Raw genomic sequence first — 105,736 nt, 5'->3', positions numbered from 1 at the left:
GGAGACCGGCGCGGCGAGGAAACCGACCGCCGAACCGACACCGGCATTGGCGGGAATGATGACCCGGGGTGCGCCGATCTTCTCCGCCACGCGGGCGACATGCAGGGGGGCCGCGCCGCCGAAGGCGATCATCGTATGCGTGTTGGCGACAACGCCGCGCTCGACGGTGTGGGCGCGGGCTGCGCTCGCCATGTTCTCGCAGACCATCTCATAAACGGCGTAAGCCGCCATTTCCGGACTGAGGCCGAGTGGCTTGCCGATCTGGGTATCAAGCGCTTCAAGGGAGAGATCGGGACGGAGCTTGATCGAGCCACCTGCAAAAGCCGCAGGATCGATGAGGCCGAGTGCTACGTCGGAGTCGGTCACCGCCGGCGTCGTACCGCCGCCGCCATAGCAGGCCGGGCCTGGCACCGAGGAGGCGCTTTCCGGACCGACGGTCACGCGCTGCAGGGTATCGATGCGTGCTAGCGAACCACCACCCGCCCCGATCTCGACCATCTCGATGACCGGGATGCGCAGCGGAAGGCCCGATCCCTTGAGGAAGCGGGCCGCGCGGTCGACTTCGAAGAAGCGCGAGCTTTCCGACTCGTAGTTTTCGATCAGGCTGACCTTGGCGGTCGTGCCGCCCATGTCAAAGGCGATAACCTGCTTTTCACCGAGCCGGGCCGCGATCTGCGAGGCAAAGATTGCTCCGCCGGCCGGTCCGGATTCCACCAGCCGCACGGGAAAGGCGCGCGCCGTATCGACCGAGGTCAATCCGCCGCCCGACGTCATTAGGCTCAGCACGCCCTTGAAGCCCATGGCTTCCAGCCGGCTTTCCATGCGGGCCAGATAACCGTCCATGAGCGGTTTCACATAGGCGTTGGCAACGGTGGTGGAGGTGCGCTCGAACTCGCGGATCTCGGGGCAGACCTCGCAGGACAGCGAGATGTAGAGCCCGGGCACGGCAGCGTGAAGCAGCTCCCGCGCCCGAACCTCGTGAGCCGGGTTCATATAGCTGTGCATGAACGCGATCGCGACGCTCTGGATATCCTTCGCCTTCAACTCGGCAGCAATATCCAGAAGCTGTACTTCGTCGAGCGGACGTAGCTCCATCCCGCGTGCATCCACGCGACCTCGAACGGTCAAGCGCAACGGACGGGCGACCAGCGGCGCCGGCCTCACGAGCGCAAGCTCGTACTGATCGTAACGGCTCTCGGTACCGATCTCGAGGATATCGCGGAAACCGTCGGTGCCGATCAGCGCGGTCCTGGCGCCACGCCGTTCGATGATGGCGTTGGTGGCGAGCGTCGTGCCGTGCACGAAGGCTTCTACATTGCCAATCTCGTTGCCGGACATCTGCAGGATTTCAGTGATGCCGCGCAGGACACCCTCTTCCGGCGCGGATGGCGTGGTGAGGACCTTCGTAGTCCAGCGCTTATTGGCGCCCTCCAGCACCACATCCGTGAAAGTGCCTCCAACATCGGCTGACATTCTGAGATTGACCAGCTTGCTCACGCGATATTCCCCTTCTTCTGTCGTATGATCGTAAAGACGTCGGATGATGTTACCGCGGGCTTGACCCGGGACTGTCAGCGGACTATGAGGCCGCTTTCGCAATGCAATATTTCCGCAGCGTTGCACGGTAAGCCGCGACTGAGTAGCGGCAATAATGAAATAGTCTATTGCAGCAGCGAAGGCTCGAAAGTGCCTGCGACGCTTGGCCGTTTTGAAGATCTACTGTTAACATCCGCTCATGCTGCAGGGCGGGATCGGCATCTTCCTCTTCATCCTGCATCGCACAAAAATACCCCTTCGAGGGGATAACGGGAACAGATGCAGCGATCGAGGAACGAGATGTCGGGCAACATCGAATACTATTTTTCCATCACCTCCCCCTGGGCCTATCTGGGCGCCGAAAGGCTTGTCTCGATCTGCCAGAAAGCGGGTGTCGGAATCAGGCCCTTTCTCATCGCCAACATCTCCGAGAACGGCTGGATCACCCTCAAGGAAAAGCCGCCGGTCAGGCAGAAATACGTTTTCGAGGATCTCTCCCGTTGGGCAAAAAGGCTCGGCGTCCCTCTGAAGCTCGATGACCGGGCAGGCCTCAAGGATGCCGCGCCGGCCTATCGCATCGTCATCGCCGCCGAACTAGCCGGCAAGCCGACGCTTGCGCTCGCCATTGCTCTTCAGAAGGCCTTCTGGGGCTATGGTGAGGACATCGGCGATCCGGCCGTCCGCGCCGCGGTTGCCAGCAAGGCTGGTTATGACGGAGCGGCGCTGGTCGCGGCCGAAGAGGCGCCGGACGTGCCGGCCGCCTTCCAGAAGAACATCGCCCTCGCCACAATGCGCGGCGTCTTCGGCTCTCCCACTCATCTTTATGGCAAGCAGACGTTCTGGGGCCAGGACCGGCTGGATTTTCTGGAGGAGGCACTCGCCAGAAGCCCGGTGGAGGCCTGAGCCATGTTTTTGCCCGCCGTCAGACGCACCCTCCTCCAGGCGATACCGACCATGATCGGCATCGTTCTCCTGAGCTTCTTCTTCCTGCACATGATGCCTGGCGACGCCGTCGACGCGCTGGCCGGCATATCCGGTTCGGCCAGCAAGGAGACGATGGAGGCGATGCGTGAAGCCTATGGCCTCAACGCGCCGCTTCCCGTCCAACTCCTCCGCTATTTCGGCAATGTTCTGACGCTCAACTTCGGGCAATCGATCGCCTACAGCTCGCCCGTCTTCAACCTGATCGTCGAACGCCTGCCGAGTACGCTCATCCTGATGCTGACGGCCTTCGTAATCGCACTGACGACGGGCATCCTCGTCGGCTGGGTCATGGCCGTCTTCGCCGGCCGCTGGCCCGACAGGATGCTGACCTCGATTTCGCTGCTCTTCTATTCGGCACCGAATTTCTGGGTCGGTCTGATGATCATCGTGCTGTTTTCGGCCAAGCTGCAGCTTCTGCCGGCCGGCGGGTCAGAAACCATCGGCGTGACGCTCGAAGGATGGCATTGGCTCGTCGACCGACTGCAACACCTCGTCCTGCCGGCCTGTTCACTCGCAGCCTTTTTTGTCGCCATCTATGCCCGCCTCACCCGTGCCTCCATGCTGGAAGTGCTGCGGCAGGACTATATGCGAACCGCTGCCGCCAAGGGTCTGCATCCGCTGCTGCTGCAGTTCCGCCACGGGCTACGCAATGCGCTGATCCCGGTCACCACCGTCGCGGGCCTGCATCTCGGCAACATGCTGAGCGGTGCCGTCGTCGTCGAGACCGTTTTTAACTGGCCAGGCGTCGGCCGCCTCACCATGAGTTCGCTCGCCGCCCGGGACGTCAACGTCCTGCTCGGTATCCTGCTCATGTCCTCCGTGATCGTCATCGTCACCAACCTGATCATCGACTGGCTGGTGATGTGGCTTGATCCCCGGATCTCCGCGTGAAGAAGGAAAGCTCCGCCATGTCGCAAGTCCTTTCCAACCCCATCCTCAAAAGCGCCAAATCGGAGAACATCCGGCCCCGCACCCTGCGGCTTCCACGTTTGCCGAAGAGCCTGCGCGACCCGTTCTTCGTCTTTTCCGTGCTCGCGCTCCTTACCGTCTTTGCAATGGCGCTGCTGGCCGACCCGCTCTACCCGGGGGACCCGCTGGATATGGTGCCCGACCCCTTCCTCTGGCCGGGCGACGACCTGATGTTTCCGCTCGGCACCGACAGCCTGGGACGCGACCTCACCGCCGGCATCATTCACGGTTCGCGGGCATCTCTGCTGGTCGGTTTTTCCTCCGCGGTTCTGGGCCTGCTGATCGGCACGACGGTGGGCTCGATCGCCGGATATTTCGGCGGCTGGATCGAAGACGTTCTGGTGCGCATCACCGAGATATTCCAGACCATTCCCACCATGCTCCTGATCATCGTCATCCTCGCGATCGGCGACACCTCGCTGAACCTGATCGCCCTGTCGATCGGGCTCGCCTCCTGGCCGATGATCGCACGGCTGGCACGTGCCGAGTTCAAGTCGCTACGCGAAGCGGATTTCGTCATGGCAGCCCGCGGGCTCGGCTACGGCACGCCGCGCATCATCGTCTCGGAAATCCTGCCGAATGCGCTGCCGACTCTCATCGTCGCGGCATCGGTGCTCGTCGCCAACGGCATCCTCCTGGAATCGGCAGTGTCATTCCTCAATCTCGGCGATCCAAACGTGGTAAGCTGGGGAAGCCTGATCGGCGCCGGCCGCACCCAGATCCGCACGGAATGGTACCTCTCCGCCCTGCCCGGAATCGCGATCGTCCTGACCGTTCTTTCCCTGAACATCGTCGGCGACCGGCTGACCGATATCCTCAACCCGAAATCGAGGGAGCGGACATGAGCCATCTCCAGGAAAAACATCCGGTCCTCGAGTTGATCGATCTGGATGTCGGGTTTCCCTCCGCGCAAATCGTCAAGCGCGTCAACCTGCGGATCGAGGAAGGCGAGAAAGTGGCGCTGGTCGGAGAATCCGGCTGCGGCAAGTCGCTGACCGCCTTCTCCATCCTCCGGCTGCTGCCGCCCGGTGCTTCGATCAATGGCGGCCAGGTCATCTTCGACGGTCAGGACCTTGCGGCGATCTCGCCCTACCAGCTGCGCCGCATTCGCGGCAAGGGCATCGCCCTCATCCTGCAGGAGCCGATGACGTCGCTCAACCCGGTCTTGCCGATCGGGCAGCAGATCGCCGAAAATATCCTCCAGCACGAGGATGTCACCCGAAAGCAGGCCGAGGAGCGGACGATCGAGCTGCTCGACATGGTGGGTATCGTCAACGCGCGCGGCCGCTACGGCATGTTCCCGCATAATTTCTCGGGCGGCATGCGCCAACGCGTGATGATCGCCATGGCGATCGCCTGCGATCCGCAGCTCTTGATCGCCGACGAACCGACCACTGCGCTCGACGTGACCATCCAGGCGCAGGTCATGGATCTTCTGGAAGACCTTTGTTCGAAGCTCAACATGGCGATGCTGCTCATCACGCATGATCTTGGCGCCGTCGCTCAATGGGCGGACCGGATCGCCGTCATGTATGCCGGGCGGATCGTCGAGGAAGCGCCGGTCGGCACCTTCTTCTCCGGCCCCCGGCATCCCTATTCCCGCGGCCTCCTCAACTCCTCTATCGGCAACGGCTGGCACTATTCGAACCGCCGCCTGACGGAGATCGTCGGATCGGTACAGTCGGCAGCTGGAGAAACCGGTTGCTCCTTCGCGCCACGCTGCCCGATCGCCATGCACGAATGCCGCGCCGCACCGCCCGAACTCGGCGGTACGAACGACGAATGGTCCGTCGCCTGTTATCGCGATCCGCTCGCGGTTGCTGCCAAATGAAATCGCGAAAGGGAAATGGCTGATGGCGCTCCTGTCGGTGAACAATCTGAAGACCGCCTATACCTCGCGCGGCAAGACCTTTTATGCGGTGGACGGCGTCTCCTTCGAGGTCGGCGAGAATGAGACGGTCGGCCTTGTCGGTGAATCCGGTTGCGGCAAGTCCACTCTGGGCAAGAGCGTGGTACGGCTCATCAAGCCGGCTGAGGGTGAGATCCGCCTCGAAGGCTGGGACATCGCCGGCATGGACGATCGGCAATTGCGACCGATCCGCAAATCCGTGCAGATGGTCTTCCAGGATCCCTACGCATCCCTCAATCCGCGCCAGACGGTATTCCAGATCCTCGATACACCCCTCAAGGTGCACGGCATCAAGAATCCCGCCGAGCGCAGGAAACAGATCAACGAGATCATAGATCGGATCGGCTTCTCGGCCGCGGCGCTGCAGCGCTATCCGCACGAGTTCTCCGGGGGCCAGAGGCAACGCATCGGCATCGCCCGGGCTCTGATCCTGAAGCCCAAGCTAGTCGTCTGCGACGAACCGGTCTCGGCCCTGGACCTTTCCATTCAGGCACAGATCATCAATCTGCTCGTCGACCTGAAGCGCAGTTTCGGCCTGTGCTTTCTGTTCATCTCGCACGATCTTTCCGTTGTCCGCTATTTTTCCGATCGCGTTCTCGTCATGTATCTCGGCCGGATCGTCGAAAGTGCCGATCATTCAAGTCTCTGGCGGGAAGCAAGGCATCCCTATACCCGGGCTCTTCTGGCTGCAGTGCCAGAGGCGGATCCCGGCCGTAAGATCGAAAGCCGGCTTTCCGGCGAAGTCGCGGGCAGCATTACCGAAACTGGGTGCCGCTTCCGTGCGCGCTGCCCCATCGCTGCGGATCGTTGCTCGGTAGAGGACCCGCAGTTGAGAACCCTGCCGGATGGCAACGCGGTGGCTTGCCACCTCGCATGACGATGAGCACGCGGAGCCGTCTCCGTATTGCCGCAACAGAAGAATAAGGACCGAATACAGGAGAATACGCATGGATTCGGAAACAGTGATCTTCGCCGCCGAAACCGGCTCGTTCGAGATGCGCAAGCCGGAGCTTCTGGAGCGGCGCAACGCCAAATGGCGGCAGTATCCGTCCGACGTGATCCCGGCCTTCGTTGCTGACATGGACTTCCGCATCGCCCCGGCTATCCAGCGCGCCATCCAGCATAGCGTCGAGGCCTTCGACTACGGGTATCCGATGCGCGACGGAGGCAAGGCCGACTGCGCGGTCGCCTCGGCTTTTGTCAACCGCATGAAGAACGTCTGCGACTGGGACGTCGCGGAGGCCCAGGTGCTTGTCCTCGCCGACCTCGTCCAGGCGATCTACGCTTCGGTCATGGCCTTCTCCGACCCGGGCGACGGCGTGATCGTCCAGATGCCGAGCTATCCGCCCTTCCGCGACGCGATCGCCACCACCGGCCGCACCTGCGTGCCGCTCACCATGCAGGCGACCGACCGGAGTTATGTCTTCGACCTCGAAGCCCTGGAAGCCACGGTCGATGCCAATACGAAGATCTTCATGCTCTGCAATCCGCAGAACCCGACCGGCCGTGCCTTCACCAGAGACGAACTGCTGGAGGTTCTCGCCTTCGTCGAGAAACACGACCTGATCGTCATTTCGGACGAGATTCACTCCGACCTCGTCTATCATGGCACCCGCCACATCCCCTTCGCCTCGCTGTCTCCCTCGGCTGCGGCTCGCACCGTGACACTGAACTCGGCGACCAAGAGCTTCAACATCCCCGGCCTGCGCTGCGCCGTCGCATATTTCGGCACCGAGGAACTGATGCAGCGCTTCCACAAGCGCATTCCGGTCCGCCTGATCGGTTCAGTCAACAGCATTGGCATCGATGCGACGGTGGCCGCCTGGACGGAGGCGCAACCCTGGCTGGACGAGGTGCTGAACCACCTGAAGGAGATGCGCGACCATGTGGTCGCGACGCTGCGGCGGGAAATCCCCGGCATCCGATTCCAGGTGCCGGATGCGACCTATCTGATCTGGCTCGACTGCTCCGATCTCGGCATCGAGGGTTCCGCCTTCGACTTCTTCCTTGAGCGGGCGCGCATTGGCTTCAGTCCCGGCGAAGCCTTCCATCCGGAATGCGAGAAGTTCGTCCGCATGAACTTCGCCACTTCTAAGCCCATCCTCGATGAGATGCTCGACCGGATGATCACCGCCGTCCGGTCGAACCGAAGATGATCCAGAACTTCTTTTACACTCGCCGAGCCATCGGCCATTGACTGTAAATGTGCGGCATGGGGCAGGTACTGCTCATCGACGAGGTGCACAATATACTCGCTGGATCCTACCGCGAACAGCGCATTGTGCTGAACACGCTGCGGTTCCTCAGCAATCGTCTGTAGATCTTACTAGTCTACGTTGGCATTGCGAGGACTTTGCACCAGCCGGGAAGCGATGGTTTGTAGCCGACAGGATTACCGATCATGGCTCCAGCTAATAACCATCCCCTTCAATTGGAGTTAAGCTGACATCACCGTCCTGACCTTACGCGCAGCGCCTACCGAGTACCTGAAACTCAAACCTCCACCGTCGGATATTCCCTGCCCTTCCAGTGCTGCAGCTTGGCGGCGAATTCGCGTTGGAAGGAAAGAGGGCCCGATTTCTGGATATAGGGTTCGTCGAAGATGCCGATATACATGGTCAGGTTCAGGAAGAAGTGCGCGCCCATTTCAAACAGCGCGACATAGTCGTGGTTGATAAGCGCCTCGCGCTCGTGGTCGGTCAGCGCGACGACGGTGGATTCCTCGACGTCGTTGCCGATCAGTCGCGGTCCGATCGACTGTTCCCAGGTCGCCACCAGATTGCGCGGATCCTCGGCGTAGCGCTTCATCAGTTCCGGGTCGCGGTCGACGGTGTAGAGGAACTTGTTGACGTAGTACTTGCTCATGCCGCTTGCTCCTTCGGATACCAGGTGAAATAGGCTTCCATCGTGTGGAAAAGGTCGAGATTATCGACGTAGTCGGCGCCTTCGGGACCGGCGACGCCCAGCATCAGGATAAAGTTCAGGAAGCCCTGGGTGGCGTTGCCGCTTTCGACCAGGCTTTTGTGGGTGACGTTGGCGAGTATAGCGTCGACATCGCCCGTGCGCAGCCATTCGATCGCCTGACGATCGAAGACCGGATCGGGGCCGGTTTCCATGAACTGACGCGGTCCGCCGAGTTCGAGCGAGAGATGTCCGGTACCGATCGCCGCGACACGCTTGTCGGACGGGTAGTCCTCGATCGCCTTGCGGATCGCGCGGCCAAGTTCGTAGAACCGTCTCGGCGAATGCAGCGGCGGCGCGAAAATGTTGGTGTAGATCGGCACCACCGGCAGGTCGTTCTGCGGGCGCACCGTGATGATCGGGCATATGATGGAATGATCGATCTTCAGCTCATTGGAGAACGCGAAGTCGAAACTCTGGTCCATCAGCGACTGGTGCATGAAGCGCGACATGTCCTCGTCGCCCTCCAGCACGTATTTCGGAATGCCGAACTCGCGTTCCTCATTGTAGAAGGTCGCATCATAGCGCGGCGCCTTGCCGATCAGGAACTGCGGGCAGTTGTCGAGGAAGATTTGATGGAAGTGGTCGGAGCCCACCATAACGAGGATTTCGGGCTTCGCGGCCGCTAGGGTTTCACGATAGGCTTCCACCTTGTGCTTCCACTCCGGCGCCTGCGGCATCTGTTGCTCGGGCGGCATTGTGGTTGCCTTGAGGTAGAAGGGGTGATGCGTCGAAGCCAGTGTCGCAACTAATTTTGCCAATGTTCTTCTCCCACGATTACGAGGCGCTTTCGGCGCCGACAGTCGGGAGGAGGCGGACCGGAAGCCCGCTTCCTCGCAATCTCAGTCCGCGAACAGGTCGCGGCTAATGCCAGCCGTTTCGAAGATCGCGTCGCGGCTTTTTGCCAGTTCCGCGCTCAGCCGGGCGGTGTCGAAGCTGAGCAACTGGCCCTTCCACTTCTTCACCTTGCCGGCGACGAAGACGGCATCGACGTTCGAGCGCTCCATGAGCGTGACGACGGCGCCGGGCGCGTTGTTGAGCGGCGTGACGTTCAGCGCGTCGGCGTCGAGAAGGATGAGATCCGCCTCCTTGCCGGGCGTCAGCGAGCCGATCTTGTGATCAAGCTTCAGGCCCGTCGCGCCGCCCATGGTCGCAGCGCGGATTGCATCGCGCGCGGTAACGAGGCGCGGATACTTCTCGCCGGCGAGCGCCTTGGTATTTGCCTCCATGCGCTGCAGGGTGACGAAGGACCGCATCTGGGTGAAGAAATCGGCAGTCATCGTACATTCGACGTCGGTCGAGAGCGAAAAGCTGATGCCGAGATCGATCACCTTCTGCAGCGGCGGCGTGCCGTGACGCATCTGCATTTCGATCGGCACCGACAGCGAGATATGGGCGCCGGCATCGGCTGCATATTTCCAGCCGGCATCCGACATGCCGGTCATGTGGATGAAGATGTTGTCAGGGCCGAACATGCCCTTGGCGCCGAGTTCGTCGAATGTCGGCTGCATGCCGAAGGTGCCGACGACGTGGAGCGCGATCGGCATGTCGAGTTCGCGTCCGATCCGCCAGGCTTCCTCGTAACCTGGAATGTAGATCTCGCCGCCCATGACCATGGTCATCAGCTGGTCACCGGATGCGAAATACTGGTCCCTGATGCGCTTCGCGTCGACCGGATATTTGGCGGCATCGCCCCAGCCCTCGAAATAGCCGAAGACCGAGCGTCGGCCCGCGTCGCGAATACCTTCGATGGCGGCGTCGGAATGTTCGGGCGAATGATGGATCTGGCTGACATCCATCACCGTAGTCACACCTGCGTCGAGCTGGGCGAGCGAGCCGAACAGCTCGTTGATGTAGACGTCTTCGGGCCTGTAGGCGTTTGAAAACTTCTGAAGAACGGTCTCGTAGTAGTTCTGCGCGCTCTCTGGCCGGCCGTCATTGATCAGGATGCCGTTGGCGAGCTGGCTGCGCAGCGCAGTCTCGAACTGGTGGTGATGGGTGTCGACGAAGCCCGGCATGACGATCTTGCCGGTGGCATCCAGCACTGCGGCGCCGCTTGCCTCGATCGAAGGGCCGACGGCGGTGATCTTTGCTCCCTCGAGCAATACGTCGCCGACCGCAAAATTACCGACCTTGTCATCCACGGAGAAGACGATGCCACCCTTGATCAACGTCTTCCGGCCAGCATCGCCAATGCCTTTGGGCAGGCTCGCGGCAGCCGCCGCCTGGGCCGCGGCATTGGCCGACAGCACAGTGCCGGCGGCATTGGCCTGCGCCTCGGCCCTCGCCGCATCGAAACTCGTCGGGCACAGAAATTCGAGCTTCCCTGGATCGCAAAGTCTGCACATGGCTTATCCTCCCATCGCCCTGCGGCTCGGTCTTCGTTCGTCAGGTCCCCATGATCGATTGCAGCACCGGATAGCGCGTGATCGCGTGGGCGATGTGAGACGCCGCCTGCCGCAATGCCGGCAGGCGCTCCGTGACCAGCGATTCCGGAGTCAGGATCCCGGTGTAGCCGGACGTATTAAGTGCGGCGATCGTGCGTCCCTCCATGTCGCGGATCGGCACGGCCAGCGCCGTGATGCCGTAATCGAGCTGATCGACAGTCGTCGCATAGCCGGATTCGCGCACGGCGAGGATCTCCTCCCGCAGGATCGCCGGATCGGTGATCGTCTTCGAGGTGAGCGCCTTCGGGTGTACGTTTGAAAGGTATTTCTCCAGAGCATCGTCGCTCAGTCCGGCAAGCAGAACGCGGCCAAGAGAGGTCGCGCAGGCCGGATAGCGCGCGCCCATAACGGCGGCGGCGCGGCGGGCGCGCTGGACCGAAACGTGGGCGATATAGATGACGTCCTCGCTGTCGAGCGTGCCTACCGAGGATGCGTCGCCGAACTTCTCGACGAGTTCCCGCAGATCGGGCTGCAGCACTTCCTCGATGCGCGCCGAGAAGTAGAACGACGACCCGAGCGTCATGATCTTGGGGCGCAGGTGGAAGCGCTTGTCCTTCTGCTGCACGTAGCCGAGCGCCTGGAGCGTGATGAGGCTCCGCCGGGCGGCAGCCGGTGACAGGCCGACCCGCCGCGCCACTTCACTGAGCGTCATTTCCGGATGGGTGACATCAAAGGACTCGAGGATAGCGAGCCCTTTCGCCAGCCCCTCGACGAATTCGGCCGGCCTTTGATTGTCTTCGATAGTCGCCATTGCTGCCTGCTGCACTTGCATCATCCCTGATCGAGAAAAACGGCAATCGATAGCGCATTTGGCGTGGCTTCGACAAACGCGGCGCGGGCGCCGTTCGCAACTCAAACGGTGATATAATCTCCTTGCGTCTGATCTGTCCGCATTTTCCCCTCCGTGCTGCCGTCTCCCCGCTTCCGGCTCTCCGGCGGCGGTTACGGATTGTCACTTGACGGCAAATTAAATGCTGATAACGTTTTCGGCAAGAGCAAATATTTTCGCATACCGAAAAGAGGAGCGCAATGCGAATCGGCAAGCAGGACAACGCCCGCACGGCCATCGCGACTTCGGATGCCGACAGCATAACGGTCAGGGGCTATGACCTCTGCGACGAGCTGATCGGCAAGATCGAGTTCACGGACTACTTCTGGCTACTGGTTCTTGGAGAAAAGCCGAGCAAGACGCAAAGGGCGATGTTGGATGCCTGCCTCGTCGCAATCGCCGAGCACGGTCTCGTTCCGAGCGTGCAGGCCGCGCGCATGACGCTCGCCGCCGGTCCGGAAGCCTGGCAGGGGGCGATGGCCGCGGGCCTGCTCGGCATGGGTAGTGTCGTGGCCGGCAGTTCGGAGTCCGCGGGCCGCTATCTCGCGGAGGTGATGGCGCTTGCCGAGGCGGACGGCACCGATATCGAGACCGCCGCGATCAAGAGTCTCAAGAAACTGAAGGCGGCGCGGAAGAAAGTGGCTGGCCTCGGCCATCCGCAGCATAGCGCTGGCGACCCCCGTGCCAACCGGCTGCTGGCGATCGCCGATGAACTCGGGATCAGCGGCCGCTACATAGAGACGCTGCGCATGCTGGCGAAGCACGCGACTGCCATCATTGAGCGGCCGCTGCCGATCAATGTCTCCGGTGCCATCCCCGCCACCATCCTCGATGCCGGCTGGCCGCCGGAAGCGCTTAAAGCGGTGCCGCTGCTCGCGCGCACGGCGGGCCTTGCCGCCCATCTCTACGAGGAATCGCTGCGCTCGATCGGCTTCATCATGTCCCACAAGGCAGATCTCGCCATCAGCTATGACGGAGCTCTGGCCTCGAAAACAAGCAGGAACGGCGAGGCTTGAGGAAATAGAGCATGGTCAAGATTCTCAAGGACATCCGCGTCGTCGAACTCGGCACCTACATCACGGGGCCGGCCGCGAGCATGCATCTCGCCGATCTCGGCGCGGACGTCATCAAGGTCGAGCGTCCGGAAACGGGCGATCCCTTCCGCGCCTTCAAGGGCGGGCTCTACTCGCCGCACTACCAGACCTACAACCGCAACAAGCGTTCAATCGCGCTCGACACGACACGGCCGGAAGACCTCGCGGTTTTCCGGGACCTGATCTCTACGGCGGATGTGTTCATTCAGAACTTCCGGCCTGGCGTCGCGGAAAAGCTCGGTTGCGGCGAGGCCGATCTCCGCAAGGTACAGCCGTCGATCATCTATTGCGCCATTTCCGGCTTCGGTCAGAGCGGCCCGTCGCGCGACCGCCCCGCTTTCGACACCGTAGCGCAGGCGGCAAGCGGTTTTTTGCGGCTGGTGACGCCGCCGACCAATCCGCGCGTGATCGGCCCGGCGATCGCGGACGCCATCACCGGCCAGTATGCCGCCATGGGCATTCTCGCGGCGCTGCTGGAATGCTCGAAGTCCGGGAAAGGGCGCCGGCTCGACATTTCCATGCTCGAGGCCATGACGCATTTCAACCTGGACAGCTTCACCCACTACTATTCGGCTGGCGAGATCATGGGCCCACTGTCGAGGCCGGTCGTTTCACAGAGCTACACGTTCGAATGTAGCGACGGAAAGTGGATCGCGATCCATATGTCGTCGCCGACGAAGTTCTGGGAAGGGCTGCTGGCGGCGACGGGACAGCAGGACCTTGCCACCGACCCGCGCTTTGCCGAGCGCCTGCAGCGCATCACGCACCAGGACGATTTGATCGCGATCTTCACCCCGGTCTTCAGGCTGGAGACGCGCCAGACATGGTGCGACCGGCTGCTGGCGGCGGAGGTGCCGCATTCGCCCGCCTACGATGCCAACGAGGCGCTCGAAGATCCGCAGGCGAAGTACCTGCAGATCGCGGTGCCGACCGAGCATCCCGAGATGGGCAAGTCGACGACGGTGCGCGCTCCCTACAATTTCGACGGCGCGCCGGAACTTGCCGTGACCCCGCCGCCGACGCTCGACCAGCACGGCGCGGAGATCCGTGCGGAACTGGAAAGACGGAAGGCGGGCTGAGGTCCGCGACGGGAGAAGAGAACCGATGAGTGCCGAGGACAATCCGACCGCTGTGCCAGTCGGGGCCGTGCTGGAAGCCAGCAAGGCCATGCTGCTGAAGCAGCTCTACGCCATTTTCACGCAGCCGGTGAATGGGCTCGGGCCTGTCTTCGCCAACATGGAAGAACACCTGAATTTCCAGATCGGGCTCGAGAAGGAAGGCGTGATGTTCGCCGCCGGGCCGATGTGGACCGATGACGGGGAAAGCTGGGAAGGCGACGGGCTCGTGATCGTGCGGGCCACTTCCCGGGAGGCAGCGATCGCCATCGCGGAGCGCGATCCGATGCACAAGGCGGGGGCGCGCGCATTCCGGGTCCGGCCGTGGTTGATCAACGAAGGAACGGTAACTGTGAAGCTCGACTATTCGAGCCAGACATTTTCGATGGCCTGAACGCAAACTGGGGAGGAGACCAATGCGTATTCTGTTCGGACTCGTGACTGCGGGCATGATTGCCTTGCCCGGCGCCCTCGCGGCGCAGGAAACCATCAATCTGACCATCGCATCCAGCCACCCGACGGTGATCCCGTGGGTCGGCATGATGAAGACCCATTTCATGGCGAAGGCGGACGAATTGCTCGCCAAGACCGGCAATTACAAGATCGAGTGGAACGAAGCCTTCGGCGGCCAGCTCTACAAGGCCAATGCCACGCTGACGTCAGTCGAAGAGGGGATCACCGATATCGGCTGGGTCTTCTCCTTCCTCGAGCCGTCCAAGTTGCCGCTCAGCCAGGCATCCAGCTACGCACCCTTCGCCACCGTCAATCCGCCGCTTCAGCTCGAAGTGATGGAAGACCTGATGGAGAACAACGAAGCGCTCCGTCATGAATGGGAGCAGTACAATCTCAAGGTGCTCGGTCTCACCAGCACCGACATGTACGACATCTACACCAAGACACCGCTCAAAAGCATCGACGACATCAACGGCATCAAGCTCTCTGCGCCGGGCGTGCTTGGCACCTGGCTGCGTGGAACGGGTGCGAATGCGGTCGACGGTTCGCTCACCAGTTTCTACACCGATATCCAGACCGGTATTTCCGACGGTGTGCTATCGCTTGCCCTTGGCGCCCTGCCGGCCAAGCTCTACGAGGTGGCGCCCTATATCAACCGCTTCGACGTGGGCGTCGCATTCTCCGGTGCGGTCGCAATCAACAAGGATAGCTGGGACGGACTGCCGGAAGAGGTCCAGACCGCGATGATCGAGGCGGGCAAATATTACACCGTCGCCCATGGCAAGGATCTGCTCGAACGGCACGAGGCGGCGCTGAACAAGATGGTGGAACTCGGTGCCAGCCAGGACTCGCCCGTCGAAATCATCAAGATGTCCGACGAGCAGCGCCAGGCCTGGGTCGACAAGCTGCCGGACATCGCCGGCGACTGGGCGGCGGATCTCGAGGGCAAGGGCCTGCCGGCCAGGGCCTTCCTGAAGGCCTATATGGACGGCTTGCGCACCAAGGGCGAAAAGCCCATGCGCAACTGGGACGAATAGTCCGGCGTCTCATGGCTTTGGAAAGCGACAAGACATCGGCTTCCGGAACCCGAAATCCCCCTTCCTCCGGGATTGGCCGGGTCTGGCTGGTCTTCGTCGACGCGCTCGCCGCGCTCGGCACCGCGCTGATCGGCGTGCTGATGATCATCATCTGCGCCGACATCATTGCCCGCAACATGCTGGGGTCGTCCCTGCCGCTGGTGTCCGAACTCGGCGCCCTGCTGCTCGTGATGATCGTCTGCCTGCAACTGGCGACGACGGTGCGGGCGGACCGGCTGGCCCGGACGGAGATCTTCTTCATCCCGTTCCGCGAAGGCCGTCCTAGGGCCGGTGCGCTGCTTTCGGCACTCTTCAATCTCGGCGGCGCCGCCGTGATCGGCGGCATCGCCTCGGTCAGCCTCTCGATCTTCGAGAAGGATTATGCGAGCGGCGAGTTCATCGGCGTCACCGGTATCGCGACCCTGCCGACCTGGCCGTTCCGCGCCCTCATCCTTGTCGGCATGACGGTCGCCGCCATCCAGTTCGTCGTCGCGATGGTCAGCGATCTTCGCGACGTTATCGCCAACAGGAGATCGACATGAGCCCCGTGGAAATCGGTTCCGCCGCGGTGGTGGCGCTGCTCGTCCTCATCTATCTCGGGATGCCCATCGGCATCGGCATGTTGGCCGTTTCCTTTGCCGGCGTTGCCGCGATACGAGGCGAAACGGTGTCCTTGCGGATGATGGGCGCCGTCGCTAACGACTCACTTCGGGAATATCTGTTCGCGGTCGTGCCCCTTTTCGTGTTGATGGGCCTTCTGGTTACGGTCTCGCGTGTCGGCAAGGACACCTTCGACGTGTTCCAGAAACTGCTCGGGCGTGTCACCGCCGGCCTCGGGGTCGCGACGGTGTTCGCGAACGCAGTCTTTGCCGCGATCACCGGAATCTCGATCGCCTCTGCGACGGTCTTCAGCCGTGTCGCCGTCCCGGAAATGACGCGGCACGGCTATACCCGAAAGTTCGCGACGGGGGTCGTCGCCGGTTCATCGGTGCTTGGTATGTTGATCCCGCCCTCGCTGCTGATGATCGTCTATGCCGTGCTCGCAGAGGAATCCGTGGGCCGCATGTTCCTCGCCGGTATCGGACCCGGTATCCTGATCGCCGCCGCATTTTGTGTGACGATCGTGTTGCTCGCACGGTTTCGCAAGGATTTCGTCTTCGAGGACGGAGAAGACAGCGCCGAATTCGGCGACATGAGCCTCGCTGAGATCGCCCGCAAGTCCGCGCCGATCGTCTCGCTGATGCTAGTGGTGCTGGGCGGGCTCTATGGCGGCTTTCTCAACCCGACCGAGGCCGGTGCCGCCGGCGCCTTCGGTGCATTGGTGATCGCGTTGGTGCGCCGGTCCCTCGACCGGCGCCTCTTTTGGAACCTGCTGGTCGAGGCCGGCCAGATCACCGTCTCGGTGCTGTTCCTGATCCTCGCCGCGACCTTCTTCAGCCGTATGTTGGCGCTTTCCGGCGTGCCGCGCGCTTTGGCCCAAGTGTTCCTGACAGGGCCGATCGGTCCCTACGGCTTTCTTCTCGTCTATCTTCTGCTGATCACGGCGCTTGGCTGCCTGATCGATTCCATTTCGATCATGCTGATCCTGCTGCCGATTGCGTTGCCGATCGCCAATGCGGCCGGTTTCGACCTCATCTGGTTTGGCGTGCTGACGGTCGTGACTGTCGAGGTGGGTCTCCTCACGCCGCCCTTCGGGCTATCTGTCTATGTCATAAAGTCGGCCATGGATGAGCCCGATCTGAGAGTGGGCGAGATATTCCGCGGCGCGTTGCCATTCGTCCTGGCCATGTTCGTGTCAATCGCCCTGATCGTGGCCTTCCCGCTGATCGCGACATGGCTCGCCCGTCTATGAAAGTAGAATGCCGATGATCGAACTTCTCTTCATTCCAGGAAGCCTGAGGCAGGCTTCATCGTCGCGCGCCACAGTAAGGGCGTTGATCAAGCGCGTGGAAGACAGCGCGACCTGCGTGACCGCCGATCCGGGACTGCTGCCGCACTACAACGCGGACATCCTCGACGATCCGGCGGTCAAGGCTTTCATCGATCAGGTAGCGCATGCCAATGGGCTGGTCTTCGTGACACCCGAATACAATTACAGCGTTCCGGGCGTTCTAAAGAATGCAATCGACTGGGCCTCGCGCCCGGCGATGAAATCCGTCTTCAAGGACAAGCACTGCTTCGTCATGAGCGTCTCCGGCGGCGCACTCGGCGGTGTGCGCGCCCAAGGGCACCTGAAATATTCGCTCAACGGGATGCTCGCGAAGGTCTTCGCCTGCCCGGAAATCGTCGTTCCCATGGCAAACGACAAGGTCGAAAATGGCTTCCTGACTGATGAACGCATCCTCACTTTCGCCGAAGAACAACTGCGGGCGTTCATGACCGCGCTGAGCGAGTCTGTCCCGGACATTCGATAAGACTTCTGCCGCGTCGCCTTCTCATATTGCAATGAGATTGGCTGTACCCACCACAGGCTTCAGCCAGGGTCAGGACTCATTGACCCAGAAGATGATTCTCGCTGCGATGCAGATTGCGGAGAAGAAGGTGTAGCGCATCGGTCGTACCTGGTTGCGATACGACGCCAGCGCTTGAGCCGATACGAACCAGACAATACAAGTCGCCTGTGGGTGCCGCTTCATTCTGGATCTGTTAAGCCGTCAGTACCGGTACGACGAGTGACAGCCCAGACATCAACAGCAGCACGAAGGCCAACCGACGCAGGGCGGCGGGCGCCAGGCGCGGTGACCAGCGGCGCGCGGCATAGGTGGCGATCAGCACGCCCGGCAGGCCGGCCATCGCCCAGACCACCGCATGTGATGGCAGTTCTCCGGATGCCATCACCAGCACGAGGCGGAACATGGCGTTGATTGAAAAGACCGCCACCAGTGTCTCGCGGATCATGCTGTGCGGCAGTGGTTGCCGGTAGAGATGATAGACCAGCGGCGGCCCGGCTGTCGAAAACAGGCCTCCCATAATGCCGCCGAGCGCGCCGAAAAACACGAAACTCGGATTGGACGACAGGCGTTCGCGCGGGCTTGGCCGGAAAATCAGTTGCAGGCTGGAGACGATGATGACGAGGCCGAGGATCAGCCGCAGGGCAGCCAGCGACGACGAGGCGAGCAGATTCAGAAGCATGTAACCGACAAGGATCAGCGGAATGGCGCCGACAAGCGAAAGAAGAAACGGTCCCCGGGCAATCTCCCGCCATCCCTTCAGCAAAACCATCAGCGCATTGGCAAGCGTTAGCAGACTGACGATGATGGCCGCTTCGGGCAAAGGGATGAGCCCGGTCAGAGCCACCGCCCCCATCAGCAGCAGGCCAAAGGCAAAGCCGGTCAGCGTCTGCATATAGGCGGCGACGAAAGACAAAACCACGAAAAGGGCGATGCCGCCGGACGGCATCACGACCGCTCTTCTGCAACAAGGCGCATCGTCTGGAAGGATGCCAACTGTTGCAGATCGGGTTCGACACCAAGCCCCTCGCCTTCCGGCAAATCGACCCAGCCTTGCCGTACGATCGGCCAGCGCGGCACGATCGCGTCGCGCAGTAGATTGGGATTGATGTCGACCTCTAGCATTCCGTCGCCGCCGGCAGCCGCCAGAATATGGGCCGAGGCGACGAGACCGACGCCGGCCCCAAGAAAGTGCGGGCAATAACGCCGCCCGGCTGCCCGGGCAGCCTGTGCAACGGCAAAGCAGCCGCTCGGACCGCCCCATTTCGCCGCATCGGGCTGGATCACCGAAAGGCTGCCGGATGCGATGGCGGACTGGAATGCCGGTTCGCCGATCAGGTTTTCGCCACCGGCCAAGGGGGTCGATGTCAGCCCGGCAAGGTCTGCCCAGAGCACATCATCGGAATCCACCCGCACCGGCTCTTCCATCCAGCCAAGGCCGAGATTGTCGGTTGCCCGGAGAAAGGCTCGGCCCTGCTCGGCCGAGAAGCCCTGGTTGGCGTCCGCATGCAGCGTCTCGCCGGGACGAAGATCAGCATGCAGGCGGCGCAGGAGGTCGAGGTCACGGTCGAAATCGAACCCGACCTTCACCTTGAAATCGCGATAACCGACAGAGCGGGCCACCGCCACCATGCGCTCCGCGTCGAGTATGTGAATGCCGCTGGCATAGGCGCGGACCTGATGGGCGGGCATATCACTCATCGCCTTTGCCAGAGATGAGCCAGCGCGACGCGCCGTCAGGTCCCAGTAAGCCATGTCGAAACCGGCAATCACCTGCGCATAGGGACCGACCTCACCGGTCTGCAATACAAGGATTTCGGTGGCGGCGGTCAGTTCCCTCCACAGGTCCTTTGGGGACGGCAGAGATCGCCAGAGAATACGCGGAGCAATATCGCTGACAAGCAGGCGCGCCCGGTGTTCGGCACCGCAGGCGGGCCAGTTGCACCAGATCTCCCCCCAGCCGACGGTGCCGCGATCGTCCTCCAGGCGCACGAACACTGCCGGCCGGTCGAGCATAGTGCCGAATGAGGTTGAAACCGGTTTTTCCAGCGGCAAACGGAAAACCAGGGCTTCGGCCGAAACGATCTTTATTTCATCCTGCACGCGGACATTCTCCCTTCGTCATCCCGCCAGAAAACCGCCGTCGATCGCATAGACGGTGCCTGTCGCGTATTCGGAGGCAGGCATGCAGAGGAAGACGACCACTCCGGCCACGTCCTGCGGCTTCCCCCAGCGTTTCAGAGCCGTTCGGCCGGCGATCCGCTCGTGATGCGCCACGTCCTTGCGGCCCTCGGCATTGATGGCCGTCTCGATATAACCGGGTGCTACGGCGTTGACGCGAATGCCTGCCTCGGCCCAGGCGAGCGCCAGCGCCTTGGTCAGCATCACGACGCCGCCCTTGCTGGCGCAATAGGCGGGAATGCGCGGCAGTGCAGCGAAGGCATTCATCGAGGCGATATTGACGATCGATCCTTTCGAGGCCTCGAGACGCGGCTTGAACGCCATGCAGATGCGGAACGTGCCGGTTAGGTTGACGTTGAGAACCTTCTGGAACATCTCGATCTTGAACTCTTCGTCGCGCGCAAGGATGCCGGCGCAATTGACCACGGCATCAACCCGCTCGAAACCACCGGCAAATGCACTGACCGCCTCGTCCGAAGTAACGTCGAGAATCGCGACCGCAATCCCGTCGATGCCGTTGAGCCGGCATCGATCGACGGCAGGCTGGTCATGGCCGGTCACCGTCACCACCGCACCGCGGGCATGAAACAGTTCGGCGATGGCCGAGCCGATGTCGCCCGCCCCACCGATGACGACAGCGTGAAAGCCAGGTGGAAAACTGAACGGGTCCTGCATCATCCTCGCCTCGAACTTCTTATCGGTTTATCGAGTTCCGCCCGGGCGCGCGATCGGCTCACGGCACCCAACTGGTCTAATCTCAGGCTGCGGTGTAGCTCTGGGCGAAATCGCCTTCGCTCTTGATGACGTGAAAGGCCGGCGCCGGTGCCTTCCACCTGGGTGCCTTTGCTGCGGTCAGGCGGCTGAGGCTGTCCAGAACGGCAACGCCTTCCTGCGCCAGCGACTTGCCGACAGCCTCGGTGTCGGGGAAATGCGAGCGGATCGAGTTCAGCCAGATCGTCCGGCCGGCGAGGAAACCGCCGGCGCCAGCCGCATAAGCATAATCAAGCACCAGCTCGAATTTCTCAGGTGCTGCACCGCCCGAGAGAAGCACCCAGGGAATGCCGGCATCGGCGCAGATCTTGCCGACAGCATCGAATTCCTTCTGCACCGCCTTGGAGGCCTCGCTGCCGTCGCGGGCAGGCAGGCTGTTGGCGGCAAGCGGGCTTTCCAGCTTCAGGAGATCGACGCCATATTCCGGCTTGGCGAATTCCCGCACGCTGTCGATCACCAGTTCCGGCAGTTTGGTCGGGGATTCGACATAGTCCGCCGTATGGCCGGCCTGACCGAGGAAAGGGAAGACCAGAAGTTCGAGCACATAGGCAATGTCGAACCGCTTGCAGTCCTCGCCGATCTGGCGAACGAAATTCTTCTGGTGTTCGAGCACGTCAGGCGACGCATCCGGGCGGTACCAGGCGAGAACCTTGACGGCGTCTCCGCCGAGGCGGCGAATCTTCTCGACACTCCAGTCGGCGATCACCTTCGACTTGCGGCCGCCCTCGGTCTCTTCGGTGCGGTGATCCTCGAGCGTGACGATCAGCCCGCAATCGGCCGGCAGAATATCGATCGCTGCGGGGATCGCATAGTTGGGATCAAACAGCATCGAACTGCAATGCGGCGACAGGTTCTCGACCAACAGGCGCTTGGCGGTGATGACGTCGGAAAACGGCACCTGAGCCTTGTCTATGCCGCGCGCCGCCGCAATTGCTTCGAAAAGCGGCGGACGCTGGTCGAGCGCGACCATGCAGAAATGGCCTTGCTTGTTGGCCAAGCGGGCAAGGCCGCGGGTTTTACCGAGAGTAAGCATTATTGTTCCTTTCAAGAGACCTGATTTCGTCGAATGTCGGAATGGCGGCGCGACCACCCGCGCGGGTGCATTTCAAGGCGGCGACGGCACTGGCGAAGCCCATGCTGTCGCGGGTTTGAAGGCCGGCGCCGATCGCGAAGGCATAGGCGCCGTGGAAGACATCGCCCGCAGCCGTCGTGTCGATGGCCGAAACGCTTGGCGACGGGATTTCATGCATCCGGCCGCCTTCGAGCCAGGTTACGCCCTTGTCGCCGCGGGTAACCGCCACCATGGGCGATCCGAACGAGGTGGCGTGCGAAAGGGCTGCGCCGATCTCGCGCCCGGCGAAGCCAGCGAGACCGGGTTCAGAGAAGATCGCATGATCGGTGAGCGGCAGAAGCCGTTCGAAGATCTCCGCATCGGCGACGTCGCCATCGAGCACGGTCGGAATGCCCTGTTCTCTCGCCCTGCGAAACAAGGCCTCCGCCCCGTCCGGCCAGCGCGGATCGGCGAGCACACAATCGGCCTGCAAACTGCCAAGCGGCAGCCAGCCCGGATCGATGGGGTAGGAGCCTCGAAAATTGACGATCTGTCGTTCGCCGGCCTGGTCGACGATCACCCCGGAGACGGATGAGGCACCATCTTCGAAAAGCCGGAAGCAGGCGATATCGACGCCTTCGGCGATGAAGGAATCCGCCATTGCACGGCCGGCATCATCCTTGCCTGCTCTGCCCCAGAAGGATGCGGTCCCGCCCAGCCGCGAAACCGTCACCGCAGCGTTGGCGGCCATGCCACCCGGTTCCGTCAGATGTTCGTCAGCGCGGATCTTTTCGCTGCCGCCGGAAAACGGTGCCTGCACCCGCCAGATGCGGTCGAGCGCCGACAGGCCGAGGCAGACGACGCGCGGATGCCTCGCATCGGGAATGACGCGTTCCTCACTCATCGGATCGCCCTGCCGGACGCCTTATCGAAGACATGCGCCTTGCCCGGCTGCGCGGCGAGTTTCAGTTGCTCGCCGACCTTCGGCCGCAGTTCGGGATTGACTCTCGCGACCGTGTTCATGCCCGCGAGATTGAAATGCACCAGCGTGTCGGAACCGAGCGGCTCGACGAGGTCGACGGTCACGGCAAACGCCTTCGGATCGTCGGGCGCATGGAGAAAATGCTCCGGCCGGATGCCGATGACGGCCTCCTGCGCGGAGTCGAGGCCAGCCTTGGCCGCGTCCGGCACCGGTGCAGCCAGCCCGTCAGCGCCGATGAGAGCAAAGCCATCGCCCGAACGGCGGATATCGAAGAAGTTCATTGCCGGCGAACCGATGAAGCCCGCGACGAACTGGTTGGCCGGCGTCTCGTAGACCTCTTCAGGACGGCCATATTGCTGGATCTCGCCGCCCTTCAGGACGACGATGCGGTCTGCCATCGTCATCGCCTCGATCTGATCGTGGGTAACGAAAATCATCGTTGTCCTGAGTTCCTGCGACAGTGCCTTAATCTCGGCGCGCACCTGGTTTCGCAGTTTCGCGTCAAGGTTCGACAGCGGTTCGTCGAACAGAAAGACTTTCGGATCGCGGACGATGGCGCGGCCCATGGCGACGCGCTGGCGCTGGCCGCCCGAAAGTGCCTTCGGTTTGCGATCGAGGAAGGGCTCGATATGCAGCAGGTCGGCGGCGCGGCGGACACGCAGGTCGATCTCCGACTTGGTCATGCCGCGCAGTTCGAGCGCGAATGCCATGTTGTCGTAGACCGTCATGTGCGGATAGAGCGCATAATCCTGGAACACCATGGCGATATCGCGCTTCGAGGCCGGCACGCCATTGACCTTGGTGTCACCGATGAAAATCTCTCCATCGCTCAGGGGCTCAAGGCCCGCAATGATGCGCAGGAGTGTGGACTTGCCGCACCCGGACGGGCCGACGAAAACGACGAATTCCTCATCCGCTATCTCCAGGTCGAGGCCCGGAATGATGGTGAGCTCACCGAATTTCTTGACGAGATTGTTGATGTTGATGGAGGCCATGGATCACCCGAATGACAGGACAGGTTTGATCAGCTTGCCTTCGGCAAAGCGGGCGAAATTTTCCGGCAGCGTGTCGAGTCCGAAAGCGGCATCGACGAAACGGCGGTATTTTTCCATGTTCTTCCTGAGCAGTTCGATATTCGGCTCGAAATCCCGGATCGGGAAATAGAAGGTCCGGATCATGTAAAAATCCTTTCGACGGAAGATCTTGCCCTCCTCGATCGTCCAGGGCGCGGCGTTCTCGCCGACCAGCATCAAAGCGCCGCGCGGCAGGACGAGTTCGATGCCGAGATTGCGGGCCGCATGCGCGCCGGAGCATTCGAAGATCAGCTTGAACCGTTTTTCCCGCGAGCCGACCGGGCGGGCCTTGGCGCCGAAGGAGAGCGCGATCTGCAACCGTTCCTCGTTCGGATCGGCGACGTGGATGTCGGTGTAGCCGAGGCTCTGCAAGGCCAGAACGACGCCCAGGCCCACCGGACCAGCGCCCATGACAAGCACAGGCGCGTTTTCCTCCGGCGGCACCAGCGGCATCGCAAAGCGGACCGCATGCGCCGAGGTTCCAATAGTATCTAGCAGAAGCGGCGCCAGATCGTCCTCTATATCGTCGGGGACCGGCAGGAGGCAATTTTCCGGCACCGGCAGATATTCCGCATAACCGCCCGGCCGGTTCCAGCCGATCAGGCTCGACACTTCCAGGCACATCTGCGTGTCGCCGGCCCTGCAGGCTTCGCAGTGATCGCAATGCAGAGGGATATAAACGACATTGCGCTCACCATGGCGCGGATGGCCCGGCTGCTCCACGGTTCCGAAGATCTCATGGCCGGCGGTGAACTCCGCTCCCTTGTACCAGAGCTTGAGATCCGAGCCGCACAGCGCGGTGCGGCTGACCTTTATGAGAACCTCGCCCTCGCTGACGGGGGGAATGTCCTGGCTTTCGATGGTGATGCGCCGGTCTCCATGAAAGACCGAGGCCCGCATGCGTGAATTTAATATTTCCCTCATGATGGTCATCCTTTGACGGCGCCGAGAGTGAGACCGGCGACCAGCCAGCGTTGCACCAGAATGGCGAGCGCCAGGGGCGGCAGCGCGATCAGCGTTGCCGCAGCCATCAGCGATCCCCATTGCGTGGAGCCCTCTCCGACGAAATTGAATGCGGCTGCGATCAGTGTCTTCGTGTCGGAATTCGACAGGATCAGCGAGAAGAGGAAGAAGTTCCAGGAGAAGACGAAGGCGAGGATGGAGGAGACAGCAACGCCGGAGCCGACGAGCGGCAGGGCGATCTTCCAGAGCACCCGCGCCACCGAGCAGCCGTCGATCTGCGCCGCCTCGAAGACACTGCGCGGAATATTGTCGAAGAAGGGCAGGAGAACCCAGATGACGATCGGCATGGTGATCACCGCGTGGCTGAGGATCAGCGCCGTATAGGAGCCGATCAGTCCCATCTCGCGGAACATGATGTACCAGGGCAGGAGGAACAGCGTGCCCGGCGCCATACGGGCGGCCAGCGTCAGGATTGCCGGCCAGGTGACGCGCGACCAGGAGACCGCGAAGGCAGCCGGAATACCGAAGATCAGACCGAGCAGGGTCGAGCCGAGGGTGACGACGAAGCTGTTGACCGCATAGGAGAGAAACGGTGTCGTTTGCCAAAGCGTGACGTAATTCTCGAAGGTCGGCTGGAAAATCAGCGTCGGCGGATAGGACGTGACCTCGAAGGACGGCTTAAAGGAGGACAGCACCATCCAGACGGTCGGCGCGAGGATCAGGATGCCGGCAATGGTGAGCTGGATCGTATGCAGCCAGCGGAGCCAGCGATCGGAATTCTGGGATCCGTTCATCGTCTTCTCCTTACCAGGCCACAGCTGAACGCAGGCGACTGAGCATCAACACAGCGACAAGCACGATGGCCGACAGCGTGATCATCAGCGCGCTAGCGTAACCGATGTTGAAGAATTCGAAGCCGACACGGAAACCGTAGATGTTGAGCGTATTCGACGCATTACCCGGCCCGCCCTGGGTGGTGATATAGATGATGTCGAAGAAGCGCAGCAGATCGACGCTGCGCAGCACCGCGGCAGTGACGATTGTCGGCAGCAGCAGCGGCAAGGTGATGCGGCGGAAGATGCGGGCCGGCGACGCGCCGTCGATCTGGGCGGCTTCATAGACGCTTGGTGGCAGCGATTGCAGGCCGCCCAGCACGATCAGAGCCACATAGGGTGCCCATTGCCAGGTATCGATCAGCGCCACGGTAGGGATAACCCAAGTCGGCGAGGCTAGCCATTCGGAAGGCGGCAGGCCGATCGACTGGAGGATATAGTTGGCGGCGCCGAGCGACGGATCGAGGATAACGAGCCACATCATGCCGGCAACGACCGGCGGCATCATGAAGGGCGAGATCAGCAGCGAGCGCAGGAACCCGGACAGCCGCTTGGAATGGAACAGCAGCATGGCGAGATAGATGCCGAAAACGAGCTGCAGGACCATCGACAGAATATAGAGCGCGAAGGTGACGTAGAGCCCGTTCCAGAACTCGCCGTCCTTGATCAGTGCCGCGTAGTTGGCAAGCCCCGCGAAGCTGGACGCGCCGGTGCTGGAAAAGGACTGGAAACCGAGCCAGATCGTGTAGACGACCGGAAAGGCGATCATCGCGACGGTGAAGATCACCGCCGGTGCGGACAAGGCGGCAAGCTGCCGTCCCTGGCTGTCGTTCAAGCCTGGTTTCATGGAGCGATCTCCAATCAGGATCGGGGAACTGGCGACCCCGACTGTCGGGGTCGCGACTGAGCTTGGTTCCGGTCGGATTGCCGACCGCATTATTTGCGGGCGATCAATCCATCGAGCGCGCTGTCGGCTGCGGCACAGGCCTCGGTGACCGGCTTCTGACCGAGAAGAATATCCTGCACGGCCTGGCCGATGTAATCACGCGATTCCGGATTGGCAACGATCGGGTAACCGACCTCAGATGAGCCTTTGGTGGCCAGTTCGCCGAGAGCCGACTGCCAGCTGCCACGCACCGGCGCCTCGGAGATCCACTTCTTGTATTCCGGATCGTCGGCAACCGAGGAACGCGGCGCCGCGACGCCTTGGATGGCCAAACGTTTCTGCATTTCGGGGCTGGACGCCCATTGAACGAAATACCAGGCGGCATCCTTCTTCTTGCTGTGGTTGGACACCGCCAGGCCCCAGCCGATTGCCGTCGGCACGCTGCCCGCGTCACCCGCCGGAAGCGGGATTACGTCGGTGTCCTTAAGGCGCTCGCCGCCTTCCATGATGGTGCGCAGCTCGTTGGAGGATTCGAACGCCATTGCCGCGCGGCCAGCGCGGTAGAGCGCCGAGATCTGGTAGAAGCTGTAGTTCGACGAGCCGGGAGGACCGTAATCCTTCAGCAGCTCGCCATAATAACTGATCGCCTTCTGACCGGCCGGAGCGCAGAGCGCCGACTTGCCATCGACGATATATTTGCCGCCCATATTGTGCAGGACGTTGCTGAACGTATACGCGAGCGCCGCCTTAAGGCCGCGCGAGGTAAACGGCGTGATGCTGCTGTCGCATTCCTTCAGCTTCTTCACCGCCGCCTGGACGTCGCTCAGCGAAACCGGCTTGGCGATCTTGCATTTCTCGAAGATGTCAGTGCGATAATAGAGGAGCGGGCCTTCGAGATTGAGCGGAATGCTTGTCAGCTTTCCGCCGAACGTCGCAGCCTTGACCAGCGCCGGGCTGATACCGGCGAAATCATAGTCGGGCGCCACGTCCTTCTGCGTATAGGCAGAAAGATCCGCGTACCATCCGGCGGCCGCGAACTGCTCGCCTTCGCGCGACGCAAGCGTCATAAAGACGTCGACCTCGTCGCTCTTGGAATTCATCACGGTCACCAGACGCTGACGCATCTGCTGTTCCTGATAGGAGTCTACCTTCAAGTTGATGCCGGTCAGCTTGGTGAACTCGTCCTTGTGGGAGAGGACCGTTTGGGACCAGGGATTGTTGTTGGCGAGAAACGAAACCGTCTCGCCGTCATGGGCCTTCCAGTCGAACGCGAATGCGGGGCTCGCGGCGCCGGCAAGCACGCAGGATGCGATAAGAATACGGGCTGCGGAGATTCTTGGCATGCTTTCCTCCACTTGGCCGCCTTGAGGCGGTGTTCCAGCGCTCGCTCCTCGAGCGACACGACCTCGCTTCTCCCGAGCCCAGGTCATGTAACCGGTTACATATACTCGCCCTTCCAGCCCTGTCAACCATGCAGGGCGTTTTTAAATTCTAGTTGCAATGCAGCGCATTATTCGTTTGACAGCAGCTTCAAAAGCGTTGCTAAGGTATGTAACGTTACATATGAGTGCACGAATGAGCGCCGAAAAAGAGAAGACCGGAATAAGAGCCATCGCGCGGTTGGCAGGGGTTTCCACCGCAACGGTGTCACGCGCGCTCAACAGGCCCCAAAGCGTCAGCGAGGAACTTCGACAGCGCATCCAGTCGATTGTCGAAGAGGCAGGTTACGTGCCGCACGGTATGGCACGCGCGCTCTCCAGCAATCGCACCCGAACGATCGGCGCGATCATCCCGACCATCGACAACGCCATGTTTGCGCGGGGCATTGAGGCCCTGCAGAAATTTCTTTCGTCGCGTGGTTACATGCTCATCCTCGCGACCAACGAATACGACATAGACGTGGAACTCGAACAGGCGCGCAATCTGATCGGCCGTGGTATCGACGGGCTTATCCTGCGCGGCGACTGCCATCATCAGGCCCTCCGGGAGTTGCTCGTCGCTCGAGACATGCCCTCAATCAATGTCGGTGTTTACAATCCGAACGGAACCGCAGCCAGCATCGGCGTAGACAACGAGGCAGCCGCTCACCGGGCAATGATGCACCTGATCTCCCTTGGACATAAAAAGATCGGAGTTGTAAGCGCGCTCCAGCGAAACAACGATCGCGCCAGCGCCCGTATTCGAGGCTTCCGGCGCGCCTTGGCCGAAAACGGTCTCGACCTACCGGCCGAATGGCATGTCGAAGTCCGCTATACGCTGGATGATGCACGCGACGCCGCCCGGCAACTCCTGACGGGCAAGACTGCACCGACCGCGATCGCCTGCGGCAACGACGTGCTTGCCTATGGTGTCATGCTGGAAGCCGAGCGACGCGGCCTGCAGCTACCGAAAGACCTTTCCGTCGTCGGCTTCGACGACCTCGATTGGAGTCGCCACTTGAGGCCAGCCCTCACGACCCTGCACGTACCGACCGACGTGACATGGCGCGGCGCGGGAGAATACCTGCTTGCCCGGCTGGATGGACACAGGGTGCCTAATCACTATCAGATTGATTATTCGCTCATTATCCGTGAATCCACATCGGCGCCGTAGTGAGGAGCATGATTTGATCTTGCACCCTGAAGGGAACCGAACTGCCGGCCCCCAATTTTGGAGAGCGGATGATACCTATGGAATTGGCGCGGGAAGGTTTGTTACTTTTGAAGGCGCTACTCACCGGCGCATTGAAAGTTCGTGTATCACTCGAACGGCGACGCCCCGATCCGTCCAGACTTTCGAGACCAGTGATGTTGAAAGACTTCAGCCCGTCGGCAACCGAAGGTACCGATAGGCGCCGAGACACGATCCGCCGATGACCCGTGGATTGGGCGATATTGCTATCAAGGAAAAACATGATTATAAAACTCATGATATTGTGATGTGGGCAGCAGGATTGCGTGAGGCCTTATTGGAAGTATTCGTTGCTCGCTGGCTGCTTCTCGCGATGATTGCCCAATCCAGAATATCATTGCCATAACGAGAGACGGATTTTTGCATTGAGTTTTTGGCATTCAATGATCTGGCGGACCGAAGGGATTCGCGTCGTTTCCCCGGTCCGGTGGCGCCAGTTCGATGGTCTCGTCAGCGTGCTCTGGGAAGCAGAGAGCCAGGCCGGGGCGAACGGCTATTATCTCGCGGAGGATCCGCGGATAATGATTTTCTTCAACGACGTGTCTTCGCAGGTCCGCATCTCGAACCGGGGAGACAATTTTTTAGGGGATTCCCGCCCGATGCCCCGCGCTGTCTATATTCCTGCGGGCGTCCCGATGTGGACGAGCAGCAGGTCTATGCATCGGTTCTCGCATCTCAATCTACACATCCATAAGAACAGGCTCTTGAGGTTCCTGGCCCCATCTGTTGGAGCTTCGGCGGCCCAGGCCGCGTTACGACGGCCGGTCGAAATACAGGATATAGCCGCGGTTCAGGCCCTGGCTGACCTGCTGGTTGGCGAAATATCCAGTCCTTCAAAACACCCCCTCTATGCGGAAAACCTGGCGGGCAGCATCATCGCCGGTCTTCTCGATATTTCCGGGGAAGACGAAAAAGCCAGCGGCCGCCTGACCACGGCCCAGATGAACAAGCTCACATCGCGCGTCGAAGCGCTGGGCGATTATCGCATGTCTGTCGCCGATATGGCCGCGATCGTCGGCCTCTCGGAAAGCTGGTTCGGCAATGTCTTCAAACAGACCACCGGTCAGACGCCCCTGCAATGGCAGCATGTAAAGCGTGTCGACTTTGCGAAGAGGCTCTTGTTGGAAAGCGACGTAACCATTGCCGGGATTGCAGCCCAGCTTGGTTTTTCCGACCAGGCCCATTTCACCAAGGTTTTCCGGCAGATCGTCGGCGAGACGCCAGCCGCCTGGCGGCGGCTGCAGCAGGGCCGCTGATCCCAATGATGTCCCGCCCGGCAGGGCGCGGGCAGGACATGTTTCGTCACCAGGTCTGGCGTAGCGTCGCCATGATCGCCCGGCCGGGATTGTAGTAGTAGGCGCCGCCATCATCGTTGGCGATATGCTTCTCGTCGAACAGGTTGGTGGCGTTAACTTGGAATGCGGTGTTTTCCTGGATCTTGTAGGTGAAGGCAGCATCGAAGACGATGGCTCCATCCGACTTCCGGCTATTGGCGTTGTCGAAGTAGTAGGAACCGATATAGCGAGCGCCAAGCCCGAAGGTCATGTCGCCGCGGTTACCGTCGCCTTCCAGGGTATAGCTGCCCCACACCGAGGCCATATGTTCCGGGACCTGCGCGAAAGCTTTTCCGTTGTAACCATTGATATTACCGGGTTCTTCGATCTTGGAGTCGATATAGGCATAGGCAGCGATCAGGCTGACATTGCTCGTCACCTCGACCTTTGCCTCGAGATCGACGCCACGATGCCGGACCTTGTCGATCGTCGCCGGCAGGTAGGTGGGAGCCTCGTAGGTCGTGATGTTCTCCATCGTCAGATCATAGACGGACGCGCTGAACAGGGCCTGGAACGCATCCGGCCGATATTTGACACCCACTTCATACTGCGTGCCGACCGTGGGCTCGACTCCCGCGCTCGGCGGTGCGACGGATTCGGCGTAGCTTGCAAAGGCCGCAAGTTCGTCCGTGATCTTGTAGCTCAAGCCCAGGCGCTTGCTGAATTTGCTGATATCGGATTCACCGCTGAACGGCCCGGTGAAGGCGTTGTTGCCGACTTCCTTGAGATCGAACCAGTCGTTGCGCAAGCCAACACTGACCGCCAGCCTGTCGAAAAAGGCCATATCCTCCTGAAAATAGATCGCCTGGGTCTTCTGATTGCTTTTCACGGTATTGTAAGGCGCTAGCGCTCCTGGCCCGCCGGAATAGACCGGGTTCTGCCAGTCGATAGCCGGTGCAGCGGCGTAGAAAGTGTCATTATCCGCATCAAACTTGTTGTATTCGACGCCAAGAAGCGTGCGGCTTTCGACATCTTCGAAATTCGTCTCGTAGAGTAGGTGCGCGTCTACGATGAACTGTTTGATGGACTTGTCACTCCCGAAGAAAGACCGGTCGATCATCGTGTCCGCCGGGTCGCTGGCACCCAACGCGTCGTAGATGTAAGCATAGCCAAATCCGGTGTCGGTCTTGCTGTAGCGAGCGCTGGCATTGAAAGTCAGGCCGCTTCCGAAATCATGGTCGAAAATGACACTGTAAGTGTTCCTGTTCGCCGTATTGTAATTATAGTCCGGCTCTCCGAAGAACTTCTCCCTGTCGAAATCCGTGAACCGGGGGTGACCGCCGCTGCTCGGCGTGCCGTCTCTGTCCAGGTGATCGAAGACGAAGGAAAGGCTGGTCATATCGGTGGGGCGCCAGGTAACGCCGCCCATGATGAAGTTTTCGTCGTCCTGCGAGTGATCGTACTCGGCGTCCGATCGCTGGAACTTGCCGGTCAGGCGATAGGAAAGCGTGTCGTCATCGGTGATGTTGTCGCCAAAATCGAAACCCGCCTCCTTGTGGGCGAACGAACCGCCGGTACCATAGACCTCGCCGAAGCGCTCCTTTTTCGGCAGCTTCGTCACATAATTTACCGAGCCGCCTGGATCGGAAACCCCGAAGCCCGTGGAATTGGCGCCCTTCAGCACCTCGACGCGCTCATAAGCATAGGGCTCTTCCAGAAGCCCGCCCCAACTCCTGCCAATGGCCAGGCCGTCGCGATAGGTGAAGGGGCTGAAACCGCGGATCTTGAAATAGTCATAGCGGTCGTCCGAACCGTAGTAGTCGGTGACCACCCCGGCGGTGTATTGCAAAACCTGCTCAACGCTGTTTGCGCCGCGCTCCTCGATTTCCTTGGAGGTGATGACAGAGACGGAAGCCGGCGTCGTAAACACATCGCTCGGCATCTTGCCGACGCCGGTAGTTTGCGTGGCGACGATCGACTTCGAGTCGTCGCTCGTATCGAGGACACTCGCCGAACCGCTGCCCTGCAGCACGATCGGCGCCAGCGTCGTGGCGGAACTCGAATTGTCGGCCTCCTGACCAAAGGAGACAGCCGGAGAAAGGGCACAAAGCGCCGTGCAACCCGAAAGGATGGCGCTCCGCCCGAAAAGGCGGGTCCGGTAGGAGCGACGGCTTATTTCAGTTTTCATATTCGCGTTCCAGAAACTGATTTCACCATGGCTGCCGCCGGGCGGGAGATTACGGAGGCATGCCGGTTAGCGGGAACGTCCAAGCGGCAGCGACCGGCAACCCGAGACGCCCGGGAAATGTCCCGGATCCGGCTGCCGTCATGCTCTCGTCGATGTCCCCGACCGGCTATTAACTTGAGAAAATTTATCCAGTATTGTAGATTTCCCGAGTTTTGTATGATCCCACGGGAATCTCACCGATCCCACCGGTCGCCGCCGACATAAAAGTTGACGCCTGTTTTTTAACCTGAAACTGGAAGTCCACTTAAACGTTTGGCGGAGTCTGCACAATGTTTCGGTTTTTGCTTTCGGCTCTGGCAGTAGCGGTCACCTGCATCTGGATAGCCGCGCCCGGCAGCGCCTCTGCGGATGACGCCACGACCTATCCGATCGTCATAAAGCATGCGCTGGGAACCACGGTCATTCCGAAGAAACCGGAGCGCATCGCGACCGTCGCGTGGGCCAATCATGAAGTTCCGCTGGCGCTCGGAGTGGTACCGGTCGGTTTCGCCAAAGCCAATTTCGGTGACGATGACGGTGACGGGGTACTCCCCTGGATTGCCCAGAGGCTGAAGGAACTGCATGCCGGCAAGCCGGTTCTCTTCGACGAGGGTGACGGAATCGATTTCGAAGCGGTGGCGGCGACAAGACCGGACGTGATACTGGCTTCTTATTCCGGTCTCAGCCAGTCCGACTACGATACGTTGAGCCAGATCGCCCCGGTCGTCGCCTATCCCGAGGCCGCGTGGTCGACCGACTGGCGCCAGATGATCCGTCTCAACAGCACCGGCATGGGCATGGCGGCGGAAGGCGAGACGCTGATCAGAAAAATCGAGGCCGAGATTTCCGAAGCCATTGCGACACATCCAGAAATCCGCGGCAAGAAGGCGATGTTCGTCACGCACCTGAACCCCCTCGACCTGAGCACGATCAACTTCTACACGACCAACGACACCCGGGTAAAATTCTTCAAGGACCTCGGACTGGAGAGCCCGAAGAGCGTCGTGGATGTGTCGGAGCCCGGCAAGTTTTCAGGTTCCATCAGCGCGGAGCGTATCGACCTCTTCGACGACGTGGACATCGTCGTCGCTTACGGCAACACGAAGCTCCTGTCGTCGGTGACGGCAAATCTGCTGATGTCGAAAATGCCGGCCGTCGAAAAGGGAGCGATCGTCATCCTGGGCGCGAATTCAGTCGGCACGGCTGCCAATCCGACGCCGCTTTCGATTTCCTGGGTCCTGAAGGACTATGTCGCACTGCTCGCCGAGGCTGCCGGGAAGTCGACCAGAAAATCGCAATGAGATCATTGAGAAGATCAGCCGTCCCGGCGTCCATAGCGGCGCGGTCGAATGGCGCAAGAAGCCTTTGGCTCGCTGGGCTCGTCGCCGTGCTGGCTTCGTTGCTGATGCTGTCCGTCACGGTCGGTACGCGAGAGGTGGCGTGGGCCGACATCACCGCCGCTCTTTTCGGAAAAGTCGACGATATCGGCCAGGCCGCGGTCGCAGTCCGTGTTCCGAGGACCGTGCTGGCGCTGCTGGCCGGCGCGGCACTCGGGCTAGCCGGGGCGATCATGCAGGGCGTGACGCGCAACCCCCTCGCCGATCCGGGCATCCTCGGGGTTAACATGGGCGCGTCACTCGCTGTCGTGATCGGCGTCGCATGGTTCGATGTCGCGTCGGCCGAGGCCTATATCTGGGTCGCCGTCCTTGGTGCGGGCTGTTCTGCCGTCTTTGTCTACACGATCGGTTCACTGGGACGCGGTGGCGCAACGCCGCTGAAACTGGCACTTGCCGGCGCCGCAACCTCGGTCGCTTTCTCTTCGATGGTAATTGCCGTCGTTCTGCCACGGGCCGATATCGCCGGCGGCATCCGTTCCTGGCAGATCGGTGGCGTCGGCGGCGCGACATTCGAACGTATCCTGCCCGTACTGCCCTTCCTGGCGGTCGGCTTCGCGATCAGCCTTCTGTCGGCACGGAAGTTGAATTCGCTGGCTCTCGGAGACGAAATGGCAGCCGGACTTGGCGAACGGGTTGCCGTCGCCCGCGCGGTGGCTGCACTCGGCGCAATCTTGCTGTGCGGGGCGACGACGGCCATTTGCGGGCCGATCGGCTTTCTGGGCCTGGTCGTGCCGCATCTCTGCCGGCTGCTGGTCGGCGTCGATCATCGCTGGCTGCTGCCCTTCTCGGCAATAGCCGGAGCATGCCTGCTGCTGGCCGCCGATGTCGTCGGGCGCGTCTTGGCCCGGCCGGCCGAACTCGATGTCGGCATCGTCACCGCCCTGATCGGCGCGCCCTTCTTCATCTGGATCGTCCGGCGCCAGCGGGTGCGAGAACTATGATGACAATCTCGCCGACGCTTGATCTCATTGTTGACGGCCGCCGGCGGCGTGGACGCAGGCATCTGCTGATCGTTGGCCTGCTCGGCCTTCTGGTTGCGGTAGCCTTTGCGCTGACCCTGTCGATCGGGCAGTCGATCACGCCGCCGAAAGACGTCCTTCGTATCCTGCTCGGCGAGGACGTGCCGGGCGCAGCCTTCACGGTCGGGCAGTTGCGGCTGCCGCGCGCCGTGCTCGCCGTTCTTGCGGGCCTCAGCTTCGGTCTCGGGGGCGTCGCCTTCCAGATCATGCTTCGCAATCCGCTGGCGAGCCCCGATATCGTCGGCATCAGTTCCGGCGCGAGTGCAGCCGCCGTGTTCGTCATCATCGTGCTGGGAATCAAGGGGCCGGCGGTTTCGATTTTCGCCGTGGCTGCCGGCCTCGGCGTGGCGGTTCTGGTCTATGGGCTCTCGTCCAGGAATGGTGTTGCAGGCACGCGGCTCATCCTGGTCGGGATCGGCGTCTCTGCAATGCTGGAAAGCGGGATCACCTACATACTCTCGCAAGCCCCCACCTGGAGCCTGCAGGAGGCGATGCGCTGGCTGACCGGGAGCGTCAACGGCGCGCAAATCGGCCAGGCGCTGCCGCTTCTGCTTGCGCTCGCAGTCTTCGGCGGATTGCTGCTGAGCCGCTCGAGGGATCTGGAGGCACTGAGGCTTGGAGACGATACGGCCGCCGCACTCGGCGTGCGGGTTGCTGCGACACGCGTGACGATCATCATCTGCGCAGTCGGCATCATCGCATCGGCGACGGCGGTGACCGGGCCGATCGCCTTCGTCGCCTTCCTGTCCGGGCCAATCGCCGCCCGTATCGTCGGCAATAGCGGATCGCTCCTGATCCCATCCGCCCTCGTGGGCGCATTGCTCGTCCTTGGAGGCGACTATGTCGGGCAGTTTCTTTTGCCGGGCCGTTATCCGGTCGGCGTCGTCACCGGTGCACTGGGCGCTCCTTACCTGATTTTTTTGATCGTGCGCGTCAACCGGACCGGAGGCTCGCTATGACCGTTCATACCCTCACCGCCAGCGAACTTTCCGCCGGCTATGGCGAAGCCGATATCCTGCATGATCTCGACCTTGTGGTGCCGCCCGGCAAGATCACCGTCATCGTCGGCGCCAATGCCTGCGGCAAGTCCACGCTTCTGCGCACCATGTCCCGGCTGCTTTCGCCGCGTCGGGGACAGGTCCTGCTGGATGGCAAGTCGATCCATCGAACACCGCCGCGGGAACTGGCGCAAACCCTCGGCCTGCTTCCCCAATCGCCGATCGCGCCGGAAGGCATCACCGTCGCCGATCTCGTCAGCCGCGGCAGGCATCCGCACCAGAACCTCTTTTCCCGCTGGACCCGCAAGGACGACGAAGCCGTGGATAGCGCGCTGACCGCGACCAAGACAGCCGAGCTTGCCGAGCGGCCGGTGGACGAACTGTCCGGCGGGCAGCGTCAGCGGGTCTGGATCGCCATGGCGCTGGCGCAGGAGACAAACGTCCTGCTGCTCGACGAGCCGACAACGTTTCTCGATATCAGCCATCAGATGGAGGTTCTCGACCTTCTGACCGACCTCAATCACACACGCGGCACCACCGTCGTCATGGTTCTCCACGACCTTAACCTCGCGGCCCGGTATGCGGACCATCTCGTCGCCATGAGGGAAGGCCGCGTACATGTTTCCGGCCTGCCAGAAGACGTGTTGACCGAGGAGAACGTGCGGCAGGTTTTCGGCCTTGAAAGCCGCATCATCATCGATCCCACATCCGGCCGGCCGATCATGCTCCCGATCGGCCGCTATCGCATGGCAAAACAGCAAGATCTCAAAGAGAACCTGGCATGACGCGATCCAGGAATTCAGCTTCTCGGGCATTGCGCTGCCGATTGATGCCGGCACTATGCGAACAAGCCTTGCTGACCAGCAGGCTAGGCTCTGCACGCATTCGCATTGAGGACGGGAGGCTCCTGATCGAATTGAGGTGCCTCTCGGAGCAGGCGCTCCAGATGAGCCGCACCAGCATTGCGGAGCACCTGTTCTATTTCTCGGTGAGGATCCTTTCGTGCTGACCTGGTCCGAGCCGGCACCCCGGCGGATGATCGAGAACCTTCATCACATCACCGGCGTTTCAGCCGAGGATGTTACGTCGCATATGCGTCCCTATCCCCCCAGAGCAGGTCCGCGCGAGGAAGGCATCTCGTCGCCGAAACGTCTGACCACGAAGCGGTGTTCTTCGAGTGACGCTTCCGGATCGAATAGCTTCACGTTTACTGCGTGGAGTGGCCGTGCTTTGAAAAAGATCTTCGGGAGAGCTCTGTGCGTGCTGATGATACGACTATCAGCTTGCCGGCTTTTCTGGTGCTTGCATGTGAGGGTTCTCTTTAATGCTCCTTCAACGAGGGGCCGATATCCTGCGTTTATGAGAATAAGCACGATCACCAACTGGGCCTATGCCATCACAGTCGTTCTCACGGCCCTTTCAGGCGCTGCCTTCATCATGTCGTCGCGGAGCGCCGTCCAGGAACGGCTTGCCGTCGAGGAGCACCTGACCTTTGACACATTGGCGGAGGAGCTTGCGCTCGGAGCCGAAGTCAGAAGCGATGAGGCCAGGCTCTATGTCATGCGCGGTGAAGAGCGGCATCTGCAGGCGTTTCGCGCGGAAGAGGAAGGGGAGCGGCGGCACGAGGCCGCCGCAGCCAAGCTCGCTTCTCAAGATCTGTCACCGACGGAGGCCGGGGCGCTGCAGGAGATCGACACGGAAGCGGAGGAGCTGGACAAGATCGAGATCGCGGCAATCGAGGCCTTCCAGCGCGGGGACAGGAGCGGCGCGCAAGGTATGCTCTTCGGGCCAGAACACGAAAGACTGCAAGCCGCGCTTCTCGACACCGTTACTCATTTCCGGGATTTGACCGCGACACGCACGGGTATGCAGCTCCAGGCGGCACAGGCACGCAGCGACTGGTGGGGCCTTGTTGCCAAGATCATGCTCGCGATAACAGGGCTGCTTTTCCTCGGCGTTCTCTACTTCATCTTAAGACGACGGGTCGCCGTACCGCTTGTGCGCATGACCGGCATCGTCGGCAGGCTGGCGAAACAGGACTATACAGTCGATGTTCCCGCCGACCCGCGGCGCGATGAAATCGGCGAGATGAACCAGGCCATCCAGATATTCCGCGCCAATGGCATCGAACGGGAGCGGCTCGACGCCGAAAGGAGAGCGGATCAGCGCACCAAGGACCTTATCCTGCAGATGATGCATCGCCTGCAGGCATGTGCAAACGGAGCGGAACTCGCCGATGTCGTCGCTCGCTTCGCTCCTCAGATTTTCCCCGACATCGCCGGTGGCCTCTACGTTCTCGATGGAAGCCAGGTGTCCCTGACACGTGCGAGCGCATGGCTCGACCCTCATCATTCCGAGGTCACCTTCCCGGCGTCAGCGTGCTGGGGTCTACGGCGCGGCCGTCCCCATGCAAGCGGCGGAGACGACGCTAACGTTTCTTGTCTCCACCTCGACGGAGCGGAAGTGACTGCCCTTTGTGTCCCATTGACGGCTCAGGGCGATACGATTGGCCTTCTCTATCTTGAAGAGCGTGGGGGTAAGGCGCTTCGTCTGGAAAGCAGCCGTCTTTATCTGGAGCTGATTGCCGAGAATGTCGGTCTTGCAATCGCCAATCTTCAGCTCCGTGAGAAACTTACTGCTCTCGCCGCACGTGACCCGCTTACGGGTCTGTTCAACCGCCGTTTCCTGGACGAGACATTGGAGAGGTACAGCCGAGACCTGGCGGATCAGCCGCTTGCATGCCTGATGATTGATATCGATCATTTCAAACGCTTCAACGATGAGTTCGGCCATGACGCGGGTGACATGGTGATGCAACATGTTGGGCGGGTGCTGCGCGACGTGGTCGGACAATCCGGCCATGCGTTCCGCTTTGGCGGCGAAGAGTTCACCATCCTGCTTCCCGGCCTTAGCGAAGCGGAGGGGTTTCAGTTGGCCGAGGAGTTGCGGGAAAAGGTCAGCAGCGGCGTGCTCTCGCATTCAGGCCGGATCATCGGGAGTGTCCCGATCTCCTTGGGAGTAGCAGCCTCTCCGATGGAGGGATCAGTGGAGACGCTGGTGGCGCGCGCCGATGCCGCGTTGCTGAAAGCCAAGTCACAAGGTCGCAATCAGACTGTCGCGGCAAGCCGGAGTGGTCGGTAACGAGCTCTCGACTCAGCGCGGAAAACCGAACAGAGTTTCCAGTCCGTGGCCTCGAAAGCCGGCAATCTGTGGAGAGTTCATCCAAAGTGCCCGTTCGGGTATGTTAACAACCCGTTAAGCATATTTGTTGTTTATTGAATTCTAATAGTCCTGCGTCGTTGAATGCAAAATTCCCCGCCCGAATTGCCGAGGTTATCCAGGGAAAACGACATTGCCGATTTCAATTGCGCGCATTCTGTGGATTGTTACCGGGCTGGGCGCCACGGTTACACTTTCAGCATGCAGCACGACCGGAAATGTCGGACACCCGTCGGGACCGCAGCTTGTACCCAGTGAGAAAGCCCTCATAATGCCGCCTCCGGGCGGGCCGGCAATCGTGGGAGTGGTGGAGCGCATCCGGGGTAACGGCATCGAGCAGACCGTGGCGCTTTCGACCTCCTCGAAAATCCCGGGACAGAACTATCTCAGAATTCATTTCTTCGGTGCTCAAGGATCTGCGCCGGACGTCCCCGACGCGACGTTCAGGACCATCAACGAAAACGACCTCCGGCGCGAGATTGCCCGCGCCGCGCCAGGCGTCCCAATGGTCCGTGCGGCGACCTTTCTCCAGAATACCTACGGCCCATTCGGCTATGCGTCCGGACGAGGCCAAGGCGGCGATACATGCCTGTTTGCCTGGCAGCAGATTCGCTCCCCCAGCACATCCTCTGGCATAGGCCGCGGGTTCGGCATGATCCAGGTAAGGCTCAGGCTCTGCGACAATCAGGCAACTGCGCGGCAGATGCTGAATGCAATGTACGGCTTTACCATCGTCGGAACGTTCAAGGGTAGAATGTGGAATCCTTACGGCGACGTAGCCGAGGCGGACGAAAGACTAGGCCGCACCGGAGAACCGATTTATCCGGAAGGCGCGTTTTCCCGGCGATCCGTCTCCCTCGGCTACGGCATGTCAACGGGCGCCCCCCAACCCCTTCCTGCTCGTCGCAAGGCGGTGGAGCAGGTTTCTCAGCCGGAGACCGAAGCGGCAGCTCCAGCCGGGCCGCGTGTTCCACTGCCGGATCCGGGAGCGGGCGTATCCGGCAGCTCCAGTTCAACCGAGGCGACGGGAACCACTGTTCCTTCACCTGATTGCGTAGGCACCGAAGCTATGACAGCGGCGTGCCGGAAATAACGGCGCATCCGGCACGTTTTCATGCCGACTTTCTGCCAGAGGAATGCCAATGCGTAAGGTGCAAAGCATCATTTTGTGGGCAGTCATTACGGTTTGCGTAATCGGATTGATCACGCTTCCGGTCAATCTTCAGACCCAGCTCATCGCCAGCACCACTGTCGTTTCGCTCATGGCCATCATCAAGATTCTGAAGGCCGGCGGGGTCTGGCGTCTGATAGCCCTCGCGTTCGGCACCGCCATCGTCCTGCGGTATGTCTACTGGCGCACGACCGAAACGCTTCCTCCCGTGAACCAGCCCGAGAACTTCATCCCCGGCCTGCTTCTCTACCTCGCCGAGATGTACAGCGTCATGATGCTGGGGCTGAGCCTTTTCATCGTCGCCATGCCCATGGCGTCCCGCCCGTCCCGCGTCACGGAAAAGAAACTCTATCCGTCCGTCGATGTCTTCGTTCCATCCTATAACGAGGATGTCACACTGTTGACCAATACGCTCGCCGCGGCAAAAGCCATGGATTATCCGGCCGACAAGCTGACGGTCTGGCTATTGGACGACGGAGGGACCCTGCAAAAGCAGAACTCGCCGGATGTGCGCGAAGCCGAAGCGGCAATAGCCCGAAATCAGATCCTGAACAGTCTCTGCGACGAACTCGGGGTCAACTACCTCACCCGCACCCACAACCAGCACGCCAAAGCGGGCAATCTCAATAACGGCCTGAAACATTCGAAGGGAGAACTGGTTGCCGTTTTCGATGCAGATCACGCTCCCGCGCGCGATTTTCTACTGGAGACGGTGGGTTATTTTGCGGATGACCCGAAGCTTTTCCTGGTTCAGACGCCGCACTTTTTCATCAACCCGGATCCTCTGGAGCGAAATCTCCGCACATTCGACCGGATGCCGAGCGAAAACGAGATGTTCTACGGCATCATCCAGAGGGGGCTTGATAAGTGGAACGCCGCCTTCTTCTGCGGTTCGGCCGCTGTACTCAGTCGCCGTGCGCTGGAAACCACAGAAGGGTTCAGCGGGATCAGCATCACGGAAGACTGCGAGACAGCGCTGGCGCTTCACAGTGCCGGATGGAATAGTGTCTATGTCGACAAACCGTTGATTGCCGGTCTGCAGCCGGCCACATTTGCAAGCTTTATCGGCCAGCGAAGCCGCTGGGCGCAGGGAATGATGCAAATTCTGCGCTTCCGCTTCCCGCTTTTGAAGCGCGGCTTATCCTTTCCTCAGCGGCTCTGTTACATGTCGTCGACATTGTTCTGGCTGTTCCCCTTTCCACGCACGATCTTTCTCTTCGCGCCGCTTTTCTACCTTCTGTTGGATCTGCAGATATTTACGGCTTCCGGAGGCGAGTTTCTGGCCTATACGCTCGCCTATATGCTCGTGAATCTGATGATGCAGAATTCCCTTTACGGATCATTCCGCTGGCCGTGGATTTCGGAGCTCTACGAATATGTCCAGACCGTGCATCTGTTGCCCGCCGTTATTTCGGTCATGGTCAATCCGCGCAAACCAACCTTCAAGGTCACCGCCAAGGACGAGTCGGTTGCGGTCAGCCGGCTCTCGGAAATCAGCCGGCCCTTCTTCGTCATCTTTGCCGCCTTGGCCATTGCTCTGGGAATTGCTGTCTATCGTGTCTACACCGAGCCTTACAAGGCGGATGTCACGTTGGTTGTCGGCGGCTGGAATCTGCTCAATCTCATTCTTGCCGGCTGCGCGCTGGGGGTGGTCTCCGAACGCGGAGAACCTTCGTCATCCAGGCGAGTAAAAGTCCGCCGCCGCTGCGAATTCGGCATGGGTGGGACCTGGCATCCCGCGTCCATCGAAGATGTTTCCGTCGGCGGCACCCGCCTCCAGGTCTTTAGCCGTGCCCTGTCCCAGTCAGATCTTTCCGCAGAAGCCGCAATCAGATTTCAACCCCATGGCGGAGGAGAACCTGTCATGCTTCCCCTCGTTATCAGACGGGTCGAGCCTTCAGGGGATGCGACGATGCTCGGCTGCCAGTATCAGCCGAAGGGGCCGCTGGACCATCGTTGGATTGCCGATCTGATTTTTGCCAACTCCGCCCAATGGGCTGAATTTCAACAGAGCCGACGTCGCAATCCCGGGCTTCTGCGCGGAACGATCTGGTTTCTTGGGTTATCCATCTACCAGACCCATCGGGGATTGCTATATTTCCTCCTTGGGATAACGCGGAGGCGCGATAATAAACCCGGCGGGGGCAACAGCCAATGAACCGCTCCCTTGCATGCCTGACACTCGCTCTGACAGCTCTTCTCGCTGTCGTGCGGATTTCGGACGCCCAGCCCGCGCCCTTCGACATGTCGGGCGAACGACCGCCAGAGCCGCCTGCCCCACCCCGCTTGGTATTTCCCGATCTTTCCCGCCCTCCCGTCCCCCAGGATCGGACATCCGCTCCTCAGAGACATGCGCCAGCGCCTTCCGACGCCGCACCTCGACCCGCCGCAGATGCACGGGAACAGGACAGAAGCCGCCGGTATCTTGTCCCGGCGTCCGATCTCGCCCTGGCAGGAGAGTACGACCGCCGCTCCTGGTCGATCTACCTGACGGAAGAACAGGCCGCATCGCCGGCAAAGCTCAATCTCCAATATCAGAACGCAATCGTCGTTGCTCCGGAAGCCTCGTTGCTGACGGTGTCGATCAACGAACACGAGATCGTACGGCAACGAATCAGCTCACCAAACGGTCCAAATAGGCTTGCGTTTGACGTCCCGCCCAACGTCCTTCATCCCGGCGGAAATCTTGTCGAGTTTCGCGCGACTCAACGTCATCGGACGGATTGCGATATACGATCTACCTATGACCTCTGGACCAATGTCGACCCTTCGCAAACCTATCTTGAATTTACCGGTATCCCCGCTCCCGCGCCGTCGGTGACCGAGGCAGTCCGGGCCGTGGGCGGTGATGCAAACGGCAATACTGAATTCCAGTTTCTCGTACCGGCTGCGGGGCAAGCGGGCCGCACCAAATCATTGCTTCGGCTCGCACAAGGCTTGTCGCTTCTGTCCGGAATGCCAAACCAGCTCTTTTCTTTCAACTCCGACCGTCTCGGAGCACTTGGCCCTGGCAAGTTCGGTGTAATCATTGGTACTGTCGCTGAGCTGCAGCCCGTTTTCCCCGCACTCCCTCCGTCAGCAGGATCCGCGGCGACAGCAGCCCTGGTTAAGGATCCCAACAGCGATGAACAGGTGCTTCTGCTTACGGGGCCTTCCTGGAATGCGATCGATGCAGCTGTCGAGACCATAGTTGCGCCCACGGATCGCCCCCCCGAAATTCGGCGCGATGTCATGGCCACGCAGCGCTGGGCAGCACCCGATGCGCCGCTTCTCTTCGGCGGAGAGAGACTCTCCTTCTCTCAATTGGGGTTAAGGACCACGGAATTTTCGGGCCGCCGGTTCCGCACCAGCTTCAACATAGCGGTTCCGTCTGATTTCTATGCAAGCGCCTACGGCGAAGCAAACTTGCTGATCGATGCAGCGTTTGCAGCGAATGTCCGGCCCGGCAGTCATCTCGACGTATATGTGAACGGAAACGTCGCCACGAACTTGCCGATCACATCCGATAACGGCGGCCTTTTTCGGCATCTCCCCATCCGTATGACGCTCCGCCACTTCAAGCCTGGCCTCAACTCCGTCTCGCTTGAGGCCATTCTCCTTACCGACGAAGATGATGTCTGCATTCCCGGCAGCACGGCTTCCACTGAACCTCGCTTCGCGCTTTTCGACAGTTCCGAATTCAACATGCCGCAATTTGCGCGGATCGGCCGGAATCCCAGCCTGGAGGCGCTTTCAGGGACGGCTTTTCCCTACAGCCGCAGGACGGACCCAATCATGCTCTGGATGGATCGCTTCGACGCCAACACGCTGACGGCCACCTCGACATTTCTATCACGTCTTGCATTCGTAGGGGGACACCCGATTACCGTCGAACCCGTTGCCTCCCCGGGTGCCATTGGCAACCGCGATGCTCTTTTTGCAGGATCGATCTCGCAAATACCCTCGACGGTGCTATCTCAAGTCAATATCGCGCCGGAAAGCGTTGCCACGTGGCGTGCCGCCGGAGCGCCTGTCCAGAACGAGGACACGATGGCGACATTTGAAAAGTGGCGCACGCAAGTCCGGGGAAGCATCTGGCGCGACCAGATTGCTCGATTTCAGGAATGGCTGAATCGTAATTTCAACATATCGTTGAGTTCGTTCCAGCTTTTGCCACAGCCAGAGCAGGTATTTCATCCTTCAAGCAACGATACCTTTATTCTCGCGCAGGGCCAAAGCACCAACGGAAACGGCTCCTGGACCGTGATCAGCGCCCGAACCCCGGAGGAACTTCGACAGGGCGCAGAGGCGCTCACGCGTCAGCAGAACTGGCAACAGGTTACAGGGCGAATTACGACTTATGAAGGCAAAATACAGAAAGTTGCGTCTCTGTCTGCCTCACGCTTCACCTTTGTGCAGACCGTCAGCCCATCGCTCGGAAACTACCGCCTGATCGCAGCCAACTGGCTTTCGAACAATATACTCTTCTATTCATTGGCGCTCGTGGCTCTGGCTGTCTTCCTGGGGCTATCGACGGCGGCTCTGCTTTCCTCCTTTGGGAGGAGCAGATGAAGGACCGGCCCCGATGGATCATCATAGGCATGTTCGCCCTTGCAGTTTCGGTCAGTTCGGCGGCGGCGCAACAGCCGCATGTCTCAAAGGAATTCTGGTCTCTTTATAAAGCCAGGTTTCTGAACGGGAGCGGCCGGATTGTCGACAATGCCAATGGCGACATCAGCCATAGCGAAGGACAGGGATACGGTCTGCTTCTTTCCTTCCTCGCCGACAATCCTGCGGATTTCGAGCAGATCTGGTCGTTCACCCGCACCGAGCTTCTTGTTCGCGATGACGGTCTGGCGGCCTGGAAATGGGATCCTGCCGCGACCCCTCATGTTACTGACAGCAACAACGCGACCGATGGTGACATTCTGATCGCTTATGCCTTGGCGCTCGCGGGCTCTTCATGGCATCGGCTCGACTATGTGGAACAGGCGGTAAGGATCGCAAACAGTCTGCTGTCGCACACTGTCGTGGGAGTCAAAGGGCAAACCGTTCTCTTACCGGCCACAGCAGGGTTCGGCGCAGGTGAGCGAGAAGATGCTCCGGTCATAAATCCTTCCTATTGGATTTTCGAAGCCCTGCCGGTGATGGCGTTGCTCGCGCCTTCCGACGATTGGGCCAAGCTGTCCGAGGATGGGCTGGCATTGCTGCGTGTCTCGCAGTTTGGTCCACGAAGGCTTCCGTCAGAATGGGAGAGTCTTGCCCACAAGCCAAAGCCCGCCGCCGGTTTTCCGCAGGAATTCGGCTATAACGCCGTGAGGATACCGCTCTATCTCATGAGGGCGAACATATATGACAGGGACCTGCTCACTCGCCTCTCTCAAGGCATGACTGACGAAGGAGGAACCTTATCGACGATCGATCTGGAAACAGGCCGGACCAAGGAACCGCTGAGCGACCCAGGTTATCAAATTATTAACCATGTTATAGGCTGTGTACTTAACGGGACAAAGTTGCCAGCCTCGGTCCAACAGTTCGAGCCAATCCTGTATTATCCGTCCACGCTGCAGCTGTTGGCACTTGCATTCGTCAGGGAAAGGCATCCGGAGTGTCTTTGAAGCTGTCATGGATTCTTTTCTTGACTGCGGCGATATCGGGGGGCCTCCTGACGTCGATCGCCGGCGACGCTTCCGTTGATGACATCTTCACCCAGTCTCAGACCGCGCTTGGCGCTTCCGGAGCGCCCAGGGGAAACCGCCTGGCCCAAAACGAGCAAAATCCCGATGCCGGGACGATTGCAGAGCAGATTCGCGCGACGCAACGGCCTCCGCGATCAAGCCAACAGGGCACCGATTCCTTCCCTGCCCCGATTGTCTCTCAAGTTCAGCCGCCCCCGACCGGAGAAGACGGAACTGGCCAGTCCGCCCCAGAGCAGCCAATCGAACCGGAGGTCGACGAAAGCGCTCTGCGGTATTTTGCGGCACGGGGAGACCGGGCCAGGCTCGAAGCAGAGATCGCCCGCTTGCGTACGCTTTATCCGAACTGGACGCCCCCAGCAGATCCGCTCGCCGTTCCGGAAAATCGCGACCGGCAACTGGAAGACATGTGGCAGCTTTATTCGGAAGGGCATTACGCGGAAGTCCGCAAAGCGATCGCCGAAAGGCTGGCAACGGAGAGCGGATGGCAGCCACCCCCTGACCTTCTGGAAAGACTCCAAGTCGCGGAATCGCGTGTCCGGCTGGTGAACGCGTCGAATCTCAAGCAATATTCAACCGTCATCGAGATTGGAGCCGCCACTTCGAGCCTTCTCAATTGCGGCGACGTGGACGTGCTGTGGCGTATTGCCGAAGCCTTCATCCGGACGGATCGCCAACAAAGAGGCGTCGATGCCTATACCTATATCCTGAAGAACTGCACTAGCTCTCGGGAACGATCGGCGACGATCGAGAAGGCAGCCGAGCTCCTGCCCTATGGTTCCGTTCAGGCTCTCCTTGCGCTTGAACAGACCGGTCAATCCGGCAGTCGCGAGTTCGACGGAATTCGCGACGAGCTGGCTCGTCGGTTCGTGGGCGAAGCCGGCGAAAAACCAGAGCTTACAATCGACTCGCAATATTTGAAGCGCATCCGAGGGCTGGCTGCTCGGGAGCAGCGCGCTTCGGACTCTCTGCTGCTGGGCTGGTACTATCTTCGCCGCAAGAATATGGCGGAAGCCGAGCGATGGTTTCGCGCCTCACGAGAGAAGGAAAATTCTGCCGCAGCGTCGCAAGGGCTTGCCGTTGCGCTGATTGCCCGAAATGCTGCGGCCGAAGCCGAAGAGGTCATGTACGGTTGGAGGAGCGACTCCGAGGAAGCGACGGCGACCTATCTGGCTGCAACCGCCAATCTCCTTTCCGGTGATCCGTTGCCTTCTATCCCGGAGCCTGTCTTGCAACGCGTGGCTGCGGCGGTACTCCAGGAAAAATATGTGCCGACTGCGCAACAGCTGGGCTGGTATGCCCGTGCGCTGGATCAGCCGCAAACGGCCATACGCTGGTTTGAGACAGCTTTGCAGTGGAAACCGGATGACGAACCATCGGCCTACGGGCTCGCCATCACGAAACAACAGATCAATGACAGGGCCGGAGTACAGGCGCTTCAGCGTGCCTGGGCCGGTCGTTCCGAACGCATTGCCAATCTGGCTCTGTTGACGGCCCGCACGCCCTCCTCCGCCCCCGCAAAACCGCCCGTTTCCAGCGGAACATCAATACAAGCCCGCCCTTCGGCCAGCCCAGACGGTCCCTCGCCGAAAGCGGTCGTCGCCGGCAGGGAAGCAGGGCCGGCCGAGACGCGCAGGTCGATCGGCTGTTCGACGACCGCGCAGATAACAGGCCTTTCCTCCGATCAGGCGCTTGCGCGCGGATGGTGTCTCATGGACCTCAACCGGCCGATCGAGGCAGCTACGGCATTTGAGGTCGCACTTCAAAGTCGCACGCAGCGCGTCCGCGAGGACGCCGCCTATGGGCAGAGCCTGGCTTATCTCAGGCTCGGTCTCACAGGCAAAGCTGCAGTGGCCGCCACAAAGGCTCCGCAGAGCTCGCAAAGGGCTGTGGAGCTTCAGGTTGCAATCCTGGCCGATTACGCAATCTCCGCCTTCGATGCCGGACGTTACAGGGAAGCCCTCATCTATCTCGATCAGCGGTCCGAACTGCAGCAGGAATCGGCCGACCTGATGGTCCTGCGCGGCTACAGCTACATGAATCTCGACAGGCCTCGGGACGCATTGAGAATTTTCGAGGCGGTGGCGGCAACCGGCAATCGGGACGCAAGCCGCGGCATGGCGGACGTGCGGGCAATGCTACAGCTGGGAGGTGGCACCTGATGCTGCATTCGCTGCGCCCTGTTGAAGGATGTGCTAGCAGGCAGATATAAGCCGGCTGCCGTTGACGATATAGCGCGCCACTTCACACTCCTTTGCGGTCAACACCACCGAACTCAGCGGGCGTCAACGTGCGCCCGCACGCCCGTGTCCAGATGATCGCACTGCATGAAGCGTTCGGGCACCGTCAAGTCATTAAGATCGGGAATTGAAGGTGCGCTGGCCCATCAGCGCCAACGTCCGGTCTATTTCAACCTGCAGCAGACCGACGACGTCTACGACGCCCTTCTCGCCACCGGCGGCAAGGCCGAAAAGAGCCGCCCTGCCGATCATCACCGCACTTGCACCCAGCGACATCGCCTTGACGATATCGCTGCCGCGACGGATGCCGCTGTCGACAACGATCGGCGCCTTGATGGCTGAGAAGCCGGGCAGAACCTCGATCGGCGCAGGAGCGGCATCGAGCTGGCGTCCGCCGTGGTTGGAGACGACAACCGCATCGATGCCAAGGGAAACGGCGCGTTCCGCATCGGCCGGATGCAGCAATCCCTTGACCAGCAGGCGGCGCGGCCAGCGGTCGCGCAGGCGCTTCAGGTCGTCCCAGTCGAAACTCGCATCCATCTTACGGGAAAGCAGTGCCGCCTGGGTGTTCGGATCGGTGATCGTGGCGGCCGCAAGATTGGCCATGGCCGGCGCACCATGCCGACCAACGTTCCAGAGCCATCGCGGATGGCAAAGCACATCCGCAATCGTCTTCGGCCGGAAGTGGAACGGCATGATGAAGTTGTTGCGCTCGTCCCGCTCCCGTTTGCCGCCCATCGGCACGTCGACCGTCAGAACCAGATGGCTGAAACTGGCCGCCAGTGCCCGGTCCACGAGCTGATCGGCGAAATCGCGGTTCATGACATAGAGCTGGAACCAGAGATCGCCATTCGAGGCATTGGCGACCTGTTCGATGGAATTGTTCGAGGCCGTCGACAGTGCGAACGGTATGCCGAGTCGTGCCGCCGCTCTCGCAAGCAGGATGTCGCCGTCTTTGCGGTAGAGACCGTTCAGCCCGGTCGGCGCGATGACGATCGGGGTCGGCAGGCGCCGACCGAACCAGTCGACACTCTGGTCGCGCACCGAGACATCGTTGAGCAGCCGGGGCGTCAGTCTGATCTGTTCGAAGGCCGCGCGGTTTTTCTTCACCGCCACCTCGTCTTCCGAACCGCCGTCCAGATAATCGAAGACGAAGCGCGGCAATAGCCGCCGCGCCTCCTGCCGATAATCCTCGACGTTGAGCAAGGCCATCAGGGCGCGATCCGGATTTCGACCAACGCTTGCGTCTTCTTGACCGTGACGTGCTCGATGGCGGCTTCCAGCACCGCGCCCAGATCCTCGGCACGCTCGACCTTGGCCGTCCAGGCGCGGCTTGCGGCGGCGACCTGGGTGAAGTCAGGCGTCGGGACAAGCGAGACGAGCGGCATGGAGTTCGTTTTAGCCGCAAACCCGTCCGGATAGACACCGAGTACGGACTGGCGCACCGCGCCCCATTCGACATTATTCAACACCAGAACGAGAAGAGGGATTTCCATCGCCTCAGCGATCTGGTGGCAGGCGACGGGGTTCGAGAACATGTACGAGCCGTCACCCATCGTCGCGATCACCAGCTTGTCCGGCTCGGCAAGCTTCATGCCGAGACCTGTCGGGAAGGACCATCCGAGACCGCCCGAATGCGGTTCCTGATACCAGGATCCGTGATCGCGCAATGTCAGCGGCTCGAGCGGGGCGCCGAGTTCGGACAGGACCGTCGCCTTCCTGCCCTCGATCGCCTTCGAGAGGGTAAAGCTCACAAAGGCTTTGGTCATCAGTTCGCCATTGCCGGCTTTGGCCTGCGCCTGCACCTCGGCACGACGCTTGCTGGATGCCTTCTCGACGCTTGCCCGGCGAGTGCTGCGCTCCTTGGCCGTCGCATCAAGATAGACGCCGGCGGCCTTTTCGAGCTGAAGGATCACCTCCGCGGTATCGCCGGTCAGCGCCACGTCGGAGGGAAAATTGCGGACCGGGAAGCGGGAATAAAGCGGATCCTGGCCGATATGCACGACCTTGCAGCCCTCGCCCAGAGAGTGGATGTCCGGCGACCACGGTGCAAGGCAATCAATCACCAGCACGAGATCCGCTTCCGCCAGCCATTTGGCCGGATCGACCCCGACGGCCATCGGATGGTCGGTCGGCACGCCGAGCTGGATCGCCCAGTACTGGCAGACCGGAATGCCCCAGTCGAGCGCCAGCTTCGACAGCGTTTCGAAGCCTTCCTGCGAGCCGGCACCGCGCTGGGAGATGATCAGGGGGCGCTTCGCCTCACTCAGAAGTCTTGCCGCCGCCTCGATATCGGCAGAGCGGGGTGCCGCTATCGCCGGCGCGATGCGGCCCGGATTATCCAGTTCATCGGACGGGCATTGCTCACAGAGCACTTCGCGCGGCAGGCTGAGATAGACAGGCCCGCGAGGCGTCGAATTGGCGATCGCATGGGCGCGATCGATGATATCCACCGCCTGTTCGGGGAACCTAAGTTCGTAGTCCCACTTCACCGTTTCGCGGATCATCGCGGCCTGGTCACGCATTTCCTGACCCCAGCTGATCGGCACGGTGCGGGCACCGAGGCGGCCCTTTTCGACGACGGGCGTGCGGCCGGAGAAGATCAGCATCGGAATATGTTCCGTCGCGGCATTGATCGCCCCGATGGCGCAATTGGCGAGGCCGACATTGGTATGGGCCATGACGGCCTGCGCCTTTCCGGTCGCGAGATAGTAGCCATAGGCCATGCCCATGGCAGCATTTTCATGCGGAATGACGATCGCTTTCGGCAACGGGATATGCTTTGCCGAGGCTTCCGCCAGCCCCTCGATGATCGGCGGGAAATCCGTACCGGAATTGGCGAAGATATAGTCCACGCCGACCGCTTTCAGGCGCGCCAGGATGGCGCCGCCGGCGGTGATCTGGTCGGCCCCTGAATTGGCCTTTGCATCAGTCATGGGTTGTCTCACTTCCAGATTTCTCAAAGATGGCTCGGCAGCCAGGTGGCGAGTACGGGGAATGCGATCAACAGCGCGAGGCGAATGAGATCGGTAACGATGAACGGCGCGACCCCTCTAAATATGCGGGAGAAGGTCAACTCCGGCACGACGCTCTTGATGACGAAGACGTTCATGCCGACCGGTGGATGGATGAGCCCAAGCTCCACCGTCATGACGATGATGACCGCAAACCAGATGGGATCGAAGCCGAGCGAAATGATTACCGGATAGACTATCGGCACAGTCAGAATAATCATCGCCATGGCGTCCATGAGGCAGCCGAGCACGAGATACATCAGGAGGATCAGGATCAGCACGCCGTAGGGGCCGATGCCGAGGCCGCCGAGGAAGGACGTCACCTTCTGCGGCGTTCCGGTGATGGTCAGGAAGTAGCCGAATATCAGCGCACCGATCAGCACCGTGAAGACGGCGGCGGCCGTACGCGTCGCCTGCAGCAGCGAGATGAGGATCTTCTGCCTGTCCAGCTTGCGCCGCAGCACGCCGATGATGAAGGCACCACCCGCGCCGACGCCGCCAGCTTCCGTCGGTGTGAAGAGACCGCCGTAGAGGCCGCCGATGACGAAGAAGAAGAGGAGCAAGGGCGCCCAGACGTCCTTTATCGCATGCAGGCGCTCGTTCCAGCTGCTCTTCGGGGCGGCTTTCAGCATGTCGGGCCGCACCATGCCGATGATGATGATGGTTACCATGTACATGAGGACTGCCAGGATGCCCGGGACGATGCCGGCCATGAACAGGCGGCTGATGTCCTGTTCCGTCATGATTCCGTAGACGACCAGAACGGTGGACGGGGGGAACATGGCTCCCAGCGTGCCGCCGGCGGCGATCGTCCCGGCAGCGAAGGATTGCGGATAGTTGAAGCGCCGCATTTCGGGATAGGCGACGGTCGAGAAGGTCGCGGCGGTGGCGACGGACGAACCAGAGATCGCCGCAAAGCCGGCGCAGGCAACAATGGTCGCAAGCCCCAGGCCGCCCTTCAGGTGGCCGATGAAGGTGTTGGCGGCGCGGAAAAGCTCACGGCTCATGCCGGAATTGGAAACGAAAGCGCCCATCAGCAGGAACATCGGAATGACGCCGAACGTGTAGTCGGTGACAGTGCGCATGGAGGTCTGGCCGATCAGTTTCAGGGCAGGACCGAAACCGGCCAGAAGGCCGAACCCGGTAACCCCGACAAGCCCCATGGCCATACCGACCGGTACGCGCAGCAGCATCAGGGCGAACAGCAGGACGAATCCCGAAATGGCAACGAAATTCTGTGTCATGGGATCATTCGACCGGATCTGTGGTGTGTTCTTCGTTCACACGCTGGGGATAGAAGACGAGGCGGAAGGTTCGCACCGCAATGAGGATTACCGCTGCGACGTCACCCAGCCAGGCGACGAGGAAGAAGGGCCAGGTGGGAAGCTGCAGGTCATAGGTCAGCACGTTCTGGGCCTTGGTCTGTACGACCTTGTCGAACAGCATGATCGTCTGCACCGTCACGACCAGCAGCAGGACCAGCGTCGCAAACACGTCGATGTAACGCTTGTATCTCGGGCTAGCGCCTTCCCAGACGAGGTCCACAGTGATGTGCGCGCCGCGATAGCTGGTCGCGGCAATTCCCCAGAAGATGAGAATGCCGAGGAACAGGCGGCCGAAATCATAACCGTCGGGGATGGCGTAGGAGAAAAAGTAACGCAGCATCACCGAGATGAAGATATCGGCGGCGACGAGACCCACAAAGCCCGCCGCGATCCACTCGATCCCCTCGATGAAACGGTCCATGGCGTTCTTGGGCGGCTGCGGCCGCACAGGCGGGGCCGCTCCGCCTGCTGTTTCGGGCGTCATGAGCCCCTCCTCTCTTGTCGTGAAGGAACCCGGCCGATGCTGCGATCAGCTTCGGCCGGATCGAGGATCAGAACGCGGCCTTGTTGTCCGCCAGGCTCTTCTTCAGATCGCCCAGAATCTGGGCCGGGTCATAACCCTTGGACGTGACCTGCTTTTCCCAGTTCGCCTGCAGCGGAGACACAGCCTTGCGCCATTCGGCGACCTGTTCCGGCGTCAGTTCCACAACCTCGTGGCCCGGGGTAGCCTTCATCTTATCTCGGCCGGCATGCTCAAAGTCGGTCCAAGCGGAGGAAAGCTTCACTGCCCATGCGGTGCTGCAATGGTCGTCCAGCACCTTCTTCTGCGCGGCGGAGGCGTTGTCGTAGACGTCCTTGTTCATCGTCCACGTGTAGGCCGTGGTGTAGAGCGGAACGTCGAGCGTGTACTTGGTCACCTTGTCGATGCCGAACAGGAAGATCGAGTTCCAGGGGAAGGTGATCGCATCGGCGATGCCGCGCTCCAGCGCATCCCGCGATTCCGGCGCGGAAGCCTGGACATTGGTACCGCCGAGCGTCGTCACCAGTTCGCCCATCGTCTGCTGCGCCGGACGGACCTTGAGGCCCTTGACGTCGGACGGCAGGGTGATCTTCTTGCGGGAATGCAGCGCGCCCGGATCATGGACGAAGGCGAGGCAGAAATGCGTGTCGGCCATCTCCTTCGGAGCATATTTTCTGTACCAGCTATCGATCGCTGCCGTGCCCCCCTTGGCATCGGCAACGGTAAACGGAAGCTGAGCAGCATTGATGACCGGGAAGCGGCCGGGCTGATATCCGGGGCTTACATAACCGACGTCGGCGATACCGTCGCGGACCATATCGTAGTGGTCGAACGCCTTGCCGAGCTGTTCGGCCGGGAAAACGGACGCGATGATCGTGCCACCTGACGCCTTGGCTATGCTGTCGGCCCATTCCTGGGTGGATTTCACCAGGGGATGCACCGGCGGCACCCAGAGGGAAATCTTGAGATTGATCTGCTTGTCCTGTGCGGATGCCGGCAGGGCTCCCGACGCCAATACGGCCATGGCGCCGACGGTCGCGGCGACCAGACCCTTGATTACTTTGTGTTTCGACATGTGCTCCTCCTTGGTTGGCTGCGGCAGGCAAACCGCGTTCGTTTTCGGCATCCCTCCACGGAAGCCGAAGTCCGCGGGACGGGTCCCGCCGATTGTCTATGTCTTCAGATGCTTGCCGCCCGGCCTGAACCTGCAGTCAGGCACGAGGCGACAGCCATCGCTCAGCCGTTGCCGAGCGAATTCACAATTCTGGCCAGGATCGCGATCAGCGCGGCCTTGTCCTCGCCGACGATCTCATCTAGCCGCCGGTCATGCTTGCGGGCGATGGCATGCAGGCGCGCCTGCATCTTCCGTCCTTCATCGGTCAGCCGGACGCTGTAGCTGCGCTGGTCTTCCGGGTTCTGCTGCCGCTCGATCATGCCACGGATCGAAAGCCCCTTCAGAGTCGCCGTCAGCGTCGATCGGTCCCGGCCGCAGACCCTACTGAGTTCCGACGGCGTCAGGCCGTCATATTCCGACAGGATGGTCAGAATGGAGTACCAGCCGGGCTTCAGATCCGCCTTGTCAACGGCCGTGCTGAAAGCCTGGAAGGACGCCTCCTGAGCGACCCGGAGGTGATATCCGAGAACGTTCCGGAAGGCCGCCGGAATGAGCACGTCGCTCTCTTCCGGCCGGGAAGCTTCCAGTTTCGGTTTTGCCGATGATTTCGCCATCGCCCTTCCGCCTCGCCGTCAGAACGGGTAGTGCTGATGCGGATCCTCGACGGTGATCCAGCGCAGGTCCGTGAATTCCGCGATCGCCGCACGGCCGCCGAACCGGCCGTAACCGGATGCCTTGACGCCGCCGAAAGGCATCTGCGCCTCGTCATGGACAGTCGGGCCGTTGATATGGCAAATGCCGCTTTCGATGCGGCGCGCAACCGCCATGGCGCGCTGGATATCGCGGCTGAAGACCGCCGAGGAGAGGCCGTATTCGGTATCGTTGGCGATCCTGATCGCTTCATCGTCGCCCTTGACGCGGATGACGCTCTTGGCCGGACCGAAGGACTCTTCCGAATAGATGCGCATGTCCCGCGTCACCTTGTCGACCAGCGTCGCTTCCATGACGGCACCATTGCGATTGCCGCCGGCCACCAGGGCTGCACCCTTGGCTACAGCATCCTGAACCATTTCCTCGACCCGCTCGGCCGCTTGGAGGCTGACCAGAGAGCCCAGGACGACATGCCCGCGCGGATCACCCGATGGAAGGCCCTTTGCCTTGGCGGCGAGCTTTTCGACGAAGGTGTCGGCGACCTTCTCGTCGACGATGATCCGCTCCGTAGACATGCAGATCTGGCCTTGGTTCATATAGGCGCCGAAAGCTGCCGCGTTGACGGCGGCATCGAGGTCCGCATCGTCCAGGACGATCAGCGGGGCCTTGCCGCCGAGCTCGAGCAGGACCGGCTTCAGGTGTTCCGCCGCCAGCTTGGCGATGATCTTGCCGACGCGCGTCGAGCCGGTGAAATTGATGCGCTTGACGGCAGGATGAGCGACCAGAGCCTCGACGACCTCTGCGGCATCGGCGGGTGCGTTGGTGACGACGTTGACGACGCCCTTCGGGAAACCGGCCTCGCGCATTACCTGGCCAATGAGGCGGTGGGTCGCCGGGCACATTTCCGACGCCTTCAGCACGACCGTGTTGCCACAAGCGAGCGGCATGGCGATGGCGCGGGTACCGAGAATGACTGGTGCATTCCACGGCGCGATGCCGACGCAGACACCAGCCGGCTGGCGGATGGCCATCGCCATATTGCCGGGCTTGTCGGACGGAATGATCTCGCCGGAGACCTGGGTCGTCATGGAGGCCGCTTCGCGCAGGACATTGGCGGCGAACATCGTGTTGAAGCCGCCCCATGGGCCGGTCGAGCCGGTTTCAGCGGTCATCAGCCGGATAAATTCACCGGCCTTGGAATCCATGATGTCGGCGGCTTTGAGAAGCAGCTTGCGGCGCTCACCCGGGCCGATCGCCGACCATTGCGGAAAAGCGGCGGCAGCGGCGTCGGCTGCGGCACGCGCATCGGCAGGACCGCCCGCCGGCGCCTTGGTGGCGACCTCGCCCGTTACCGGATCGATACGCTCGAAAACGGCACCCGACTGCGCAGCGCGATCGTCGTTATCGATCAGAAACTGAATGCTATCCACGATATCCTCCCTTTCTTGTGAACCCAAATAGCCGCGTGACAGCACACTGTCCGGCTTCTCCGTATTAGGTCGCTTTTTCCTCCGACGGCAAGCGCTGCGGCCTGCCTTGCTCTTGTTGTGAACCGTAGCCAAAAGGCTTTCTCGCCGCAAGATAGTTTGATAACAAAATTTTTGACGTCAAACTATCTTGCGGCAAAAACGGTTTTCCGGGATAATCCGGAGACGATGCGGAGGAGCATCGGGAAGGGACAAAACCATGAGAATTGCCGTCATCGGGGCCGGCGCCATGGGCGGCCTGTTCGCCGCCCGGCTTGCGGGAAGCGGGCAAGATGTTTCGTTGATCGACGTCGCTCCGGCGCAGATCGAAGCCATCAAAGCGAACGGCCTGCGGTTGACCGGCGACGATGGAGAAAAGACCTATTCCCTACCGATCGGAGCGGCGGAACGGTATACGGGTGCCTTCGATCTGCTGATCGTGTTCACCAAGGGCATGCACACCGAAGCGGCGATGGCAGCCGCTCGGCATCTGATCGGGCCGCAAACGCTTGCGCTCACGGTGCAGAACGGCATCGGCAATGTCGAGACGATCGAGGCTTTCATTCCGCGGGAACGCATCGCCATGGGCATGACCAACTGGCCTTCGACGCTCGTCGCACCCGGGCACATTCGCGTGCCGGGCGACGGACAGATCCGGATCTGGGCGGCGAACGGCGTCCCCTCACCCGGGCTGCAGGATCTTTGCAATATGCTGGAAAACGCCGGGCTGAACTGCGAACTGGACCCAGCGGTGGAGGTCGCGATCTGGGAAAAGCTCGCCTTCAACGCGGCCTTGAATTCGCTCGCGGCGGCGACCGACCTGACCGTCGGCGAGATGGCGGACCGGCAGGAAGCAAGGCAGATCGTCTTCGCCATCCTGTCGGAAGCGCTAGCCGTCGCGAAGGCCCGTGGCCTCGATGTCGATGTGGAGCGGACGCGGCAATCGGTGGAACATGCCTTTGCGCACCATCGCCCTCACAAGCCCTCGATGCTCCAGGACCGCCTCGCCGGCCGGCCAATGGAGATCGGCACAATCACCGGTGCGGTTGCCCGGGAAGGTCTCCGGCAGGGCGTATCCACGCCCGTGACGGCAGCATTTGCAAACCTTCTATCGCTCTTCGAGCGGAAGAATGTATAAAGCGGTCTGTCCATCCATATGGCATGGGCGAGGCTGATGATTACTGCTCCGACCACTGCGACGTAGCTGCGTTGACTGCTGGCTGGAAAGCAGTTGTTGCTAAACTCACCATGCGCTGAATACGTCGGCTGGAAAACCTTACGGTGCATCGGCGTGGTGAGAGACACATTGGCATCGGTGACCCCAGGGTTCGTGAACAGATCCGAACCTACGGTACCTCACTTCTCACGCTGAAGTTCGTACTTTTGCTTCAGCTCAGCAGATGTATTCATGACCGGACCTACCGGCCCGAATGTCAACGTTTCGGACAGTTCTGGTGCGATAAAAACTTGAATTTGTGCGGTCTGCTCACAACCCTTGAAGCAATTTGAACCGCCGACTCAGAACCATGCGCCAATCTCCTGTCGCACGGTGGAGTATACTTGGAGATCGATACTGCCATAATGGTGGCAAGAGAATTCACTCGAACCGTTTGATGAAGCGGTTTTTTTGAAAATCCTGCCAAGGCGCCGTCCCGGTGTGGGCGAAGGTTTGCAAAGCGTCCGACATCTCGTTGGCAAGCTTCACCGCATGGGGCTTGCCACCGGCAAGCGGCACCCGTTCTGCCTCCACGTTTCCGAATACGAACGGTTCATCGAAGGAGTGCGAGGAACCCAGCCTGCCGCCCTCGAACTCCGGCACCCAGCCGAATTCGTAGGCGAAGGCTTTGCCGCCCGCGTTCCCGTGAGTCTCGGCGGTCCGCTGGGCGGTATCGCGGTAGATGGTTGCCGATAGGAAACGTTCCTCCAATTCGGCCAGGCCGGCTTTTGGGTAAGCCCTTTCAATTTCAGATAATACCGTTTCCGATTTGTCGGGAAAAAAGCGTGCAACAGTTGAAAGTACGCGCTCTCGGCCCTTCGGCGCCGGCATGATGCCCAAGGCATACCACATGCTTGCCTCGTCTCTCGTCCAGCCGACGACCATCTGCTTGTCGCGGAAGGTTCCTGCGGCAAGGCCGTCGAGCGGATGGCGCTTCAGGCTCGCGCCGTCGAGCACGATGCCCATCGTCCTGCCCCCGGGTGAATTGCGTTCGCCAAGGTCGGTGGCGATGATCTCTTCCTGCACGGTGAGAATGCGCTCGACCGGCAGGGCCTGCAGGGCATCGTGATCGCCGGGGCGGATGCCGGTGCGGTCCAGAAAATCGAGGGCCATGGAGCTTGCCGTCCGCGGATCGATGATCCGGCTTGCCGAACCGCTCATCATCCAGGCCCGCCGAAAAAGATGGGCAATGCCATCCATACCGAACAACGCACCGATAGTGAAACCGCCAGACGACAGGCCGACAAGCGTGACATTGTCCCGATCGCCGCCGAAGGCTCCGATATTCGCCTGGACCCATTCCAGCGCCAGAACGAGATCGAGCATGCCGCGATTGGCAGGCGATCCATCGCCCATCACCTCGCCAAGATGCAGAAAACCCAGCGCGCCGGTACGGAAATTTGGCCGGACATAAACGAGGTCCCCACGTTCGACGAAACCGAGTTCATCCTGATAACCGCCATTGACGGACCCGGTCTGGAAACCGCCACCGAACACGTGCACTACGACCGGCCGCTTGCCGCCATTGGCTGCCGGCGTGAAGACGTTGAGGTTGAGGCAGTCCTCGCCGGTCAAGAAACCCGTATTGCGCGGCGTCCATACGGGTACCGGTCGACGGATCTGTGGCGGCGCGTTGCCCGGCTGCGTCGCATCGACAAGGCCTTTGGCCACGACCGCTTTCGCCGGCTGAAAGCGCAGGGCGCCGACCGGTGGCTCGCCATAGGGGATGCCGAAAAAGCTAAGGCCACTCTCGGAGACGACGCCGCGATAGATCGCCTCGCAGCTCGAAACATCGATCGTCTTCATGCGCTTGGAGCCTTCTCCAGCAGATGGCAGGCCGCCCGCTGGCCGCAACCGAGCTCACGCATTCCCGGCGCTTCGAGGGCACAGCGTTCATGAGCATGCGGACAGCGGGTGCGAAAGGCGCAGCCGCTCGGTGCGGCATGGGCGCTTGGGATTTCACCGGAGAGCCGGGCGCGTTTGCCCGCTCCCCTGCCCGGTGCGGAAGCGAGCAGCGCCTGGGTATAGGGATGCGCCGGAGCGCCGTATATCCGCTCGCGCGGTCCCTGTTCAACGATCTCGCCAAGATACATGACCGCGATCTCATCGCACATGAATTGCACGACCCTGAGATCATGCGAGATGAACAGCATGGTCGTGCCATGCCGCTCCTGCAAATCGCGCAACAGGTTCAACACCTGCGCCTGCACAGAAACGTCCAGCGCGCTGACCGGCTCGTCGGCAACGATCAGGTCCGGATTGGTGGCAAGCGCACGGGCGATCGCGATGCGCTGGCGCTGGCCGCCGGAGAACTCATGTGGAAACCGGTCTAGCGCGGCCGCCGGCAGTCCGACTTCGGCAAGCAGGCTGCGGGCAGCTTCTAGCCGCGAAGCGGGCGTGCCTATACCATGGACCATCTGTGGTTCGGTCAGCGTCTCGCGTACAGTCATGCGGCCGTTCAGCGATCCGAAGGGATCCTGAAAGATCATCTGCATGTGGCGCCGCTCGCGGCGTAACTCTTCCTGCTTCATGGCGGAAAGATCCGTTCCCCGGAAGCGGATGTCGCCGGACGTCGGATCGATGAGCCGCAGCACTAGGCGGGCGGTCGTCGACTTGCCGCTGCCGGATTCGCCGACGATGCCGAAGGTTTTGCCCCTGGTGATGGAAAAGGAGACATTTCGGACGGCCTTGACCGCCTTGAAGGATTTCGAAAGGCCGCGCACTTCGAGCACGGGCGAAACGGTATTCATGATGCCGAGACCTCCTCGACCGGGTGCCAGCAGCGGACCGTGGAACTGCCGACAGCGTCAAGACCGGGATGGGTGCGACATTGTTCATCCGCGTGCTGGCAACGGGGTGCGAACCGACAGCCCTCGGGCCACGCCCCGACCGGCGGTACCGTGCCGGGGATCGGTGTCAGTCGATTGCGGGTTTCGCCATGCGCCGGAATGGCGTCGATCAGGCCGCGTGTATAGGGATGGCGCGGTGTCTCGACGATCTCCCGGCTCGTCGCCCGCTCCACCACGTCGCCGGCATACATGACGACAGCCCGGTCGCAGAAGTCGCCGACCACTTCCAGATCGTGGGTGATGAAGAGCATGGCGAGATCGAGCTCACGGCGCATGTCTTCCAGAAGGTCAAGAACCTGGGCCTGGATCGTCACGTCGAGCGCGGTAGTCGGCTCGTCGGCGATGATCAGCGATGGCCCGCAGGAAATGGCGAGCGCGATCATCACGCGTTGGCGCATGCCGCCGGAAAGTTCGTGGACATACCCTTTGAGGATATCCTTTGCGCGGGGAATTCCGACCTTCACCAGCAGTTCGGCAGCGCGGTCCATCGCCGCCCGCTGGCCGAGCCCGAGATTGTGGCTCAGCGTATCGGTCATCTGCCGGCCGATTGTCAGCGTCGGGTGCAGGGCCGTCATCGGCTCCTGAAAGATAAAGCCCATATGGCGACCGCAGAGCTTGCGGCGCTCTCTCGGGGAAAGATCGGAAATGCGTTGCCCGTTCAGCCGGATTTCACCGGTGACGACCGCATTATCCGGCGCAAGCCCCATGATCGCGCTGGCGGTGATCGACTTGCCGCAGCCGGATTCGCCGACCAGCGCCACTGCCTCGCCACGACCGATCGAGAACGAAATGTCGGTAACGATCGGCAGCAAGGCGCCTTCGTCGCGGAATGACAGGGACAGTTCCTCGACCTCCAGAACCGGGACGGTCTTCACGGCCTCCTGCGGTAGGCCAAGCGCTTCCGATGGAATATGCGTGTTCATTGGTAGCGTATCCGGGGATCAAGGAGTGCGTAGACGATGTCGATCGCTAGATTGAGCACGGCAAGGATCAACGAAATGGTCAGAACCCCGCCTTCGACGAGCGGATAATCGCGGCGGGCAACCGCTTCCACCAGCATGCGGCCGAGGCCCGGCAAGGCGAAGATGATCTCGATCGCGACGGCGCCGCCCAGCATATGGCCAGCCGCAAGCCCGACAACGGTGATGACCGGAATGGAGGCCGTCCGCAGCGCGTAGCTGCCGATCACCTTGCGCTCCGGCAGTCCTTGAGCCCGCGCGGTCGTGATATATGGCTCGTTCAGCACGTCAAGCATGGAGGAGCGCATCATCCGTGTCATCAGTGCCGACTGGCGCACGCCAAGCGCCAGCGCCGGAAGAAAGATGGTCGCAGCAAAGGCGACGATGCCGGCTGACGGAGGATTGTAGCCCGCGACGGGAAACCAGCGCAACGTCACTGCAAACAGGAAAATCAGCAGTAACGCGAACCAGAATTCCGGTACCGATATGCCGAGCACTGCGCCGACGATAACCCCCCGGTCGATTGGCTTGTTGCGGTTCATCGCAGAAATCAGGCCAAGCGTCACGCCGATGACGACCGTCAGCGAAAGAGCCACCAGCGCGAGCAGGATGGTGACGCCGGCATATTCAGGGATGATTTTCATCACCGTCTCGCGGAAAAAGATCGACTGGCCGAGATCCAGCGTCACGATGTCCTTGAGCCAGATGAAGAACTGGACGTAGATCGGTTGATCGAGCCCGAGTTCGGTTCTCAGCGCGGCAATCTGGTCGGCAGTCGCCTGATCACCCAGCATCATGCCGGCGGGATCGCCCGGCGACAGACGCAGCAGCAGGAAGACCAGGATCAACGGCACGAAGATCGTTGGAAGAATGAGCAGGAAGCGCCTGCCGAGATAGGTCAGCATCTAGCGTCTCCTTGCAAGCCGGGGATCAAGCACATCGCGCAATGCGTCACCCAGCAGGTTGAGCGAAAGAATGGTCAGCATCAGCGCCAAACCCGGAAACAGCACGATCCAAGGCGCCTGGCTGATGTAATTTCGCGCTTCGGTCAGCGCGTTACCCCAACTCAGATCCCTAGGGCCAATACCGACGCCGATGAAGCTCAGTCCAGCTTCGCCAAGTACGGCTGCGGAGAAGATGAACGAGGTTTGGACGAGGATCGGCGAGCTGACGGCCGGCAGCACGTAGCGGGAGAGGATGCGTAGCGTCGGCACGCCGACGGCGCGCGCCGCCTCGATCATTTGCAGCTCGCGGACGACAAGCACCTGGCCGCGGACAATGCGTAGCGAAGGCGCTATCAGCACGATCGACAACGACGTAATGACTGTCGTGACGCTCGGCCCCATGATGCCGGCGGCTGCCGTTGCCAGCACGATGCCCGGGAAAGCCATCATCCCGTCGACGAAGCGCATCAAGACGACGTCCACCTTGCGATAAAAGCCGGAAATCACCCCCAGCACGATCGCCACGGACATGGAGACCAGCGTGACGATAAGGCCGACGAGCAGTGAGGTACGCGAGCCATGCAGCACCATTTTGAATATGTCGCGACCGAGATTGTCGGTGCCGAAAAGATGTTCGGGGCCCGGCGGGGTAAACCGCAGGGCGGGGCTCACCCGCATGGGATTGCCGGGTGCGATCACCGGCGCCAGGATTGCTCCCAGCGCCATAAGAACGAGCACGGCGATGGAAAAGACGGCCGCGGGGTTGCGGACCAATCTTTGCCATAGCGGCCGGTGGCTAGAAACGAGGGTCGCCTCCTCTCCGGTGGCCGGGCTCTCGGACAGGCTTTGCTCGATCGTGCTCATCCTCAATTCGCCGGCGGCGGCGCCACGTTGTAGAAGTCGTCCGAGCGGGCCGGAATCCTCTGCGGATTACCCACACCCTTGCGCATGCCATACATGTTGGACTCCGTCCCGTATTTGATGAACGGGAACTGATCATAGGCAAGCGCATGGATCTTTTCGAAGATCGCCTTGCGCTCCGTCGGGTCGATCGTCGTCGCGATCTGCTTCATCAGCCCGGTCTTTTCCGGATTATCCCAGAAGCCCGGATAGGTCGGGTTGAGATAAGCGATCGAGGTCGGGTCGACATAAGTCGGCAGGAAGCTGGAGAAGGCGTCCATCTGCGCCGCATTGGCGCGGGTCTGGATATAATTCGCCATAGGCGACTGAATGATATCCACCTTGATGCCGAACTCTTCGAGCTGCTGACTGGCGGTGATCGCCGTCAGATAGTGCTTCTGGTACTGTTCGCTTGCGACCAGCCAGCGAATCGGCTGGCCATTGTAGTTCGACTTGCCGAGATATTCCTTTACCTTGGCCGCATTCGGCTTGCCGAAGCCATCCGGAACGCCGGCCTTGGTGTACCAGAAGGAATTCGGATCGGGGATCCAGCTTGGATCGAGCGTATAGAATTCCTTCTTGCCGACAGACGCCTGCATGATCGGTTCCATCTCCAGCGCGTAATAGATGGCGCGGCGCAGGTTGACGTCAGCCAGAACGCCTTCCTTGGTATTGAACACCACCGTCAGCGACTGGTTGTTCGGCACGACGACCGGTTCGGTGCCGGAGTTGTTCTTCAATGCGTCATAGAAGTCGGACGGCAGCTCGCGGGCGATATCGATCTGCCCCGTGATTAGCGCATCGCGACGCACGGAAGGCTCCGGCATCAGACGTAGATCGATCTCGTCGGCGTAGGCATATTTTGCGCCGGACATTGCCGATGCAGGCTCCTTCCGGCTCTGGTAATCGTCCCACCGGGTGAGTTTGGCGCCCTGGTCGGGCTGGTAGCTGGTCAGCGTATAGGGACCGGTGCAATCCAACCCCTTTGTGCCGACCGTGGCGGATGCTCCTTCAAGAGACTTGGCCGACATGATGGCCGATTGCGCGCCAGCCAGCAGACCTGGCAGGATCGGGCTCGGACTCGCCAGCTCGAATTCGACGGTCTTGTCATCCACCGCCTTGATCGACTTGGTCGTCGCTTTCAGCGATGCGCCGATACCGGCGGATTCGCGGAAGCGGTTAAGCGACGCGACGACGTCGGCCGAGGTCAGCGGCGCGCCGGAATGGAATTTCAGTCCCGAGCGCAGCACAACGGTGAGCTTCAGCCCGTCGTCGCTGTATTTGAATGAATCCGCCAGCATCGGCTGAGGCGTCCATTTTTCATCCAGCCCGAAAAGGCCTTCGCAGACGATATAGGACGTTCCCCAGTTGACGCCGAATGTCGTAACAACCGGGTCGGGCGATGGTGCCATCTGTGAGATGCCGATGCGAAGGTTGCCACCGCGCTTGATTTCCTGCGCGCCCGCTGGCGCGGCGATCATTGCTGCCGCAGAAATGCCGGCCAACAGAGCCGGCAAAAGCGTCAGGGTCCTCTTCTTATTCATTGTCCACTCCTCCCATGACTGGATCAAAATTTGGCGTTCGCGACCGGACGGCCGCAGCAGATGATTGAATGTGCGACGGAAGCTCGACCGGGAGGTCGAGCACCAGGAAAGACAGGGTCTTTCCGTGCGTGTCGAGGCTAAGGCTGGAATTGACCCCGCCTTCCAAAGCGTCGTCGATGACAAAATTGAGCGCCTGCAGCTTCGGCATTTCATAGCGCACGACACGCGTAACGCCCCGATGCGCGAAGAGCGCTGCGATGCGCGCTTCTGTTACCTGTTCAAGCAGGATCGGCCAGAATTCCGTGCGGTAGGCGATGACGTTGACGTTCAGCCGATTGCCCTTGTCGCCGGCGCGGCCATGGGCGATCGCATGCAGCGGTACGGTGATGCGGTCCCGTGTCATGACGTCTCTCCGATAAAGGAATGCGAGACCGATACGAGCGAACGGGGGACGAGATGTGAAACCGTCCGCACCCGCGGGCGCACGCTCTGGCGCACTCCGCCGCCGCCCGCCGGTCCGCAGCAATAGAGCGCGTTGACCTCCTGCACCGCCGCCTCAACGGCGCCTGCCTCGCCGCCGAAGGCGAAACGGACGCGATAATCGCCATCGTTTTCGCCGCGAAATCCCTCAAACAGCGTGCCGCTGTCGTCATCGAAAACGCTGGTCGTACCGATCACGTCGGCCCGCGATGCCACATCGAGCGCCCGCTTTGCCAGCCGGTCGCGCATGATCGAAACAGCAAGCCGCGCGCGTTGAAGAGCGTTCCGGCCCAGCATACGAAATCTCTGCCTCTCCCAGCCAGTCGCCGTAATATCCAACCGTCGCCTTCAACGTTGTCGGCGCTGCATGCCCGCGGGCGCCCGTGACCCGAACCCGATCACGACCCACAGCAACGACCTCAACCTCGGTTAGGTCGAGCGTCACGTCCGGTGTCAGATAGGCTGCAGGATCATGAATTTCGTAAAGAAGCTGTTCTTTGACAGTGCGCGTGTCAACGCAGCCACCGGTACCTTCCGCCTTGGTGAGGACGAAAGTGCCATCGGCCTCCACCTCGGCGATCGGAAAGCCGATATTGGCGGGATCTGGTACATCCTTATAGCCCGGATCGGCAAAGAAGCCGCCCGAGACCTGCGAGCCGCATTCGAGCAGGTGCCCTGCCAGCGTGCCGGCAGCCAGTAGATCGAGATCATTCCAGTCCCAGCCGAAATGAGCCACCAGCGGCCCGAGTGCCAGTGCCGGATCGGCCACGCGCCCTGTTACAACGACCTGCGCGCCAGCACGGATTGCTTCGGCGATCGGACGCGCCCCTATATAGGCATTAACGGCGATCACGTCCCCCGACGGGGCCGGCAGATGGCGATCGCCTTCCCAGCGCTCAGTCGCACTGATATCGACCCGCCCGACCAGATCATCGCCCTCGACCACCGCTATGCGGGCGCCGGCAAAGCCCTGCGCCTCAGCCATCGCACGGATTGTATCGGCCGCAGCGCGAGGGTTGGCGCAGCCGAAATTGCCGACAATAACGATACGGTTTTCCACACAGGTCTTTAGGATCGGCGGCAGGAACTGTTCGAGCAACGGCTCGTAACCGGCTTTCGGATCGCGCCGCTTGGCGATCTGGCCAAGCGCCAGCGTACGCTCGCCAATCGTCTCGAAAATGATCGCGCCACCCTCACCTGTCGCAGCAATCGCCTCGACGACAGGCTGCGCCGCGTCGATGCGATCTCCCGAAAATCCCGCTCCACTGCCGATGCGATACACCCGATTTCCTCCGTCGAAAATTTCATAGGTAATATTATCGATAATGTCAACGATGATTGTTTTGAGCCCCAAGATGAGTTATTGCTTTCGAACATCGGTAGCGTGCGAGAGTCGCAAATAAATGGATGAAACTGCAGAGAAAAGCGGCAGCTGGGAAGCGGTATACAAGGACCTGCAGCGCAAGATCATTTCCGGCGCCTGCCGGCCGCGGGAGCGGTTGATCGAAGATGAAATCATGGTCCGCACCGGCGCGACTCGCCATGGCGTGCGGCGGGCTTTCGACGAGCTGGAAAAGGTCGGCCTCGTCATTCGCCAGCCGAACAAGGGTGTCCAGGTTCGGGATTATTCTATTCGCGAGGTGGAGGAACTTTACGAAATCCGCGAATGCCTCGAAACGCAGGCAGCGCGGCATTTTTCAAGGCCGGCAGAACCGCAGTTCATCACCTTCCTGACAGACATTGCCGAAAAGCATCGCGAGGCTTCGCGCGCCATGCGGTTCTCCGAGGTGTTCACGCTCAACAATACGTTCCATGAAACGCTTTATGAGCACGCCGGCAACAAACGGCTGGCCGAAGCGATCCAACATTATACGTTCTCGACCCATCCAATCCGCACTCGTGCCTTCCCCAACGAGGAGATGCGCGAAGTGGCGATCGAAGAACATTTTGCGATGATTGAGGCGATCCGACAGGGAGATGGGAACCATCTGGCCGACATCATCCGTCGCCATATCGGTAGGCCAAAGGACTTTTATCTACAGGCGACCAACATAGAGGCTTCCTTTGAAGAAGACCTGGGCGCAGCGAGCAAGGACACTGCACTCTAGGCAGCCACGTGTGATAAACCGTATCGCTCTCGACAACCCACGCTCTTGATGTTGGAGTGGACGGCCCCTGAACGGCATCGAAATGTGCCAGAATGAGCTGTTGAGATCTCAATCGGAGGGGCCGCCCATGGACAAGATTATTCGTATTGGCATGGATACGTCAAAACATGTTTTTCAGCTGCATGGCGTGAATGCTGAAGAGAAGTCGGTCTTGCGTGAGAAAATGCGACGCAAGGAGATGATCGACTTCTTCACGACCTGCCCGCCAACTTTGGTCGCGATCGAGGCCTGTGGTGGTTCGCATCATTGGGCACGGCTGCTCGCCTCATTCGGGCATGAGGTAAAAATGATCGCACCACAACTTGCTAAGCCCTACGTCAAACGGAACAAGAACGACGCGGCCGATGCCGAAGGGCTCTGCGAGGCAATGAGCCGCCCAACGATGCGGTTTGTTCCGGTTAAGACAGTTGATGAACAAGCGGCACTCATGCTGATCAGCGTCCGTACCCGCCTCATCGCCAACCGCACCCAACTCGCCAACGCAATCCGGGGCTACGCCAATGAGTTTGGTGTTTCCGCAGCCAAGGGGCTGGCGCATATCCCTATGCTGCTTGAAAGGATACAGGCCGACGCGACTGTGCCAGAGCTCGCACAGGAATTGTTCATGAGCCAGGCCGAGGAATACGCTCAACTGGAAAAGAAGATTGCGGATGTGGAGGCCAAGGTAAAGGCATGGCAGCGTAACGACGAACGCAGCAGACGTCTCAACACCATTCCCGGCATTGGCCCAATCGGTTCGGCTCTTTTGATCATGAAGACGCCCGCTCCGGAGCTGTTCCAATCTGGCCGCCAGTTCGCAGCCTGGATAGGGTTGACGCCAAAAGATCACTCGACCGGCGGCAAGCTGCGGCTCGGTGGTATCACGCGAGCCGGCGATGAAGCTCTGCGGGCCGTCTTGGTGGCAGGAGCAACCGCTGTCATTCATCACGCGCGGCGATCTGGTAAGGCTTCTCAATGGTTGGCGGAACTGCTCAGACGTAAGCCGCCTAAACTGGCAGCTGTCGCACTTGCCAACAAGATGGCGCGCATAGCCTGGAAACTCATGATCTCTGGGCAAACATACAGCGCACAATCAGGAGCAGCCTTGACGGGATGCGCCGCATGAAGACGGGAAGCAAGCATCCGAGACGTCCTGATCTTCACCACGTGTTGGTGATACAACAACTTGCAGGATAATAGCAGATGGTGTGATCGATCGATCCGGGACACAGGATACTCCGGAAATCCCTTTGGCTCCTCAAGGCCGCCTTGATGTTTGGGACCTGTGTTGCGGAAACCATCTTGGCCAGCGTTCATGTGCGGACGCAACAACAGGCCGGACATATGGACGCAAGCGATCTGGTCAAATTATCTCGAGATATCTTGCAAGTCGGGGGCCGTCCACATAAGAGATTTGAACCTTCGACCCTTGGTAAAACATCATGGTGGAACGTTGAAATCTCTGGCGAATGTCGGGCAGCTTTCGTCTGGTCCGTTTACATTAGCACCGTCGGCGATAGCCTGAACCATCGGATCAGCTAATGAAACCGAGTGGCCTGTAAGAGCGCGCACTTCGGTGTGACTTCAGGCATAACTACTGATCTCGCGTGGCAGATAGGTTCCGCCTCCCTTTTCAGCCGCGAGCTGTCCGTCACGCACGACGACCTTGCCTCGCACCATCGTCAATATCGGCCAGCCGGTTGTTTCGAGCCCCTCGTAAGGCGTGTAGTCAGAGCCGTCGGCCAGCATGGAATGGGTCAGCACCTGTCTGAGTTCGGGATCCCATATTGCGATGTCGGCATCGGCGCCGACGGCGATCGTACCCTTGCGCGGATAAAGACCATAGGTCTTGGCGTGGTTTGTCGAAGTGACCGCTACGAATTTATTGATGTCTATACGACCCTTCATGACGCCCTCCGAAAAAAGGATCGGAAGACGCGCACCGACACCCGGAATGCCGTTTGGCACCCATCGAAAGCTTGTCCGACCTTTGGGCGTGAGCTTGCCCTGCGGATCGTTGTAACGGAAAGGGCAATGGTCGGAGGAAAATACCGTGAAGACATCTTGCTGCAGCCCTTCCCAGCAGGCTTCCTGGCTGTCTACGTCACGCGGCGGAGGTGAACAGACATATTTTGCGCCCTCCATGTTGAGGCCGTCGAGATCGCTTTCGGTCAGTACCAGATATTGCGGGCAGGTCTCACCGTAGATTCGCAGTCCGCGCTGTCGAGCGCGCCGGATTTCCTCCATCGTCTCGCGGTTGGAAACATGCACGATCATCAGCGGAACATCCGACAATTCGGCGAGGGAGATGGCCCGATATGTCGCCTCCCTCTCAGCAATCTTCGGACGCGAAGAGGCGTGATATCTCGGAGCAGTCTTACCCTCGGTCTCGAACTGCTCGGTCAGATAGCGGATGATGTCGTAATTTTCTGCGTGGATCATCACTAAGGCACGGGTATCTTTGGCAACCGCCATGACACGCATGATATCGAGGTCGCCGAGCGCGAGACCGTCATAGGTCATGAAGATTTTGAAGGATGTATAGCCGTCGCGTACCAGTGCCGGTAGTTCCTGACCGAGAACCTGAGGAGTTGGATCTGAAATGATCATGTGAAATGACACGTCGGTATAGCACTGGCCTTCAGCCTTGGCATGGTAAGCCTCGATCGCCGTACGTAGTGACTGTCCGCTTTCCTGCAGGCAGAACGGCAGGATTGTAGTGTTGCCGCCGATTGCGGCGGAACGCGTCGCACTTTCGAAATCATCCGCCATAACGATGCCTTCGCCCGAAGGCTGGGAGATATGGACGTGGCTATCTATACCGCCGGGAAGGACCCAGCGACCGCCAGCATCGATCACATCCCGAGCCTCTCCAAGATCCGTGCCGAGTGCTGCGATCTTGCCATCGCGGATAGCAATGTCACAGGCAAAGACATCGGATGCCGTAGCGACACGGCCTCCCTTGATGATGGTGTCATACATGATCAGGTTTGCTCCGTATCGATGGGATTGGGTGATCGCCTTGCGGGAGTGCGGCGCTTTTTCGCGGTCTCTGATGCCGTTTCGAGTTTCCTGCTTGCAACGACGGCAAGCATTGCCTGGCCGGTCAGACGGCTGTGCGATTCCAGCCGCTCGGCGAGATCGAGGGGTGTGCGCGCCTTAAGTGCAGTCAAAATGCGCTCATGTTCGGCGAAGGATTGCTGCAGTCTTCTGTCGTGCTCGTTAACCAGGAAGCGGTAGCGCCAAATCTTCTGCTGTACTGCTTCATAATTCTGGATCAACAAAGGGTTGCGAGTAGCCTGGGCAAGGCCGCGGTGAAATCTGTAGTTCAGATGCGTGTAATCGTCGTGCCTACCGGCACTGAGTGCTTCATTGAGCTGAAGATGGAGCGCTTCCAGCGCTGCGATCTCCTCGTCTGTCGCACGCTCGGCCGCCGTGAGCCCGATCAGCCGCTCCAATGCCCCCTTGAACTCAAAGACCGGCCCGACTTCTTCAGGGGCGATCGGCGCTACAATCGCACCTCGATTGGGCCGCAAGATGACAAATCCCTCTGCAGCCATCACCTTCAGCGCCTCGCGGAGGGGCGTGCGTGAGACGCCGAAACGCTGGCATAATTCTGCCTCTGGTATGCGAGATCCATCCGGAAGTTCACTCGCCATGAACATGGCACGCAGGCCGATCAGCAAATTGTCGTGCAACGTTGATGAGCCACCGGACGGGGCATCGTCCAATGTCTCGTCGCTGCGTAGGGTCAGAGCGGTTTGTTTGTCTGCGCTCATTGATGATTTCCGATATTCTGCAAAATGTTGCGGTGCATAAAGCCGCCTCAGACCGTAAACATCCTGCCGTATTTGGAAAGCGCCGTCATCGGCACACCTGTTTCTCCAAGGCACCCCCAAAGGGTGAAAGCAACCGAGTCGAGTACCGGAATACCAAGCTCCCGCTCGAGCTCAGCTGCGATCATCGGACCGCGCATATTGGTGCAAAGAATCACAATCGCATCGGGTTTCGACTTCGCGACATCCCGGCACATTTCAGCAATTTGCACCTCGGTGACCTGTGCAAAGGCGAAATTCTCCGAAAGTCCCGAATGGCTCTCGGCCAAGGTTTCGACGCCGATCTCGCGATAATTGGCAATGATCTTCTGCTGCACGTCGTCAGTATAAGGGCTCACAAGTCCGAGCCGCTTCACGCCCAGCTTCTCGATCAAGCGATTGAGGCTGAGGACTGCACTCGTCGCCTTAATGTTGAGACGCTCTCGTAAGGTTGCGCAAAGCATTTCGTCCGTATCAAAGCCCAGCCAACTTGCGGACGTGCCGTTCCAGGCAATCACATCGGGATTGGCATCCATCAAAAGCTCGGCCGCCTGATAGATCGGATCAAGATTGAATTGCTGATTGGAATCGCTATCCAGCGCAATACGCACCACACGGAAACGGCCGAAATGCACGCTTACCTGCGGAAAGAGCGGCTGTGCCAGCGCGCAAGTGAAGGGCTCGACAACGGTATTCGATGAGGGCGTCAACATTGCGATAATCGTTCGCCGGATATCACTACTGCTATTTTGCATTCAAAATCTCGCTATTTCCACATTTATCGCGCACGCTCGAAATCCGCACCGTCCAACGAGCCAGGTACGGGCTGAGCGCCAAATCCTTTCCTTTTATCACCGAAGCAAGCCATTAAAGGCAAGATAAAACTATCTGCCCTATCGCCAAAAAAAACCGCAATTACTGGGTTTTCTGCATAAAATTCCGCTTCAATGATTATTATTTAGCCATTTCGATTTCGGCGCTATTTTTTCCGCACTCAAATACGATTTGCAGTTGGCGACAGGTTTTTTATCTGCAACACTCTCGCCATGAATGAATTCAAAAATAGGGGTTCTTGATGCGTAATACTCTTTTCGCTCCATTGCTGGCAGCAGGCCTAATTGCTTCCGTCACGGCGGCAACTGCTCAGACGCCACTGCGAGTGGCGGGCAATTTCTCCCAAAACAACAAGCAGGTTGATATCGAACGCTCCTTCTTCGAGGGGTTGCCCGCAGCCTCCGGCGTCGATCTTGCAGTCAACTACAATCCGATGGATGTCGTCGGAGTAAAGGCTCCGGATGCCCTGCGCATGCTGCGTGGCGGCTCCTTCGACGTCATGTCGGTGCAAATCGGCATGGCTTCTCGCGACGATCCCTTCTTTGAGGGCGTTGACCTTATCGGCGTTGCCACCGACATGCCGTCGCTTCGCAAAGTCGTGGATGCCTATCGCGACGCTTTCGACCAGCGCTTGCAGCAGAAGTTCAATGCCAAGGTTCTGACCCTTTGGCCATTTGGACCTCAGGTTTTCTACTGCAACCAGGAGATCAAGGAACTTGCCGACCTAAAGGGTCTGAAAGTTCGCTCCTTCACGCCATCAATGTCCGCAATGCTTGAAAGCTTTGGTGCTACACCGGTCACGCTGCAGTTCTCGGAAGTTTATCCTGCCCTCCAGCGTGGCGTCGCCTCCTGCGGCGTGACCTCGCCGACTTCAGGCAATACAGGCAATTGGCCGGAAGTAACGTCCCATTTGCTGCCGCTTTCCGTTTCGGGTTCGGTACAGGGCCATTTCATGAACCTCGACACATGGAAGAAGCTGTCATCCGAGCAGCAGGCTGCCCTTATGACGCAGTTCAAGGCGCTGGAAGACAAGCTGTGGGACCTTGCGACCACCGCCAATGACGATGCCGTCGCCTGCAATACCGGCGAAGCAAGCTGCGCCAACCATAAAAAATTCAGCATGAAACTTGTTGCGATCAGTGACAGCGACCGCCAGAAAATCAAGGACGTGGCGGAAAACACCGTCCTGCCGATCTGGAAGGAAACCTGCAACAAGGTCGACGCCACCTGCTCGGAAACTTGGAACAAGACGGCCGGTGCAGCTGCCGGCCTGACGATCAAGTAGCTCCACAGGCGGAGGGCTGTTCATTTGGACTGCTCTTCGCCTCTTTCCGTCCATTCATCACGGACCGCTTCACATGATCAACAACGATAACCCGCTGACGCGGTCTCTGATGCCAATCGCGCGACTGATCGCACTGGTCGCCGGCTACATGCTGCTGGGCCTGACACTTCTGATTACAGCCGAGGTGGTGATGCGCTCCGCCTTCAATTTTTCACTGCAGGGCTCGGACGAATATGGCGGCTATGTCCTGGCGATCTTGGCTGCGTTCGGTTTTTCTTACGCGCTTCTGGAACGAGCCCATACCCGTGTTGAAATCATTGTGGAGCGCGTCGGCACTGGACCGCAGGTTATACTGAACCTGATCTCCTGCTGGTGTGTGGCACTGATGGCTGCATTCATCGCCTGGCGCAGTTGGGCTGCATTGTTCGAAAGCCTCGAGTTCGGTTCGCTCTCGGGCACGCCGCTGATGACACCGCTCTGGATGCCGCAATTACTTTGGGTCGCCGGTCTTGTGATCTTCGGCATCACCTCAACGCTTATTGCCCTGCATGCCACGCTGCTGGCTATGAAAAACCGACGCAGCCTAAATCGCTTCTACGGCATCAAGACACTCGACGAAATCATCGAAGAGGAACGTATCGAGATAAGCGACAATTCGGAGGCCTTCCGCTGATGATCGGTATTTTTGGAGCCTCAATCGGCTTTCTCGTTATGCTTGGGCTGATGCTGATCGGCTTGCCCGTGGCCGTCGCGCTTTTCCTCACTGCCTTTGTCGGCGCCTGGGCTTTTCTCGGCTGGCCGACCCTGCTCGGCTTTGGCAATCAGATGTGGAGCGGCCAGAACGATTTCATTCTGACCGCCATCCCTCTCTTCGTCTTCCTTGGCGAAATCCTCGTCCGATCAGGTGTGGCGGACGGTCTCTATCGCTGCCTGTCTGACTGGATGCGCAAGCTGCCAGGAGGACTTCTGCACTCGAATATCGGCGCAAGCGCCGTCTTCGCGGCTGTTTCAGGTTCTTCGGTCGCAACGGCCGCCACCATTGGCACGGTTGCGCTCCCGATCCTCAAGGAACGGAAATATGACGACCGGCTGACGACGGGCTCGATCGCAGCCGGCGCCACACTCGGCATCCTCATTCCGCCATCGATCAACATGATCATCTACGGGTCGATGACGAATACTTCGATCGGCCAACTGTTTGCGGCAGGCATCATACCGGGCCTGCTTCTTACAGCCTGTTTCATGATGCTGATCGCAGTGATCTGCGTGTTGAAGCCCGACCTCGCCGGCCCTACTCTTCCGGATCGTCCCTTCGCGGACAAGATGGCAAGCCTTATGGACATGTTCCAGCCTTTCGTCATCTTCGTCGTGGTCATGGGTTCGATCTATGCCGGTTGGGCCACCCCGACGGAATCCGCGGCGATAGGTGTCGTCTGCTCGATCGCCGTCGCTATCGCCAAGGGTCGCTTCACCATCATATTGATGCATGAAGCGATGATCTCGACGGTGCGCATCTCCGCCATGATCTTGCTCATTATGGTCGGTGCGCAATTCCTTAATTTCGTTATCGGCGTACTTGGGGTGCCTCAGGCGCTGACCGCCTTCGTCTCGCAATTCGGCGCAGGCCCTGTCGAAATCCTGCTGTTGCTGATCGTCTTTTATCTCATTCTCGGTTGTTTCATGGAAACGCTGTCGATGATGATTGCCACGCTGCCGGTCGTCTTTCCGCTTATAGTGCATCTGGGCATCGACCCGGTCTGGTTCGGCATCTTTCTGGTGCTGATGATGGAGATCGGTCTCATCACTCCGCCAATCGGCATGAACCTCTATGTCGTGCAGGGTGTGCGTGGCCAAGGCTCGATCATTGAAGTCATGCGTGGCGCAACACCTTTCGTGCTCCTCATGCTCGCCTTCACCGGTGTGCTTATCGCGTTGCCGGATATGGCGCTTTGGCTGCCCCGCCAGTTGTTCTGAATATGCGGTTGCTCGAGGCAGATTTCGTGGCAGCCGCAGCAGACGCTGCGGTTGGCATTACCATGATCGAAAAGGGCGCGGTCGCCATCGAGGGCGACCGGATCGTGGACATCGGATTGGCCGTCGATCTTGCCGCCCGACACATGTCGTCGGAGCGGGTGCAATTTCCCGATGCGGTCCTCGTGCCGGGCTTCGTTAACGCCCACCAGCATGGCCGGGGTCTCAGCCAGATTCAGCTTGGCTATCCCGATGATCAGCTCGAGCCATGGATCGCTCGCCGGCGTGGTCGCGGGGCGCCGGATGCGTACGCGTTGACTCGGCTCGCTGCGGAAGAAATGCTGGCAAACGGCGTTACCGCGACGATACACGCCAATTACAGCTATGCCTCCGGCAATTATGAAGCCGAACTGCGCGCATCCATCCGCGCCTATCTCGAAACCGGCCTGCGCGCGACGGTCTGCGTCGGTTACGCCGATCGCGGCGGCCTTGTCTATCCGCCTGCTGACGAGAGCGTCTTCAGAGCTGGTCTTTCAGCAGCCGCGCAAGCACTGCTGCAATCGGCACGCCCGGCATGGTTGCCGCTGGAGGGAACCCTCGACCTGATGGCGCGGCTTTGTGAAGAGTTTGCCGGTCATCCGACCATCACTCTGGCCTACGGCCCCGCCGGTCCTCAATGGGTCAGCGATGCGGCGTGGCGGTCGCTGGCCGAAGACGCGGCGCGTCGTGGCCTCGGATTACACTTTCACCTGCTGGAGTCGCCGGCTCAGGCAGCTTGCGCAAAAGTCCTCTATCCGGAAGGCGTGCTCAACCGCCTGCAATCGCTAGGCGTATTCGAAGCACGTGCAAGCGCTGCCCATTTCGCTCAGGCGACTGAAAGGGACATTGCCGACGCGGCCCGGATGGGTCTTGTCATCGTCAGCAATCCCGGCTCCAACATGCGGCTTGGCAACGGCCCTCCCGACATCGCCCGCTGGAGGGCTGCAGGACTTGATGTTGCGCTCGGTACCGACAATTGCGCATTTCAAGACAATGAGGACTATCTATCCGAATTGCGGCTTGGCAGCCTGCTGGCGCGCGGTAACGCGGCAGCAGGCAAATCCGATGGAGCCGCGACATTTTTGATGGGAACCGATGCGGGTGCCCGCGCCATGTTCGTCACCGATGCCGGCCGACTGACGCTCGGCATGAAGGCTGATCTCGTGGCCCTCGACCTCTCCCGACTTCGCGGCACCTATCTGGACCAGGATACCGATCTACTCGGCGCAGTCATCGCGCGAGGACTTGGCTCGGACGTGCTGATGACCGTGGTCGATGGGGTCGAGCGCTATCGGCGCGGTAGGCTTGCGGATCTACGTCGCAATCAAGCAGCAGAACTTGCCGCCAAAGCCGCAGCAGCATCGCGAAGCGTAGGTGAAGATGGTTCTTTCGCGGCAGCGGAGATCGCCGAAGCACTTCGCAGTCACTATGTGAGGCTTGCACAATGACGAATCGATTGCCGAGCTCCGTCGTTCTCGTCACCGGTGCTTGCGGCTTCGTCGGTTCCGCCATCTGCGAGGAACTGGTGTCGCGCAACATCACCGTCATCGGCGCCGATCATACGCTTCCGCGTTTTCCCAAGGCCGATTGGGCCGGGCGGGTGACGTTCGTCTATCTCGATATCCGCGATAGTCAGGCCATCGCGCAACTCCTACATGAGCATGCCATCACCCACATTGTTCATGCGGCGGCGATAACGCCAGACATGGATTGGGAGCGCAAGGACGCGGACACGGTCATCGACGTGAATGTCACCGCCTCCTGCCGGGTGATGATGGCGGCACGCGAGATCGGGCTGGAGCGGATTATATATCTCTCTTCGATCTCGGCTTACGGCTCTGCCACACCGACTATCGATGGCCGGTTCTGCGAAATTGAAAGCATACCGAAGCCAGAAACCCTTTATGGCATCTCCAAACATGCCGCCGAAGGCGCGATGCGCAGGCTCGCGTATCTGAATGGGCTTGATCTGCGCATTATCCGGCTTGGCGCACTTTTCGGACCATGGGAACTCGCGACGGATGCAAGAAGCTTGCTCAGTCCACATCACCAGATCGCTATGCAGGCGCGTGCAGGAAAATGCTGCTTATTGCCGCGAGCGGTTCACGCGGACTGGCTGTACTCGCGCGACGCCGCAAAGCGGATCGCCGATGTGCTTCTTGCTGAAACGATCTTACCGCAAATCTTCAATCTTGGCGGTGGCCGGATCACAAGCTTGATCGACTGGTGTGAGGCGCTCGGCCAGCAGATCGATGATTTCCGCTTCGGCATCATTGCAGCAGCCCCCACGGTTCGCTACGGTTACCCCAGTGACCGCCCTGCCCTCGACAACCGGCAGATCGATCAGGTTTCGGCTCATCGTCGAACCTCACTCGAGCAGGCCGCGCGCGAATTGCTGCATTGGCTGGATCGCTTCAGCACCACCTCCAACACCTCGGAGATAATCCCATGACACAACGCCTTTGCGGTCGGGTGGCCATTGTCACCGGCGGCTCCTCCGGAATCGGCCGCGCCATCACTCGCAAGTTTGCAAGCCACGGTGCCATTGTCGTCGTTGCCGACATCACGACAGATGCCATCGAAGGCGGGCGGCCTGTCTGCGACATAGCCACGGAAGAGGGCGGAAAAGCTGTCTTCTTCAGGACGGACGTCTCCATTGCGAGAGACGTAGACGCCATGGTGGCGGAGACCGTTTCGCGTTTCGGTTGACTGGACATCCTTGTCAACAACGCGGTGCTGCGCGCCGGGAAGCCACTTGCGGAGACAGAGGAAGCCGATTGGGATCGGGTGATGGATGTCAGCTTGAAGGGCGCCTATCTCTGCGCTCGCGCCGCTGTCCTGCAGATGCTGAAACAGGACGTCGTGGGCGAGGCTCGTGGGCGCCTGATTCATATCTCTTCGCAGCATGCCATATTAGCGCACCGGAAGATTTCGCCTACGGCGTCAGCAAGGCTGGCGTGGCCTATATGACAAGGCAGATCGCTGCCGACTATGCGAAAGACCTCATCGTCTCGAATGCCGTCGCTCCCGGCAAGATACTGACAGGCAAGGGCGGCCGCGCGGTCGACCCGCGCTGGATAGAATATTCTGAAGGCCGCACGCCCTGGCCGAGATTGGAAACGCCTGAAGACGTCGCCAATGCCGCCCTTTTCCTAGCGAGTGATGAGGCGACCTATATCACCGGCCACAATCTATTCGTCGACGGTGGGTGGATGGCATCGTGAGTCCCCAGATCAAAAAGCAACGCCCATTGGTCTTGATGAGAGCCAAACCGTCACCCTGTCATCAAAAGTCTATCATTGGCGAATTGCTGGCGGGTCCGCCACGACTTACATACGAAGAATTGACCGTCATAACAGGGAAGCAAAAAGCCTTTTAGTTGCCTAAGTGCGACGACTCTCTGACGATCAAGGCGGGCGTCGGGGCGGAGATTTCGAGCGGGGCGTCTGCGCCATCGATTTCCTGAAACAGGCGTGTCAGTGCCAGGCGCGCGATATCGTCGAGAAACAGGTTGAAGGCCGTAAGCTTCGGCGTGCTCTCTCTGGCGCGCAATCCGTCATAGCGCGTGACAACCCGGACATCCTGCGGAATGCGCCGACCTTTTTCCTTCAAAGCCTGAACCACGCCGGTCGCGAAAGTATCGATCGGGACAAGGATCGCATCTATCTGCGGGTTCTGCTCCAGAAGCTCGCACGCGGCCCTGTATCCAGCTGCCTCCCCTTCGATTTCACTCAAGCGACGTATGACGGGCGCCATACTGTTGCGCGTGGCAAAGTCGAGATAGGCGACTTCCACGTCGCGGTAGGATGCTCTTGCGGTCTTGCCGACGAAAAGCGCCATTTGCCGTGCCCCGGTGGAGGCAAAATGGGCAAGTGCCTGCTCAGCGATCAGGGTAGCGTTTAGTGCCACATGGGGAATTCTGGTTTCCTTGTGGAGCCCAACCCGGCCAATCGTCACAAGCGGCATTCCGCGCCGGATAAGATCGGCGACATGCGGGTCGTCCGACGACGGCTCTATGAACAAGACCCCGTCCGCTTCCAGATTGAGAAATCCCGGATGATCCACGGCAACCGGCGGCACCAGAACCAGCGACATCTGCCGCTCCAGTGCTGCAATGGCTGCGGAAGCGGCAATCTCCATCATGAAGCCGAGCCTGGAAGGCCCGGCGGACACCGCGAACGGCATGGAGGAGAGGACGGCGACGGTGGTTGCCTTCCCGGTCCTCAGGCGCCGGGCGCCGAGGTTCGGCACATAACCCAGTTCGGCAATAGCTTTGTCGATCCGTATTTTCGTCTCGGCATCGACATAGCGGGCGGCATTGACGCAATTGGAGACCGTTGCGGGTGACACGCCGGCGCGCTTTGCCACGTCGATCAAGGTCACACGCGGCTGGGTTTTCTTCATATTGCCGTCTCCGCAATCATCTTTCGCCCATAATGTAGGCAATATGCTCAAACGTGCACCAAATAGGCATTTTTTGCACGGATTGTCTTGACTCGTTGAATAGTAAAACGTTTTAATGGCCACATCAAAGCTGAAATTTGATAGTAAAACGTTTTAATGCGGGAGACTGAAATGCTCGACAGACAGCAGGGCGCAGCAGCAAACGATCAGGTCACCATCCGCCGTCGGGCAACGGGGTTGACGCTGCATGACCGGTCACGTTCTGCCGGTGGCTATACGCTGTTTGCGCCTCAGACCGCTGCCGGTGCCGTTTATCTCGTCGACATTGACGGCGACATTGCCCACCAATGGACCATGCCTGTCAGAGCCGGGCGTGATGCCGTCATTCTTGCGAACGGCAACCTGGGCTATAACGGCAGCCATGCAACGTCGCTGGAGCTTTATCCGGCCTGGAACCTCTGGCACGGCGGCGATTTCTACGAGGCAACGCCAGACGGAGAGATCGTCTGGCGTCACGAGGACCCGCGCCATCATCATGATGCGCAATGGCTTCCAAACGGTAACCTGCTCTACACCGCAGCAGAAGCCATGCCCGCGCACCTCGCCGCCCGCGTCATTGGTGGTGATGAGCGAAAGGATGGCGCGGATGGCGTGATCCAGAGCGACGTGGTGACGGAGGTCAATCGCAAGGGTGAAGTCGTCTGGGAATGGAAGGCCTGGGAACATCTCGATCCCGCGGACTTTCCCGTCCACACCATTTTCGACCGCAGGCATTGGCCAATGATCAATGGATTGTCTGTGACGCGGGACGGTCTTGTTCTGATGAGTCTGCGCGTGACGTCGGGCGTTATCGCAGTAGAAAAGGCCACCGGCAAAGTTGTCTGGCACGTGGGGCCCGACGTCGTGGCACAGCAGCATACGCCGGTGGAGACGAACACCGGCAACATTCTTGTCTTTGACAATGGTAACCTTCGCAAGGGAGTGACCTCCCCACATTCCCGCGCGCTGGAATTCGAACCGGCGACGGGCAAGCTTGTCTGGCAGTATGCAGACCGGTGCGCGCCCTGCTTCTTCTCTCCTTATATGGGCGGTGCAGAGCGGCTGGAAAACGGCAATACCTTCATCTGCGAATCCGCCTTTGGCCGCCTGTTCGAGGTTACGCCGCAGGGAGAAACGGTTTGGGAATATGTCATCCCCTTCTTCGCGCCGTATCCGAAGGACGTGGGCCCCTACATTACCGGCGAGCACAACAGCGTCTTTCGCGCACACCGCTATCCGGCCAGTGCCATTTCCTGGCTTTAGCTGAACGGCAAGACACCGAAGCCATCACGGCCCCATCTCCCCTCCACCACAGCGAAAGGCAAAAAAAACATGACCGACAGGTCTTCTGGTTCAAGCTTGGTGGTGGTGGCAGGCAAGCTGGCGGCATGGGCGGGCTTTGGGCGCGCAGTCGCGGCGGGGAGCGTAGCACCGTTTGCATCCTTTGCCATGGCACTTCTCGCCTGGACACTGGTGGCAGGCTCGGGGGTGTTCCCGGAAACCATCTTTCCAGATCCGGTTGCCGTCTATCAAGCCGCATTGGAGATGACCGAGAGCGGCGTGCTCTGGTCCGATATCGGCGTCTCCATGAGCCGGGCAGCGATCGGCTTCCTGATCGGCGCCTCTTTGGGTGTGGCCGTTGGCCTTCTGACCGGCCGCGTCCGCATCGTTCGAATGCTTCTCAACCCGTTTATGACGCTTCTCAGGCCAATCCCTGCCATTGCGCTGGTTCCGGTTGCCATTGTCTGGTTCGGCATTGGAGAGGGGTCGAAATACTTCGTCATCTCCTACACGGTGTTTCTTGCCGTGTGGTTCAACACGCATCATGGCATGGAATATATCCCTGAGGTCTATGTGCGTGCATCGCGCTCGCTCGGTGCTTCGCGGGTCCGCGAGTTCTTCCTCGTGATCATTCCGGCTGCCGCGCCGCACATCCTTGCGGGGATCCGCCTCGGTGTCGCCCTCGCATTTCTCAGCCTCGTTGCAGCCGAACTATCCGGCGCCTCGTCCGGTCTGGGATACCGCCTGCAGGAAGCGCGCCAGTACATCCGCACGGACCGGATGTTCGCATTGTTGATCATTCTGGGCGCCATTGGAACCCTCATCGACTCCGTTGCCCACTGGATTGGCCGAAGGCTTGTCCACTGGGAACAAAGCTGAACGGAAGGAAACCTGTTCATGTCCATGCCACACCACGCACCGTCAGGCGAAGGTCGGGTCGAGATTGATCACGTCAGCATCACCTTTTCATCGCGCAAGGCGACCTCGCTTGCGCTGGCCGAAACCAGACTGACACTTGCACCCGGCACGTTCACCGCTTTGATTGGTCCCTCCGGTTGCGGAAAATCCACGCTCCTGAATGCCGTTGCCGGATTTGTCGAGCCGAGCGGAGGTCAGATCCGCATCGATGGCCAGCCCATTGAAGGTCCGAGCCGTCAGGTGGGCGTGGTCTTCCAGCAGTATGCTCTGTTTCCGTGGTTTACAGCCTTGGGGAACGTCAAGTTCGGGCTTGCGCGCTTCAACCTACCAAAAGCCGAGCTTCACCGTCGTGCCATGGCAGCGCTGGCGGAAGTCGGTCTTGAGGGGCAGGCCGACAAATATCCGGGACAACTGTCCGGCGGCATGAAGCAGCGGGTTGGAATTGCCCGCACACTGGCTTTTGAGCCCCGCGTATTGCTGATGGATGAGCCCTTTGGAGCACTGGATGCCCAGACGCGGCGCGTCATGCACGAACTTCTGCTGCGCCTCTGGCAAAAGCATCGCATGACGGTGCTGTTTGTGACCCACGACGTGGATGAGGCGCTGCTGCTGGCCGATCAGGTGCATGTGATGTCGCCAACGCCCGGGCGGATCATACGCTCCTACACGCTAGACATGCCGCGCCCGCGAGCGCTCTCGCGCGACAACGTCGACCTTCTTGATATGCGCGAAAACATCATCGCGCTTTTGAAGCCGCAGGTCGAAGAAAGTGGTGCTCTCGCATGACCAAGGCCTACCCCAACACATAAATCGAAAGAGGAGAACGAACCAGATGATAAAACGCCTTTCCCCCAAAACCGCGATTGCCGCCTTGACCCTCTCCGTGATGGGCTTTGCCTTTCCGGCCGCTGCCGAAACCGTTACCTTTGCCTGGAGCCCTAATCCCCAGACCCCTCAGGTCGATGTCGCCCTGGCCAAGGGCTACTTCAAGCAGGCTGGGCTCGACGTCAACATCGTGTCCTTTCCCAGCGGGCGCGAAGGGTTCGAAGCGCTGATCGGAAACCAGGTCGATTTCAGCTTCATGGCGGAGTTTCCGGCCGTAACCGGTGCTTTACGCGGGCAGACATTTGGTGTCGTCGCGGATCTGGCGCGCTATGAGGGCACGCGCATCATCGGATCGGCAAAGTTCAAGGAACTGAAGTCCCCGGCCGATCTTGCCGGTCTGAAAATCGGTACCACGCTTGGCACAAATGTGGACTATTATCTGAGCCATGTGCTGACGACGGCCGGCGTCAAGGCTGAGATCATCAATGCCGCGCCCTCGGACCTCATCCCGTCCCTTGTGCGCGGTGATGTCGAGGCCGCCGTGACCTTCCCGACCTTCTACGAAATGGGCAAAAAAACCCTCGGCGACAACTACCGGGAATTGCGCGTAGGCGGCTATCAGCCGCATTTCATCATCGCTGCATCGCAAGCGACCCTGGACAAGAAGCCGGCGACGATCCAGGCGTTTCTCGGCGCGCTTGCCAAGGCGGAAGCCGATGTGAAGGCTGATCCCGATGCGGCCATGGACGCGGTTCTGGCAAACCTCAAGGGAGCGACGAACAAGGACGCGCTGAAGGCGATGTGGGCCGACACCCAGTTCCGCATGATCCTGAACAAGGACCTGCTCGACCTCATGGTATCGCAGGGTAACTGGATCATCACCAAGGGCGTCGTGAAGGCTGACGCGCCGACGGCTACCAGCATGCGCCCATATCTGGTGGACGGTCCGCTGAAGGCAATCGATCCGGCGCGCGTAAACCTGCCTTGAACCCACCGTCGCGCCGGGATCAAGAAACGAAGAGGACACGAGCAGCGGCGGCCTCTTCAATTCAAAGCCGATACGGCGTTTTGCGTATTCCGCCTGTGGACGTGTTGAACGTAATCGGACCGTCGTCTTAGTCATCATGAAGACAATGAAGCACGGCCTTCAGCCTGCATCTTCCCGCGTGGCTACGGAGCAAACATGCCTTGCTGGGCGCCTGTCCGATCGCTAATGATTACGGCGCTTCCAATCAAAGAGGATAAGATGGCAACTGGTACCGTAAAGTTTTTCGCTCAGGACAAAGGCTTCGGCTTCATCACCCCGGACAGCGGCGGTACGGATGTATTCGTCCATATCTCGGCTGTCGGCTTCGGAGCTTCCCTGACCGACGGTCAGAAGGTCAGCTACGACGTGGGCCAAGATCGGAAGACCGGCAAGTCCAAGGCTGAGAACGTAAAGGTCCTCTAAAATCAAATCCCTGATCTCGTCGAAACGATGAGATCAGGGCTGATAATCGCCTTTCGCTCTTGAGGGGAACAGAACCAACGACGCCTTACCCAGAGGGGTTAAGTGCTTGATAGGACGGGCTTTGGGGGATAACGCCGATTTATGAAACTTGGTTGGGTGTAAAATGTGTACCGGCGCTATATCTCATCGCCGGTCGGTAATGGTGACATAACGCTTGCCGGAATCACACCTCACAGCCTTTCGCTGGCATGGCCCTCGGTCAACGTCGAACGGTCAGTCGCGGATGAGAGTAACTGCTGTTCGGCGATTAATCCGCTCGTAGCGGCGGCAGCGGCTTGCCGGCCAGCGATGAGGCCAAGTCCGATCGCCGTCAACAGTCCGTTTCCGGACAGATAACCGGACGCCTCATTGCCCGAAACGCCGCAAGCAGCGCCGCCTGCGGCATAAAGATTGGGCATCGGCCTGCCACTTTCACCGATCACGCGCGCGGACGTATCGACGACGAGGCCACCTTGCGTATGGAATAGGGCCCCGGTAACCTTCACGGCGCAATAGGGAGCCTGGAGCTCCGGCACATCTCTGAAGGAACGGCCGAAGGGGTCCGAGGCGCCGCCTTTCGCGTAGGACCGAACGTTTTCGAAGTTCGCCACAAGCACGTCGGCCGGCACGTTCATCAGAGTAGCAAGCGCCGGAATGGTATCCGCCGTCAGGACAGCGTCCATGCCTTCCGCGCGGCGAAAATCCTCGAACTGTCGGGTGATGCCTGCGATACGACTGTCGAACACCGACCAGGCGATCTGTTCGGGCTGGCGCAGCACCTCGGCTGCCTGTTCCGAATAGCCCTTCGCCTCGTTGCTGAAGCGCTCGCCCTCGACATTCACCTGAAAACCGCCTTCGGTGATCGTCGCCCAGGAAATCAGGATACCGGCCGGATGCGCAACCGAGCCGTGACCCTGATGACCGTTCAGATGCCGGCTCTTTGCACCCAGCGCCTCACCCCAGATCAGCGCATCGCCCTGATTTCCAGGATGGCCGAAATAAAGAGCGTCGGCCAGCGAGGTGATGTGCTTTGCCGCCAGCTCCTTGTTGCCGCCATAACCGTTGCACGCAAGCACGAGGGTGTCGCAGCCGACCTCTTCGGAACTGCCGTCCGGACGCTCGAAACGCAGGCCAAACACCCTGCTCTCCTTATCGGCGAAAAGCTCCGTGACATGAGCGTTACAGAGAACCGGAATCCCTGCATTCTCGACGGCTTCGCGTAGCGCATCGATCAGTTCCTCGCCGGAACGCGTTGGCAAACCATGCATGCGCCGCGCCGAATGACCAGGATAGGAGAAATCCGCAACGACCGAGAATTTCAGCCCGTATGTATCCGCTAGCCATTCCAGCGCCGGCCCTGTCGTGCGGGTGACAAGATCGACAATCTCGGCATCCGGTTCGTCATGCGCCTTCTTCATCACGTCGCGCGCAAAACTGTTTGCATCGTCGGAGATGCCAGCTTCGGCCTGCCATCGGGTCGCAGCGGCCGGCACCAGGCCAGCGGAAAGGGCGGTAGAACCGCGCGGCAGAGGATCGCGTTCGAGGACCAGAACCTCGGCACCTGCTTCATGCGCGGCAAGCGCGGCCACCATGCCAGCCGCACCTCCGCCGATGATCACTACCGGCACGGAATAATCGAACTCCCGGCTCTCTATCCGCGTCACCTTGGCCATTCTCGTCTCTCCGTTCCCGCATTGCAGACAGCTATCTGTCATTTTTGGAGGACAATAATCTGTATTATTTTTAAAACAACATTTGATTTTCGCGATCGCCCGTGCCTAGATTTGGAAAAAGGGAACGGAAGGAGGGCATCGTGCCAGGCATCGATGCTGGAGGCGGCAAAACGCTTTTCGACAAGGTTTTCGACGCGCATGTGGTCGTCAGGCGCGAGGACGGCCAATGTCTTCTGTGGATCGACCGGCACTTCCTGCATGAAGGCTCGTTCCACGCGTTCAACAAGCTGAAGGACCGTGATGCGGAGGTCACTCGTCCGGACCTGACCTTCGGCATCGAGGACCATTATGTCCCAACCCGCACTCGGGATCTAAGCAAGATCGATCCGGCTATCCGGGGCATGATCGAGCAGCTGCGCGGCAATAGCGAACGCCATGGGTTGCGCCTCTTCGATCTCGACGACCCCGGACAGGGCATCGTGCATGTTGTCGGCCCGGAACAGGGGCTTACCTTGCCAGGCCTCACCATGGTCTGCGGCGATAGCCACACCGCTACCCACGGCGCTTTCGGGGCCATCGCCTTCGGCATCGGCGCTTCGGAAGTCGCGCATGTGCTGATGACACAAACACTCTGGCAGAAGAAGCCGAAGCGGATGCGCGTGACCGTCGATGGCACGTTGGCGCCGGGTGTCACGGCCAAGGATATCGCACTGTCGATCATCGCCAAGATCGGCGCGGACGGCGCGGCCGGTCATGCGATCGAATATGCTGGCTCGGCGATCCGTGGTCTTTCCATGGAAGGCCGATTGACGCTCTGCAATCTTTCCATCGAGGCCGGTGGCCGTTGCGGTATGGTCGCCCCCGACCAGACGACCGTCGACTATCTTCGCGGCCGGCCATTTGCACCACAGGGCGAGGCTTTCGAGGCCGCTGGGAAGGATTGGCTGGCGTTGGCCAGCGATCCGGATGCCGTTTTCGACCGCGAAGTCCTGTTTGATGCCACCGAGATCGCCCCCGTCGTCACCTGGGGCATCACGCCGGAAGATGCATCGCCTATTACCGCAACCGTGCCGGACCCGGAACAGATTGCCGATCCTGCCCGCGCCGCGCAGGTTCGCGATGCGCTGGATTACATGGACATCAGGCCCGGCCAGAGCCTCACTGATATTCGTATCGACCGGGTTTTCATCGGCTCCTGCACCAACAGCCGCATCGAGGATATCCGCGCAGCCGCCGCAATTCTCGCCGGCCGCAAAGCCAAGGTACCGGGCCTTGTTTCGCCGGGTTCGATGCTGGTGAAGAAGCAAGCCGAAGAAGAAGGATTGGACCGCATTATCCGCGACGCCGGCCTGGAATGGGTTGATGCGGGCTGTTCCATGTGCGTGGGCATGAATGGCGATCTCGTGCCGCCCGGCGAACGCTGCGCCTCCACCACCAACCGCAATTTCCGCGGCCGGCAGGGGCCGGGCTCGCGCACGCACCTCATGTCACCGGCCATGGTCGCGGCTGCCGCAGTCACCGGTCACCTGACAGACATGCGCCAGTTGATGCGCGAACCGGTTTCGGCCGGAAACTGAGGGGGAGGGAGCGCCATGAAGCCGTTCAAGACTCTGGATGCCATCGCCTGCCCCCTGCCCCAATCGAATGTCGATACCGACCAGTTGATCCCGGCCCGTTTCATGAAACGCTCGCGCGCCGATGGCTATGGCGGCTTCCTGCTCTATGACCTGCGTTTCGACGAGAACGGCGAGCCGAAGACCGATTGCCCGCTCAACGATACCATTCGTCAAGGAGCGCAGATCCTAGTCAGCCGCCGCAATTTCGGCAGCGGTTCCTCCCGCGAAGCTGCCGTTTATGCGCTGGTGGATTATGGGGTCAGCTGCGTCATCGCCCCGTCCTACGGTGACATCTTCGCCTCCAACGCGGTCAATAACGGTCTTCTGCCAGCGGTGGTCAGCGAAGAGGATTGCGAGGCGCTGCTGGCCGGCCTGCAGGATGGTGCCGACACGGCGACCGTCGATCTCGAAGCGCTGACGATCCGTTGTGCCAATCTCGTCGTGCCTTTTACCGTCGATCCGGTCTGGCGCACCAAGCTCCTGAACGGCTGGGACGATATCGACCTGACCCGCAGCCATTCCGAAGCAATCGCCGCCTTTGCCGCCGCGGACCGCGAGAGGCGACCCTGGATGCAGCCGAACCGGCCGACCACCGCGAAACCGGAGGCCTGATCGTGACGCTCGCCTTCTCGCCCGGTCGCATCGGTTCCCTGACATTGGCAAATCGCATCGTCATGCCGCCGATGCAGCGGTACGAAGGCACGGCGGAAGGCTTCGCGACCGATTATCACGTCAACCATTATGCGCGCCGCGCCCGCGGCGGTGTCGGCCTGGTCATCCTGGAATCGACGGCGATTTCGCCGGAGGGCCGGCTGATGGGCGACGATATCGGCATTTTCTCCCAAGCCCACGCGCTTGCTCTTTCAAAGATCGCAGCGGCGGTAAAGGCGGAGGGCGCCCCGGCGCTGGTGCAACTCAGCCATGGCGGTCGCAAGTCCCGGCCCTATGGCGGCGGGCCGCTGCTGGCACCGAGCGCGGTCGCCTATGACGAGCGCTACGGCATGCCGCAGGCGATGACGGAAGCCGACATCGAAAAACTGATCGCCGACTTTCGCATCGCCGCACGTCGAGCCATCGACAGCGGCTTTGCAGGTGTCGAGTTGCATGCCGCACACGGCTATCTTCTACACCAGTTCCTGTCGCCGCTCAGCAATCGCCGTGACGACGAATACGGCGGAGATGAAGACCGCCGCGCTGTACTGCCTGCCCGCATCATCCGTGCCGTCCGGGACGAACTCGGGCCGCAACCGGTCGTCACCATGCGCATCAGCGCCAGCGACAATGCAGACAGTGGCCTGACGCCCGAGATGGCGGCACGGGCGCTGTCTTACCTTGCCGGCCACGGGCTCGATGCCGTGCATGTTTCCGCCGGCGGCCTTGTGCCACCGGCTGCGCAGACAATGCCACTGGTCGAATCCCTCGCCTGCGCCGAGATCATCCGCAGCGCTCTTTCCATTCCGGTGATCGCTGTGGGAGGCATCAACAACCTAGCCGACGTCGAGGCCATCCTGTCGACCGGCAAGGCCGATTTCGTCGCGATCGGCCGGCCCCTGCTAATATATCCGGATCTCAGCCGCATTCTTTAATGAAGACGGTTGACACGGCATCAAATCTGTATTGTCTATAAGACAACTAAATGTCTTATAAAAAAGACAATCGGGAACGCTACAATGTCTTCGACCATGGAACCTCTGAAGGCGAGACGACTCTACCTCTTGCTGCGGGAACAAATCCTGCGCGGAGAAGTGGCGATCGACGAGCGCCTGCCGAGCGAGCCGGCGCTGGCGCAGGAACATGGTGTTTCACGCGTCACCGTGCGGCGCGCGCTCGACAAGCTCGCCAGCGACGGCATGATCGAACGGCGGCCAGGGTCCGGCACCTTCGTCAGCGGGGGCAAGACCAGCATGCCGGTCGTCGCAGACTTCTCGAACGTGCTAACCCACCTCGTCGAAATGGGCCGCAAGACGGGCGTACGGCTGATTTCGTTTGCCTATGTCAACGCGACGCCGGCTATGGCGGAAGAGCTACGGCTCGATCCCGGCGAACGGCTGCAGCGGTCCGTTCGTGTCCGCCTCATCGATGGCCAGCCGTTTTCCTATCTCGTCACCCACGTGCCGGAGCGGATCGGCATGTCCTATTCGGAAGCCGATCTCGCCTCGACGCCACTGCTGGAACTGCTGGAACGCTCCGGCCTCGTCGCCGAGCGGGCGACACAGGTGATCGGCGCGACGCTGGCCGGGCCGGAAGCGGCCGGCGCGCTTGACCTCGATATCGGCGCGGCACTTCTGTCGATGACGCGTGTCGTCTTCGAGCCTTCCGGCCGCGGCATCGAGCACCTTCAGGCGCTCTACCGGCCGGATCGCTACTCTTTCCATATGGATCTCGAACGCACCGGAGCCGATGGCGCCCGGCGCTGGACACCTGCCGATGCCGTGCGCGCATCGGAACAGAACAACGAAAACAAGAAGAATACCCGCACCAAGCGGCCGCCCCCTCAGAGGAGAACAAAACCATGAAATTTATCGATACGACATTGAACCGCAGAACAGCCCTGAAGGGTGGCGCAGCCGCCCTCGCAACCATGGCCGCCCCGGCAATCGTCCGTGGTGCCGAACCCTCACCGATAAAGGTCGGCATTCTGCAGCCGGTCACCGGTGCATTGGCTCAGGATGGTGAATACGGCCGCATGGGCGCCGAACTCGCCATCGAGGACATCAACAAGGCCGGCGGTATCAAGTCGCTCGGCGGCGCCAAGATCGAAATGGTCTTCGGTGATGCGCGCTCCACGCCGGAAGCCGGCACGCAGGAAGTCGAGCGCATGCAGGAAGCCGGCGTTTCGGCGATAATCGGCGGTTTCGCCAGTCCGATCTGCCTTGCCGGTTCGCAGGCTGCTGCTCGCTACGACCTGCCCTATATCGTCGATGTCGGCGTGACCGATCAGATCATCCAGCGCGGCCTGAAGAACACGTTCCGCTTCGCACCGGGCTTCTCGCTTTGCACGGGCGCCGCGATCCAGAACCTCGTCAAGATCAACGAGGCTTCCGGCAAGGCAGCCAAGACCGTCGCCCTCGTGCACGAAGACGGCCTGTTCGGCTCGGGTCTCGCCAAGCTGATGGCTGCCGAACTGCCGAAATACGGTTTCGAAATCCTCGAACTGATCGCTGTTCCGACCCCTTCGCGCGATCTTTCCAACGTCGTCCTGCGCCTGCGTTCGCTCAACCCCGATCTCGTCATCCCGAGCACCTATTATGGTGAGACCGTGCTTCTGGCCCGCACCATGCAACAGCAGCGCGTTCGCCCGAAGGGAGTCTACAGCGTGCTGAACGGCGCGGCCTCCAACCGCCGCTTCGTCAAGGAGTTCCCGGAAGCAGCCGAAAACGTCATGGACTGCAACCACTGGCACGACCCGCGCAACGAAAAGGCCGTCGCACTGCAGAAGCGTGTGGAAGCCGCCGGCAAGATCTACAACTACAACGTCCCGCTCAACTATTCATGCGTCGGCCTCCTTGCCGATGCGATCGAGCGTGCCGCTTCGGGCGACCGCAAGAAGATCATCGAGGCACTCGGCACCTCGACCTTTGCCGGCCACCTGATGCCTTACGGCGCAACCAAGTTCGAAAACGGCCAGAACATGGGCGCAGCTCCGGTTTCGACCCAGGTTCAGGGCGGTGACATCAAGGTCGTCTTCCCGGAAACCTTCGCGAACGCCAAGCCGAAGTTCCCGGCCAACGGCTGATCGCCATCCAGTCGATGCCCGGGCCTGCCGTTACGCGGGCGCGGGCGATTGCCGGCCGAATGACGCGGGATAGAGCATGTTTTCTCCTACCATCATCATCGAAGCGATGATCAACGGGCTTTTGACCGGCGCGATCTATGCGCTGGTCGCCCTTGGTCTGACACTGGTCTACGGTGTGCTTCACATCATCAATTTTGCGCATGGAGCAACGCTCGCGGCTGCCATGTTCGCCGTCTGGGGCCTGAATGCCGCTTTCGGAATCGATACATACTGGGCGATCCCGATCGTCACGCCCGCATTCTTCGTTCTTGGTTATGTGGTGCAGCGCTTCGTTATCGGCCCGGCAGCGCATGGTGACGATGGCAATATCCTGCTCATCACGCTTGGCATTTCCATCCTGATCGAAAACGCGTTGCTGGCCGGATTTGGCTCGGATACCCGCTCGATCCCCTCGGATTTCTCGTTTGCGATCGTCGAGGCCGGCCCGTTTCTACTGTCGAGTGCCCGCCTCGTCGGTGCAGCCGGTTCGCTGGTGGTGGCAATCCTGTTCTGGCTGCTGATGAGCCGCACGGACACCGGCAAGGCAATCCGCGCCGTGGCGCGTGAAAAGCTCGGCGCCAATCTCGTCGGCATCAATGTAGGGCATATCTACGCCATCACCTTCGGATTGGGCTGCGCGGCGCTCGCCGTTGCGGCAAGCCTGCTGATGCCGACCTTCTACGTTAATCCGCGCATCGGCGGCGCTTTCGTCAACATCGCCTTCACCGTCGTGGTACTCGGCGGCATGGGCTCCATTCCAGGCGCCATGGCCGGCGGCCTGATCATCGGCATGGTGGAGAGTGTGAGCGGCTTGCTGCTCGGGGAAAGCCTCGGTCAGATCGGCATCTTCATCATCTTCATTCTGGTCCTGCTCCTGCGTCCGACCGGCCTGTTCGGAGCCAAAGCATGATCGGACGCGGTTATCTTCCCATCATCCTGGTCACCCTGCTTATCGCGGCAACCCCGCTGGTGATCTCGTCGAATTCGTTCTTCAACTTCACCGTTCTGGTACTGATTATCGCGCTTGCCGCGCAGGGCTGGAACCTGCTCGGCGGCATCGGCGGACAGACCTCCTTCGGTCATTCGATGTTCTTCGGCATCGGCGCTTATACCGCCTCGATGCTCCAGACTCATCTCGGCGTGAATGCCTGGCTCTCGCTGGTCGCAGCGATTGCCGCCGGCGCGCTGGCTGGCCTGATCGTCGGTTTCCTTAGTTTCCGTGCAGGCCTTCGCGGATCATATTTCGCACTGGTGACGCTCGCATTCGCAGAACTGCTGCGCGTGCTCGCCAATGCCTCGGAACTGACGGGTGGAGCGGCCGGCCTGCTGCTGAAGCTCGATCTGGGCTTCGCCAACATGCAGTTCTCCAGCCGCCCGACCTTCATGCTGCTGGCGCTCGCCTTCGTGCTCGCCAGTCTCGTCATCACCCAGAAGATCGTCAATTCCCGCTTCGGCGCACATCTCGTCGCCGTACGCGAGAACGAGGACGCGGCCAAGGCGCTCGGCGTCGATGTGCTGACCGTCAAACTGAAGGCCATCAGCCTTTCCGGCGCCATGACGGCGGCGGCCGGCGTGCTCTACGTCCAATATTTTCTTTATATCGACGCCGGTATCGCCTTCGGTATTTGGATTTCGATCGAGGCGTTGCTTGCACCGATGGTCGGCGGCCGCGGGATGGTGCTTGGGCCTCTGATTGGCGCCTTCACGCTGCACGGCCTTGGCGAAATCACTAAGAGCTTTGCGGGCCGCGTACCCGGCATAGACCTGATCGTCTTCGCCATCGTGCTGATCGTCGTGATTGCCTTTGCCTCCAGCGGTATCCTCGGCCTTCTCAAGAAACTGGCCGACCGCTTTTCCTCGAAGGGAGGTGCGTGATGCTTAAGGTTGAGAACGCCACCATGCGTTTCGGCGGCCTCATCGCCGTCAACAATGCCTCGCTGGACGTCAGAGAAGGCTCGATCACCGGTCTGATCGGCCCGAACGGCGCCGGCAAGACCACCCTGTTTGCCATCATCGCCGGCTTCCTGAAGCCGACGGAAGGCGCGATCTCGCTTTACGGCAAGGACATCACCACCGAGCAACCCCACAGGCGCGCCATCTCCGGTATTGCCCGCACATTCCAGATCGTGCAGCCCTTTGCGGGTCTCAACGTGCATGAAAACATCACTGTTGGCGCTTATCTTCGGCATGCAAAGCCTTCCGATGCCGTCGAAAAAGCCCGTGAAGTCGCCCGCCAGGTCGGCCTTGAAAAGGACCTGGAAAAATCCGCCGCGAGCCTGACGGTCGCCGGTCGTAAGCGGCTGGAGTTGGCGCGTGCGCTCGCCACCGAACCGAAGATCCTGCTGCTTGATGAAGTGCTCGCGGGTCTCAACCCTTCGGAAATCCGCGACATCATCCCGGTCATCCGCACGATCCGTAGTAGCGGTGTCACCATCCTGATGATCGAACACGTGATGCAGGCGGTGATGAACCTGTGCGAACACGTCTACGTGCTGGCCCAGGGCAAGATGATCGCGGAGGGCACGCCGACGGTGGTCTGCAACGACCAAGCCGTGATCGAGGCCTACCTTGGCAAGGGTTCCGCAGAGCGGATTGCACGCCAGAGCGCAGAGAATACGGGAGGCCCGAATGCTTGAAGTCAAAGGCCTTCGCGCCGGCTATGGCGCCGTCGAGGTGCTGCGCGGCATCGACATTTCCGTCAGCAAAGGTGAGATCGTTGCGGTCCTAGGTGCCAACGGCGTCGGCAAGACGACGCTGAACAAGGCGCTGTCTGGCGTCCTGCCGGTAACGGCAGGACGCATTGTCTTCGACGGTGTCCCCCTCAGTGGCTCGTCGACGGCTGCAGTTGATGCGGGCCTGATCCATGTGCCGGAAGGCCGCAAGATCTTCCCAAACATGACCGTGCTCGAAAATATCGAGCTCGGCAGCTATCGCCGCGGCAAGAAGAACCGCACCCGCAATCTGGAAAACGTCTTCGCCACCTTCCCGCGCCTCAAGGAGCGCACGGGCCAGGCAGCCGGCACGCTTTCCGGAGGCGAGCAGCAGATGCTGGCAATCGGTCGCGGCATGATGGCCGAACCGAAACTTCTGATCCTCGACGAACCCTCGCTCGGCCTTTCGCCGCTGCTGGTCGAGGAGATGTTCAACCTCGTGCGCCGGCTGAACCAGGACGGCCTGCCGGTCATGCTGGTGGAGCAGAACGTCGTTCAGTCGCTGGAGATCGCCTCACGCGCCTACATCGTCGAGAACGGCACGATCACAATGTCCGGCACGGCGGCGGAAATTTCCGCCAATCCGGAACTGAAGCGGGCCTATCTCGGGCTTTAGCCCGGGTTAGAATGAGGAGGACACGATCATGACCATCGTTACCCGAAACATCATTACTCCGGGCATCGTTCCCGCATCCGTGCTTCTGGCCGAACCCCGGCCTGACTGGCTGACTCGATGGGGCCGTTTCGGCGTGACGCTGGGCTTCGACAAGCTCCAGCCGGAACTGGTCGCCCAGACAAAACTTGTTCTGCTCGATTGCATCGGCGCCATGGCATCCGGCATGCAGGAGCCGGAACTGCTGAAACTCGCAGGACGCCTCGCCAAACGCGGTCGCGGCGACGTAGCGGCTGTCGGTGCCGGCATTTCGCTGCGCGGCGACGATGCGGCTTTCATCAACGGTACAGCCGGCACCGCACTGGAGCTGGATGAAGGCAACTCGTTCGCACGCGGCCATCCCGGCATACATGTTCTGCCGGCGGCATTGTCGACCGCGCTTGCCGGTGGCAAGAGCGGCAGGGATTTCATGACCGCCTTCATCCTCGGTTACGAAGTGGGCGCGCGGGCGGGGGCTGCCTGCCGCCTGCGCCCCACCGTTCATCCACATGGAACATGGGGAACGATCGGCGCGGCTTTTGCGACCGCCCTGCTTGACGGAGCCGACGAGGAAGCTCTGATCGAGACGGTCAATGTTTCCGCGACACTCAGCGTCGGCGCCAGCCTGCGCGCAATGTTGGAAGGCGCCACCGTGCGCAACAGCTTCTGCGGTTTTTCCAACCGCAACGGCATGATGGCCTGGGATATGGTCGCTTCCGGCTTCAAGGGTGAGATCGACTCTGTCTGCACCGTTTATAGCGGCATCCTCGCCGAGGGTTTCAAGCCGGAAATGATGGCGGATGAACTCGGTAGTCGTTACGAGATCCAGCGCAACTATTTCAAGCGCCACGCCGCCTGCCGCTTTACCCATGGTTCGCTCGATGTCGTCCGGTCGCTGATCACGGCCCACGGCAGGATCGCGCCTGAAGACATCGCTTCGATCGAGGTCGAGACCTATGCCTACGCGGCACAGCTAGACAGTCTCGAACCCTCCAACATGCTGGCGGCAAAGTTCTCGCTGCCGTTCGCGGTCGCCACGACGATCATCAACGGCGAAGCCTCCGTGCCGGCTTTCCGCCAAGCCTCTGTCGACAACGAGACGATCCGCGCGCTGGCCCGCAAGGTCTCGGTCCGCGAAAAACTGGAATACACCGCCATGCTGCCGGACAAACGCCCGGCGCACCTGACCATCCGCCTCGCCGACGGCCGCGTGCTGGCTGCGGAGACCATGACCAATCGCGGCGATGCGGTCGATCCCTACACCCCGGATGAGGTCCGCGCGAAGTTCTTCGAGCTTGCCGTCCCGGTCTGGGGCAAGGCCCATGCCGATCGCATTCTGAATGCCATTGAAACGATCGAAACGGCGCCGGACCTGAAAGGCCTCAACAACCTGCTTGCCCAGCCTGCGATCAAGGAAGCCTGAAATGACCTTGAAAACTCTCCTGTCCCGGCCCGGCCCGATCGTGGCCCCTGGGATCTACGACGCCCTGACGAGTTCCATCGCAACCGATGCCGGCTTTGATGCGCTTTATCTCTCCGGCGCGGCGATCGCCTACACCAGGCTGGGTCGTCCGGACATCGGCCTCGTCTCGATGACGGAAGTCGCCGATGTGATCGAACTCGTGCGCCACCGTGTCGAGACGCCGGTCATCGTCGATGCCGACAATGGTTACGGCAATGCGCTGAATGTCCTGCGGACCGTCAAGACCTTCGAACGGGCTGGCGCCAGTGCCATCCAGCTTGAAGACCAGACGCTGCCGAAGCGTTGCGGCCATCTTCAGGACAAATCGCTGATCTCGGCATCCGAAATGGCCGGCAAGATCAAGGCGGCCGTTGATGCCCGGACAACGGAAGAAACCCTGATTATCGCCCGCACGGATGCCGTCGCCGTCGAAGGCTTCGAAGCGGCGATCGAACGCGCTTCGCATTATGCCGATGCCGGCGCAGACGTGCTGTTCGTCGAAGCCCCCCGCTCGCAGCAGCAGTTGGAAGCCGTCTGCAAGGCACTCGGCCACCGTTTGCCGCTGCTCGCCAACATGGTGGAAGGCGGCAATACGCCGATGATGACAGCAGGCGAACTCGGCGCACTCGGCTTCAAGATTGTCATCTTCCCAGGCGGCATCGTACGGGCCATCGCCCGCACCGCACAGGATTACTATCATTCGCTCCAGGCCAATGGCAGCAATGAGCCCTTCCGCGACCGGATGTTCCAGTTCAACGACCTGAATGAACTGATCGGAACGCCGGAAATGCTTCAAGCCGGGCGCGAGTACGAAACCTTCGTTCCACCGAAGGGCGCCTCCAAGAAGGGCAATGCAGCATGACCACGAAAACGCTCGATCCCGTAACACTCGCCATCCTCAATGGACGGCTGGAACAGATCGCCGACGAGATGGACGCGACGCTATATCGCTCCGCGTTCAACCCTATCATCGCCGAAGCGCGCGACGCCTGCCACGGTCTCTACCACGCGGAAACCGGCGCGACGCTCGTTCAGGGCACGCGAGGTCTGCCGATTTTCGTGGGCGCCATGGCCTTTGCGGTGAAAGCGGTCATCGAGAAGGTGGCCCGAGATGGCAATCTTTCGCCGGGCGATACTTTCCTCTTCAACGATCCCTATGCCGGCGGTACACATCTGAACGACTTCCGGCTCGTGAGGCCGGTTTTCCGCGACGACAAGCTCTATTGCTGGATCGCCTCGGTCGGCCACTGGCTGGATATCGGCGGCAATGTGCCAGGAGGCTTCAACGCCAAGGCAACGGAAAGTTTCCAGGAAGGCGTGCGCATCCCGGTCGTCAAGCTCTTCACCAAGGGCGTCATCAACAACGACATTGTCGAGATCCTTTCTGCCAATTCGCGAGTGCCGCTATCCAACTACGGCGACCTGAACGGTCAGCTGAACGCGCTCGACCTTGGCGAACGAAGGCTCGGCGAGCTACTGGACAGCTATGGCAACGACACGGTGGAGGCAGCGTTCGAGGCCTTTTCGAACCGCGCCGAAGCAATGATGCGCGAGGAAATCCGCGCCCTGCCGGATGGCACATATGTCTTCGAAGACTATCTCGACAATGACGGGATCACGCCGGACAAACTCACCATCGCGCTCGACCTGACGATCAGGGGCGATGAGATGGTGCTGGACTTCTCCCGCTCCTCCGGCCCCTGCGCCGGACCGCTCAACATCGCCTATTCGACGGCGGCCGCCTGCTGCTACGTGGCGCTGAAGCATGTCTTCACCAGCGTGCCGGCCAATGCCGGCTGCCTGCGGCCGATCGAGTTCGTCATTCCGGAAACCACGCTGCTTGGCGTCAAGCCGCCGAAGCCGGTCGGCGGGTATACGGAAACCATCCTGCGCGTCATCGGCGTCGTGTTCGGCGCGCTTGCGCAGGCCGATCCCGCCCGCGCCACAGCTGGCCCGTTCGGCACGATCAATGCGCTTTCCATCGCCGGTTACCGCGATGACGGTTCGCGTTACGTGATGTTCTCCTTCTTCGGTGGCGGCCTTGGCGGCAATCCCGAAAGCGACGGCTTGAACCACGCCAACAACCCGATCTCCATGGCGACCATTCCGCCGGCAGAAATCATGGAAGCCTCCTATCCGGTGCTCTTCACCCAATGGGCGCTGCGGCCGGATTCGGCCGGTGCCGGTTATCACCGCGGCGGTGTCGGCGCGATCTACGAGGTCGAGGCCATGACCGACGCGGATGTCTTCCTGCTCGGCGAACGCGGCGTCTACGCGCCCTTCGGCGTCGCCGGCGGCGGGGAAGCGGCGCTCAACCGCTTCACCTGGCAGGCTGATGACGGCGAACACTCGCCACCGCTTGCCTCCAAGGTCGCGGATGTCCGCATCAAGCCCGGCCAGCGCGTGCGCATCGAAGCCCCCGGCGGCGGCGGTTTCGGCAATCCGAAGACGCGGCCTGCCGAAAAGGTGGCCCGCGACGTCCGCCTCGGCTTCGTCAGCCGTGAAGCAGCCCGCGAGATCTACGGCGTCGAAACCGATGCCGCAGGCAATATCGATATGACTGCGACGATGAAACTGCGTGAAGGAGCTGCCGCATGAACACCAACGTAAAGACGGGCGGCGCCTCCGTCGTCGGCGTCGATGTCGGCGGTACGTTCACCGACCTCTTTTTCCACGACGCTGCGACCGGCCGTTTCCGGACCGCCAAGGTTTCCTCCAACCGCGGCGATGAGGCGATCGGCTTCCTCGAAGGCCTGAAGACCTTCGGCTCGATCGCTGAACTCGGCTCTATCGTGCACGGCACGACGGTTGGTACCAATGCACTTCTGGAGCGCAAGGGCGCCTGCACTGCGCTCATCACTACGACCGGTTTCCGCGACGTTTTGGAAATGCGACGCCGCGACCGGCTGAATACCTGGGGTCTATGGGGCGACTTCGTACCCGTGATCGAACGGGACCTGCGTTTCGAAGTGAACGAACGTATTCTGGCGGATGGTACCGTTCGCAAAACGCTCGATCCGGAAGAAGTCAAGGCCGCCGCCCGCCGTGCGCTCGCTGCGGGTGCCGAGGCGCTCGCCATTGTTTTCATCAACGCCTATGCCAACCCGGCCAACGAACTCGTAGCGCTGGACGCCGCCCAATCGGTCTGGCCGAACGAGAACGTCGCGTGCTCTTCACAGATCCTGCCCGAGATCCGCGAATTCGAACGCACCTCCACTACGGCGCTTAATGCCTATCTGCAGCCAGTCGTCGGCGGGTATCTTCGCAAGCTGACGGATGCGCTGAAAAGCGAAGCCTTTAGCGGACGATTCCACATCGTCCAGTCGAACGGTGGCGTCATGTCGACGGAGACAGCACGTCGCCTGCCGGTGCGCACAGCCCTGTCCGGTCCCGCGGCCGGCGTCATCGCTGCGGCGGCAATCTCCAAGGCGGCTGGTTTCCCGAACATCATCACCGGCGATCTCGGCGGCACGTCCTTCGACGTTTCGCTGGTCGTCGAGGGCGAGACCTCCCTTGCTGCCCAGACAACGATCGACTTCGGCCTCGTCATCCGCACGCCGATGATCGAAATCACCACGATCGGCGCCGGCGGCGGTTCGATCGCCCATGTGGATGCTGGCGGACTGTTGCAGGTCGGGCCGGAAAGCGCCGGCTCGCGCCCCGGCCCGGTCGCTTATGGGCAGGGCAATACGCGCCCGACGCTGACCGACGCCAATATCGTGCTCGGCCGCATCAATGCCGACCGCCCAATCGGCGGCAAGCTCGCGCGTCTCGACGTCGAAGCCGCCAAGAAGGCCATCGAGGAACATGTGGCCAAGCCTACCGGCCTCGGTGTGATGGAATCCGCCGAAGCGATCGTAAAGATCGCCGACGGGCGGATGGCCGGCGCCATCCGCCTCGTTTCCATCGAACGCGGCCATGATCCGGCGAAATTCGTTGCCGTACCGTTCGGCGGCGGCGGCGCACTGCATGCCGGCTCATTGATAAAGGATGTCGGCCTGCAGGCCGCACTCGTGCCGCGTTTTCCGGGCGTCACCTCGGCGCTCGGCTGCGTCATAGCCGACATTCGCCACGACCAGGTGCAGACCGTCAACCTGACGGTCGCGGCACTCGACACCGAAGTCCTCGACAAGCGTATGGTGGCGGAGGCGGAAGCCGCCCGTCAGATCGTTGAGGAAGCCGGCCTGCAGATAGAGCGTATCGATGTCATTTTCGAACTCGACATGCACTATGTCGGCCAGACTCACACGGTTTCCGTGCCGCTGCCGGTGACGGTCGAAAATGGCTCGACAGGCGTAACCCGCGAGATTGTCCAGGCCGCATTCGATGCGGCATATCAGTCATCATTCAGCCGGCTGCTACCGGGCCTCCAGGCCAAGATCGTCAACCTGCGAACCTCGGCGATCGGTCGCCGGCCGCATTTCAGCCTCGGGGCACTGGCTCCGGAACCGGGTACGACCGTGGAACAGGCGAAGCGCGGCAACCGCCCCGTCTGGTTCGATGGCGGTTGGCATGACACGGCGATCTATGCTCGCCTCGAACTGCCGGTTGGCGCGGTGATCCAAGGACCGGCCATCCTCGAACAGCCGGACGCGACCGTATTGGTCGATCCAGACCTCATGGCTCGCGTCGACGACTTCGGCAACGTGATCATGGAGCGGAAGGGATGAGCAAGTCCGCCATTCCGGTTGAGAAAACTGGTCTGATCATCGTCGATCTCACCAACGATTTCCTGGCCCCGAATGGGGCTTATGGGCGCGCCGGCCAAGGCGCACAGGAGATCGCAGCCCTTCCGGAAAGGATCAAGCCGCTGGTCGACCTCCTGCGCGCCAAAGGCGGTTGGGTGATCTCGGCACAGTTCACGCTAGTGCCGGCCAAAGGCGGCGAGCCGATTATCTCGCCGCATCTGAAGGAACTGCGCCCCTTCCTCGGCAAGGGTGACTTCGCGCCCGGAAGCTGGGGCAACAGCCTGGTTGACACGCTGGCGCCGGCCGATCTGGTGGTGGAGAAAGTTGCATATTCCTCCTTCTACATGACGCGACTCGAATGGGTTTTGAAGAAATGCGGCATCGAGCGCCTGCTTGTCGGCGGCATCGTCACCAATGGTGGCGTCGCTTCCACGGTCCGCGACGCGCATGTCCGGGATTTCGACACGACCGTGCTTTCCGACGGCTGCGCCGCCTTTTCGCAAGCCACCCATAACGTCGCGATCGAGGCGCTGAAACCAGTCGCCCGCGTCGCCACCATTGCCGAAATCTGCGCCGAGCTCGGCTGAGCCAAACAATCGGAGGATATCATGCCCGTTATCGAGACCACGCTGATCGAAGGATATGACGCGGAGACGAAAGCGCGTCTGATGAAGGGCATGGCGCGCGTGGTGCGCTCTGTGATCGCGGCGGTGCCGGAAGGCACGATCACCGTCATCCGTGAAGTAAGCCCGAGCTCCTATGCCCGCGGCGGGATTCCGCGAGTGCCTGGTCCGCCACTCCCGCCGGCAACGGATTTCGTCGCCGACTTTGCGAAGGCGCTCGCAAGTGGCGATGCGGCGAAGGCGTCCGCATTTCTCACGCCAGAATTTACCGCCACGGATACCAAAGGTGCCACGATCAATCTCGCCGGGCTGATGAACGCCGCAGCCGGTCGGGTCTATGTTCGCTTCGACGAATCCGTCAACGACGAGAACGTGCTGGTGTTTGCCGAAGGTAGGGCCGGTTCCGCCCGCTTCATCGAACGCTTCACCATTTCCGGAAAGCTGATTTCCGGATACACAATCTGGACCACCGCATGAACAGCGCAGGTGACAAGGCCGACATCGTCATCATAGGCGCTGGCGCAGCCGGCCTTTGCGCCGCGCTTGCCGCCTGTGAAGCTGGTCTTTCCGTCATTGTGCTGGAGCGCGACACGGAGCCGGCTGGCAACACGGCGATGACACTCGGCATGCTTCCGGGCGCCGGCACGCGTTTCCAGCGCGAGAAGGGCATCAAGGATACGCCCCAGCTTTTCCTCGCCGACATCATGAAGAAGGCCAAGGGCAAGACCGACGAGCATCTTGCCCGTGCCGTTGCACAAGCTTCCGGTCCCGCCGTCGAATGGCTGCATGACCGGCACGGCGTGCATTTTGAACTGCTGGACGACATTCTTTATCCAGGGCATGCGCGCCATCGTTATCACGTCCCGAAAAGCCGAACCGGCGTCGAGATGGAGGCCAATCTTCTCAGGGCCGCGCAGGCTGCCGGTGCGCAGATCGTCACGGGCGCATTGGTACAGCAGCTGTTGTCGGCGGAAAACGGCCGAGTGGAGGCGGTCGGCTATAGCCTCAACGGTAAAGACAAGGTGATGGGTGCTGGCGCGGTCGTGTTGGCAACGGGCGGTTATGGCGCGGATGCCTCCATCGTCGCGCGACACATTCCCAGCATGGCGGATGCGGTTTTTTGCGGCCATCACGGCTCGACGGGCGACGCGCTGCGCTGGGGCGAAAAACTCGGCGCGGCCACAGCCGATCTTGGCGGCTATCAGGGTCATTGCGTGGCCGACGGTCCCGACCTGCCCGTCACTTGGGCATTGGTCATCCGCGGCGGTTTCCAGGTGAATTCGACCGGCAGGCGTTTTTCCAACGAGATGAGCGGTTATTCCGAGCAGGCCTCCGAATTGCTGAGCCAGCCCGACGGCACCGCTTGGACGATCTACGACAAACGCTGCGAAGAGCCGGCGCTGACGTTTCAGGATTATCACCGCGTGCTGGAAAGCGGTTCGGTCGTAACGGCGGATAGCATCGGCGAGCTCGCCGACAAGATCGATGTTCCACACGAAGCACTGCAGGCGAGTTTTGACCAGGTCTCCGCGGCGATCGGCGGCCTTTCGGCTGATCCGTTCGGCCGGGAGTTTACCGACTTGATGCCGCTCGAAGCGCCTTTTCTGGCGGTTCGGGTCCGAGGAGCGCTGTTTCACACCCAGGGCGGCCTGATGGTCGATGCATCAGCGCGCGTGCTGCGGTCGGATGGTTCGGCGCTACCCAATCTCTTTGCCGCCGGCGGCGCGGCACGTGGTCTCTCCGGCCCGGCTTCTTACGGTTATCTCGGCGGCAACGGCCTGCTGACGGCCGTTGTTCTTGGGCGTTTCGCCGGAGAAGGCGCCGCGGCGCTGCTGGGCAGCGCAAGACAAACGAAATGATGTGGAGGATCTGAGTTTGGCCAAGGTTCTAGTGATCGTCCCCTTTCCGATGGACGAGGACAATCTTTCGAAGCGTAAGGCACAACTCGACGCGGTCAGGCTTGGCGAGGGCATCGAGTTCGATTTCAAGCCGGTGCGCATCGCGCCGGTCAATTATGTCAGCCAGCAGGATTCGGTGCTCGCCGATGTCGGTATTCTGGAAGCCGGACTGCAGGCACAGGCTGAGGGTTACGACGCGGTTTGCATTGATACGATGAGCGATTCCGGCATGTCGGCGCTGCGTTCGGTGCTCGATATTCCGGTTATCGGCCCAGGCCGCCATTCCATGCTGCTGGCACTAACGCTTGGCGAAAAGTTCTCGATCCTCGCCATGTGGGATCGCTGGCGGCATCTCTATACGAAGACGCTCGCCGAGCTCGGTCTGCAGCACAAATGCGCCTCGCTACGTTCCGCCGGACTGCAACCGAATAACCAGAGCCTGCTCGCTGGCAAGGAAGACGAATTCTTCCCGGCGCTTTACGAAGCGGCGATGCGCTGCATCGAGGAGGACGGCGCCGATGTGATTATCCTCGGCTCGACCACGATGCACGAGGCACATGCCTATCTCGCCGAGCGCCTGCCTGTACCGATCATCAATCCGGGTCCATTGACCTATCGGCTTGCCGATGCAGCGATCAAACTGAAGCTCGCACATAGTCGCGTTTCCTACCCCTCCCCTTCGCAGATCGCAACCAAACGCCTGGCCGAAATGGGCAAGATTGCAGCCGGACTTTGAGGAGGACCAAAATGACCCGCATTCTTCTACTGTCGCCCGCCGACCTCGACCTAGCCGATGAGGTCATCGTCACCGGCGTCACCGATTCCGACACCGAAACCGTCCATCGCCGTGTCATCTATCCCTCCTGCCCGCCGATCGGCGCGCATGACTGGGCGCTTGCCGACCTCGCCATCATGGCCGCCGGACAGGACGCACAGGCTGAAGGCTTCGACGCAGTCTGCCTCGCCGATTTTGGAGATTACGGCGCCAACGCACTTCGTTCGCTGCTGGATATTCCGGTCGTCACCGCCGGCCGTGCGTCCATGCTGCATGCGCTTACGCTTGGCGCTCATTTCAGTGTGCTCACCGGAGAACGGGATTATGCCCGCGTTAAGAAACTCGTGCACGAATATGCGCTCGACTCGCAGTGCGCCGGCATTCATCTGTTGAGGCCCGGGGCCGAGGTCCTGGATGTGGTCGGTAAGGCCGAAGTGCTGGTGATCGCCGGGGGAACGCAAAAGTCCGGATTTGATGTGCCTAATATCCCGATCGTCGATCCTGTTTCGCTGGTGGTGAAAATCGCTGAAAGCCTCGTGGGCCTTTGCCTTTCCCACAGCCGCCGCGCCTATCCGGTGCCGCAGATGCGTAAGGCGGCATTGATCAAGGCTATCTCGCACCAAAGTTAAGGCAGCGATCGAAAAGATCGAAGAGCATGTGAATGACGCCCTCTCAAAGGCGCGCGCGTGGTCAAGGGCGGCAAGTGGCATGCGCGGCAGATCTGGTTCGTGTTTTCCGCGTTGCCGAGGCCTTGGAATCCGGCATGACCGGTATCAATACAGGCCTTATACCGACGGCTGAAGCACCGTTCGGCAGAGTCAAGCTCGTCGGTCTCGGCGACTTAGGATTGCGTTGCAGCATCGAGGCCATCACCAAGGTCAAATATGTGTGCGTCGGCAGCGTTGGCTAATCAAAATGCTCCCTTGCGGCGACCGTTCTGCAAGGCGCATTCCCGCGGGCGTATGAACTTCCGAATTCCGGAAAGATTCGAACCCGATAGTGTTCCTTTGCAGTTGATCTTCGCTTTTGATTGAACTCACCATTTAGCCGAAACCGTTTCATTGGCGGCGTGATCTGTTTACTTTTCGTCACAAGCCATGGCTTGTGAGGCTACGTGTTCTTTTGATCTCGCATTAAAAGGACACGTGCGCGGAGCACATGCTCTTGCTCCAGGCTAGGCCGTTCCGGAGGCTATGCCGCAGTGGCTTGGTAGGTCGGATACGTGACGGACGCCTTCGGACGAACATCGGCAACATCTCAACCCTCGCTAATGCCGTCGCCGCATTCAACTCGACGGAGCGACAGACAGGCAAGACGATCATCCGCACTAGTGTGACGTCCCAGAGATTATGACTCGTTGAGCAAAGGTGTTGGATAAGAC

Annotated in this window: 94 protein-coding genes and 4 pseudogenes; 61 read left to right on the top strand and 37 right to left on the bottom strand. The window is 60.7% G+C overall.

The annotated features are described in order from the left end of the window. A partial coding sequence (locus tag JL39_RS00480; RefSeq protein WP_348270552.1) for a hydantoinase/oxoprolinase family protein occupies positions 1 to 1,473 on the bottom strand: 1,473 nt, incomplete at its 3' end. 342 nt (positions 1,474 to 1,815) lie between these two features. On the opposite strand from JL39_RS00480, the gene JL39_RS00475 reads away from it, so the two are divergent. The 7 genes and pseudogenes from JL39_RS00475 to JL39_RS32735 form a co-directional block, all read left to right on the top strand. Further along, complete coding sequence (locus JL39_RS00475) at positions 1,816 to 2,439, top strand: 2-hydroxychromene-2-carboxylate isomerase (RefSeq protein ID WP_200883896.1); 624 nt, start codon at positions 1,816 to 1,818, stop codon at positions 2,437 to 2,439. 3 nt (positions 2,440 to 2,442) lie between these two features. Beyond that, on the top strand, positions 2,443 to 3,411 hold the full coding sequence (locus tag JL39_RS00470) for an ABC transporter permease (RefSeq protein ID WP_037145131.1): 969 nt from the start codon (positions 2,443 to 2,445) through the stop codon (positions 3,409 to 3,411). A gap of 17 nt (positions 3,412 to 3,428) precedes the next feature. Continuing rightward, positions 3,429 to 4,334 (top strand): ABC transporter permease, encoded by a 906-nt coding sequence (locus JL39_RS00465; protein ID WP_081952628.1) that lies wholly within the window; start codon positions 3,429 to 3,431, stop codon positions 4,332 to 4,334. Continuing rightward, positions 4,331 to 5,320 carry an ABC transporter ATP-binding protein gene (locus JL39_RS00460; protein WP_037145127.1) on the top strand — a complete coding sequence of 330 codons (990 nt, stop codon included), beginning with the start codon at positions 4,331 to 4,333 and terminating at the stop codon, positions 5,318 to 5,320. The genes JL39_RS00465 and JL39_RS00460 overlap by 4 nt, the downstream gene beginning before the upstream one ends. A 22-nt stretch (positions 5,321 to 5,342) precedes the next feature. Beyond that, the gene (locus JL39_RS00455) at positions 5,343 to 6,275 is read left to right on the top strand and encodes an oligopeptide/dipeptide ABC transporter ATP-binding protein (protein ID WP_037145124.1); all 933 of its coding nucleotides are present in this window, start codon (positions 5,343 to 5,345) and stop codon (positions 6,273 to 6,275) included. Positions 6,276 to 6,345: 70 nt separating this feature from the next. Further along, on the top strand, positions 6,346 to 7,554 hold the full coding sequence (locus tag JL39_RS00450) for a PatB family C-S lyase (protein ID WP_037145121.1): 1,209 nt from the start codon (positions 6,346 to 6,348) through the stop codon (positions 7,552 to 7,554). Positions 7,555 to 7,616: 62 nt separating this feature from the next. After that, positions 7,617 to 7,715, top strand: a pseudogene (locus JL39_RS32735) (TniB family NTP-binding protein); the annotation flags it as partial. 176 nt (positions 7,716 to 7,891) lie between these two features. On the opposite strand, the gene JL39_RS00445 reads toward JL39_RS32735, so the two are convergent. The 4 genes from JL39_RS00445 to JL39_RS00430 form a co-directional block, all read right to left on the bottom strand. Then, the gene (locus tag JL39_RS00445) at positions 7,892 to 8,263 is read right to left on the bottom strand and encodes a hypothetical protein (RefSeq protein ID WP_037145119.1); all 372 of its coding nucleotides are present in this window, start codon (positions 8,261 to 8,263) and stop codon (positions 7,892 to 7,894) included. Further along, a complete protein-coding gene (locus JL39_RS00440) occupies positions 8,260 to 9,120 on the bottom strand; it encodes an extradiol ring-cleavage dioxygenase (RefSeq protein ID WP_037145117.1) in 861 nt (286 codons plus the stop codon). Before JL39_RS00440 ends, JL39_RS00445 begins: the two co-directional genes overlap by 4 nt. An 81-nt stretch (positions 9,121 to 9,201) precedes the next feature. After that, positions 9,202 to 10,707, bottom strand: a complete 1,506-nt coding sequence (locus tag JL39_RS00435) for an amidohydrolase family protein (RefSeq protein ID WP_037145114.1) — start codon at positions 10,705 to 10,707, stop codon at positions 9,202 to 9,204. A 40-nt stretch (positions 10,708 to 10,747) separates the two neighbouring features. Further along, positions 10,748 to 11,557 (bottom strand): IclR family transcriptional regulator C-terminal domain-containing protein, encoded by an 810-nt coding sequence (locus JL39_RS00430; protein ID WP_037145112.1) that lies wholly within the window; start codon positions 11,555 to 11,557, stop codon positions 10,748 to 10,750. A gap of 278 nt (positions 11,558 to 11,835) precedes the next feature. Between JL39_RS00430 and JL39_RS00425 the strand changes: the two genes are divergently transcribed. The 7 genes from JL39_RS00425 to JL39_RS00395 are packed head-to-tail and all read left to right on the top strand — an operon-like array spanning position 11,836 to position 17,787. Continuing rightward, the gene (locus tag JL39_RS00425; protein WP_037145109.1) at positions 11,836 to 12,651 is read left to right on the top strand and encodes a citryl-CoA lyase; all 816 of its coding nucleotides are present in this window, start codon (positions 11,836 to 11,838) and stop codon (positions 12,649 to 12,651) included. An 11-nt stretch (positions 12,652 to 12,662) separates the two neighbouring features. Beyond that, positions 12,663 to 13,808 (top strand): CoA transferase, encoded by a 1,146-nt coding sequence (locus tag JL39_RS00420; RefSeq protein ID WP_037145105.1) that lies wholly within the window; start codon positions 12,663 to 12,665, stop codon positions 13,806 to 13,808. A gap of 25 nt (positions 13,809 to 13,833) precedes the next feature. Continuing rightward, complete coding sequence (locus JL39_RS00415) at positions 13,834 to 14,238, top strand: YciI family protein (protein WP_052182557.1); 405 nt, start codon at positions 13,834 to 13,836, stop codon at positions 14,236 to 14,238. Between the two features lie 22 nt (positions 14,239 to 14,260). Continuing rightward, positions 14,261 to 15,334 (top strand): C4-dicarboxylate TRAP transporter substrate-binding protein, encoded by a 1,074-nt coding sequence (locus tag JL39_RS00410; protein WP_037145102.1) that lies wholly within the window; start codon positions 14,261 to 14,263, stop codon positions 15,332 to 15,334. An 11-nt stretch (positions 15,335 to 15,345) separates the two neighbouring features. Further along, complete coding sequence (locus tag JL39_RS00405) at positions 15,346 to 15,915, top strand: TRAP transporter small permease (RefSeq protein WP_037145099.1); 570 nt, start codon at positions 15,346 to 15,348, stop codon at positions 15,913 to 15,915. Then, complete coding sequence (locus JL39_RS00400) at positions 15,912 to 17,225, top strand: TRAP transporter large permease subunit (RefSeq protein ID WP_037145095.1); 1,314 nt, start codon at positions 15,912 to 15,914, stop codon at positions 17,223 to 17,225. The genes JL39_RS00405 and JL39_RS00400 overlap by 4 nt, the downstream gene beginning before the upstream one ends. Before the next feature lie 7 nt (positions 17,226 to 17,232). Further along, positions 17,233 to 17,787 (top strand): NADPH-dependent FMN reductase, encoded by a 555-nt coding sequence (locus tag JL39_RS00395; protein ID WP_244446803.1) that lies wholly within the window; start codon positions 17,233 to 17,235, stop codon positions 17,785 to 17,787. 232 nt (positions 17,788 to 18,019) lie between these two features. Here the strand turns inward: JL39_RS00395 and JL39_RS00390 are convergent, their stop codons facing one another. The 10 genes from JL39_RS00390 to JL39_RS00345 all read right to left on the bottom strand — a co-directional run bounded on the left by JL39_RS00390 (position 18,020) and on the right by JL39_RS00345 (position 27,906). Beyond that, positions 18,020 to 18,772 (bottom strand): sulfite exporter TauE/SafE family protein, encoded by a 753-nt coding sequence (locus JL39_RS00390; RefSeq protein ID WP_037145091.1) that lies wholly within the window; start codon positions 18,770 to 18,772, stop codon positions 18,020 to 18,022. Further along, positions 18,772 to 19,926 carry a mandelate racemase/muconate lactonizing enzyme family protein gene (locus tag JL39_RS00385; protein ID WP_037145088.1) on the bottom strand — a complete coding sequence of 385 codons (1,155 nt, stop codon included), beginning with the start codon at positions 19,924 to 19,926 and terminating at the stop codon, positions 18,772 to 18,774. The genes JL39_RS00390 and JL39_RS00385 overlap by 1 nt, the downstream gene beginning before the upstream one ends. Before the next feature lie 18 nt (positions 19,927 to 19,944). Further along, a complete protein-coding gene (locus tag JL39_RS00380) occupies positions 19,945 to 20,682 on the bottom strand; it encodes an SDR family oxidoreductase (protein WP_348270548.1) in 738 nt (245 codons plus the stop codon). A gap of 79 nt (positions 20,683 to 20,761) precedes the next feature. Then, positions 20,762 to 21,808 carry a tagatose 1,6-diphosphate aldolase gene (locus tag JL39_RS00375; protein WP_037145086.1) on the bottom strand — a complete coding sequence of 349 codons (1,047 nt, stop codon included), beginning with the start codon at positions 21,806 to 21,808 and terminating at the stop codon, positions 20,762 to 20,764. After that, the gene (locus tag JL39_RS00370; RefSeq protein WP_052182556.1) at positions 21,792 to 22,730 is read right to left on the bottom strand and encodes a sugar kinase; all 939 of its coding nucleotides are present in this window, start codon (positions 22,728 to 22,730) and stop codon (positions 21,792 to 21,794) included. Before JL39_RS00370 ends, JL39_RS00375 begins: the two co-directional genes overlap by 17 nt. After that, positions 22,727 to 23,803 (bottom strand): sn-glycerol-3-phosphate ABC transporter ATP-binding protein UgpC, encoded by a 1,077-nt coding sequence (gene ugpC / locus JL39_RS00365; RefSeq protein WP_037145081.1) that lies wholly within the window; start codon positions 23,801 to 23,803, stop codon positions 22,727 to 22,729. The genes JL39_RS00370 and ugpC overlap by 4 nt, the downstream gene beginning before the upstream one ends. A 3-nt stretch (positions 23,804 to 23,806) precedes the next feature. Next, positions 23,807 to 24,805 carry an alcohol dehydrogenase catalytic domain-containing protein gene (locus JL39_RS00360; protein ID WP_244446802.1) on the bottom strand — a complete coding sequence of 333 codons (999 nt, stop codon included), beginning with the start codon at positions 24,803 to 24,805 and terminating at the stop codon, positions 23,807 to 23,809. 5 nt (positions 24,806 to 24,810) lie between these two features. Next, a complete protein-coding gene (locus JL39_RS00355; RefSeq protein ID WP_037145074.1) occupies positions 24,811 to 25,638 on the bottom strand; it encodes a carbohydrate ABC transporter permease in 828 nt (275 codons plus the stop codon). Positions 25,639 to 25,648: 10 nt separating this feature from the next. Then, entirely contained in the window at positions 25,649 to 26,524 is an 876-nt protein-coding gene (locus JL39_RS00350) for a sugar ABC transporter permease (RefSeq protein ID WP_037145072.1), read from the bottom strand. Positions 26,525 to 26,613: 89 nt separating this feature from the next. After that, positions 26,614 to 27,906 carry a sugar ABC transporter substrate-binding protein gene (locus JL39_RS00345; protein WP_037145070.1) on the bottom strand — a complete coding sequence of 431 codons (1,293 nt, stop codon included), beginning with the start codon at positions 27,904 to 27,906 and terminating at the stop codon, positions 26,614 to 26,616. A gap of 232 nt (positions 27,907 to 28,138) precedes the next feature. Here JL39_RS00345 and JL39_RS00340 point away from each other — a divergent pair, with 232 nt between their 5' ends. From JL39_RS00340 to JL39_RS00335, 3 genes are all read left to right on the top strand, one after another. Further along, complete coding sequence (locus tag JL39_RS00340; protein WP_037145068.1) at positions 28,139 to 29,155, top strand: LacI family DNA-binding transcriptional regulator; 1,017 nt, start codon at positions 28,139 to 28,141, stop codon at positions 29,153 to 29,155. 259 nt (positions 29,156 to 29,414) lie between these two features. Continuing rightward, positions 29,415 to 29,579 carry a hypothetical protein gene (locus JL39_RS31870; protein WP_161784724.1) on the top strand — a complete coding sequence of 55 codons (165 nt, stop codon included), beginning with the start codon at positions 29,415 to 29,417 and terminating at the stop codon, positions 29,577 to 29,579. A gap of 19 nt (positions 29,580 to 29,598) precedes the next feature. Further along, a complete protein-coding gene (locus JL39_RS00335) occupies positions 29,599 to 30,489 on the top strand; it encodes an AraC family transcriptional regulator (RefSeq protein WP_152600995.1) in 891 nt (296 codons plus the stop codon). A 46-nt stretch (positions 30,490 to 30,535) separates the two neighbouring features. On the opposite strand, the gene JL39_RS00330 is transcribed toward JL39_RS00335, so the two are convergent. Next, complete coding sequence (locus JL39_RS00330; RefSeq protein ID WP_037145063.1) at positions 30,536 to 32,695, bottom strand: TonB-dependent siderophore receptor; 2,160 nt, start codon at positions 32,693 to 32,695, stop codon at positions 30,536 to 30,538. Positions 32,696 to 33,024: 329 nt separating this feature from the next. Between JL39_RS00330 and JL39_RS00325 the strand changes: the two genes are divergently transcribed. The 10 genes and pseudogenes from JL39_RS00325 to JL39_RS00275 form a co-directional block, all read left to right on the top strand. Continuing rightward, positions 33,025 to 34,035: an iron-siderophore ABC transporter substrate-binding protein gene (locus tag JL39_RS00325; RefSeq protein ID WP_037145060.1), complete on the top strand. Its 1,011-nt coding sequence runs from the start codon at positions 33,025 to 33,027 to the stop codon at positions 34,033 to 34,035. After that, entirely contained in the window at positions 34,032 to 35,072 is a 1,041-nt protein-coding gene (locus tag JL39_RS00320) for an iron ABC transporter permease (RefSeq protein WP_037145058.1), read from the top strand. Before JL39_RS00325 ends, JL39_RS00320 begins: the two co-directional genes overlap by 4 nt. After that, positions 35,069 to 36,109 (top strand): iron ABC transporter permease, encoded by a 1,041-nt coding sequence (locus JL39_RS00315; RefSeq protein ID WP_037145056.1) that lies wholly within the window; start codon positions 35,069 to 35,071, stop codon positions 36,107 to 36,109. The genes JL39_RS00320 and JL39_RS00315 overlap by 4 nt, the downstream gene beginning before the upstream one ends. After that, a complete protein-coding gene (locus JL39_RS00310) occupies positions 36,106 to 36,933 on the top strand; it encodes an ABC transporter ATP-binding protein (protein WP_037145053.1) in 828 nt (275 codons plus the stop codon). Before JL39_RS00315 ends, JL39_RS00310 begins: the two co-directional genes overlap by 4 nt. Positions 36,934 to 37,507: 574 nt before the next feature. Beyond that, a complete protein-coding gene (locus JL39_RS00300) occupies positions 37,508 to 39,289 on the top strand; it encodes a diguanylate cyclase (protein ID WP_037145048.1) in 1,782 nt (593 codons plus the stop codon). A gap of 211 nt (positions 39,290 to 39,500) precedes the next feature. Next, positions 39,501 to 40,460: a cellulose biosynthesis protein BcsN gene (gene bcsN, locus JL39_RS00295; RefSeq protein WP_244446801.1), complete on the top strand. Its 960-nt coding sequence runs from the start codon at positions 39,501 to 39,503 to the stop codon at positions 40,458 to 40,460. A 49-nt stretch (positions 40,461 to 40,509) separates the two neighbouring features. Beyond that, complete coding sequence (bcsA, locus tag JL39_RS00290; protein ID WP_052182555.1) at positions 40,510 to 42,696, top strand: UDP-forming cellulose synthase catalytic subunit; 2,187 nt, start codon at positions 40,510 to 40,512, stop codon at positions 42,694 to 42,696. After that, the gene (locus JL39_RS00285; RefSeq protein ID WP_037145045.1) at positions 42,693 to 45,089 is read left to right on the top strand and encodes a cellulose biosynthesis cyclic di-GMP-binding regulatory protein BcsB; all 2,397 of its coding nucleotides are present in this window, start codon (positions 42,693 to 42,695) and stop codon (positions 45,087 to 45,089) included. The genes bcsA and JL39_RS00285 overlap by 4 nt, the downstream gene beginning before the upstream one ends. Then, positions 45,086 to 46,135: a glycosyl hydrolase family 8 gene (locus tag JL39_RS00280; protein WP_037145043.1), complete on the top strand. Its 1,050-nt coding sequence runs from the start codon at positions 45,086 to 45,088 to the stop codon at positions 46,133 to 46,135. The genes JL39_RS00285 and JL39_RS00280 overlap by 4 nt, the downstream gene beginning before the upstream one ends. A gap of 323 nt (positions 46,136 to 46,458) precedes the next feature. Then, positions 46,459 to 48,375: pseudogene (locus JL39_RS00275) on the top strand (cellulose synthase); the annotation flags it as partial. Between the two features lie 192 nt (positions 48,376 to 48,567). Here JL39_RS00275 and JL39_RS00270 read toward each other — a convergent pair. From JL39_RS00270 to JL39_RS00240, 7 genes are all read right to left on the bottom strand, one after another. Next, positions 48,568 to 49,665: an alpha-hydroxy-acid oxidizing protein gene (locus tag JL39_RS00270; RefSeq protein ID WP_037145040.1), complete on the bottom strand. Its 1,098-nt coding sequence runs from the start codon at positions 49,663 to 49,665 to the stop codon at positions 48,568 to 48,570. Then, positions 49,665 to 51,389, bottom strand: a complete 1,725-nt coding sequence (locus JL39_RS00265; protein ID WP_037145039.1) for a thiamine pyrophosphate-requiring protein — start codon at positions 51,387 to 51,389, stop codon at positions 49,665 to 49,667. The genes JL39_RS00270 and JL39_RS00265 overlap by 1 nt, the downstream gene beginning before the upstream one ends. 23 nt (positions 51,390 to 51,412) lie before the next feature. Beyond that, the gene (locus tag JL39_RS00260) at positions 51,413 to 52,711 is read right to left on the bottom strand and encodes a TRAP transporter permease (RefSeq protein WP_037145037.1); all 1,299 of its coding nucleotides are present in this window, start codon (positions 52,709 to 52,711) and stop codon (positions 51,413 to 51,415) included. 4 nt (positions 52,712 to 52,715) lie between these two features. Then, positions 52,716 to 53,213, bottom strand: a complete 498-nt coding sequence (locus JL39_RS00255; protein ID WP_037145932.1) for a TRAP transporter small permease — start codon at positions 53,211 to 53,213, stop codon at positions 52,716 to 52,718. A gap of 130 nt (positions 53,214 to 53,343) precedes the next feature. Then, positions 53,344 to 54,387 (bottom strand): TRAP transporter substrate-binding protein, encoded by a 1,044-nt coding sequence (locus JL39_RS00250; protein WP_081952625.1) that lies wholly within the window; start codon positions 54,385 to 54,387, stop codon positions 53,344 to 53,346. 161 nt (positions 54,388 to 54,548) lie between these two features. After that, on the bottom strand, positions 54,549 to 55,040 hold the full coding sequence (locus JL39_RS00245) for a MarR family transcriptional regulator (RefSeq protein ID WP_037145035.1): 492 nt from the start codon (positions 55,038 to 55,040) through the stop codon (positions 54,549 to 54,551). An 18-nt stretch (positions 55,041 to 55,058) separates the two neighbouring features. Beyond that, complete coding sequence (locus JL39_RS00240; protein ID WP_052182608.1) at positions 55,059 to 56,507, bottom strand: aldehyde dehydrogenase; 1,449 nt, start codon at positions 56,505 to 56,507, stop codon at positions 55,059 to 55,061. 256 nt (positions 56,508 to 56,763) lie between these two features. On the opposite strand from JL39_RS00240, the gene JL39_RS00235 reads away from it, so the two are divergent. Next, on the top strand, positions 56,764 to 57,681 hold the full coding sequence (locus JL39_RS00235; RefSeq protein ID WP_037145033.1) for a 2-dehydropantoate 2-reductase: 918 nt from the start codon (positions 56,764 to 56,766) through the stop codon (positions 57,679 to 57,681). A 459-nt stretch (positions 57,682 to 58,140) separates the two neighbouring features. On the opposite strand, the gene JL39_RS30355 is transcribed toward JL39_RS00235, so the two are convergent. The 9 genes from JL39_RS30355 to JL39_RS00190 are packed head-to-tail and all read right to left on the bottom strand — an operon-like array spanning position 58,141 to position 66,717. Then, positions 58,141 to 59,565 carry a carboxylesterase family protein gene (locus JL39_RS30355; protein ID WP_052182554.1) on the bottom strand — a complete coding sequence of 475 codons (1,425 nt, stop codon included), beginning with the start codon at positions 59,563 to 59,565 and terminating at the stop codon, positions 58,141 to 58,143. Continuing rightward, complete coding sequence (locus JL39_RS00220; RefSeq protein WP_037145025.1) at positions 59,562 to 60,509, bottom strand: ABC transporter ATP-binding protein; 948 nt, start codon at positions 60,507 to 60,509, stop codon at positions 59,562 to 59,564. The genes JL39_RS30355 and JL39_RS00220 overlap by 4 nt, the downstream gene beginning before the upstream one ends. Further along, entirely contained in the window at positions 60,506 to 61,531 is a 1,026-nt protein-coding gene (locus JL39_RS00215) for an ABC transporter ATP-binding protein (RefSeq protein ID WP_081952624.1), read from the bottom strand. Before JL39_RS00215 ends, JL39_RS00220 begins: the two co-directional genes overlap by 4 nt. After that, complete coding sequence (locus tag JL39_RS00210; protein WP_037145022.1) at positions 61,528 to 62,472, bottom strand: ABC transporter permease; 945 nt, start codon at positions 62,470 to 62,472, stop codon at positions 61,528 to 61,530. Before JL39_RS00210 ends, JL39_RS00215 begins: the two co-directional genes overlap by 4 nt. Beyond that, entirely contained in the window at positions 62,473 to 63,375 is a 903-nt protein-coding gene (locus JL39_RS00205; protein ID WP_037145019.1) for an ABC transporter permease, read from the bottom strand. Positions 63,376 to 63,377: 2 nt separating this feature from the next. Beyond that, positions 63,378 to 64,955: an ABC transporter substrate-binding protein gene (locus JL39_RS00200; protein WP_037145016.1), complete on the bottom strand. Its 1,578-nt coding sequence runs from the start codon at positions 64,953 to 64,955 to the stop codon at positions 63,378 to 63,380. Further along, positions 64,948 to 65,358: a hypothetical protein gene (locus tag JL39_RS00195; protein ID WP_244446800.1), complete on the bottom strand. Its 411-nt coding sequence runs from the start codon at positions 65,356 to 65,358 to the stop codon at positions 64,948 to 64,950. The genes JL39_RS00200 and JL39_RS00195 overlap by 8 nt, the downstream gene beginning before the upstream one ends. Beyond that, complete coding sequence (locus JL39_RS32325; protein ID WP_244446799.1) at positions 65,355 to 65,651, bottom strand: hypothetical protein; 297 nt, start codon at positions 65,649 to 65,651, stop codon at positions 65,355 to 65,357. The genes JL39_RS00195 and JL39_RS32325 overlap by 4 nt, the downstream gene beginning before the upstream one ends. Beyond that, positions 65,605 to 66,717: an acyclic terpene utilization AtuA family protein gene (locus JL39_RS00190; RefSeq protein WP_244446798.1), complete on the bottom strand. Its 1,113-nt coding sequence runs from the start codon at positions 66,715 to 66,717 to the stop codon at positions 65,605 to 65,607. Before JL39_RS00190 ends, JL39_RS32325 begins: the two co-directional genes overlap by 47 nt. Positions 66,718 to 66,838: 121 nt before the next feature. Between JL39_RS00190 and JL39_RS00185 the strand changes: the two genes are divergently transcribed. Together JL39_RS00185 and JL39_RS00180 are read left to right on the top strand one after the other, a co-directional pair. Then, positions 66,839 to 67,543 carry a GntR family transcriptional regulator gene (locus tag JL39_RS00185; protein WP_052182553.1) on the top strand — a complete coding sequence of 235 codons (705 nt, stop codon included), beginning with the start codon at positions 66,839 to 66,841 and terminating at the stop codon, positions 67,541 to 67,543. A gap of 127 nt (positions 67,544 to 67,670) precedes the next feature. Beyond that, positions 67,671 to 68,708: an IS110 family transposase gene (locus JL39_RS00180; protein WP_037145014.1), complete on the top strand. Its 1,038-nt coding sequence runs from the start codon at positions 67,671 to 67,673 to the stop codon at positions 68,706 to 68,708. Between the two features lie 458 nt (positions 68,709 to 69,166). On the opposite strand, the gene hydA is transcribed toward JL39_RS00180, so the two are convergent. From hydA to JL39_RS00165, 3 genes are read right to left on the bottom strand one after another with little or no spacing between them, the layout of a single operon-like run. After that, entirely contained in the window at positions 69,167 to 70,564 is a 1,398-nt protein-coding gene (gene hydA, locus JL39_RS00175; RefSeq protein ID WP_037145011.1) for a dihydropyrimidinase, read from the bottom strand. Between the two features lie 2 nt (positions 70,565 to 70,566). Beyond that, complete coding sequence (locus JL39_RS00170; protein ID WP_052182552.1) at positions 70,567 to 71,361, bottom strand: GntR family transcriptional regulator; 795 nt, start codon at positions 71,359 to 71,361, stop codon at positions 70,567 to 70,569. 47 nt (positions 71,362 to 71,408) lie between these two features. Continuing rightward, entirely contained in the window at positions 71,409 to 72,152 is a 744-nt protein-coding gene (locus tag JL39_RS00165) for an aspartate/glutamate racemase family protein (protein ID WP_037145009.1), read from the bottom strand. Positions 72,153 to 72,472: 320 nt separating this feature from the next. Between JL39_RS00165 and JL39_RS00160 the strand changes: the two genes are divergently transcribed. The 7 genes and pseudogenes from JL39_RS00160 (at position 72,473) to JL39_RS32320 (ending at position 78,750) form a co-directional block, all read left to right on the top strand. Beyond that, positions 72,473 to 73,516 (top strand): TRAP transporter substrate-binding protein, encoded by a 1,044-nt coding sequence (locus JL39_RS00160; RefSeq protein ID WP_037145006.1) that lies wholly within the window; start codon positions 72,473 to 72,475, stop codon positions 73,514 to 73,516. Between the two features lie 73 nt (positions 73,517 to 73,589). Then, the gene (locus JL39_RS00155; RefSeq protein ID WP_037145004.1) at positions 73,590 to 74,189 is read left to right on the top strand and encodes a TRAP transporter small permease; all 600 of its coding nucleotides are present in this window, start codon (positions 73,590 to 73,592) and stop codon (positions 74,187 to 74,189) included. Then, positions 74,189 to 75,490, top strand: a complete 1,302-nt coding sequence (locus JL39_RS00150) for a TRAP transporter large permease (protein ID WP_037145002.1) — start codon at positions 74,189 to 74,191, stop codon at positions 75,488 to 75,490. Before JL39_RS00155 ends, JL39_RS00150 begins: the two co-directional genes overlap by 1 nt. A 26-nt stretch (positions 75,491 to 75,516) precedes the next feature. Further along, positions 75,517 to 76,974, top strand: a complete 1,458-nt coding sequence (locus tag JL39_RS00145; RefSeq protein WP_200883895.1) for an amidohydrolase family protein — start codon at positions 75,517 to 75,519, stop codon at positions 76,972 to 76,974. After that, on the top strand, positions 76,971 to 77,978 hold the full coding sequence (locus JL39_RS00140) for an NAD(P)-dependent oxidoreductase (RefSeq protein ID WP_052182551.1): 1,008 nt from the start codon (positions 76,971 to 76,973) through the stop codon (positions 77,976 to 77,978). The genes JL39_RS00145 and JL39_RS00140 overlap by 4 nt, the downstream gene beginning before the upstream one ends. After that, positions 77,975 to 78,496, top strand: a pseudogene (locus JL39_RS00135) (SDR family NAD(P)-dependent oxidoreductase). The gene JL39_RS00140 and the pseudogene JL39_RS00135 overlap by 4 nt, the downstream one beginning before the upstream one ends. Continuing rightward, positions 78,484 to 78,750: an SDR family oxidoreductase gene (locus JL39_RS32320; protein ID WP_244446797.1), complete on the top strand. Its 267-nt coding sequence runs from the start codon at positions 78,484 to 78,486 to the stop codon at positions 78,748 to 78,750. Before JL39_RS00135 ends, JL39_RS32320 begins: the two are co-directional and overlap by 13 nt. A gap of 151 nt (positions 78,751 to 78,901) precedes the next feature. On the opposite strand, the gene JL39_RS00130 is transcribed toward JL39_RS32320, so the two are convergent. Further along, positions 78,902 to 79,930 carry a substrate-binding domain-containing protein gene (locus JL39_RS00130; RefSeq protein WP_037144995.1) on the bottom strand — a complete coding sequence of 343 codons (1,029 nt, stop codon included), beginning with the start codon at positions 79,928 to 79,930 and terminating at the stop codon, positions 78,902 to 78,904. Between the two features lie 171 nt (positions 79,931 to 80,101). On the opposite strand from JL39_RS00130, the gene JL39_RS00125 reads away from it, so the two are divergent. The 5 genes from JL39_RS00125 (at position 80,102) to JL39_RS00105 (ending at position 84,443) form a co-directional block, all read left to right on the top strand. Then, positions 80,102 to 81,232, top strand: a complete 1,131-nt coding sequence (locus JL39_RS00125; RefSeq protein WP_052182550.1) for an aryl-sulfate sulfotransferase — start codon at positions 80,102 to 80,104, stop codon at positions 81,230 to 81,232. Positions 81,233 to 81,301: 69 nt separating this feature from the next. Next, complete coding sequence (locus JL39_RS00120; protein ID WP_081952623.1) at positions 81,302 to 82,129, top strand: ABC transporter permease; 828 nt, start codon at positions 81,302 to 81,304, stop codon at positions 82,127 to 82,129. Between the two features lie 18 nt (positions 82,130 to 82,147). Next, positions 82,148 to 82,954, top strand: a complete 807-nt coding sequence (locus JL39_RS00115) for an ABC transporter ATP-binding protein (protein WP_200883894.1) — start codon at positions 82,148 to 82,150, stop codon at positions 82,952 to 82,954. Positions 82,955 to 83,000: 46 nt separating this feature from the next. Then, the gene (locus JL39_RS00110) at positions 83,001 to 83,981 is read left to right on the top strand and encodes an ABC transporter substrate-binding protein (RefSeq protein WP_052182547.1); all 981 of its coding nucleotides are present in this window, start codon (positions 83,001 to 83,003) and stop codon (positions 83,979 to 83,981) included. A 258-nt stretch (positions 83,982 to 84,239) separates the two neighbouring features. Further along, positions 84,240 to 84,443: a cold-shock protein gene (locus tag JL39_RS00105; protein WP_037145908.1), complete on the top strand. Its 204-nt coding sequence runs from the start codon at positions 84,240 to 84,242 to the stop codon at positions 84,441 to 84,443. 230 nt (positions 84,444 to 84,673) lie between these two features. On the opposite strand, the gene JL39_RS00100 is transcribed toward JL39_RS00105, so the two are convergent. Next, positions 84,674 to 86,155 (bottom strand): FAD-dependent oxidoreductase, encoded by a 1,482-nt coding sequence (locus tag JL39_RS00100; RefSeq protein ID WP_081952622.1) that lies wholly within the window; start codon positions 86,153 to 86,155, stop codon positions 84,674 to 84,676. 140 nt (positions 86,156 to 86,295) lie between these two features. On the opposite strand from JL39_RS00100, the gene leuC reads away from it, so the two are divergent. The 19 genes and pseudogenes from leuC to JL39_RS00005 form a co-directional block, all read left to right on the top strand. Next, entirely contained in the window at positions 86,296 to 87,732 is a 1,437-nt protein-coding gene (gene leuC, locus JL39_RS00095) for a 3-isopropylmalate dehydratase large subunit (RefSeq protein ID WP_227705614.1), read from the top strand. Between the two features lie 15 nt (positions 87,733 to 87,747). Beyond that, positions 87,748 to 88,383 carry a 3-isopropylmalate dehydratase small subunit gene (gene leuD, locus JL39_RS00090; RefSeq protein WP_037144993.1) on the top strand — a complete coding sequence of 212 codons (636 nt, stop codon included), beginning with the start codon at positions 87,748 to 87,750 and terminating at the stop codon, positions 88,381 to 88,383. A 2-nt stretch (positions 88,384 to 88,385) separates the two neighbouring features. Further along, complete coding sequence (locus tag JL39_RS00085; protein ID WP_037144990.1) at positions 88,386 to 89,357, top strand: nitronate monooxygenase; 972 nt, start codon at positions 88,386 to 88,388, stop codon at positions 89,355 to 89,357. A gap of 84 nt (positions 89,358 to 89,441) precedes the next feature. Continuing rightward, complete coding sequence (locus tag JL39_RS00080; RefSeq protein WP_037144988.1) at positions 89,442 to 90,287, top strand: GntR family transcriptional regulator; 846 nt, start codon at positions 89,442 to 89,444, stop codon at positions 90,285 to 90,287. Next, positions 90,284 to 91,507, top strand: coding sequence for an ABC transporter substrate-binding protein (locus JL39_RS00075; protein WP_037144985.1), 1,224 nt, complete (start codon positions 90,284 to 90,286; stop codon positions 91,505 to 91,507). The genes JL39_RS00080 and JL39_RS00075 overlap by 4 nt, the downstream gene beginning before the upstream one ends. A gap of 76 nt (positions 91,508 to 91,583) precedes the next feature. Then, positions 91,584 to 92,456: a branched-chain amino acid ABC transporter permease gene (locus tag JL39_RS00070; protein ID WP_037144974.1), complete on the top strand. Its 873-nt coding sequence runs from the start codon at positions 91,584 to 91,586 to the stop codon at positions 92,454 to 92,456. After that, entirely contained in the window at positions 92,453 to 93,421 is a 969-nt protein-coding gene (locus tag JL39_RS00065) for a branched-chain amino acid ABC transporter permease (protein ID WP_037144972.1), read from the top strand. Before JL39_RS00070 ends, JL39_RS00065 begins: the two co-directional genes overlap by 4 nt. Next, a complete protein-coding gene (locus JL39_RS00060) occupies positions 93,421 to 94,182 on the top strand; it encodes an ABC transporter ATP-binding protein (RefSeq protein WP_037144970.1) in 762 nt (253 codons plus the stop codon). Before JL39_RS00065 ends, JL39_RS00060 begins: the two co-directional genes overlap by 1 nt. Further along, positions 94,175 to 94,873, top strand: coding sequence for an ABC transporter ATP-binding protein (locus JL39_RS00055; protein WP_037144968.1), 699 nt, complete (start codon positions 94,175 to 94,177; stop codon positions 94,871 to 94,873). The genes JL39_RS00060 and JL39_RS00055 overlap by 8 nt, the downstream gene beginning before the upstream one ends. A gap of 28 nt (positions 94,874 to 94,901) precedes the next feature. Next, a complete protein-coding gene (locus JL39_RS00050; protein WP_037144962.1) occupies positions 94,902 to 96,332 on the top strand; it encodes an MmgE/PrpD family protein in 1,431 nt (476 codons plus the stop codon). 1 nt (position 96,333) lies between these two features. Then, positions 96,334 to 97,233 (top strand): oxaloacetate decarboxylase, encoded by a 900-nt coding sequence (locus JL39_RS00045; protein ID WP_037144960.1) that lies wholly within the window; start codon positions 96,334 to 96,336, stop codon positions 97,231 to 97,233. Beyond that, entirely contained in the window at positions 97,230 to 98,969 is a 1,740-nt protein-coding gene (locus tag JL39_RS00040; protein WP_037144954.1) for a hydantoinase B/oxoprolinase family protein, read from the top strand. Before JL39_RS00045 ends, JL39_RS00040 begins: the two co-directional genes overlap by 4 nt. Next, positions 98,966 to 101,041 (top strand): hydantoinase/oxoprolinase family protein, encoded by a 2,076-nt coding sequence (locus JL39_RS00035; RefSeq protein WP_037144933.1) that lies wholly within the window; start codon positions 98,966 to 98,968, stop codon positions 101,039 to 101,041. The genes JL39_RS00040 and JL39_RS00035 overlap by 4 nt, the downstream gene beginning before the upstream one ends. Continuing rightward, complete coding sequence (locus JL39_RS00030) at positions 101,038 to 101,646, top strand: cysteine hydrolase (protein WP_037144930.1); 609 nt, start codon at positions 101,038 to 101,040, stop codon at positions 101,644 to 101,646. The genes JL39_RS00035 and JL39_RS00030 overlap by 4 nt, the downstream gene beginning before the upstream one ends. Before the next feature lie 21 nt (positions 101,647 to 101,667). Continuing rightward, positions 101,668 to 102,159 carry a hypothetical protein gene (locus tag JL39_RS30345; RefSeq protein ID WP_052182546.1) on the top strand — a complete coding sequence of 164 codons (492 nt, stop codon included), beginning with the start codon at positions 101,668 to 101,670 and terminating at the stop codon, positions 102,157 to 102,159. Further along, positions 102,156 to 103,541, top strand: a complete 1,386-nt coding sequence (locus JL39_RS00020) for an FAD-dependent oxidoreductase (RefSeq protein WP_037144927.1) — start codon at positions 102,156 to 102,158, stop codon at positions 103,539 to 103,541. Before JL39_RS30345 ends, JL39_RS00020 begins: the two co-directional genes overlap by 4 nt. Positions 103,542 to 103,557: 16 nt before the next feature. Further along, positions 103,558 to 104,316: an aspartate/glutamate racemase family protein gene (locus JL39_RS00015; protein ID WP_037145899.1), complete on the top strand. Its 759-nt coding sequence runs from the start codon at positions 103,558 to 103,560 to the stop codon at positions 104,314 to 104,316. A gap of 11 nt (positions 104,317 to 104,327) precedes the next feature. Next, entirely contained in the window at positions 104,328 to 104,984 is a 657-nt protein-coding gene (locus JL39_RS00010) for an aspartate/glutamate racemase family protein (RefSeq protein ID WP_037144924.1), read from the top strand. An 83-nt stretch (positions 104,985 to 105,067) separates the two neighbouring features. Next, positions 105,068 to 105,265 (top strand): annotated as a pseudogene (locus JL39_RS00005) (aldehyde dehydrogenase family protein); the annotation flags it as partial. Between the last annotated feature and the right edge of the window lie 471 nt (positions 105,266 to 105,736).

The organism is Rhizobium sp. YS-1r (assembly GCF_000757525.1).
In the GTDB taxonomy this organism is placed as follows: Bacteria; Pseudomonadota; Alphaproteobacteria; order Rhizobiales; family Rhizobiaceae; genus Neorhizobium; species Neorhizobium petrolearium.
Note: the sequence above shows the minus strand (reverse complement) of the source record. Positions and strands in the feature narration are given on the sequence as shown.

What these genes read in the sequence shown, in the direction of transcription:
- JL39_RS00475 (WP_200883896.1), top strand. Translation starts at nt 1,816, where the DNA reads ATGCAGCGATCGAGGAACGAGATGTCGGGCAACATCGAATACTATTTT.
- JL39_RS00470 (WP_037145131.1), top strand. Translation starts at nt 2,443, where the DNA reads ATGTTTTTGCCCGCCGTCAGACGCACCCTCCTCCAGGCGATACCGACC.
- JL39_RS00465 (WP_081952628.1), top strand. Translation starts at nt 3,429, where the DNA reads ATGTCGCAAGTCCTTTCCAACCCCATCCTCAAAAGCGCCAAATCGGAG.
- JL39_RS00460 (WP_037145127.1), top strand. Translation starts at nt 4,331, where the DNA reads ATGAGCCATCTCCAGGAAAAACATCCGGTCCTCGAGTTGATCGATCTG.
- JL39_RS00455 (WP_037145124.1), top strand. Translation starts at nt 5,343, where the DNA reads ATGGCGCTCCTGTCGGTGAACAATCTGAAGACCGCCTATACCTCGCGC.
- JL39_RS00450 (WP_037145121.1), top strand. Translation starts at nt 6,346, where the DNA reads ATGGATTCGGAAACAGTGATCTTCGCCGCCGAAACCGGCTCGTTCGAG.
- JL39_RS00445 (WP_037145119.1), bottom strand. Translation starts at nt 8,263, where the DNA reads ATGAGCAAGTACTACGTCAACAAGTTCCTCTACACCGTCGACCGCGAC.
- JL39_RS00435 (WP_037145114.1), bottom strand. Translation starts at nt 10,707, where the DNA reads ATGTGCAGACTTTGCGATCCAGGGAAGCTCGAATTTCTGTGCCCGACG.
- JL39_RS00430 (WP_037145112.1), bottom strand. Translation starts at nt 11,557, where the DNA reads ATGGCGACTATCGAAGACAATCAAAGGCCGGCCGAATTCGTCGAGGGG.
- JL39_RS00425 (WP_037145109.1), top strand. Translation starts at nt 11,836, where the DNA reads ATGCGAATCGGCAAGCAGGACAACGCCCGCACGGCCATCGCGACTTCG.
- JL39_RS00420 (WP_037145105.1), top strand. Translation starts at nt 12,663, where the DNA reads ATGGTCAAGATTCTCAAGGACATCCGCGTCGTCGAACTCGGCACCTAC.
- JL39_RS00415 (WP_052182557.1), top strand. Translation starts at nt 13,834, where the DNA reads ATGAGTGCCGAGGACAATCCGACCGCTGTGCCAGTCGGGGCCGTGCTG.
- JL39_RS00410 (WP_037145102.1), top strand. Translation starts at nt 14,261, where the DNA reads ATGCGTATTCTGTTCGGACTCGTGACTGCGGGCATGATTGCCTTGCCC.
- JL39_RS00405 (WP_037145099.1), top strand. Translation starts at nt 15,346, where the DNA reads ATGGCTTTGGAAAGCGACAAGACATCGGCTTCCGGAACCCGAAATCCC.
- JL39_RS00400 (WP_037145095.1), top strand. Translation starts at nt 15,912, where the DNA reads ATGAGCCCCGTGGAAATCGGTTCCGCCGCGGTGGTGGCGCTGCTCGTC.
- JL39_RS00395 (WP_244446803.1), top strand. Translation starts at nt 17,233, where the DNA reads ATGCCGATGATCGAACTTCTCTTCATTCCAGGAAGCCTGAGGCAGGCT.
- JL39_RS00390 (WP_037145091.1), bottom strand. Translation starts at nt 18,772, where the DNA reads ATGCCGTCCGGCGGCATCGCCCTTTTCGTGGTTTTGTCTTTCGTCGCC.
- JL39_RS00380 (WP_348270548.1), bottom strand. Translation starts at nt 20,682, where the DNA reads ATGATGCAGGACCCGTTCAGTTTTCCACCTGGCTTTCACGCTGTCGTC.
- JL39_RS00375 (WP_037145086.1), bottom strand. Translation starts at nt 21,808, where the DNA reads ATGCTTACTCTCGGTAAAACCCGCGGCCTTGCCCGCTTGGCCAACAAG.
- JL39_RS00370 (WP_052182556.1), bottom strand. Translation starts at nt 22,730, where the DNA reads ATGAGTGAGGAACGCGTCATTCCCGATGCGAGGCATCCGCGCGTCGTC.
- ugpC (WP_037145081.1), bottom strand. Translation starts at nt 23,803, where the DNA reads ATGGCCTCCATCAACATCAACAATCTCGTCAAGAAATTCGGTGAGCTC.
- JL39_RS00360 (WP_244446802.1), bottom strand. Translation starts at nt 24,805, where the DNA reads ATGAGGGAAATATTAAATTCACGCATGCGGGCCTCGGTCTTTCATGGA.
- JL39_RS00355 (WP_037145074.1), bottom strand. Translation starts at nt 25,638, where the DNA reads ATGAACGGATCCCAGAATTCCGATCGCTGGCTCCGCTGGCTGCATACG.
- JL39_RS00350 (WP_037145072.1), bottom strand. Translation starts at nt 26,524, where the DNA reads ATGAAACCAGGCTTGAACGACAGCCAGGGACGGCAGCTTGCCGCCTTG.
- JL39_RS00345 (WP_037145070.1), bottom strand. Translation starts at nt 27,906, where the DNA reads ATGCCAAGAATCTCCGCAGCCCGTATTCTTATCGCATCCTGCGTGCTT.
- JL39_RS00340 (WP_037145068.1), top strand. Translation starts at nt 28,139, where the DNA reads ATGAGCGCCGAAAAAGAGAAGACCGGAATAAGAGCCATCGCGCGGTTG.
- JL39_RS31870 (WP_161784724.1), top strand. Translation starts at nt 29,415, where the DNA reads ATGACCCGTGGATTGGGCGATATTGCTATCAAGGAAAAACATGATTAT.
- JL39_RS00330 (WP_037145063.1), bottom strand. Translation starts at nt 32,695, where the DNA reads ATGAAAACTGAAATAAGCCGTCGCTCCTACCGGACCCGCCTTTTCGGG.
- JL39_RS00325 (WP_037145060.1), top strand. Translation starts at nt 33,025, where the DNA reads ATGTTTCGGTTTTTGCTTTCGGCTCTGGCAGTAGCGGTCACCTGCATC.
- JL39_RS00320 (WP_037145058.1), top strand. Translation starts at nt 34,032, where the DNA reads ATGAGATCATTGAGAAGATCAGCCGTCCCGGCGTCCATAGCGGCGCGG.
- JL39_RS00315 (WP_037145056.1), top strand. Translation starts at nt 35,069, where the DNA reads ATGATGACAATCTCGCCGACGCTTGATCTCATTGTTGACGGCCGCCGG.
- JL39_RS00310 (WP_037145053.1), top strand. Translation starts at nt 36,106, where the DNA reads ATGACCGTTCATACCCTCACCGCCAGCGAACTTTCCGCCGGCTATGGC.
- JL39_RS00300 (WP_037145048.1), top strand. Translation starts at nt 37,508, where the DNA reads ATGAGAATAAGCACGATCACCAACTGGGCCTATGCCATCACAGTCGTT.
- bcsA (WP_052182555.1), top strand. Translation starts at nt 40,510, where the DNA reads ATGCGTAAGGTGCAAAGCATCATTTTGTGGGCAGTCATTACGGTTTGC.
- JL39_RS00285 (WP_037145045.1), top strand. Translation starts at nt 42,693, where the DNA reads ATGAACCGCTCCCTTGCATGCCTGACACTCGCTCTGACAGCTCTTCTC.
- JL39_RS00280 (WP_037145043.1), top strand. Translation starts at nt 45,086, where the DNA reads ATGAAGGACCGGCCCCGATGGATCATCATAGGCATGTTCGCCCTTGCA.
- JL39_RS00270 (WP_037145040.1), bottom strand. Translation starts at nt 49,665, where the DNA reads ATGGCCTTGCTCAACGTCGAGGATTATCGGCAGGAGGCGCGGCGGCTA.
- JL39_RS00265 (WP_037145039.1), bottom strand. Translation starts at nt 51,389, where the DNA reads ATGACTGATGCAAAGGCCAATTCAGGGGCCGACCAGATCACCGCCGGC.
- JL39_RS00260 (WP_037145037.1), bottom strand. Translation starts at nt 52,711, where the DNA reads ATGACACAGAATTTCGTTGCCATTTCGGGATTCGTCCTGCTGTTCGCC.
- JL39_RS00255 (WP_037145932.1), bottom strand. Translation starts at nt 53,213, where the DNA reads ATGGACCGTTTCATCGAGGGGATCGAGTGGATCGCGGCGGGCTTTGTG.
- JL39_RS00250 (WP_081952625.1), bottom strand. Translation starts at nt 54,387, where the DNA reads ATGTCGAAACACAAAGTAATCAAGGGTCTGGTCGCCGCGACCGTCGGC.
- JL39_RS00245 (WP_037145035.1), bottom strand. Translation starts at nt 55,040, where the DNA reads ATGGCGAAATCATCGGCAAAACCGAAACTGGAAGCTTCCCGGCCGGAA.
- JL39_RS00235 (WP_037145033.1), top strand. Translation starts at nt 56,764, where the DNA reads ATGAGAATTGCCGTCATCGGGGCCGGCGCCATGGGCGGCCTGTTCGCC.
- JL39_RS30355 (WP_052182554.1), bottom strand. Translation starts at nt 59,565, where the DNA reads ATGAAGACGATCGATGTTTCGAGCTGCGAGGCGATCTATCGCGGCGTC.
- JL39_RS00220 (WP_037145025.1), bottom strand. Translation starts at nt 60,509, where the DNA reads ATGAATACCGTTTCGCCCGTGCTCGAAGTGCGCGGCCTTTCGAAATCC.
- JL39_RS00215 (WP_081952624.1), bottom strand. Translation starts at nt 61,531, where the DNA reads ATGAACACGCATATTCCATCGGAAGCGCTTGGCCTACCGCAGGAGGCC.
- JL39_RS00210 (WP_037145022.1), bottom strand. Translation starts at nt 62,472, where the DNA reads ATGCTGACCTATCTCGGCAGGCGCTTCCTGCTCATTCTTCCAACGATC.
- JL39_RS00205 (WP_037145019.1), bottom strand. Translation starts at nt 63,375, where the DNA reads ATGAGCACGATCGAGCAAAGCCTGTCCGAGAGCCCGGCCACCGGAGAG.
- JL39_RS00200 (WP_037145016.1), bottom strand. Translation starts at nt 64,955, where the DNA reads ATGAATAAGAAGAGGACCCTGACGCTTTTGCCGGCTCTGTTGGCCGGC.
- JL39_RS00195 (WP_244446800.1), bottom strand. Translation starts at nt 65,358, where the DNA reads ATGACACGGGACCGCATCACCGTACCGCTGCATGCGATCGCCCATGGC.
- JL39_RS00185 (WP_052182553.1), top strand. Translation starts at nt 66,839, where the DNA reads ATGGATGAAACTGCAGAGAAAAGCGGCAGCTGGGAAGCGGTATACAAG.
- JL39_RS00180 (WP_037145014.1), top strand. Translation starts at nt 67,671, where the DNA reads ATGGACAAGATTATTCGTATTGGCATGGATACGTCAAAACATGTTTTT.
- hydA (WP_037145011.1), bottom strand. Translation starts at nt 70,564, where the DNA reads ATGTATGACACCATCATCAAGGGAGGCCGTGTCGCTACGGCATCCGAT.
- JL39_RS00170 (WP_052182552.1), bottom strand. Translation starts at nt 71,361, where the DNA reads ATGAGCGCAGACAAACAAACCGCTCTGACCCTACGCAGCGACGAGACA.
- JL39_RS00165 (WP_037145009.1), bottom strand. Translation starts at nt 72,152, where the DNA reads ATGCAAAATAGCAGTAGTGATATCCGGCGAACGATTATCGCAATGTTG.
- JL39_RS00160 (WP_037145006.1), top strand. Translation starts at nt 72,473, where the DNA reads ATGCGTAATACTCTTTTCGCTCCATTGCTGGCAGCAGGCCTAATTGCT.
- JL39_RS00155 (WP_037145004.1), top strand. Translation starts at nt 73,590, where the DNA reads ATGATCAACAACGATAACCCGCTGACGCGGTCTCTGATGCCAATCGCG.
- JL39_RS00150 (WP_037145002.1), top strand. Translation starts at nt 74,189, where the DNA reads ATGATCGGTATTTTTGGAGCCTCAATCGGCTTTCTCGTTATGCTTGGG.
- JL39_RS00140 (WP_052182551.1), top strand. Translation starts at nt 76,971, where the DNA reads ATGACGAATCGATTGCCGAGCTCCGTCGTTCTCGTCACCGGTGCTTGC.
- JL39_RS00130 (WP_037144995.1), bottom strand. Translation starts at nt 79,930, where the DNA reads ATGAAGAAAACCCAGCCGCGTGTGACCTTGATCGACGTGGCAAAGCGC.
- JL39_RS00125 (WP_052182550.1), top strand. Translation starts at nt 80,102, where the DNA reads ATGCTCGACAGACAGCAGGGCGCAGCAGCAAACGATCAGGTCACCATC.
- JL39_RS00120 (WP_081952623.1), top strand. Translation starts at nt 81,302, where the DNA reads ATGACCGACAGGTCTTCTGGTTCAAGCTTGGTGGTGGTGGCAGGCAAG.
- JL39_RS00115 (WP_200883894.1), top strand. Translation starts at nt 82,148, where the DNA reads ATGTCCATGCCACACCACGCACCGTCAGGCGAAGGTCGGGTCGAGATT.
- JL39_RS00110 (WP_052182547.1), top strand. Translation starts at nt 83,001, where the DNA reads ATGATAAAACGCCTTTCCCCCAAAACCGCGATTGCCGCCTTGACCCTC.
- JL39_RS00105 (WP_037145908.1), top strand. Translation starts at nt 84,240, where the DNA reads ATGGCAACTGGTACCGTAAAGTTTTTCGCTCAGGACAAAGGCTTCGGC.
- JL39_RS00100 (WP_081952622.1), bottom strand. Translation starts at nt 86,155, where the DNA reads ATGGCCAAGGTGACGCGGATAGAGAGCCGGGAGTTCGATTATTCCGTG.
- leuD (WP_037144993.1), top strand. Translation starts at nt 87,748, where the DNA reads ATGAAGCCGTTCAAGACTCTGGATGCCATCGCCTGCCCCCTGCCCCAA.
- JL39_RS00080 (WP_037144988.1), top strand. Translation starts at nt 89,442, where the DNA reads ATGTCTTCGACCATGGAACCTCTGAAGGCGAGACGACTCTACCTCTTG.
- JL39_RS00075 (WP_037144985.1), top strand. Translation starts at nt 90,284, where the DNA reads ATGAAATTTATCGATACGACATTGAACCGCAGAACAGCCCTGAAGGGT.
- JL39_RS00070 (WP_037144974.1), top strand. Translation starts at nt 91,584, where the DNA reads ATGTTTTCTCCTACCATCATCATCGAAGCGATGATCAACGGGCTTTTG.
- JL39_RS00065 (WP_037144972.1), top strand. Translation starts at nt 92,453, where the DNA reads ATGATCGGACGCGGTTATCTTCCCATCATCCTGGTCACCCTGCTTATC.
- JL39_RS00060 (WP_037144970.1), top strand. Translation starts at nt 93,421, where the DNA reads ATGCTTAAGGTTGAGAACGCCACCATGCGTTTCGGCGGCCTCATCGCC.
- JL39_RS00055 (WP_037144968.1), top strand. Translation starts at nt 94,175, where the DNA reads ATGCTTGAAGTCAAAGGCCTTCGCGCCGGCTATGGCGCCGTCGAGGTG.
- JL39_RS00050 (WP_037144962.1), top strand. Translation starts at nt 94,902, where the DNA reads ATGACCATCGTTACCCGAAACATCATTACTCCGGGCATCGTTCCCGCA.
- JL39_RS00045 (WP_037144960.1), top strand. Translation starts at nt 96,334, where the DNA reads ATGACCTTGAAAACTCTCCTGTCCCGGCCCGGCCCGATCGTGGCCCCT.
- JL39_RS00040 (WP_037144954.1), top strand. Translation starts at nt 97,230, where the DNA reads ATGACCACGAAAACGCTCGATCCCGTAACACTCGCCATCCTCAATGGA.
- JL39_RS00035 (WP_037144933.1), top strand. Translation starts at nt 98,966, where the DNA reads ATGAACACCAACGTAAAGACGGGCGGCGCCTCCGTCGTCGGCGTCGAT.
- JL39_RS00030 (WP_037144930.1), top strand. Translation starts at nt 101,038, where the DNA reads ATGAGCAAGTCCGCCATTCCGGTTGAGAAAACTGGTCTGATCATCGTC.
- JL39_RS30345 (WP_052182546.1), top strand. Translation starts at nt 101,668, where the DNA reads ATGCCCGTTATCGAGACCACGCTGATCGAAGGATATGACGCGGAGACG.
- JL39_RS00020 (WP_037144927.1), top strand. Translation starts at nt 102,156, where the DNA reads ATGAACAGCGCAGGTGACAAGGCCGACATCGTCATCATAGGCGCTGGC.
- JL39_RS00010 (WP_037144924.1), top strand. Translation starts at nt 104,328, where the DNA reads ATGACCCGCATTCTTCTACTGTCGCCCGCCGACCTCGACCTAGCCGAT.